The sequence below is a fragment of the Pseudanabaena sp. FACHB-1998 genome, from assembly GCF_014696355.1.
GTDB lineage: Bacteria > Cyanobacteriota > Cyanobacteriia > Pseudanabaenales > Pseudanabaenaceae > Pseudanabaena.
Genome location: NZ_JACJQA010000028.1, coordinates 1 through 115343, shown reverse-complemented (window position 1 = coordinate 115343; position 115343 = coordinate 1). Strand labels below are relative to the sequence as shown.

Annotated in this window: 94 protein-coding genes and 2 tRNA genes (1 of these 96 running past the window's edge); 51 read left to right on the top strand and 45 right to left on the bottom strand. The window is 43.1% G+C overall.

Going from position 1 to position 115343, the window contains the following annotated elements:
* On the top strand, positions 1-1237 hold the 3' portion of the coding sequence (gene sufD / locus H6F42_RS11985) for a Fe-S cluster assembly protein SufD (RefSeq protein WP_190399598.1). Its footprint begins 164 nt before the window's first position; only the last 1237 of its 1401 coding nucleotides appear in the window; its start codon lies beyond the left edge, outside the window; its stop codon occupies positions 1235-1237.
* Positions 1238-1274: 37 nt separating this feature from the next.
* Here sufD and H6F42_RS11980 read toward each other — a convergent pair whose 3' ends face one another.
* Positions 1275-2090: an FAD-dependent thymidylate synthase gene (locus tag H6F42_RS11980; RefSeq protein WP_190399597.1), complete on the bottom strand. Its 816-nt coding sequence runs from the start codon at positions 2088-2090 to the stop codon at positions 1275-1277.
* 479 nt (positions 2091-2569) lie between these two features.
* Here H6F42_RS11980 and H6F42_RS11975 point away from each other — a divergent pair, with 479 nt between their 5' ends.
* Entirely contained in the window at positions 2570-3532 is a 963-nt protein-coding gene (locus H6F42_RS11975) for an exopolyphosphatase (RefSeq protein WP_190399596.1), read from the top strand.
* On the opposite strand, the gene rdgB is transcribed toward H6F42_RS11975, so the two are convergent.
* From rdgB to H6F42_RS11935, 8 genes are all read right to left on the bottom strand, one after another.
* A complete protein-coding gene (rdgB, locus tag H6F42_RS11970) occupies positions 3492-4103 on the bottom strand; it encodes an RdgB/HAM1 family non-canonical purine NTP pyrophosphatase (protein ID WP_190399595.1) in 612 nt (203 codons plus the stop codon). The genes H6F42_RS11975 and rdgB overlap by 41 nt on opposite strands.
* A 223-nt stretch (positions 4104-4326) precedes the next feature.
* The gene (locus H6F42_RS11965; protein WP_190399594.1) at positions 4327-5487 is read right to left on the bottom strand and encodes a hybrid sensor histidine kinase/response regulator; all 1161 of its coding nucleotides are present in this window, start codon (positions 5485-5487) and stop codon (positions 4327-4329) included.
* Positions 5488-5788: 301 nt separating this feature from the next.
* On the bottom strand, positions 5789-6016 hold the full coding sequence (locus tag H6F42_RS11960) for a DUF167 domain-containing protein (RefSeq protein WP_190399593.1): 228 nt from the start codon (positions 6014-6016) through the stop codon (positions 5789-5791).
* A gap of 172 nt (positions 6017-6188) precedes the next feature.
* Positions 6189-8084 carry a ribonuclease J gene (locus H6F42_RS11955; RefSeq protein ID WP_190399592.1) on the bottom strand — a complete coding sequence of 632 codons (1896 nt, stop codon included), beginning with the start codon at positions 8082-8084 and terminating at the stop codon, positions 6189-6191.
* Between the two features lie 238 nt (positions 8085-8322).
* Complete coding sequence (dapA, locus tag H6F42_RS11950) at positions 8323-9216, bottom strand: 4-hydroxy-tetrahydrodipicolinate synthase (RefSeq protein WP_190399591.1); 894 nt, start codon at positions 9214-9216, stop codon at positions 8323-8325.
* A gap of 75 nt (positions 9217-9291) precedes the next feature.
* Positions 9292-10308 (bottom strand): aspartate-semialdehyde dehydrogenase, encoded by a 1017-nt coding sequence (locus H6F42_RS11945; RefSeq protein WP_190399590.1) that lies wholly within the window; start codon positions 10306-10308, stop codon positions 9292-9294.
* A 238-nt stretch (positions 10309-10546) separates the two neighbouring features.
* Complete coding sequence (locus tag H6F42_RS11940) at positions 10547-10819, bottom strand: DUF3143 domain-containing protein (protein WP_190399589.1); 273 nt, start codon at positions 10817-10819, stop codon at positions 10547-10549.
* Positions 10820-10853: 34 nt separating this feature from the next.
* Positions 10854-11354, bottom strand: coding sequence for a J domain-containing protein (locus tag H6F42_RS11935; protein WP_190399588.1), 501 nt, complete (start codon positions 11352-11354; stop codon positions 10854-10856).
* Between the two features lie 437 nt (positions 11355-11791).
* On the opposite strand from H6F42_RS11935, the gene H6F42_RS11930 reads away from it, so the two are divergent.
* Together H6F42_RS11930 and H6F42_RS11925 are read left to right on the top strand one after the other, a co-directional pair.
* Positions 11792-12700, top strand: coding sequence for a phosphatidate cytidylyltransferase (locus H6F42_RS11930; protein WP_190399587.1), 909 nt, complete (start codon positions 11792-11794; stop codon positions 12698-12700).
* A gap of 71 nt (positions 12701-12771) precedes the next feature.
* Positions 12772-13413, top strand: coding sequence for a DUF2834 domain-containing protein (locus H6F42_RS11925; RefSeq protein ID WP_190399586.1), 642 nt, complete (start codon positions 12772-12774; stop codon positions 13411-13413).
* Between the two features lie 113 nt (positions 13414-13526).
* Here the strand turns inward: H6F42_RS11925 and H6F42_RS11920 are convergent, their stop codons facing one another.
* A complete protein-coding gene (locus tag H6F42_RS11920; RefSeq protein WP_190399585.1) occupies positions 13527-14381 on the bottom strand; it encodes a fructosamine kinase family protein in 855 nt (284 codons plus the stop codon).
* Between the two features lie 270 nt (positions 14382-14651).
* On the opposite strand from H6F42_RS11920, the gene H6F42_RS11915 reads away from it, so the two are divergent.
* From H6F42_RS11915 to H6F42_RS11855, 13 genes are all read left to right on the top strand, one after another.
* Entirely contained in the window at positions 14652-14954 is a 303-nt protein-coding gene (locus tag H6F42_RS11915) for a hypothetical protein (RefSeq protein WP_190399778.1), read from the top strand.
* Between the two features lie 182 nt (positions 14955-15136).
* A complete protein-coding gene (locus H6F42_RS21905) occupies positions 15137-15484 on the top strand; it encodes a lipopolysaccharide assembly protein LapA domain-containing protein (protein WP_190399584.1) in 348 nt (115 codons plus the stop codon).
* A 62-nt stretch (positions 15485-15546) separates the two neighbouring features.
* Positions 15547-16443: a segregation/condensation protein A gene (locus tag H6F42_RS11905; RefSeq protein WP_242018417.1), complete on the top strand. Its 897-nt coding sequence runs from the start codon at positions 15547-15549 to the stop codon at positions 16441-16443.
* Complete coding sequence (locus tag H6F42_RS11900) at positions 16440-16997, top strand: PPC domain-containing protein (protein ID WP_190399583.1); 558 nt, start codon at positions 16440-16442, stop codon at positions 16995-16997. The genes H6F42_RS11905 and H6F42_RS11900 overlap by 4 nt, the downstream gene beginning before the upstream one ends.
* A gap of 166 nt (positions 16998-17163) precedes the next feature.
* Positions 17164-17868, top strand: a complete 705-nt coding sequence (locus H6F42_RS11895; RefSeq protein ID WP_190399582.1) for a bifunctional sterol desaturase/short chain dehydrogenase — start codon at positions 17164-17166, stop codon at positions 17866-17868.
* A gap of 93 nt (positions 17869-17961) precedes the next feature.
* A complete protein-coding gene (locus H6F42_RS11890) occupies positions 17962-18849 on the top strand; it encodes an inositol monophosphatase family protein (RefSeq protein ID WP_190399581.1) in 888 nt (295 codons plus the stop codon).
* 95 nt (positions 18850-18944) lie between these two features.
* Positions 18945-19664, top strand: coding sequence for a phosphoribosylaminoimidazolesuccinocarboxamide synthase (gene purC, locus H6F42_RS11885; RefSeq protein WP_190399580.1), 720 nt, complete (start codon positions 18945-18947; stop codon positions 19662-19664).
* A gap of 206 nt (positions 19665-19870) precedes the next feature.
* Positions 19871-21865, top strand: a complete 1995-nt coding sequence (locus H6F42_RS11880; protein ID WP_190399579.1) for a BamA/TamA family outer membrane protein — start codon at positions 19871-19873, stop codon at positions 21863-21865.
* 2 nt (positions 21866-21867) lie between these two features.
* Positions 21868-22707, top strand: coding sequence for a UDP-3-O-acyl-N-acetylglucosamine deacetylase (gene lpxC / locus H6F42_RS11875; protein ID WP_190399578.1), 840 nt, complete (start codon positions 21868-21870; stop codon positions 22705-22707).
* A 54-nt stretch (positions 22708-22761) separates the two neighbouring features.
* Positions 22762-23280 (top strand): 3-hydroxyacyl-ACP dehydratase FabZ, encoded by a 519-nt coding sequence (fabZ, locus tag H6F42_RS11870; RefSeq protein ID WP_190399577.1) that lies wholly within the window; start codon positions 22762-22764, stop codon positions 23278-23280.
* A 159-nt stretch (positions 23281-23439) separates the two neighbouring features.
* On the top strand, positions 23440-24258 hold the full coding sequence (lpxA, locus tag H6F42_RS11865; RefSeq protein WP_190399576.1) for an acyl-ACP--UDP-N-acetylglucosamine O-acyltransferase: 819 nt from the start codon (positions 23440-23442) through the stop codon (positions 24256-24258).
* A 325-nt stretch (positions 24259-24583) separates the two neighbouring features.
* Positions 24584-24913 carry a Mo-dependent nitrogenase C-terminal domain-containing protein gene (locus tag H6F42_RS11860; protein ID WP_190399575.1) on the top strand — a complete coding sequence of 110 codons (330 nt, stop codon included), beginning with the start codon at positions 24584-24586 and terminating at the stop codon, positions 24911-24913.
* Between the two features lie 217 nt (positions 24914-25130).
* A complete protein-coding gene (locus tag H6F42_RS11855) occupies positions 25131-26390 on the top strand; it encodes a hypothetical protein (protein WP_190399574.1) in 1260 nt (419 codons plus the stop codon).
* Positions 26391-26451: 61 nt separating this feature from the next.
* Here the strand turns inward: H6F42_RS11855 and H6F42_RS11850 are convergent, their stop codons facing one another.
* Entirely contained in the window at positions 26452-27210 is a 759-nt protein-coding gene (locus tag H6F42_RS11850; RefSeq protein WP_190399573.1) for a DUF305 domain-containing protein, read from the bottom strand.
* 121 nt (positions 27211-27331) lie between these two features.
* Here H6F42_RS11850 and H6F42_RS11845 point away from each other — a divergent pair, with 121 nt between their 5' ends.
* From H6F42_RS11845 to H6F42_RS11835, 3 genes are all read left to right on the top strand, one after another.
* Positions 27332-27994, top strand: coding sequence for a YqiA/YcfP family alpha/beta fold hydrolase (locus H6F42_RS11845; RefSeq protein WP_190399572.1), 663 nt, complete (start codon positions 27332-27334; stop codon positions 27992-27994).
* 200 nt (positions 27995-28194) lie between these two features.
* Complete coding sequence (gene cysE / locus H6F42_RS11840) at positions 28195-28953, top strand: serine O-acetyltransferase (protein WP_190399776.1); 759 nt, start codon at positions 28195-28197, stop codon at positions 28951-28953.
* 174 nt (positions 28954-29127) lie between these two features.
* On the top strand, positions 29128-30255 hold the full coding sequence (locus tag H6F42_RS11835; RefSeq protein ID WP_190399571.1) for an amino acid ABC transporter substrate-binding protein: 1128 nt from the start codon (positions 29128-29130) through the stop codon (positions 30253-30255).
* Between the two features lie 44 nt (positions 30256-30299).
* Here H6F42_RS11835 and H6F42_RS11830 read toward each other — a convergent pair whose 3' ends face one another.
* A complete protein-coding gene (locus tag H6F42_RS11830) occupies positions 30300-30905 on the bottom strand; it encodes a phycobiliprotein lyase (protein WP_190399570.1) in 606 nt (201 codons plus the stop codon).
* A 976-nt stretch (positions 30906-31881) separates the two neighbouring features.
* Here H6F42_RS11830 and H6F42_RS11825 point away from each other — a divergent pair.
* Both H6F42_RS11825 and accC read left to right on the top strand, forming a co-directional pair.
* The gene (locus tag H6F42_RS11825; RefSeq protein ID WP_190399569.1) at positions 31882-32142 is read left to right on the top strand and encodes a replication restart DNA helicase PriA; all 261 of its coding nucleotides are present in this window, start codon (positions 31882-31884) and stop codon (positions 32140-32142) included.
* A gap of 329 nt (positions 32143-32471) precedes the next feature.
* The gene (gene accC, locus H6F42_RS11820) at positions 32472-33836 is read left to right on the top strand and encodes an acetyl-CoA carboxylase biotin carboxylase subunit (protein ID WP_190399568.1); all 1365 of its coding nucleotides are present in this window, start codon (positions 32472-32474) and stop codon (positions 33834-33836) included.
* 125 nt (positions 33837-33961) lie between these two features.
* Here the strand turns inward: accC and H6F42_RS11815 are convergent, their stop codons facing one another.
* On the bottom strand, positions 33962-35818 hold the full coding sequence (locus H6F42_RS11815; protein ID WP_190399567.1) for a penicillin-binding protein 2: 1857 nt from the start codon (positions 35816-35818) through the stop codon (positions 33962-33964).
* Positions 35815-37206, bottom strand: coding sequence for a UDP-N-acetylmuramoyl-L-alanine--D-glutamate ligase (gene murD / locus H6F42_RS11810; RefSeq protein ID WP_190399775.1), 1392 nt, complete (start codon positions 37204-37206; stop codon positions 35815-35817). The genes H6F42_RS11815 and murD overlap by 4 nt, the downstream gene beginning before the upstream one ends.
* A gap of 262 nt (positions 37207-37468) precedes the next feature.
* Between murD and H6F42_RS11805 the strand changes: the two genes are divergently transcribed.
* The 3 genes from H6F42_RS11805 (at position 37469) to H6F42_RS11795 (ending at position 42001) form a co-directional block, all read left to right on the top strand.
* The gene (locus H6F42_RS11805) at positions 37469-38545 is read left to right on the top strand and encodes a hypothetical protein (RefSeq protein ID WP_190399566.1); all 1077 of its coding nucleotides are present in this window, start codon (positions 37469-37471) and stop codon (positions 38543-38545) included.
* A 119-nt stretch (positions 38546-38664) separates the two neighbouring features.
* On the top strand, positions 38665-39486 hold the full coding sequence (locus tag H6F42_RS11800; protein ID WP_190399565.1) for a FecR family protein: 822 nt from the start codon (positions 38665-38667) through the stop codon (positions 39484-39486).
* Positions 39467-42001, top strand: a complete 2535-nt coding sequence (locus H6F42_RS11795) for an EAL domain-containing protein (RefSeq protein ID WP_190399564.1) — start codon at positions 39467-39469, stop codon at positions 41999-42001. Before H6F42_RS11800 ends, H6F42_RS11795 begins: the two co-directional genes overlap by 20 nt.
* Here the strand turns inward: H6F42_RS11795 and H6F42_RS11790 are convergent.
* Complete coding sequence (locus H6F42_RS11790) at positions 41990-43402, bottom strand: cobyrinate a,c-diamide synthase (protein WP_190399563.1); 1413 nt, start codon at positions 43400-43402, stop codon at positions 41990-41992. The genes H6F42_RS11795 and H6F42_RS11790 overlap by 12 nt on opposite strands.
* 137 nt (positions 43403-43539) lie before the next feature.
* Between H6F42_RS11790 and H6F42_RS11785 the strand changes: the two genes are divergently transcribed.
* Positions 43540-44112 carry a Uma2 family endonuclease gene (locus H6F42_RS11785; protein ID WP_190399562.1) on the top strand — a complete coding sequence of 191 codons (573 nt, stop codon included), beginning with the start codon at positions 43540-43542 and terminating at the stop codon, positions 44110-44112.
* A gap of 43 nt (positions 44113-44155) precedes the next feature.
* Here the strand turns inward: H6F42_RS11785 and H6F42_RS11780 are convergent, their stop codons facing one another.
* From H6F42_RS11780 to H6F42_RS11770, 3 genes are all read right to left on the bottom strand, one after another.
* On the bottom strand, positions 44156-44815 hold the full coding sequence (locus H6F42_RS11780) for a class I SAM-dependent methyltransferase (RefSeq protein ID WP_190399561.1): 660 nt from the start codon (positions 44813-44815) through the stop codon (positions 44156-44158).
* A gap of 110 nt (positions 44816-44925) precedes the next feature.
* Positions 44926-45660, bottom strand: coding sequence for a DUF4386 domain-containing protein (locus H6F42_RS11775; protein WP_190399560.1), 735 nt, complete (start codon positions 45658-45660; stop codon positions 44926-44928).
* Between the two features lie 37 nt (positions 45661-45697).
* Positions 45698-46291, bottom strand: coding sequence for a hypothetical protein (locus tag H6F42_RS11770; RefSeq protein WP_190399559.1), 594 nt, complete (start codon positions 46289-46291; stop codon positions 45698-45700).
* Positions 46292-46433: 142 nt separating this feature from the next.
* On the opposite strand from H6F42_RS11770, the gene H6F42_RS11765 reads away from it, so the two are divergent.
* Positions 46434-47483, top strand: coding sequence for an AraC family transcriptional regulator (locus H6F42_RS11765; protein WP_190399558.1), 1050 nt, complete (start codon positions 46434-46436; stop codon positions 47481-47483).
* A gap of 44 nt (positions 47484-47527) precedes the next feature.
* Positions 47528-51328: a cobaltochelatase subunit CobN gene (gene cobN / locus H6F42_RS11760; protein WP_190399557.1), complete on the top strand. Its 3801-nt coding sequence runs from the start codon at positions 47528-47530 to the stop codon at positions 51326-51328.
* A gap of 71 nt (positions 51329-51399) precedes the next feature.
* Here the strand turns inward: cobN and H6F42_RS11755 are convergent, their stop codons facing one another.
* Both H6F42_RS11755 and H6F42_RS11750 read right to left on the bottom strand, forming a co-directional pair.
* Positions 51400-51882: a DUF4079 domain-containing protein gene (locus tag H6F42_RS11755; RefSeq protein ID WP_190399556.1), complete on the bottom strand. Its 483-nt coding sequence runs from the start codon at positions 51880-51882 to the stop codon at positions 51400-51402.
* 92 nt (positions 51883-51974) lie between these two features.
* Positions 51975-52457, bottom strand: a complete 483-nt coding sequence (locus tag H6F42_RS11750; RefSeq protein ID WP_190399555.1) for an MEKHLA domain-containing protein — start codon at positions 52455-52457, stop codon at positions 51975-51977.
* A gap of 306 nt (positions 52458-52763) precedes the next feature.
* Here H6F42_RS11750 and H6F42_RS11745 point away from each other — a divergent pair, with 306 nt between their 5' ends.
* Positions 52764-57845, top strand: coding sequence for a PAS domain S-box protein (locus H6F42_RS11745; protein WP_190399554.1), 5082 nt, complete (start codon positions 52764-52766; stop codon positions 57843-57845).
* Positions 57846-58015: 170 nt separating this feature from the next.
* Here the strand turns inward: H6F42_RS11745 and H6F42_RS11740 are convergent.
* The 3 genes from H6F42_RS11740 to H6F42_RS11730 all read right to left on the bottom strand — a co-directional run bounded on the left by H6F42_RS11740 (position 58016) and on the right by H6F42_RS11730 (position 60849).
* Positions 58016-58088 (bottom strand) — tRNA-Val (locus H6F42_RS11740).
* Between the two features lie 107 nt (positions 58089-58195).
* Positions 58196-59554, bottom strand: coding sequence for an 8-oxoguanine deaminase (locus tag H6F42_RS11735; RefSeq protein ID WP_190399553.1), 1359 nt, complete (start codon positions 59552-59554; stop codon positions 58196-58198).
* Between the two features lie 11 nt (positions 59555-59565).
* Positions 59566-60849 (bottom strand): Zn-dependent hydrolase, encoded by a 1284-nt coding sequence (locus H6F42_RS11730; protein WP_190399552.1) that lies wholly within the window; start codon positions 60847-60849, stop codon positions 59566-59568.
* 374 nt (positions 60850-61223) lie between these two features.
* Here H6F42_RS11730 and H6F42_RS11725 point away from each other — a divergent pair, with 374 nt between their 5' ends.
* Positions 61224-61922, top strand: coding sequence for a GntR family transcriptional regulator (locus H6F42_RS11725; protein WP_190399551.1), 699 nt, complete (start codon positions 61224-61226; stop codon positions 61920-61922).
* Between the two features lie 217 nt (positions 61923-62139).
* Here the strand turns inward: H6F42_RS11725 and H6F42_RS11720 are convergent, their stop codons facing one another.
* From H6F42_RS11720 to H6F42_RS11710, 3 genes are all read right to left on the bottom strand, one after another.
* Entirely contained in the window at positions 62140-62991 is an 852-nt protein-coding gene (locus H6F42_RS11720; RefSeq protein ID WP_190399550.1) for a DUF6671 family protein, read from the bottom strand.
* A 370-nt stretch (positions 62992-63361) separates the two neighbouring features.
* The gene (locus H6F42_RS11715; protein WP_190399549.1) at positions 63362-64978 is read right to left on the bottom strand and encodes an ATP-binding protein; all 1617 of its coding nucleotides are present in this window, start codon (positions 64976-64978) and stop codon (positions 63362-63364) included.
* Positions 64979-65442: 464 nt separating this feature from the next.
* Entirely contained in the window at positions 65443-65766 is a 324-nt protein-coding gene (locus H6F42_RS11710; RefSeq protein ID WP_190399548.1) for a thioredoxin domain-containing protein, read from the bottom strand.
* Positions 65767-65936: 170 nt separating this feature from the next.
* Here H6F42_RS11710 and H6F42_RS11705 point away from each other — a divergent pair, with 170 nt between their 5' ends.
* From H6F42_RS11705 to H6F42_RS11665, 9 genes are all read left to right on the top strand, one after another.
* Positions 65937-66290 (top strand): recombinase family protein, encoded by a 354-nt coding sequence (locus tag H6F42_RS11705; protein ID WP_190399547.1) that lies wholly within the window; start codon positions 65937-65939, stop codon positions 66288-66290.
* A 286-nt stretch (positions 66291-66576) separates the two neighbouring features.
* Positions 66577-67797, top strand: coding sequence for a CBS domain-containing protein (locus H6F42_RS11700; RefSeq protein ID WP_190399546.1), 1221 nt, complete (start codon positions 66577-66579; stop codon positions 67795-67797).
* Between the two features lie 18 nt (positions 67798-67815).
* Positions 67816-68223 (top strand): EVE domain-containing protein, encoded by a 408-nt coding sequence (locus H6F42_RS11695; protein WP_190399545.1) that lies wholly within the window; start codon positions 67816-67818, stop codon positions 68221-68223.
* 116 nt (positions 68224-68339) lie between these two features.
* Positions 68340-68843 (top strand): hypothetical protein, encoded by a 504-nt coding sequence (locus H6F42_RS11690; RefSeq protein ID WP_190399544.1) that lies wholly within the window; start codon positions 68340-68342, stop codon positions 68841-68843.
* 90 nt (positions 68844-68933) lie between these two features.
* Positions 68934-69659, top strand: coding sequence for a hypothetical protein (locus tag H6F42_RS11685; protein ID WP_190399543.1), 726 nt, complete (start codon positions 68934-68936; stop codon positions 69657-69659).
* 83 nt (positions 69660-69742) lie between these two features.
* On the top strand, positions 69743-70318 hold the full coding sequence (locus H6F42_RS11680) for a Uma2 family endonuclease (RefSeq protein ID WP_190399542.1): 576 nt from the start codon (positions 69743-69745) through the stop codon (positions 70316-70318).
* Between the two features lie 19 nt (positions 70319-70337).
* Positions 70338-71549, top strand: coding sequence for a bifunctional phosphopantothenoylcysteine decarboxylase/phosphopantothenate--cysteine ligase CoaBC (gene coaBC / locus H6F42_RS11675; RefSeq protein WP_190399541.1), 1212 nt, complete (start codon positions 70338-70340; stop codon positions 71547-71549).
* Between the two features lie 335 nt (positions 71550-71884).
* Positions 71885-73054, top strand: coding sequence for an undecaprenyldiphospho-muramoylpentapeptide beta-N-acetylglucosaminyltransferase (locus H6F42_RS11670; RefSeq protein WP_190399540.1), 1170 nt, complete (start codon positions 71885-71887; stop codon positions 73052-73054).
* Between the two features lie 162 nt (positions 73055-73216).
* Positions 73217-74911 (top strand): CTP synthase, encoded by a 1695-nt coding sequence (locus H6F42_RS11665; protein WP_190399539.1) that lies wholly within the window; start codon positions 73217-73219, stop codon positions 74909-74911.
* Between the two features lie 281 nt (positions 74912-75192).
* On the opposite strand, the gene H6F42_RS11660 is transcribed toward H6F42_RS11665, so the two are convergent.
* The 8 genes from H6F42_RS11660 to H6F42_RS11625 form a co-directional block, all read right to left on the bottom strand.
* Entirely contained in the window at positions 75193-75651 is a 459-nt protein-coding gene (locus H6F42_RS11660) for a chemotaxis protein CheW (RefSeq protein ID WP_190399538.1), read from the bottom strand.
* A 61-nt stretch (positions 75652-75712) separates the two neighbouring features.
* A complete protein-coding gene (locus H6F42_RS11655) occupies positions 75713-78928 on the bottom strand; it encodes a hybrid sensor histidine kinase/response regulator (protein WP_190399537.1) in 3216 nt (1071 codons plus the stop codon).
* 10 nt (positions 78929-78938) lie between these two features.
* Entirely contained in the window at positions 78939-81533 is a 2595-nt protein-coding gene (locus tag H6F42_RS11650; protein ID WP_190399536.1) for a methyl-accepting chemotaxis protein, read from the bottom strand.
* Positions 81534-81750: 217 nt separating this feature from the next.
* Positions 81751-84093 (bottom strand): methyl-accepting chemotaxis protein, encoded by a 2343-nt coding sequence (locus H6F42_RS11645; RefSeq protein WP_190399535.1) that lies wholly within the window; start codon positions 84091-84093, stop codon positions 81751-81753.
* 83 nt (positions 84094-84176) lie between these two features.
* Complete coding sequence (locus tag H6F42_RS11640) at positions 84177-84767, bottom strand: chemotaxis protein CheW (protein ID WP_190399534.1); 591 nt, start codon at positions 84765-84767, stop codon at positions 84177-84179.
* A gap of 13 nt (positions 84768-84780) precedes the next feature.
* Positions 84781-85146 (bottom strand): response regulator, encoded by a 366-nt coding sequence (locus H6F42_RS11635; protein ID WP_190399533.1) that lies wholly within the window; start codon positions 85144-85146, stop codon positions 84781-84783.
* 105 nt (positions 85147-85251) lie between these two features.
* The gene (locus H6F42_RS11630) at positions 85252-86466 is read right to left on the bottom strand and encodes a response regulator (protein ID WP_190399532.1); all 1215 of its coding nucleotides are present in this window, start codon (positions 86464-86466) and stop codon (positions 85252-85254) included.
* Positions 86467-87443: 977 nt separating this feature from the next.
* On the bottom strand, positions 87444-87779 hold the full coding sequence (locus H6F42_RS11625) for a hypothetical protein (protein WP_190399531.1): 336 nt from the start codon (positions 87777-87779) through the stop codon (positions 87444-87446).
* A 103-nt stretch (positions 87780-87882) separates the two neighbouring features.
* Here H6F42_RS11625 and H6F42_RS11620 point away from each other — a divergent pair, with 103 nt between their 5' ends.
* The 4 genes from H6F42_RS11620 to H6F42_RS11605 all read left to right on the top strand — a co-directional run bounded on the left by H6F42_RS11620 (position 87883) and on the right by H6F42_RS11605 (position 89388).
* Entirely contained in the window at positions 87883-88137 is a 255-nt protein-coding gene (locus H6F42_RS11620; RefSeq protein ID WP_190399530.1) for a hypothetical protein, read from the top strand.
* A gap of 80 nt (positions 88138-88217) precedes the next feature.
* Positions 88218-88751: an HNH endonuclease gene (locus tag H6F42_RS11615; RefSeq protein WP_190399529.1), complete on the top strand. Its 534-nt coding sequence runs from the start codon at positions 88218-88220 to the stop codon at positions 88749-88751.
* Positions 88752-88875: 124 nt separating this feature from the next.
* On the top strand, positions 88876-89265 hold the full coding sequence (locus tag H6F42_RS11610; RefSeq protein ID WP_190399528.1) for an alr0857 family protein: 390 nt from the start codon (positions 88876-88878) through the stop codon (positions 89263-89265).
* Positions 89266-89314: 49 nt separating this feature from the next.
* Positions 89315-89388, top strand: a tRNA-Phe gene (locus tag H6F42_RS11605).
* 38 nt (positions 89389-89426) lie between these two features.
* Here the strand turns inward: H6F42_RS11605 and H6F42_RS11600 are convergent.
* Positions 89427-90365 (bottom strand): NAD(P)-dependent oxidoreductase, encoded by a 939-nt coding sequence (locus H6F42_RS11600; protein WP_190399527.1) that lies wholly within the window; start codon positions 90363-90365, stop codon positions 89427-89429.
* Between the two features lie 300 nt (positions 90366-90665).
* Between H6F42_RS11600 and H6F42_RS11595 the strand changes: the two genes are divergently transcribed.
* Together H6F42_RS11595 and H6F42_RS11590 are read left to right on the top strand one after the other, a co-directional pair.
* Positions 90666-91874, top strand: coding sequence for an aminotransferase class V-fold PLP-dependent enzyme (locus tag H6F42_RS11595; RefSeq protein WP_347272304.1), 1209 nt, complete (start codon positions 90666-90668; stop codon positions 91872-91874).
* A gap of 118 nt (positions 91875-91992) precedes the next feature.
* Complete coding sequence (locus H6F42_RS11590) at positions 91993-92598, top strand: CPBP family intramembrane glutamic endopeptidase (RefSeq protein ID WP_190399526.1); 606 nt, start codon at positions 91993-91995, stop codon at positions 92596-92598.
* Between the two features lie 142 nt (positions 92599-92740).
* Here the strand turns inward: H6F42_RS11590 and H6F42_RS11585 are convergent, their stop codons facing one another.
* Positions 92741-93517 (bottom strand): NAD-binding protein, encoded by a 777-nt coding sequence (locus H6F42_RS11585; RefSeq protein ID WP_190399525.1) that lies wholly within the window; start codon positions 93515-93517, stop codon positions 92741-92743.
* Between the two features lie 82 nt (positions 93518-93599).
* Positions 93600-94934: a TrkH family potassium uptake protein gene (locus tag H6F42_RS11580; protein WP_190399524.1), complete on the bottom strand. Its 1335-nt coding sequence runs from the start codon at positions 94932-94934 to the stop codon at positions 93600-93602.
* 126 nt (positions 94935-95060) lie between these two features.
* Between H6F42_RS11580 and H6F42_RS22125 the strand changes: the two genes are divergently transcribed.
* The 3 genes from H6F42_RS22125 (at position 95061) to H6F42_RS11570 (ending at position 96315) form a co-directional block, all read left to right on the top strand.
* Positions 95061-95186, top strand: a complete 126-nt coding sequence (locus H6F42_RS22125) for a hypothetical protein (RefSeq protein WP_277873856.1) — start codon at positions 95061-95063, stop codon at positions 95184-95186.
* A 19-nt stretch (positions 95187-95205) separates the two neighbouring features.
* A complete protein-coding gene (locus H6F42_RS11575) occupies positions 95206-95589 on the top strand; it encodes a hypothetical protein (protein WP_190399523.1) in 384 nt (127 codons plus the stop codon).
* A gap of 276 nt (positions 95590-95865) precedes the next feature.
* Positions 95866-96315 (top strand): NAD(P)H-quinone oxidoreductase subunit N, encoded by a 450-nt coding sequence (locus tag H6F42_RS11570; RefSeq protein ID WP_190399522.1) that lies wholly within the window; start codon positions 95866-95868, stop codon positions 96313-96315.
* Between the two features lie 82 nt (positions 96316-96397).
* On the opposite strand, the gene H6F42_RS11565 is transcribed toward H6F42_RS11570, so the two are convergent.
* Positions 96398-97747 carry an efflux RND transporter periplasmic adaptor subunit gene (locus H6F42_RS11565; protein ID WP_190399521.1) on the bottom strand — a complete coding sequence of 450 codons (1350 nt, stop codon included), beginning with the start codon at positions 97745-97747 and terminating at the stop codon, positions 96398-96400.
* Between the two features lie 320 nt (positions 97748-98067).
* On the opposite strand from H6F42_RS11565, the gene H6F42_RS11560 reads away from it, so the two are divergent.
* Positions 98068-99090: an FHA domain-containing protein gene (locus H6F42_RS11560; RefSeq protein WP_190399520.1), complete on the top strand. Its 1023-nt coding sequence runs from the start codon at positions 98068-98070 to the stop codon at positions 99088-99090.
* Between the two features lie 16 nt (positions 99091-99106).
* On the opposite strand, the gene H6F42_RS11555 is transcribed toward H6F42_RS11560, so the two are convergent.
* Positions 99107-104056 carry an AAA family ATPase gene (locus tag H6F42_RS11555; protein WP_190399519.1) on the bottom strand — a complete coding sequence of 1650 codons (4950 nt, stop codon included), beginning with the start codon at positions 104054-104056 and terminating at the stop codon, positions 99107-99109.
* Between the two features lie 73 nt (positions 104057-104129).
* Entirely contained in the window at positions 104130-105485 is a 1356-nt protein-coding gene (locus H6F42_RS11550) for an ATP-binding protein (protein WP_190399518.1), read from the bottom strand.
* A gap of 232 nt (positions 105486-105717) precedes the next feature.
* Between H6F42_RS11550 and H6F42_RS11545 the strand changes: the two genes are divergently transcribed.
* Positions 105718-106071 carry a DUF565 domain-containing protein gene (locus H6F42_RS11545; protein WP_190399517.1) on the top strand — a complete coding sequence of 118 codons (354 nt, stop codon included), beginning with the start codon at positions 105718-105720 and terminating at the stop codon, positions 106069-106071.
* A 48-nt stretch (positions 106072-106119) separates the two neighbouring features.
* On the opposite strand, the gene H6F42_RS11540 is transcribed toward H6F42_RS11545, so the two are convergent.
* On the bottom strand, positions 106120-106767 hold the full coding sequence (locus tag H6F42_RS11540) for a cob(I)yrinic acid a,c-diamide adenosyltransferase (RefSeq protein ID WP_190399516.1): 648 nt from the start codon (positions 106765-106767) through the stop codon (positions 106120-106122).
* Between the two features lie 168 nt (positions 106768-106935).
* Positions 106936-108132 carry a class I SAM-dependent methyltransferase gene (locus H6F42_RS11535; protein ID WP_190399515.1) on the bottom strand — a complete coding sequence of 399 codons (1197 nt, stop codon included), beginning with the start codon at positions 108130-108132 and terminating at the stop codon, positions 106936-106938.
* A gap of 145 nt (positions 108133-108277) precedes the next feature.
* Here H6F42_RS11535 and H6F42_RS11530 point away from each other — a divergent pair, with 145 nt between their 5' ends.
* Positions 108278-109423, top strand: coding sequence for an ATP-binding cassette domain-containing protein (locus tag H6F42_RS11530; protein ID WP_190399514.1), 1146 nt, complete (start codon positions 108278-108280; stop codon positions 109421-109423).
* Between the two features lie 35 nt (positions 109424-109458).
* Here H6F42_RS11530 and H6F42_RS11525 read toward each other — a convergent pair whose 3' ends face one another.
* The 3 genes from H6F42_RS11525 to H6F42_RS11515 form a co-directional block, all read right to left on the bottom strand.
* Positions 109459-111213, bottom strand: coding sequence for an ABC transporter ATP-binding protein (locus H6F42_RS11525; RefSeq protein WP_190399513.1), 1755 nt, complete (start codon positions 111211-111213; stop codon positions 109459-109461).
* Between the two features lie 260 nt (positions 111214-111473).
* Positions 111474-112418, bottom strand: coding sequence for a glycosyltransferase family 9 protein (locus tag H6F42_RS11520; RefSeq protein WP_199288991.1), 945 nt, complete (start codon positions 112416-112418; stop codon positions 111474-111476).
* Positions 112419-112725: 307 nt separating this feature from the next.
* A partial coding sequence (locus H6F42_RS11515; RefSeq protein ID WP_190399512.1) for a COR domain-containing protein occupies positions 112726-115343 on the bottom strand: 2618 nt, incomplete at its 5' end.

The window sequence follows — 115343 nt, the reverse complement described above, 5'->3', positions numbered from 1 at the left end:
CAAACTGCGTCAATTGGCTAGCGATCGCCTAGAAACCCTTGCTTTTCCCACCACAAAAGATGAAGAATGGAAATATACTGATGTTTCAGCTTTGGGGAGTTTGACTTTTGCTAATCAACAAGCGATCGCTTCCCGTAGTGCTAATCTTGAAGCCTTAATTGCCAATAATATCGCCCCAGAATCTTTAGGGAATTGTCTGGTATTTGTCAATGGAAAGTATCGCAAAGATTTATCAGATGCTAGCGATGTAACTGAAGGCTTGGTTATTGGTACACTAACCACCCTTGGTGATCGCATTTTGCCGAAGTTGCGCTCGCACCTCGCACAGCATCCCGATGCTAATGATTATTTTGCGAGTCTCAACACGGCTTGTATGGAAGATGTCGCCATTATTCTCGCCCCTAAAAATCTGGTGGTTGATAATCCTGTGCAATTGATCTTTATTTCTGCTCCCCAATTAGGAGAATCAACTTTAATTACCCAGCCTCGTTGTTTGGTAATCGCTGAATCCCACAGTGATTTGACCTTTGTGCAAACCTTTGTTGGTGAGAATCAACAAGTCTATTTCACTAATTCGGTGACAGAAGTTTGGCTAGCGGAAGGCGCTCAGGTCAATCATACGAAGGTGCAAAGACAAGGCAATGAATCAATTCATATCAATACCACCGCGATCGCTCAAGCCAAGAATAGCGTCTATAAAAATCAATCAATTAGCTTTGGCGCAAAAATTTCGCGTCAGAACTTGATTGTGCAACAGATGGCAGCACAAACGGAGACTTCGCTCACAGGGCTAGCCTTTCTTGATGGAGAACAGCTTGCCGATACTCATTCTGTAATCTCTCACAACTATCCGCACGGATCGAGCAAGCAACTGCATAAATGCATTGCCGATGGACGTTCCCATGCGGTTTTTAATGGCAAAATTCAAGTTGCGAAGCTGGCTCAACAAACAGATTCCGCACAGCTAAGCCGCAATCTGTTGCTATCGGGTAAGGCGCGAGTGGATACTAAACCGCAGTTAGAGATTTTTGCGGATAATGTCAAATGTGCTCACGGTGCAACGGTTAGCCAATTGGATGCTGAAGAAATCTTCTATCTCCAAAGTCGGGCGATTGACGCTGAAAGTGCGGCGAATCTGCTTACCTATGCCTTTGCAACGGAAGCAATTTCCCAAATTCCGATTGTATCAATCCAGCGATCGCTTAGTAACTTTGTACTTGAGAAAACCAAATCTTAAATGACTGACAAAAAAGCGGTGCATTGCACCGCTTTTTTTATTGAATATTTCGTTCTATATCAAAACGATAGGACTGAAAACCTGTGAAATTGGCGCGTTTTTCAGAATCTGCAAGAGCGATCGCTACATGCTCAAAGGGAGAGAGATGAGCAGGCTTAGAAGTTAAGAGGCGATCGTGCAATTTTACATCATCCGCCAAACTCCTGACCCCATCATGATTGAGATAACTAACTCGCGCACAGCGACCCACCGCAACTTTAATTAATTCATTAATATCACTGATTTCATCCATGTCATCTTGCTTAATTAGGGGCAAATGCCATTTTCCATTGGCTAACTGCTGGGGCTTACTCCTATCATAGGCAGACTTCATTTTATTGGCGAGGGCTTGAATTTCTGGCTGCGCGTCTGGATGACAGCGCTGATTGAAAAAGTTTTGAAACTCTGTTCCTGAACAAATTACGGTAATTGTGGAAAATGGTTCAAGCAAACGATTGACCACCTGCTTATGAATTCCAATTTCTACTAGTCGCCTTGCATGACGGATGGCATCGTTTTTGGCTTGTTGCCAGACTTCAGATGCAGCTTGCATATCCGCTTCACTAACTTCCGCTTGGGCGGACATGCCCTTTTGATTTTTGCCCCAATGTAATGGATAAACTTCCTGACTTTCGACAAGTTTGATCATTTTTTCGACAGGAATAGCGCGACTGCTGCTGCTGTTTTTGCTAAGCATTCGATGCGTCATAAATTCTGAGTGAATCATGCGGTGATAGGTCAAGACAAAAGTTGTCAAGCGATCGCCCGCTAAATTGACGCTATCAGCGATGATTTCTGCTTGGGGCTGGAACATAATCTAAATTTTTATTGCTGGTGATTGAGGATATCTCTATCGCCAAGTTTATCAGGACATAAAACACTTTCTCTGGAAACCCAAATCAAGAAAACCGATGAAAGCATAGATTTGCCAGACTTTCATCAGTTTTCTTGACTTACAGTGCTTTGCGCTCAAATCCAAACCAAGATATTTTTTGAAAGTGTTGCTTTGCAACACTTTCAAAAAATATCTTGTGATTCGATTGCTCGGTAATTGCTGTAGGCTTCAGGAAAGGGCGTTATTGATTTTAATAAAAAATTAGCTTTTAAGTAACGTCAACTTTGATGAACCTATAAAGCCCAAAAGCCAAGTGACAGCGCGAAGTGTTGGCACTTAGCTTTTGAGTTTTGAGCTACGATAAATTGCCCCAAAGGCGTATATCTCTGTTGGAAATTTACTGAAAACCGCTATAGTTATTGGCAGAATGTAATATCTGCAATAAAGGGCATCATTTTATGTCAGCCGCAACAAAAAAATATCGATTGATCACCCGTAGCGATTTTGATGGTGTTGTCAGCGCAGTATTGCTTAAAGAATTAGACATGATCGACGAAATCCTATTTGTCCATCCCAAAGATGTGCAGGATGGCAAGGTAGAGGTCTGCGATCGCGATATTTTGACCAACTTGCCTTATACCGAAGGAGCCTACCTCGTTTTCGATCACCATATGAGTGAAACGATGCGGGTTTATGACACTCCCGAAAATCATATTATTGAAGGGGAAGCCCCTTCCGCTGCCAGAGTTGTCTATAACTACTATGGTGGCAAATTAAAGTTTCCGCATATTTCGCAAGCAATGATGCAAGCGGTGGACAAATGCGACTCAGCCCAATTTGATATTGATGATGTTCTGCATCCCAAAGATTGGGTATTGTTGAGTTTCTTAATGGATTCTCGCACAGGATTAGGCAGATTTCGAGAATTTACTATCTCTAATTACGCTTTAATGATGGAGTTAGTAGAGGCTTGCCGTACTAATTCCATTGAGGAAATTATGGAACTTCCCAATGTTAAAGAACGGGTAGAACTTTATTTGATGCAACAGGAAATCTTTAAGCGACAAATCCAAAACTGCGCGGAAGTGCATGACAAACTGGTTATCGTGAATTTGCAAAATGAGTCAACCATTTACGCAGGAAATCGGTTTATGGTCTATGCCTTATATCCTGAATGTAATATCTCCATGCATATTATGTGGGGAAGGCAGAAACAAAACACGGTATTTGCGGTGGGCAAATCCGTTCTCAATCGTACCTGTCCTGTCAATGTGGGGGAATTGATGTTGAGGTACGAAGGAGGGGGACATGTTAATGCGGGTACTTGTCAAATTGCCAATGATGAAATGGAAGAAGTCAAGCAGGAATTGATTGATATCATTACGCGGAATAATGTGATTCAACCAATGTTTCTAGCTTAGAGCGGAGAATTGCTAGAGCCTTGGCTCGATGGCTAATTTTAGCTTTCACTTCTGGCAAAATTTCGCCAAAGGTTTGCTGAAGTTCGGTTACTAAAAAAATGGGATCGTAGCCAAAGCCACCCTCACCCCTTGGAGATTCGCAAATTTCGCCTTTGCAAATTCCGATCGCATCGGCAGCGATCGCCCCATCGGGGGAAGCGATCGCGATCGCACAGACAAATTGAGCTTCGCGATTATCCGCATCCGTCAATTCTTGCAAAACTCGATTGATACGAGTTTGATCTGTCTCAGCATATCGGGCGGACATTACTCCCGGTGCGCCATTGAGCGCCATTATCTCTAAGCCCGAGTCGTCGGCGATCGACCATTCTTGAGTAGCGATCGCTACTTGAGAAGCTTTCAAATGAGCATTTTCTATAAAGGTTGAGCCAGTTTCTTCTACATCAATATCATCTGGTTTGGCGATCAGATCTACGCCTAAATCTGCTAGATAGGATCGGAATTCTTTTATTTTCCCAGCATTACCGCTAGCAATTACCAGTCTTTTCAATTGGGTCGAGCTATCAGACATTGTTTATACCATTATTTTTTATTTATAAAACTCATCTGGCATCTTACAACGCTTTGCGCTCAAACCAAAATCAAGAAATTTTTTAAAAGGCTTGCAAAGTAAGTCTTTCAAAAAATTTCTTGCTCTCTTCCCAGTCTAAAAATAGACATTAAAACCCAAGAATTAGCTATGCGGCGCGAAGCGCCGCATAGCTAATTCTTGGGTGGGAAGGGAGGATGATTCGTTAGCACGGTAAATGAGAGTCTTTGCAGGGTAACTTCCAACTAACCGTAGTTTCTTGTTTATAAATACTTGCAATTGAGAACTCACCACCATATTTCTCCACAAGCTTAGTCACAATTTTTAGTCCTAGTTCTGCCCCCTGCTGCTCATGTTGCTTACGCTCAAATTGCACGAATGCACCAACTTTAGAAATCTGTTCCTCTGTCATTCCCCACCCTTGATCAGCGATCGCAAAATGTATTTTCCCATCCACCCTATGACTAGTTAATTTAACAGGAGTACCTAATTTTGAGACCTTAAAAGCATTTTCTAAGAGTTCGCAAAGAATCAGCTTCATATCATGCTCACTTACGGCGACCTTTTCCTGCGTTAGTTCACAAATCAAATCTTCGATACGACCATCTTTTTTAGCCTGTTCCTGAGCAATGCTCAGAATAAATAGGCGATCGCATATTGGCTCTAGTGGATATTGCGGTTTATTATAAGAAACTTGATGAGGAGATATTTCTAAATAGGCATAATTTAAAAATTTACGAGTTAATTTTTCTAACCTTTTAGCAGATTCTTTAGCAAGCCAAAGAAATTCCTTAAGTTCCTCTCTTGTCATTGTTTCACATTCCTCAAGGAGAATATCAATAGAACCGATAATTCCATTTAGAGGTGTATTAAGTTCATGGGGAAGGGTCGAAACTAGGTTTCCGCTTAATTCACCAAGGCTATTTTGCAATATCTCAATGGTGTGATTTTGCATCTTAGAGAGATTTTTAATACTGTCGTACTGTTGCTTAAGGCGTATCATCGATCGCACTCTTGCTCTCAGTTCCGTACTATTGACAGGCTTGGTCACAAAGTCATCTGCCCCAGAATTAAGACATCTCGCTAAGTCTTCCTTACTATTAAGAGCAGTCACCATGATTATGGGTACACTTAGCCATTGAGGCATCGCTTTAATTTTCCGACATAGTTCTATTCCATCCATGCCGGGCATCATTACGTCTAACAAAATAATACTCGGATTGATTGCTTCAATAGAAGCGAGGGCTGATTCTCCATTGGAAGCATAATAAAGCTCATAGTCTTGATCGGACAAAAAAGTTTCAATAACATCAAAGTTATTAGGTTCATCATCAACGACCAAGATGTTATGGACTGGCGAATTCATGGTTTTTATCTTAATTATTCGGAGATCTAAACTTCTTCATCTTTATGTTAATTCAGATTAGCTCGATATTAATTTAAGATATAAAAAGAAATTTGTTGAAACTATCTTACTCTCTCCCCCGTGAATAAGACCAAATCACGAAAGTGTGCCAACACTTTTGTGATTTAAAAAACAAATCTAGTAAGATTTTTTAAATGAAGGAATGGCTATGCCATTTTTTCTTTGAAATAATAAGCGATGGGTGGCAAAGCCATCCATCGCTTATTATTCGTCACTTTTTTGAATTATATAAGGTCGTTAATTAATCATAATCGTCAACATTAACTAACTTATTTCGTCCTGTGAAACCGACCAGAATCGTAATATGAGATTTTGGTACGTCAAACTTTTTTGCTAATAATTCAATTAATTCTTTATTGGCTTTGCCATCAACAGGTGGGGATTTTAAATGCACTGTTAGGCTACCATCAGATTCTTCAATAATTGCTTGCTTTTTAGAATTAGGTTTAACCTTAACTGACTTTTTCATATTATTCCGACTGGTGGCACGAAGCCCCACCAATCGTTTTGTACGTTGCTATATTATCCAGTAAAGTTTTATTCCCTTTGCAATCAAAGATTAGTGGTGCGAAGCAAAGCGCCGCACCACTAATCTTTGATTGCAAAGGAGTAAGATCTAGATTTCTAAATCTTAAAACTATTTAAACTGTGGCAGCAGTGCGCTTGCGTCTACCTGTGCTGGCTGTCGCTGCACCCGTAGTTACCGAGGTAGTGGTAGCACTCGCTCCATTACTACTTGCCGCAGTATCGGTATTATTAATTACCTTGACAGCACCTGATTTGAGGGTAACACCGAGAGCATTAGGCTTAGCCACAGGTGCAGGAGCCGATTGGGTGGAATCTGGAGGAGTCTGCAATAGAAACACGATCATGGGTTTGCTTTGCATTTGTTGGCGCAGTACACGGGTGAGGTCTCGCTCTAGTTGACCACGCAGACCAATCCAATCAACTTCCAGAGAACCAACATTCCGTGCAAAATTGCCCCAGCAATTAGCTAGGGAATTATCAATCGCTCTAGCTACCGAAGCAATAATTTGAGAACGTTCCATTGGTAAGACCACACCACTGAGTTGGATATCAGGATTTGTAGATAGCTTACCGTCTAGCCCAACCGATACAGCGATCGTGAAGATACCATCGCCCGCAATTTGTTGGCGATCGCGCAATACATCACCCTTGACCATGCCATCACGAGAAGAATCAACCAACTCTACACCTGAAGGAACCTTATCTACAATCTTCATGTAGTCTTGGCAAACTTCAACTACATCACCGTTTTCCGCAATGACAATGTTTTCGCTAGGAATACCCATATTCTCAGCCATCTTCGCGTGCTGCTTCAGCATTCTCAACTCACCGTGAGCAGGGAAGAAGAACTTCGGACGAACCAGAGCCAACATCATCTTATGTTCCTCTTGAGAACCATGACCTGAAACGTGAATCCCCTTATCTTTGCCATAAATGACACTCGCGCCGAGAGCCATGAGTTTATCAATAGTCCGCACTACAGGAATTGTATTTCCGGGGATTGGATTAGCCGAGAAAATTACCGTATCACCTTGACGAATTTCTAATTGCTTATGACTACAATTGGACATACGGGTTAGCGCTGACATTGGTTCCCCTTGAGAGCCAGTGGTCAAAATGAGAATTTGGTCATCGCGGTAATGACGCAAGTTTTGGAGAGGTTGGAAGAGGTCATCACGGCACTTGATGTAACCCAAGTTACGCGCATGGGCGATTACGTTTAGCATCGATCGCCCGACTACGCCGACTACACGACCTTGCTTATCCGCAATATCCAAAATCATATTCACCCGATGGACTGAAGAAGCAAAGGTAGTGATAATGACCCGACCAGTAGCTGAACGGATGTAGCGTTCTAAATTTGGATAGACTGCTCTTTCCGAAGGTGTGATCCCGGGAAGTTCCGCATTCGTCGAGTCGCTAATTAAAGCCAATACTCCTTTTTCGCCATGCTCAGCCAAACGATGTAAATCAAAGAATTCTCCATCTACAGGAGTATGGTCAATTTTGAAATCGCCAGAATGGATGACTACGCCCGCAGGAGTGTTAATCGCGATCGAGAAACTATCGGCGATGGAGTGAGTATTGCGAATGAATTCTACAAAGAAATTAGTGCCGACACGCACTACATCACGGGGCATAACTCGACGAAGTTCGGTACGATTTAATACACCTGCCTCGCGAAGTTTATCTTCGAGCAATGCCATGGCTAGGCGAGGACCATAAATCACAGGAATTTCAAACTGTTTTAAATGGAAAGAAATCGCACCAATATGATCTTCGTGACCGTGGGTAACGATCATGCCTTTGATCTTATGCTTGTTTTCACGCAAATAGGTCATGTCAGGCAAGACCACGTTTACTCCGGGCATCATATTGTCAGGAAACGACAAACCGCCATCGAGCAGCATAATCTCGTCATTATATTCAAATACCCATGTGTTTTTCCCAATTTCATGGAGTCCGCCAAGGGCAATAATTTTAAGGGTAGGAGCGTTAGATGTAGTCATAATTATTTTTCAAGAAATAAGGTAAAAGGAAAAAAGAATAATCAAGAAAGAATCAATTAATCATTGGGACGATTAAGTTTGACTTGAATAATGGAAAACTTTAGGCTTGTAGATGTTTCTATAGGACGGATTAGAAAGGTGAAATCCCCCCTTAGGGCTACGTTTACCCTAAATAATGTCTCTATAGAAGTGTTTACAACTTAATTTGCAACTTAAGCGGCAAATTACATATTTGTTGTTACTCAATAATTCCCACTTCTTTTAGCACTGAGATTAGTTTGGCTTCAAGTTCTGCATCACCCGCAACCAAAGGCAATCGTACTAAACCTGTATCTAATCCCATAAGTTTCAAAGCTAACTTTAGAGGAATGGGATTGGTAGTTAAGAATAAAGCCTTGAACAATGGAAATAATTTGAGATGAATGGCGATCGCCTCTTGTACTTTGCCTGTAGCAAAGGCTTCCATCATGGCTTGTAATTGTTTGCCCACGAGGTGAGAAGCGACACTCACAACTCCCTTTGCACCCACTGCCATTAAAGGCAATGTTAGAGAGTCATCTCCTGAATAAATGGCAAATTCAGCAGGAGTGAGAGCGCGAATTTGACTCGCCTGATCGAGATCGCCTGTAGCCTCTTTAACACCAATAATACTGGGTATTTCCGCTAGTTTGGCTATAGTGGTTGGCTCTAGCTTACAGCCTGTACGGCTAGGTACATTATACAAAAGCATCGGAATGTCTGGAGACGCTTCAGCGATCGCTCGGAAATGAGCATACAAACCATCTTGAGGTGGCTTGTTATAGTAGGGAACTACTTGCAGTGTACCATCTAAGCCCAGATGTTCTGCTTTTTGAGTGGCAGCGATCGCTTCCGAAGTGGAATTCGATCCAGTACCTGCCATGATTTTTGCTTTACCAGCAACCACACTCTTCAGTGCTATAAACAACTGATATTCCTCATCCCAACTGAGGGTTGGAGATTCACCTGTCGTACCGCATACGACAATTGTATTTGTCCCCGTCTCAATTAGATGATTGGCAACCTGTTCGGCTTTTGCATAATCTACTTTCCCTTCTATATCAAAGGGAGTAATCATTGCTGTTAGTAAACGCCCGAAATCAATTTCACTCATAGATACTCTTAAGTAGAAGCTTGCTGACCAATAAGTAATGCAGCGTGCTGCTTATTGGATTAGGTAAAAAACTTATTAGATAAGGGACTTAGCAATAAGTAATTCGGCGATCTGGACAGCATTAAGAGCAGCGCCTTTACGAATTTGATCACCACATAGCCATAACTCCAGACAATTAGGATGGGAAATATCCTGACGAATTCTTCCGACTAACACATCATCTTTGCCGCTAGCATCAATGGGCATCGGAAAATAATTTTTGCTGAAGTCTTCGACTAGCTTTACCCCAGGGGCGGTTGCCAAAATCTCTCTCGCTTTATCGGGATTAAAGGGATGCTGAAACTCTAGGTTAATTGCTTCAGAATGCGCTCGCAATACGGGAACCCGTACACAGGTTGCAGTGACCCGAATATCAGGATCGCCAAAAATCTTGCGAGTTTCATTCACCATTTTCATCTCTTCTTCGCAATAGGCGTTATCCGTCATCGGCGAGTTATGAGGGAAAAGATTAAATGCAAGAGGATAGGGCAAAATCTCTGGTACAGCAGGTTCCCCATTGAGAATAGCTTGAGCTTGGATTTTAACCTCTTCCATTGCCATTGCGCCTGCGCCGCTAGCAGATTGGTAAGTAGAGGCAACAATACGCTTAATTGGTTGCACTAAATGCAGAGGATATACTGCAACATTTAATAAAATCGTCGTGCAGTTGGGATTAGCGATGATGCCCTTGTGGTGAGCCGCAGCTTCAGGATTGACTTCTGGCACAATTAGGGGAACATCGGGATGCATCCGAAAAGCACTGGAGTTATCGATAGATACTGCTCCCGCTTTGGCGGCGATCGGTAGCCATTTTTTGGAAATACTACCACCCGCAGAGGCAAGAACGATATCCACACTATCAAAGGATGATTCTGTAACAGCTTCAATAATTAGGGATTTACCTGCAAAGCTAATCGTCTTCCCAGCCGATCGCTCTGAGGCTAAAACCTTTAAACTCCCAACAGGAAAATTTCTTTCTTCCAGCAATGCTAGAAGTTCCGTACCAACCGCACCTGTTGCTCCGAGAATGGCAACGTTATATTTCCTACTCAATGAACCTCCATATTAAAAACATCAAATTAGGGTGGGAAACTTTTGTAAAACCATAGAATGACTTATGTGTAGCTTCGTCATCAATGGTGATAATTAAAAACAACTATTGATAAATTACCAAAGCTGATTAATCAAATTAATTTAGTAACTGGCTCTATTAACAACCAGTTGAAATCTTTACTTTTTCTAGTTCTAGCTACATACTAGCAAACTTTCGGAGTGTTGATAATTTTTTTGATTAGGGCCCAGTAAAAATTGCGTCCTCTACATCCTGACGACTCAAAGAATAAGGGAAAGCTCTTTGAATTTCTTTACTACCAAATCCGTCTCGGATGTAACGTACACGGATATCTTCAACATCCATGATGATTTCTGCTTGCCAAGAGGGACGCGTAACGCGCCAGACATTGGGGTTTGACTTGTCTTGAGAACATCCTTGATCATCTAACCATGCTTCTAGGGCTGGTAGGGGATGGTTGTAAAGGGGGGTGGTGGGTGAGGGAAGCGCCATAGGTGACGATTGTACGGAAATTTTATTACAATTATTACAAGTTAATGGCATTAATTACAATGCTGGATAAGGGCGCGATCGCTTCGGGAAAAAGGCGATCGCCACGCAACCATGCAACAATGATCGCGAGAGCTAAACAGGCTACTAGAGTAGCACCAATTAACAGGAGCGCAAATAGCTCTGCCCCAGATAATGGTCGTTCGGTGGGTAGCCCATCATCATCAACGGTTTGCAAATTTTTGGGTGCTCGGTTTTGTAATTCTACACTATTGTTATTGACATCACGGCTAGAACTTGAGTTGCTATATTGAAAGCGCGAAAATTGAATTCGGCGATCGTAGGCGCTACGACGCTCAGGATTGCTAAGGGTGGCGTAAGCCTCGTTGATTTGGCGAAAATTATCAACAGCTTCATCCTTCGGGAGTTGGGTTGTGTCAGGGTGGTAAAGCTTACTTAGATCGCGGTAGGCTCGACGAATATCAATTTCAGTAGCCCAAGGGGGCACGCCAAGAATTGCGTAATAGGTTTTAGTCATAAAGTTTTGACTTATAGCTATAGTCGATCAAGTCGATCAATGTTAATTCCTTGCCAGTGAATAATTATCAAGGTAGGACAAAGCCTTACTTCATTAATTATTCACTTTATAACGCATATTTGGTTAAATCAAGATCAAGCTGAGGCACGCATTGTCTCAACTTGATTGAATTCGCAAATTTGCATAACGATTTAGTTGCTTCAACTATTGATCGGAGTATTATGCATGGGAATGTTTATAAGTCTTTATAGACATTCCCATTAATTGATACCAAAACCCAAAATGGCTACGCTACCAAGAATGGCGGCAGCTATAAAACCCTAATTGGGTTTGATTTTTAATTCACAAAAGTATAACGACACTTGAGTGAATGCGTATGACATCAGATTAGTGATTATTATATTGAACCTGTCCACTTTTTGAGTTGTGCTATTTTCATGCCTTGGACTCGCATTATTAGTGCCTTGTTAGTCATTCCGCTGGCGTTGGCGGCGATCGCGCTAGGTGGTTGGGCGTTTACCGCAGCCTTTGCGCTGTTGGTGGTTTTTGGTGAGAGGGAATATTTTGCCCTTGTGCGTGCCAAGGAAATTGTCCCAGCCAGCAAAATCACAATTTTTGTGAGTCTAGCACTGCTAATTGTTTCGCAATTAAAGGTAGAGCTTGCGGATGCGGTAATTCCGATCGCGGGTACTTTTATTTGTTTTTATCTACTTTTTCAACGAAGGATTGCCACTATTTCCGATATTTCTGCATCTATTCTGGGCTTGTTTTATGGCGGTTATTTGCCGAGCTTCTGGGTAAGGATTCGCGGTATTGGCGATGGGGCATTGTTTGAAGTTAGCGATCGCCTACAACAGTTTGATTTTTTTAATCAGTTACGCAGTCTAGAACAGCTTAGTTGGTTGCGGATTACTTTTCCTGTTTCTAATGGCTGTATTTATGTGCTGATGGGCTTTTGCTGTATTTGGGCTTCAGATGTGGGAGCTTATATATTTGGCAAGGTGTTTGGACGTACTCGTTTATCAGATATCAGTCCTAAAAAAACCGTAGAAGGGGCGATCGCAGGATTAATTTGTTGCTGCGCGACTGCGGTAATTTGGGCTTTTAGCTTAGGTTGGCATGAGTGGTGGCTCTTGGGCGCAATTTTGGGCTTATTAATCGGGATTGCGGGGCTGTTAGGAGATCTGACAGAATCAATGATGAAAAGAGATGCTGGGGTTAAGGATTCAGGGCAGATCATGCCCGGACATGGCGGTATTTTAGATCGTGCCGATAGCTATGTATTTACGGCTCCCTTGGTTTATTACTTTGTGACCCTGATTTTGCCATTGGTGAATCGGGTGTAGATTTAAACTTATTGTAGAAAAGCGTCCCATCGGGACGCTTTTCTACAATAAGTTTAAACTAAGAAAAATTTATGTCTGAAAAATTGGGATTTTGGTTAGTTTGGATTTTATTCTCGGTCTATGCTTTTATTTTTGCGCCACCTGATCGACCTGAGACATTTACATTAATCCAAAAACTTATCGCTGGGGATTGGCAAAGTACTAATGCTTACATTGTGGCTTTGTTTAATTTGATGGGAGTTTTTCCTTTAGTTTTCGCTTGTATGCTGGCAACGGATGGACGTGGGCAAAAAGTACCCGCTTGGCTATTTGCGACCCTATCTTTTGCAGTCGGAGCCTTTGCCCTCTTGCCTTACTTTGGCTTACGCGAACCAAACCCCACTTTTACGGGTAAGAAGGGGTGGGGAACGAAGATTTTAGATTCAAGGTTAACGGCGATCGCGATTTCGGCGATCGCTTTGTACTTTTTGGTCTATGGATTTTATTCAGGAAATTGGGCAGATTTTATTCAGCAATGGCAAACTAGCCGATTTATCCATGTGATGAGCTTGGATTTTTGTATGCTTTCGTTACTATTTCCTTGGTTACTAAGCGATGACATGGAAAGACGGGGCATGACTGATGATCGCTTTTTTACATTTATTGCCCTCGTGCCTTTAGTGGGTGCTTTGATTTATTTATGTTTGCGATCGCCTGTAGTTGAGACTGAATAAAAAAGGGCGCATAGCGCCATTTTTTATTGGCAAATTGCTTAAATCATGCGACTTGCTTGGGAGCCATAGCCACCACCAATATTCAAATAAAAAAGGGCGCGAAGCGCCCTTTTTTATTTGAATATTGACTCAATCATGCGACTTGCTTGGGAGCCGTAGCCGCCACCAAAAAGATTGTAATGATTGAGGATGTGATAGAGGTTATACAAAGTTTTACGTTGTGCATAGCCAGCATCTAGAGGATAAGCCGCTTGGTAGGCGCGATAAAATTGGGCAGGAAAACCGCCGAATAATTCGGTCATCGCCAAATCCACTTCGCGATCGCCAAAATATAAGGCGGGATCAAAAATTACGGGTTCGCCATCCACAAAGGCAGCATTTCCGCCCCACAAGTCTCCATGCACCATCGAAGGTTGCGGTTGATAATTGTCAAAGAATCTTGGCAAAGTAGCATAGATTTTTTCCTCAGCGATCGGACAAGTCCAACCCTTACGCTTGGCTAAATGGATCTGAAAACCAAGGCGATATTCTCGCCAAAAGTCGATCCAATTATTTGTCCAATGGTTGATTTGAGGTGTTGCACCGATAGTATTGGCGCGATCCCAACCAAAGCGATCGCTTTTCACTTGATGCATTGCTGCCAAATGATGTCCCATTGCTTCCCAATCTTGTCGACCGCCCAACTCCAGACACTCCATCACTAAGTATGCACTATCGCCAGCGCTTCCCCAGCAGATGGGCTGTGGTACACGAATTTTTTGGGTGGCATAGATTTGTTTAAGGGCGATCGCTTCAGCTTCAAACATTTCCAAGCAATTAATATTATTGGTTTTGACAAAAAATTGACGCTGATCATCACAAACTTTGGTGGTCTGATTAATACAACCACCCGATTGTCCTTGGCGGCGATCAATGGTGAATTTTTCTCCTGTTGCTTGCGAAATGGCGATCGCGATTTCTTTCCACATATCTATCCTCTCAATAAAACGTAACCCTAAAATTTAAATACTCTTCGTATACTGTTGAGTTAAGACCATAAACCCAAATAGTTTTTTAAAAAGATAGCAAAGCAAGCCTTTTAAAAATCTATTTGTATATCTTTTAATTGTGATTTGATTGGACTTTTGATTTTAAAGAAACCTCATTTGTTTAATACGCAGATGTGGGTAAATCAAGAATAAAGTCCAAATTTAGATTTATTAATAAAGCTTTAAAAGTACTCTAACAGGTGAAATATGATGAATAACATTGGCAAATATCGCTTTGTTTGTACCCTCACCCTAAGCGACATCTTAGGACAGGTAATTGTCTGGTTAGGCGTAATTTTTGCTGCGCTTGCTTCGGCTTTGTCTTTAATGAGTAAACCCATCTATTCCTTTGGAGCCGTTGGCTTAATAGTGGTCACATCTTTGCCTTTCTTATTGTTTACCTTTGTCACCACTTTATTCAATCACATTGATATTGTGCCTTTAACCGAAGAAGAAATTAAGATTAATAATTCTAAAATATCTGGAGTTCGGAAAACTGCCGTAAAAGCTTAGTCAATCAAAAAATCCAAAAAAGATAAGTGGCGGCGCTTTGCGCCGCCACTTATCTTTTTTGGATTGTATTACAGATAAATTTTAAAAAAGCGTCAAGCTGGAGCTATTGATTTAGAGGTAGACATTAGGAGCATTGTTTGATAAACCATTAGCTAAGATTTTAGAAGAGAGGTTTACTCGCAGTGCGCCAGCTTAATTTCGTCTTTATTTTTATCATAGTTCTTGCCCTAGTCCTCTTTGCCTTAGAGAATACTTCCCCCGCATCTATCCAAATTATTCCTCAACTTAAAGTTGCTGCACCGATCTCTGTAGAACTGATTTTAGCAATGGGTTTAGGGGCGGTATTAGCTTGGTTTTTTAGCGTCTGGTCTGGTCTGCAAAAGACTATTGAATTACGCAATCAAAATATGAAGATTCAAAATCTGCAAGAAACAGTCCAGAATCTGAGTTCTGAAATTGAGGAGCGCAAACGTTTAGTTTCGGCATCGGCGATCGATGTTGAAATTGATGAAGATAAGTCTAAAAATTAAAAACCAGAGCCAATACCAGTGGCGTAGTCGTAGCGTGCGTCACTGGGTTCGGTGTTTTATATTTGAAAATTGAGATTACTGGCTATTTCACCGCAATCGGTGATATTTTTAAACATCCGCTTCCCGTAAGCTCCATGACCATATCGATCGCCGAATCAGTTACTAAAGATGCCATTGCCCTATTGATCGACCTTGCGGAAAGAGGTGAGATCGATCCTTGGGATGTTCAGGTGATTGATGTGGTAGATCGTTTTTTATCAAGATTAATCGTTAGCGATCGCCGTGATTTATATGATTCGGGGCAGGCGATGCTCTATGCCGCCATGTTGGTATTGCTTAAGGCTAACTCCTTATCTGATATCCAAGCTGCCTACGAGCAAGCTGAGGAAGTAACCGCAGAAGAGGATGAACTAGATGCGGAAATGCTTACCCATACCTTGAGACTACCGACAGACTTTGATAAAAGGTTACGCCGCCTTCCTGTGGCGCTACCGCCAAAAGCAAGGCGCATCACTCTCGAAGAATTAATTGCTCAGATAGAGGCAATCTCCGAAATAGTAGATCGCAAAATAAGTAAGCCCGCTAAGCGCCCGACTCAAACGAAGATGGCGCGTAAAGCTGCGATGAAAGCGATCGCCCAGCTTGCTCACAAAGAGAATCTATCGGAGATGGTGGAGGAAATTGAACGATATTTTTTGCTACATCCCGATGAGGAGATTGAAATAACTGCCTTGGCTGAAGTATTTAATGATCGGGTGGGCGTATTTTGGGGGTTACTGCTGATGTCTTCGCAATCCAAAGTAGAGCTATATCAGTCAGAATTTTATGGCAAGATCCAGATAGTGCCAACGGTTAAAGCTGCACCTAGCCCAGATATAGCCTTTGTTGTTGGTTCAAATGCTACGTTAGACTCAACTCAACTACAATTAAAATTCCCTGAATTAAAAGAAGTTTCGTGAATTATTTACCTTTGTTTCTCTCGTTAGGGTTCCGCAATTTAATCAAGACAGAGATTTTAAATGATGCGACTTTGCCACACCATTTAAAATCTCTGTCTTGGTTTACTTCGATGATTGCTAAATTGGGGGCGATCGCTATCTGCATAACTATGGGCTTAAATTCGGAAGGGGCGGAAGTCTTCGCCCAAAGTCGAGCCTCGGTTTATAAGCCCACGGCGATCGGGAGTGGGGTAGAGGTTAATGATATTCTCACGGACAAAGATATTCCCACGGGGCAAAAGGGTTTTGCTAGAGATTATTTGATTTCAGCCCAGAAAGACGAACGCCTAGAAATTACAGTTAATGCGGGAAGCTTTGATACAGTTTTAAGTTTGATTGATAGCAAGGGTGAAGTAATTTCTGAAAATGATGATGCAATTGGCGATACTACCAATTCATTGATCTTTTTTAAGGTGCGACAATCAGGCAGCTATATTGTGCGAGTTTCCTCTTTTGGTGGTAGTAGTGGCGGCAAATTTACCCTGAAAGTCACTAAACTTCGTCCCATTAACTAAAAAAAGGTGAGGGGCGCTTCACACCCCTCACCTTTTTTATTGGGTTTGATGCGTCCCATTAACAAAATAAAAGTGGGAGTGCCAAGCACTCCCACTTTTATTTTGAGTTTTATATTGGCGCAAAGCGCCGTAATTTTTGTAGTACCTTTAGATTATTGATAATCAGTTGGATACGGCATTGGCACTTAAGGATAAAACCATCGCAATTACAGGGGCTTCAGGCTCGATGGGTAGGGCTTTAGTTACAGAACTAAGTAAGCGTGGAGCCAAGCTAATCGCCTTAACTACTTCCCCCGATGCTAGTTTTGCGCTTAGTGATCAAAATATAGAAGTTCTCCCATGGCAACTGGGTAAAGAGGCTGATCTGCGCGATCGCTTACAAAATATTGATATTCTCATTCTCAATCATGGCGTGAATGTACTGGGATCTAGAGATTCCGCATCCATCTACAAATCCTACGAAGTCAATACCTTTTCTGTGTTTCGTTGGATAGATTTATTTCTAGAAACATTAACTGAGGCTAAAGATGTCGCTAGTAAAGAGATTTGGGTAAACACTTCCGAAGCAGAAGTTAATCCCGCCTTGAGTCCTTTATACGAACTTTCTAAAAGAGCGATCGGTGACTTAGTGACTTTACGTCGTCTTGATCATCTTTGTATAATTCGCAAACTTATTTTGGGCCCTTTTAAAAGCGAACTCAATCCATACGGGGTTATGTCGGCGAGTTTTGTGGCTTGGGCGATCGCCATATTAGCGGAAATCGGTTTTCGCGATATCATCGTGACGATCAATCCCATTACCTTCATTGCCTATCCCATCAAAGAATTAAGCCGATCGCTGTACTTCCGTATTTTTTCCCGTCCTACTTAAAACGTAGAAAAATTTGAAAAGTGTTGCGAAGCAACACTTTTCAAATTTTTTTCGTACCACTCTAAACCTTCACAGACTGTAATATCCATTCCCATGAATCCCTCACTCAGAAACGAAATTAGTCAATTCATTCGTGATATCGGTCAAAAAGCAATCCATTTAAGAACTTTAGGTTTTCAAATAGATGAAAAGGGCTTTGATGATTATGTAACTAACGTAGATCGTGAACTTGATCATCTCTTAAGCCAACGCTTTCAGGCTTGGTTTCCCAAAGATATTGTGATTAGTGAAGAGAATGCGCGATCGCCAGAACTGTGGCAGCAATCCGCCATAATCTCAAATAATCAGCCCCAAAAATTTTGGTTTATCGATCCCATTGATGGAACCGATGATTTTATTCATGGTCGCGAATTCTATTCGGTCATGGTAGGCGCGTTAGAGGATTCCCAACCTGTTCTGGGTTGGATTTATGCCCCTAAAATTGATCGTCTCTACTTTGGTGGTTCCGCAGTAAATGGATTGTTCTTTTCCACGAACGGTAATGTTCCTGAAATACTACATTCCTATGCACCCATATTCCCCCATAGCGATCGCGTAATCGTCAGCAAAAAAGATGATTTAGCCTATGGTAATGCTATTCGCGCCGCCGTTCCCAATGTGGAATTTTATAGCCTCGGTAGCTTCGGCTTAAAGGTAATGGAAGTTGTCCAAGGAAGGGCTAGCGCCTATATTTATCTCAATCGACGGGTCAAGCTCTGGGATACCGTAGGACCTCTAGCGATCGCTAAGGCGGCGGGCTTAGTATGTTGCGATCTTGAAGGTCGGGAAATTAGCTTTGGCTACGATGATATTAATTCCGAAACCCTCACCCATAACCAATTAATTGTCATCGGCTGGTCGAAATTTATCGAAACTTATCTCGATGCGATCGCTAAGGAGTTGCATAAAAGCTTTGCTGTAAAGGCAAGAACTGATTTTTGATGGCATGGCTTTGCCCCCCATCAAAATCAGTTCTTTATTAAATTGCGGAACTCTAAGCGATAAAATACGATTGCAACTAATATTTCAACATATCCATGAGTGGAACCAAGCTCTACGAAGGCAAAGCCAAAATTCTGTTTACTACAGATGATCCCAATATTTTGCTGTCTCGCTACAAGGATGACGCAACTGCCTTCAACGCTCTTAAAAAAGGGACGATCGCCAATAAAGGGGAAATGAACTGCGCGATCGCCTCCCATATCTTTCAATATTTAGAAAAACAAGGACTCGCTACCCACTTCATCCAGCAAGTTTCACCGAACGAGATGCAAGTTTCCGCAGTTCAAATTCTGCCCATTGAAGTGGTGGTACGCAATATAGCCGCAGGAAGTATTTGCAAAAGACTGGGCTTGCCCCAAGGTCAAGAGCTAAAACAGCCCCTTGTAGAATTTTTCTACAAAAATGATGACCTTGGCGATCCCTTAATTACCGATGCCCATGTGGCGATGCTGGAGCTTGCCACACCTGAGCAAGTAGTTCAACTAAAAAAACTTGCCTTAGATATTAATCACCACCTACAAGCATTTTTTGATCGCTGTAGCTTGATTTTGGTGGACTTTAAAGTGGAAATCGGCACGGATGCAAGTGGTCGCCTGTTACTCGCCGATGAAATTAGCCCTGATACTTGTCGTCTCTGGGATAAAGCGATCGCCGATCCCAGCGATCGGATTATGGACAAGGATCGTTTTCGCCAAGATCTTGGAAATATTGCTGAAGCCTATCAAGAAGTAATGAAGCGAGTTTTGGCTGTTTAACCACCAGAAATTTTTTGAGAGTATTGATTTGCAACACTCTCAAAAAATTTCTGAGTAATGAAAATTGTCATAGGATTGCCCATAGGATTGCTATATGGGGATCTTGAAAGTTATAGTAACTTATTACTAGTTCCAGAAACTTTTCGTTTACATTTGCTCGTCAATAGTTACCTGTTAAAAAAATCTGTAGGTGTTTGGAAGACTTTATGCGTATAAACTTGCTCGTATTCACAGCCCTTGCCGCATCCAGCACATTACTGTCTAATCCCCTGATGGCAAAGGCTGCTCCCGCACGGCAAGAGATTGCTCAAGCGCCCACCACTCAGCCCATTACCCCTTCTGCTCCCCCCACAGAGCCAACTCCCCCACCTCCGTCCAACACATTGCCAAATTTGGGGCTTCCTTCCTCCACACCCACGCCCCCACCTGCAAACGAGCTACAAGTACTAGTCGGTGAGGTTTCCATTAAAACCCCAGAGGGGCAACCTCCTTTACCGCCAGAACTTGAGCAAAAAATTTATGACGCAATCTCGACCAAACCCGGACGCACTGTAACGAGAACCCAACTCCAATCTGATATTAACGCTGTATTTGCGACTGGGTTCTTTTCTAATGTGCAAGCAGAGCCAGAAGATACGGATATTGGTGTACGGGTCACATTTTTTGTACTGCCCAACCCCGTTTTAAAAGCCGTCAACACTGAAGGCACACAGGTATTAGAAAAAGGTGTAGTCGATCGCATCTTCGGCTCACAAATTGGCAAAATCACCAACCTCAAGGATATCCAAGCAGGGGTCAAAGAACTCGAAAAGTACTACCAAGATAAAGGTTATGTATTAGCTCAGATCGTTGATATCAAAGCTACCCCCGAAGGCAATATCAACCTATTGGTATCTGAAGGAGTCATCGAAGGCATCAAAGTTGCCTTTATTAACGAAGATGGCAAAACCGTAGACAAAGAAGGTAAGCCAGTTACAGGCACTACCCGCGACTTCATCATTACTCGCGAACTCACCATTAAAGAAGGTGAAATCTTTAATAAAAATTCCGTGCAAAGTGATTTGCAAAAAGTCTTTGCTTTGGGCTTGTTTGAGGATTTAAACATTGGGCTTGCCCCGGGCAGTGATCCCCGCAAAGTAGTTGTGACCGTCAACGTGAAAGAGCGTAACACTGGCTCGATCGCCGCAGGTGCGGGACTTAGCTCCTCAACGGGACTCTTTGGAACAGTGAGCTTCCAACAACAAAACCTTGGTGGCAATAACCAAAAGCTAGGGCTAGATGTCCAAGTCGGTGAACGGGAACTACTATTTGACCTAAACTTCACCGATCCTTGGTTAGCGGGTGACCCCAATCGCACCTCCTTTACGGCAAACCTTTTCAACCGTCGCTTGTTTAGCTACGTTTTCGATAGTCCTGTGGGAATTGGCATAAACAATGACACCCCTCGGATTAATCGCTTGGGGACAGGCTTTAGCTTCTCCCGTCCTTTAGGAGTCGGGACAACCGCCTCACTGGGTCTACGCTATGAACGGGTAAGTATTACCGATAGTAATAATGCGATCGCTACCATTGACTCCAAGGGCAATCCTTTAACTTCTAGTGGCACTGGTCAGGACGATTTATTACTCCTCCAATTTGCCTACGCTAACGATCAACGCGATAACCCCATTAAGCCATCGACAGGTTCAGTATTTCGGATTGCCACTGAGCAATCGATCCCTGTGGGCTTAGGCTCTATTTTCCTTAACCGCGTTAGGGCTAGCTACAGCTATTTTATGCCTGTGAGCTTCTTGAACTTCTCAGAAGGTACACAGGCTCTAGCCTTTAATATTCAAGCAGGAACCGTGTTAGGAACTTTACCACCCTACGAAGCTTTCCAATTAGGTGGTAGCAACTCTGTCCGTGGTTGGGATGAAGGCAAGATTGGTAGTGGACGAAGTTTTGGGATCTTTTCCGCCGAATATCGCTTCCCCGTCTTTAATATCGTTGGCGGAGTCCTGTTCTTTGACTATGGTACTGATCTAGGCTCGGCTTCAGGTGTCCCCGGCAATCCCGCAGGCGCAAGAAATAAACCAGGCAGTGGTGCAGGTTACGGGCTAGGTGTGCGGGTGCAGTCGCCTTTGGGTTCAATCCGCGTGGACTATGGCTTAGCGTCTAATGGCGGCACACAGTTCAGCTTTGGTCTAGGAGAAAAATTCTAGTCATGCTCTATCAACAGACGATCGCGGCTCCCTTTGAGCTATCGGGTATAGGTCTGCATAGCGGTGAACAGGTAGATGTCAAAGTCAGCCCTGCACCAGTTAACTCTGGGCGTTATTTTGTCTATGGTGACGAAAAAATCCCTGCCAATACTCAGGTGGCGGCAGGTTCTCCCCTATCGACGGAGTTAAGACAAAACGGTAAGGCGGTGCGGACGGTGGAGCATTTACTCTCGGCTTTGTTTGGCATGGGTGTGCATAATGCCTGTATCGAGCTTAGTAGTGCGGAATTGCCAATTCTTGATGGTTCGGCTTTGCCTTGGGTAGAGGCGATCGCTAAGGTTGGCATCGAAACCCAGTTAGATGGCGATCGCTTGTTGCCTTTAGCAGAAGTGGTGACTGTCCGCAAAGGCGATAGTTTTGTAACCGCAATTCCTGCGGATACCCTGCGCTTTACCTATGGCATTGACTTTCCGACTAAGGCGATCGGTGAGCAGTGGTTTAGCTGGTCGCCCGCAGTCATGGACTTTAGTACAAGATTTGCCTCAGAAATTGCCCCTGCGCGGACTTTTACCCTAGCTGCCTATATTGAGCAAGCCCGTGCGGCGGGGCTAATCAAAGGTGGTAGCTTAGAAAATGCGATCGTTTGTGATGGCGATCGCTGGATGAATCCACCCCTACGTTTTGATAATGAACCCTGTCGTCATAAACTTTTAGATCTCATTGGTGACCTAAGCTTGCTAGGATTTTTACCTAAGGCACATATTCTTGCCTACAAAGCCAGCCATAACCTTCATGCTGAATTTGCTCTAGCTATTGCTAAACAGCAATTACTCGCAATTTAGAGACATCTCTGCGGTGCTTCTAGATCTTACATACCGCCAACTTAACACTTAAATATGTCCACCTTGACCGAAGAAACTACGATAAACACTAGTAATCTCAACTCTGAGCCTGCTGTCGCCACTGCTGAGAGTGAGGCTAGCAAAATTTTGATGATCGAAGATATTCAGAAATTGTTACCTCACCGTTATCCTTTTCTGTTAGTTGATCGCATTATTGACTTTGTGCCGAACAAATCGGCAACAGGCATTAAAAATGTCACTTTTAACGAACCTTTCTTTCAAGGACATTTCCCCAATCGTCCGATCATGCCGGGGGTACTAATTGTAGAAGCGATGGCTCAAGTTGGCGGCATTGTCCTCCGACATTTACCTGGCATGGAAGATCAACTATCGTTATTTGCAGGAATTGATAAAGTCCGTTTTCGTCGTCCTGTAGTTCCTGGCGATCGCTTAACCATTACCACCGAGTTGTTAGTTTCACGCAAACGCTTTGGTAAGATGCATGGACGGGCTGAGGTGGATGGTCAATTAGCCTGTGAAGGTGAATTGATGTTTTCTTTGGTTACTCTTTAGTATTTTCTATTTTTTTTAGGGTGAGTTCTCCTCTAAAAAACAGCCATCAAAAAATAGCCCCTATTTTTACGATATTTTCACTGTTCTACTTTTCTACTGGCGATCCAAGCGATCGCAAACCGAGCGATCTATCTTAGTATCAAGCGAGCCAAACTTTTTATGCCTGTGTCTCATGCGCCTGTGTCTGAATTTATTCACCCGACAGCCATAGTGCATCCTGATGCCCAACTACATCCGACCGTCAAAGTTGGAGCTTATGCTGTCATCGGTGAACAGGTGAAAATTGGCGCTCATACTGTCATTGGACATCATGCCATTGTCGAAGGGCGTACCGAAATCGGCGAACGCAACCAAATTTATGCGGGAGCAGCGATCGGTTTAGATTCTCAAGATTTGAAATATGTGGGAGCAGAGAGCCTTGTTCGCATTGGTAATGACAATCGCATTCGCGAGTATGTAACGATTAATCGCGCCAATGAAGCCGATGAAGTTACAGCGATTGGTCACGGCAATCTCCTGATGGCGTATGTCCATGTCGGGCATAACTGCGAAATCGAAGACCGCGTAATTATTGCCAATGGGGTCGCCCTAGCAGGACATGTTTACATTGAGTCCCTTGCGCGTATTAGTGGGGTTTTGGGTGTACATCAATTTGTGCGGATTGGTCGCCTTGCGATGGTGGGGGGGATGAGCCGCATCGAGCGCGATGTGCCTCCTTACACGTTAGTTGAGGGCAATCCCTCCCGTGTGCGTACCCTCAATCGAGTGGGTATGGATCGCGCAGGAATAGACGCGGAAACCCAACAGCTACTCAAGGGCGCTTTTCGATTGCTTTATCACCAAGATCTTACTTTAGTCGAAGCTCTTGAGAAGCTAGAAACTTTTTCTGATGATAATCATGTGCAGCATTTGCGCCAATTCCTCCAAGATTCGATTACCAGCGCTCATCGAAGGGGACCAATTCCTAGCCGACTTTAAACTTACGGCTATGCCGTGAAATAAAGAACCATATTTTTGATGACGCGGCTCCGCCGCGTCATCAAAAATATGGTTCTTTATTTTGTTAAATCTTCATAACGTTGTATCTCTTTTTTCAGGTTTTGGCGATCGCTTATACATACAAATGGGTACGATCTATTCTATGAAGGTTATAGAAAAAGCACTATTGTTCTGTGTCTGTGTAATTTCATACATAAGGATGAATAATAGGTGCAGCGATTTCTATTTAAGGCATTTATGTTAAGATTAATAAAGTAAATGCTTTAAACGTACATTCTCTGAATCAAAAGAGCGTTTGGTGAACATGTCAAGTACTAACAGCACTGGATTCGGTGGGGAAAAACCTTATTTCGGCAGTCCTCAATCTAAACCAAGTCTCGATCTATTAAAGCCACTGCGTAACAAACTCGACAACTTTGTAATTCGGAAATCTCAGACCGCCCATCTCATTGCAAAACTGATTCCTGCTCAATGTCCCTTCGAGCGCACCATTAAATTATTTGGTCATGCGATCATCCATATTCCACCCCTTTGTAAACTTAATCCTCTATACGATGAATTTGTCGGTCTACGGTTCCGCGCTTTGTGCTTTCTAGTAGACACTTGCGGCGAAGATATTACTTCCTATTGCTAATATCTCCCCCAAATAAAGGTTGCACACTTTTGTAGTTTAGAAACCATATATCAAATGAAGAAGTGGCTATGCCACTTCTTCATTTGATATAAATTATTGAAAAGCAAAGCCGCATTCAGTAATTTTTTGGGTTTAAAATAAGAAAAATAAGAGATGCAAGCTCAGCTTGCATCTCTTATTTTTTAACCCTGTCATGTGATGAAATGTGAAAGTGGATATGCAAAAAAAATTGCAGTGGGTATGGCGATCGCTGATCGCTTTTTTTATTGCTGGTTTGATTATGGTAACGACGATCTCTTTACAGCCGAGTAATGCGGCGATCGCGCCCTTACCAGATCCCTATCTCACCTCTGGGCGGCTAGCGGAAGGAGAAAAAGTCCTCAGTGAATATTTACAAACTACACCCAAGGATGACAAAACGCGCTTTGGGTTAGGGGTAATTCAGTTTATGAGAGGCACAGAAAGATTAATTCAATCTCTCTATCGCTATGGAATGGTTCAGAATTCTTTTGCGGACAACTTACCATTTTTGCGCTTACCAGTTCCCCTAAATCCCAAACCCCAAGTTTTAACCTATGACGGACTGCAACAGGTTTTCCAGACTTGGCTTGATGATTTGACGACAGTACGCAATACACTCGCTCCGATTCAGGATGAAAAGGTCAAGCTTTCCCTAAGACTAGGCTTAATCCGCTTGGACTTTGATGGTGATGGAAAAACAGACGACGATGAAATGCTCTGGCAAGTCTTTAATGCCACCACCCGCTCAACGGTTACCGCAGCCCAAGCCCAAGAATTTCTGATTGCCTTCGATCGCGGAGATGCTCTTTGGTTACAGGGCTATACCCATGTACTAGGAGGCATCACCGAATTTCTGCGGGCCTATGATAGTCGCGAACTTTTTGCTGCCTGCGCCCATCTATTTTTCCAAAATGTCGATACTCCACACAAAGCATGGCTAACATCTCGTACAAATAATTCTGGCTTTCCAGATTTCTTTGATTTTGTGGCAGCCGTTCATCTTGCTAAATTTCCTCTTGCGGAGCCACAACGGATGACGACAATTCTCAATCACATGAAGTCCGTAATCCAACTTAGCCGTGAATCGTGGAAGTCAATTTTGGCAGAAACTGATAACGATCGCGAATGGCTTCCCAATCCTAAACAGGTATTTGTCGTGAATAACTTTCGGATTAGGCAAGAAATTGTGGATACTTGGCTAAGTACTCTGGATGAAATGGATATGATTCTAAGTGGGAAGAAGAATGTTCCTTTCTGGCGAGATCCCAGATTTGGCATGGATTTTCCGCGCATTTTTATGGAGCCACGCAATTTTGATTTCATATCTTGGGTTCAAGGTACGGCGGCTACCCCTTATTTAGAGAAAGGAGTGGCTATGACTGATATGCGAATCTGGAATAGACTACTGGACACTTTGGGCAGTAATCTATTTGGCTTTGTCATTTGGTTTAATTGAACTTCAGTTTTGCTCGCTAATCAAAAAGCATAAAATGGCGCAGCCATTTTATGCTTTTTGATTACTTAGAATACCAAGCCTTACGCCATTGTTTCATTTGTTCAATTTCAGCTTGCTGGGAAGAAATAATCTCTTTTGATAATTTAGTGATTTCCGATCGCTTAGATTTTTCTAGAGCATCCTTTGCCATAACCACGGCTCCCTCATGGTGGGGAATCATCGCCTCAATAAAGCGAAGCTCAAAATCGGCATCTGCTGCACCCAAATCCACTTCCATTCGCATTGCCGACATTTGTTCAGGAAGCATTTCCATCATGTGATTCATTTCCTTATGCCAAGCCATCGGTTTATCGCTAGCTTTGGGATACCAATCCTTGCGCCATTGTTTCATTTGGGCGATTTCTTGCTTTTGAGCCTGAATAATTTCCTGAGCCATTTTTTTTAGCTCAGGACGTTGGGACTTCTCTAATACCGCCTTTGCCATGATGACCGCGCCTTCATGGTGGGGAATCATGGCATCGACAAACCGTAAATCGTAATTCTCATCCGCAATCCCTAAACTCATTTCACTGTGATTCATTCCATGATTCATGCCATGTTGAGCAGGCTTTGCCTTGTCAGTCATAGCTGGAGTCATTGACTGATTTGGTTGAGTTTTTGTTTGGATTTGGGCTTTTGCTTCTTCGTTTGTGGGACTAGTGGCTGTATTGACACCACTACAAGCAGTGCTAAGTACACCGATCGCGATCGCCACCATTAGCGATCGGCGCAAAGCTTTACGAGAATATAAGTAAGGATGGAAAGAATTAAGGATTTTCATAAATAGCCTGAGGTGTTTTGGTATCATTCGGATTTTGGATGTGTTGCGGACTATAGCCATGCATAACTTAAAGCAAGAAAATGAAGTCAAGATGAATTTAGCTAAAAAGTAAAAATATTCGATGAAATATCTCTATTTGCATGGCTTTGCCTCTAGCCCTAATTCCTATAAAGCTAATTACATGAAGGAAAAGTTTCAGGAAGTGGGGCTAACATTGCATGTACCCGATCTTAATCTTACTGATTTCTCACAGGTGACTCTTTCCGAGCAACTTGATTATCTGGAGCGCAATTATCTAACTAACTCTTTAGATAATTTTTTAGGTAATGACGAACCAATTGCGGTAATTGGTTCTAGTCTGGGAGGTTTTTTGGCTGTGCAGTTAGCGATGCGTAGCCAATCAGTCCAGAAATTAGTTCTTTTTGCCCCAGCCTTTGGGTTTGGCGATCGCATATCTCAAACATTAGGGGTGGAAAATATCGCCAAATGGCAACAGGATGGTACTCGCGAGTTTTTTCACTATGGCTTAAAGCGTAACGTAAATTTACATTATCGTTTTCTGGCTGATGCTCAAACCTACGCAGGCTCAGAACTTAAGCGATCGCTACCAATCTTGATCTTTCACGGGCTTCACGATGAAGTTGTGCCTTGTCGCCTCAGTGAAGAATTTGTGGAAGGGCGATCGCAAGTTACTTTAAAATTATTAGATGACGATCATGCCCTAGGCAAAGACTTAGAGAGCATGTGGCATGAAATCAAGCAATTTTTGCCTATTAAAGGATAATCTTTAAATATTCTTGCTAGTGAATAATTAATACTGCGAAATCTAGTCAGGCAACATTAATTATTCCTTCACCAAGGAATATATTTTTGATATTTACAAATAGTCATTCCAAAGGGTAGTTTCTTCTGATACAAAATATCAGATAGGATCTCAGATAAGCAGTTGAATTTAATATAAAGGTTTAAAAACCGTTGAAAAATATCATCAAAACACTGCGAGCCGATTTCGCAATCATTTTTGATCGCGACCCTGCTGCGCGTAATTGGCTGGAAGTGCTGTTATGCTATCCAGGACTTCATGCCATTTGGCTGTATCGCTTCGCCCATTGGCTACATTCCCTCAAGTTACCTGTAATTCCTCGCATGATTTCTCAGTTTGCGAGATTTTTAACGGGCATTGAAATCCATCCAGGCGCAAAAATTGGTAAAGGCTCATTCATCGATCACGGCATGGGCGTTGTGATTGGCGAGACGGCAATTATTGGTGAATATGTCTTGATCTACCAAGGTGTCACCATTGGCGGTACTGGCAAAGAGTCTGGCAAGCGTCACCCCACTCTTGGCGATAACGTGGTTATTGGGGCAGGCGCAAAGGTTTTAGGAAACATTGAAATCGGCAGCAATTCAAGGATTGGCGCTGGTTCGGTTGTTTTGAAGTGCGTTCCTCCTGACTGTACTGTTGTGGGTATTCCCGGACGAATTGTGCATCGACATGGGACAAAGGTTTCAGCCCTCGATCATTGTCAAGTCCCTGATCCTGAAGGCGATGTCATTCGATCGCTAATAGGTCGAGTCGAGCAGTTGGAAAGAAGTGCAGAAACGCATACTTTGCATCCGATTCACAGCTATCTCATTGATTCAGAATTGTTGAAAAATGTGCGCCCTCGCCATCTCACACCGACTGACTATTTTGAACGTCCCGAAGAATACGAAGGCTTTTCGGAAGGCGGCGGCATCTAAATAAAAAGGCTCGCAAAGCGAGCCTTTTTATTTAGATGCCCAGAATTAGTGGTGCGACGCTTCGCGCCGCACCACTAATTCTGGGATTGGAAAGGAGTAACACTTTTGGGTTTTGGTATAACAAGACTGGCGGCAGCTATATAATGCACTCAAAATGGCATTCAAAAAATATTCATGCATCATCAGCTTCGATCGCGTCGCAAAGGATTTGCGAATTTTCGGCACAGACTGTTTGGGCAATTGCGTAGCGGTTGGCTAAAGGCGATCGCCTTGCTATTAGTCGGTTTATGTTTGTTTGCCCTAGCCGCCTGTGAACCAATTCCAGAGCCAAATCAAGTTGCCGTCGGTACTGCCAATCGCCTCAAAACAGTAATTAGTCGAGGCAAATTGATCTGTGGTGTCAGTGGCGAATTACCGGGGTTTAGCTTTGTCAATAAAGACGGTAAATATTCGGGGCTAGATGTGGATATTTGTCGGGCGATCGCAGCCGCCCTCTTTGACGATCCCAATGCTGTCCAATTTCGCAATCTCAACGCTAAGGAACGCTTCACCGCTTTGCAGTCAGGGGAAATCGACATTCTTAGCCGCAATACCACATGGACGATTAGCCGTGATACGTCTTCCCGCCTTGCTTTTATGCCTGTGGTGTTTTATGACGGACAGGGCGTAATGGTTCGTAAAGATAGCAATATTAAGGTGATCAATGATCTCAAGGATGCGGATATTTGCGCCCAAACAGGTACAACCACCGAGCAGAACCTCGCCGATCAAATGCGTAAGCGAAATCTTGCCTACAAACCCGTCGTTTACGAAGATGTCAATGCCACTTTCGCTGCCTATCAGTCAGGGCGCTGCGCTGCAATTACTGCCGATCGCTCAGCGCTAGTGGTTCGTCGTACTCGTCTCGCTGATCCCGAAAATCACGTCGTCATTGATGGGGTCTTATCGAAGGAGCCATTAGCCCCTGCGGTAAGTGATGGCGACTCCAAGTGGGCGGATATTGTGAAATGGATCATTTTTACTGCGATCGAGGCTGAAGATCTGGATATTTCATCGACTAACCTTGCCACTCAGCTTCAAAGTAAAAATGCGGATATTCGTCGCTTTTTAGGCGTTGATGGTAGCCTCGGCAAGGATATGGGAGTTAGTAATGATTTTACGGCGAGAGTAATTAAGCATGTGGGTAACTATGCCGAAATTTACGATCGCAATCTGGGTAAAGATAGTTCCTTTAAGCTTGCCAGAGGACAAAATGAACTTTGGAAAAATGGCGGCTTAATGTATGCCCCACCTTTCCGATAAACCCCAAAAAAGAGCGCTTAGCGCTCTTTTTTGTCGAAGAGAATTTACCAGCCCAAAATTGAGGCGATCGCCTGTGGGGCTGTATTGCTATCAGCAACATTTTCCACATTTGCCGCTTCATCAACCTCCTTAATAAGTTCTTCAGTACAAAAAGTTGCCTGACTAAAGCCACCAAAACGCTTCACAGTGCTAGCACGTACACGCACATTGGGCGCTGGAAACCAGAAACGCTCATAGGAACTCATTGAGGGATACTCTGTAATTAATACCAGCGCATCTTCTTCATCGATCTCATAGCGACCAATTACGGGCATTACTTCCGCATAGCCCCGCTCCCTTAATAGCTGGCCTGTGCGCCCTGTGGCATCATCGGGAACTAGCGCAAAAACTGTTTCCCCAGAATGCGTCTCCCCATCATCTTTATCCCAAGCCATTGTGCCATCCCATTTCACATAGGCTCCACCGATCGCCCCCGTAGGCGCAATCTCATGCATTTCACAAATTTCAATTACTTTAGGATCATCAGCATTCAGGGGATTTACATAAATTTCTGATCCCCCTCTTTCCGCACGACGAAAGGCTAGGTGATGCGTAGTCCGTTGCGATCGCCAACGACCCGCACTTTTTTGAAAAAATTCCAAAGCGTTCATAATTTCTACAAAAAAATTTTGATTTATATATAGCTTTTGCCAAGTTTATCAGGACATAAAGCTCAAAAGATAGTTGCAGTGCTATGCACGGCTATTATCTTTTGGGTTTGGAGCGAGTCGCCAGATTATTCTTAATCAAAAAGTTGTCTTAACTACTTGTCTATAGTCAAGTACAATGTGTAACCCTATTAATAGCGACACCTTAGACCAACTAAAAGATAAACACCTTCAACGCTTTGCGTTGTTAAAGATAATAAGCAGTGCAAGGTACTGTTTATTATCTTTTTTTCACGAAAAACAACTTCTGTCGTCAGTCTTGGGAGGACACATTAAGGCTTTGACTCACATCGCTAACTGTTCTCTCTATTTATAAAAAATTCAAATTAACGATATTTAGATACAAAGTATGAGGTTGAGAAATCCACTTAGAGTTCTTCTAAATGTAAAGAAATATTCTAGGGATTTGCGCCGTTAAGAAAATTTATTATGACTTAACAATCAAAAATCTGTAAAGATTTATAAGCGACTCAATGATGTTTTTGACCTTTAAGCGATCTTTAAGTATTTTTTAACTATCTAGTATTGCCTTATCTAGAAACAGGATTGAGGATTTAATTAGTGTTTTTTATGAGGCGGGGATCGCTTTTATAGCAATGATCCCCAATTTTTATGATTATAATCGTTGCATAGTTTATCTGGATTTTAAAAGTTTGGTTTATTTGAGCTTATTTATAAAAAAATATCTGGCAAATTATATTTTTTGCAAATATCTTCTTCAAGAATATTCTCAATAATCCTCATAAAGTTTTTATAGACCAATAAATTAAGTTGATTATTGTAGTGATTTCACAACAATCACAACAATAATTAGACAAAATAATGTAATGCATCAAAGCTATTAGAATCCGTTTAAAAGTCTAATTTTCAATTTTATATTTAACCACTTAAATTTCTGTTTAATAAAGAGGATCTCAAAATGATTGAATCAATACGCTGCCCTAACTGTGGCTCGATCGCAGAACGTCACCACCTCTCCTATCTCGCCCAAATCAAGACTCAGTGTGAAATCTGTGATTATCTATTAGTTATGTGTACCCGTAGTGGTCATGTGCTTGAGTCCTACGCTCCCGGACTGCCCACTCCCAAAGCCAAACCCATGTCTGTCCGCATCTCTCCCCTCTCTTCCTCCCATAACTCTAATTCTCGAATTAGAGATATTGCTACCTTGAGCATTTAAATAACGATTAAATAACGTCTTAGAGAAATCGAAACTTAGATGCTAATAAGTACCACAGCCAAAGGCTCTTCTAGATTGATTCCCCTGAGAATCAGATCTAGGAGAGCCAAAATTTTGCTGAGGGTTGCGATTCTTCTGCAATAAGCAACCCAAAAAAAGTTAAAATTCAAAAGCCTTAGGTCATCGTCTATTAACAAAGACTTCCAGTGGTGACCCATAGCTAAAAATTATCATCGGCATCTATAGCGCCAGCCCCCCAATAGCAGCGCCCCAAATATTAAGCAGTTACCGATATCCAAGCCCCAATTACCAAACTACCCTTCTGAAACATGGCTCCAATCGCCAAACTACTGATTGCCAATCGAGGTGAAATTGCTCTCCGAATTATTCGGACTTGCGAGGAACTAGGAATTCCGACAGTTGCGGTTTATTCTGACGTTGATCGCAACTCATTGCATGTGCAGCTAGCCCATGAAGCTGTCTGCATTGGTGATTCTCCCAGCAGCAAAAGTTATTTAAATATTCCTAATATCATTTCCGCCGCTATTACTCACAACGCTACAGCCATTCACCCAGGCTATGGCTTTTTGTCAGAGAATGCGAGATTTGCCGAAATTTGTGCCGACCATAATTTGATGTTTGTGGGCCCCAGCCCTAACTCGATTCGCTCCATGGGTGATAAGTCTACCGCTAAAAAGACCATGCAAAAGGCTGGTGTACCCACTATTCCCGGAAGCGAAGGCTTAATTGAGTCGGAGGAACAAGCGATAAAAATTGCCCACGAGATCGGCTTTCCTGTGATGATTAAGGCAACCGCAGGTGGGGGTGGGCGTGGTATGCGTTTGGTTAATAATCCTGATGATTTATTACGTCTACTACGGGCGGCTCAAGGTGAAGCGGAAGCTGCTTTTGGCAATGGGGGAGTTTATATTGAAAAAGTAATCGAAGACCCGCGCCATATCGAAATTCAAATTCTGGCGGATATGCATGGGAATGTCGTCCACTTAGGGGAAAGGGATTGTTCGATTCAACGTCGTCACCAGAAGTTATTAGAAGAAGCACCTAGTAGTGCGGTAAATCCCAAATTGCGCGAAAAAATGGGCGAAGCGGCTGTGAAGGCGGCTAAAGCGATTAATTACGTGGGTGTGGGTACGGTTGAGTTTTTGCTGGACAAGTACGGCAAGTTTTATTTCATGGAAATGAATACTCGTATCCAAGTTGAGCATCCTGTAACGGAGATGATTACAGGTATTGATTTGATTGCCGAGCAGTTGCGAGTTGCCCAAGGCGATAAGCTGCGATTTCATCAAAAGGAAATTGAGATTCGCGGTCATGCGATCGAATGTCGGATCAATGCCGAAGACCCCGATCACAATTTCCGTCCGAATCCTGGTCGGATTAGTGGCTATTTGCCTCCGGGAGGACCTGGTGTGCGCATGGATTCCCATGTTTACACTGATTATGTGATTCCGCCCTATTACGATTCCCTAATTGCGAAGTTAATTGTCTGGGCAAGCGATCGCCCATCAGCGATTTTACGGATGAAACGAGCTTTACGTGAATGTGCGATTACGGGTGTACCGACAACGATTCCTTTCCATCAGAAGGTTTTAGATGATGAGGAATTTAGGCAGGGTCATGTGTATACCAATTATGTGCCACTGCTGCAAGCGCGATTAGCGGAACAAGAATAAATAAAAGCACCTCCCTGAGGTGCTTTTATTTGTTAACGCAAAGTTTTATACCGAAGCAAAACCAAAACCAAGAAGCGAGTGGCGGCGCTTCGCGCCGCCACTCGCTTCTTGGTTTTTTTTGATCCTTACGGTTGGGTATTATTGGGTGAACTTGTGGGAGTTGGCTGAGGTGTGGAATTACCAGCAGCAGGAGAAGGAGTGGGTTGGGGTTCGGGAAGAGTGGGGATTTTGGAAGTAACTTCTTCGGGATGGCTAGGCGGAATCCCTTCGGTGACGATGATATCTTCGATTACGGCTTTGACGATGGGAGCCGCTACAGTGGAGCCGAAAGCATCAGAGCCAATGGGTTCGTCAATTACCGCGATCACTACATAACGGGGAGTTTTAGCAGGGAAAATACCAACAAAGCTAGTGATTTTGGCATTAGCGTAACCGCCGCCTGTAGTGGAGGCTTTTTGAGCAGTTCCTGTTTTACCAGCGATGCGATAACCCGGAATCCTTGCAGGTAAACCTGTTCCCTTTTCGACTACGCCTGTCATCATTTCTACTACCCGTTGAGCGGTGGCTGGAGAAATAATTTGTCTAGGGGTAGGCAATTTGGGTTGATAGTACTCTTCCCCTTCTTCATTGATTAAACCTTTGACTACATGGGGAGTTAACAACTTACCGCCACTAGCCAGAATGCCGTGCAGTTGCACCATTTGAATCGGCGTAAGGGAAAAGCCCTGACCAAAGGCCGCCGTTGCAGGTTCGATAACGTATTCGATGAACTGATCTTGCGGTTTAAGGGTGCTGGGTGTTTCTGAAGGTAGATCGATTCCTGATATATCGCCTAGTCCGATGCGCTCGAGCCAGCCGTAATATACTGAGGGCTTCATGCGTTGGATGATATGTACCATCCCCACATTGCTCGATCGCTCTAGAATCTGGGAAATGCTAAGAGGTCCAATTGCCCCTGCTTGCTCATAGTCAAAGTTGGCAACTGGCCAGCCGCCAATGGTCAAAGCGCCTTCATCGTTAAAGACGGTATCGGGTTGGATTGCACCTGCTTCGAGGGCGATCGCTACGTTAATCGGTTTAAAGGTAGAACCCGGCTCATAGAGATCGGATACAGCCCAATTTTTAAAGAGTTTGACATCGGCTTCGTAGTAGCGATTGGGATCATAGGTTGGCTCGGTGACGAGGGTAAGCAAGCCGCCATCCTTGGCATCCATTACGATTACCGAGCCACGCTTGGCATTAAACTTGACCATTTGCTGCTTAAGGACTTGCCGAGCCGTGCGCTGAATCCGCGAGTCAATGGTCATTTGCAAGCTGGTCTGATCGGTGCGAATCATGCCCGCAGGAATCCGAGTAGGAATTAACTTGCCGCTACCATCTTGAGCCACCGCAGGGGTTTGATCGGTGCGTTCTAATAATTTTTCTTGGCTAAGTTCAATCCCCGCCTGACCGCGATGATCCACATTGACATAGCCCAGCAATTCCGCCGCTAAATCCTGCTGGGGATAAAGGCGATGGCGTTGCTGAATCAGATCTAAACCATCAAAGCGCAAATTGTAAATGCGATCAGCATTTTCTTCCGATAGCCAATATTCTACTTGGATCGATGTGGTGTCACGAGTAAGCACACTTAAAAGTTTGTCGGCAGGTCTTCCGAGGATGGGCGCAAGTTTGGCGGCGATATCTTCGGGCTTCTCTTTGTAGAGATGGGGATGGGCAAATAATGTATAAACAGGGCGATCAAGGGCTAGTACAGCTCCTTTGCGATCGGTAATGGTGCGTCTGGGAATAAAGGGACGCAGGGTAAACATTTGTTGTCGGCGAGCCTTTTCGAGCAAGTCTGGTGATGTGACAACTTGCAAGTAAACTAGGCGCACGATTAGACCAACCATAGATAGCGCCAGAATCGCCCAAATCAGGACAGTACGGCGCTTGAAGAGGTTAATGGTGGTAAGGTCTCTGGGAGGAAAGGATGAAGTCATGAAAGTTCTTGACAAAGTTGGCGGAAGCGATCGCCCCGTTGCTCGAAGTTGGCAAATTGGTCAAAGCTGGCACATGCAGGCGAGAATAGCACAGTTGGTAAAGGCTGACTAGGGTGATTGTGGGCGCGATTATGGGCAATGTGAGCCGCTTGTTTGACCGCTCTTTCGAGGGTGTCCACAATTTCATAGTTTTTGAAGCCTTCATCGTTGAGCATTTCCGCAAATAGAGGAGCTGCTTCTCCAATCAATAGTACGGCGATCGCCCTTTGGCGAATTTGCTCTAACCAAGCCTTAGCATCCCCTTGCTTAGGCTGACCACCCGCAATTAAAACTACAGGTGGTCGGACTGCCAGTAAGCCGACTTCCGCAGCGTCATAATTTGTTGCCTTACTGTCATTAATAAAGGCAATGCCTTCATAAAAGCGAATATGCTCAAGGCGATGGGGTACGCCTTGAAATTCGGAAATGGCGTGATCGATATGGGCGGATTCTAGTCCTGCTAGTTTGGCGGCGGCAACTGCCATTAACAGATTTTGGCGATTATGTTTGCCTAAGAGATGCCAATGGGAAATGGGAAAAACTGGCTCACCGCGAAACTTAACCCAGCCATCATGGACACAAGCACCGTCCGTAACAGCTTCCACAACTTGATCTTCAATAGCTGTCCACACAGCTTTTGGCCACATGGCGGCTCCAAAACCCAGCAAGTAGGGATCGTTGCCATTGAGAATGATGTGGGCTGAGCGATCAATCAAACTCGCTTTGATATCGCGATATGCATCAAGGGTGTAATGACGATTAAGGTGATCGGGGGTAAGGGTTGTCCAGATGCCAATTTTGGGCTTGACAGTATGGGCGGACTCAATTTGATAGCTACTGAGTTCGGCAATAATCCAGTCAGGTTGCAGTTGCTTTTGCAAAACTTGAATGGCAATTTCGCAGGCTGGTAAGCCAATATTGCCACAGGCGATCGCCTTTAAGCCTGCTGCTTGAAAAATAGCCGTTGTCAGGGCCGTGGTCGTAGTTTTGCCATTAGTTCCCGTGATGCCCACCCAAGGAATATGCTTGAGATAGCGCCAAGCCAGTTCAATCTCGCCAAGGGTGGTAATGTGAAGCGATCGTGCCTCTTGGACTTCTGGACGATCCCAAGGGACTCCGGGGCTAACGGTTACAAGATCAACGGGTTGACCAATTTTCAGTAAGTTTGCGAAATCAGGAAATCCCCCTAATTCAACCTTGATGTCCTCAGATGCTAAAGCTTGTTTACGCTTTTCTAGACTAGGACTAGCACTGGTATCACAAACTGTTACCTGCCAACCGTCGGCTTTAAGCAATTTTGCGGCAGAAATTCCTGACTGACCCAGTCCTAGTACATACGCTTGAGGCATCGCGATCGCTTGATATATAGGTTTATTCACAAGTTGCATGATGATGCTTAGGCAACCTGTTTGGCGTATTAGGTTATCACATCATCACACATTAGATAATATGTGAAAGCGCACCCCATTGGGGTGCGCTTTCTAAAAACCGAATTTGTGGTTGCCATCACCAAAGGCGATGGCAACCACAAATTCGGTTTTGCGAGAATTGCTGTTTGTAATATTTCTGTGATATTAATTACGCAAACGTAGAGCCGTAGGTATGCTCGCTATGATCGCTAACTTTGTTAAACCTTTAGCGGAAAACTTTTGGAGTGAATATAACATCCGCTTAGAACCTTGGAGCATTGGTTATGATGCCCCTGTGAGCATCAATCCCGAAGAGATCCCCACGAGCGACAAGGTGAATACGGAGGTGGAATTTGGGCATGGGGAATGGCAACCCATCCGTACCGCGATCGCCCCTGAATTACCTAACCAGATTTTATTTATTGATGGCAGATTGCGCCTCGATGCAAGGTTCTTGGGGCGCAGTGACGATGAGATTTTGTATGGAGCCTTTGCGACGATCGCGGTAGGTGCTGTGTTAGTTGATCGCCGCATTAGTCGAGCTAAATGTATTGCCACAGATATCAAAAGAATTATTGCCCTCGGCGGTAACTTAACCGCACCCCCCACCGTCATTCCTTGCCCGATCAGTGGTCGAGGGGATTTGAAATATGATTATTGCCTGACCAGTAGCAATAATGAACCCGATACACCCTCTCAAATTGTCCAAAGCGCAATGCTTGACGAAGAACTTCGCATTGCTAACGAACTTTCCTTAAATAAGGAAATCATCCAAGAAAATACCTTGATTGTCCGTGATGGACCCCTACTATATCGAGTTTATCAAACGCCCTACGACACAATTGGCTATGTGAAAACTATGGGTAAGGCATATCTCAAAGGTGACAATGCCCAAGTCATGCGATCGCTAAAGGTGGGCGAACGCACCCCTATTTTCCGCATTTCGAATACGCATGGGTCAAATCTGAGTTGGTATTTGCGATCGGGCAGTGGTGATTTAAACTATAAGAAATTGGGCTATCACGATTTACATGGCATTATTCGGATTGATTTAGATGGCGGAGTATCCTTAGAAAGGGCAAAAGCGATCGCCGATCAAAGTACCTATCTAATCCCTAACTATGCTTCTCATCCCACCCGCGATCCGCGAGCGCCTCAAAATTTGACCCCCGTTGGAGCCTTAGAAAAAGAATTGGGGCGGAGAATGGGAAGTCGTGAATTGATTTCTCGTCGCTTACGGGAATTTTTAGCCAACTCAGCCTATGAAAGCTTAGAGTAAGAAAAAACAACAAACTCGGTTCGCAATTCTGTCAAAGTAACCTCCAAATGTTTCATACCCGCAAAAAGCTAAAAATTTTTCCGCTTGTTTCCGCGACTCTCTTCGGGATTTTATGGGCTATGTCCTGCAATCCTCCGCTAACTCAAGATTTCTCAAGGGCGGAAGCTCAGGGTAGTTTGCAGGTGCGGACAAACCAATGGCTAAGGGTTGATCAAGTATCAGGGAATGTCACCTATCGGAATTTATATAACTACACCAATCGGGCGGCAAGAGTGGGGGATTTGGTGCAAACCGTCAGTGATGAAATTTCTACAGGTAGCAATAGTTCAGCCGTTTTGAGTGTAGATACCGCCATCGGCTCCATCTACATTGCCGAAAATACGACGATTAAAATTCGTTCTTTTCAAATAGCTCCTGACAATGGGAGGATTACCAATTTATTTGTGCCGCGAGGTAAAGCGAGATTACAGATTCGTAAGTTTACTAATCGAGGTTCCCAACTTAATATTCAAACACCTTCGGGAATTAGTGGGGTAAGAGGTACAGAGTATATTGTAATTACTAAGCCCAATGGGAATATGACCGTAACCACCCTTAAAGGTAGTGTGGCTACGACCGCTCAAAATCTGACTGAGTTAGTTAATGGAGGATTTCAAAACCTCACAGTTCTAGGAAAACCGCCCTCTCGTCCAGTGCCGATTGTTGAAGATGCTAGCCTCAGCTATGTAATTGACCGCCAAGCGACGGGAACGGGAAGATCAATTGTCTTAGTGGGATATACCAATCCTTTTAATCTGATTAAGATAGATGGTATAGAGAGAGATTTAGATAGTAATGGAAAGTTTTCCTTGCAATTACCAGCCCCCTCCAGTCTATCTGTGAAAGTAAAGGTGGAAACCCCTCAGGGAAAAGTACAAGTCTATGAGATTCCGATTCTCTGAGTTTGCACAGGTCTTGTCTAGATTTGTGGGAAATAATCGCCCTAAAAATAAGCGATCGCGTTTAATAGTTTTACTTTGGCATTTTTTACCGACATTATTTGCCACATTATTTGTTGCTTTCCTCATCTATGTGGGTGCTTTACAGCCCCTCGATTTTGCTGCTTATAATGGGTTTACGAACTGGCGAGGCGAGCTACCTTGGGATGAAAGGATCGCCATTATTGCCATCGACGATGCCAGTTTAAAAAAGTTAGGCAGATTTCCTTGGTCGCGCGATCGCTATGTCCAGCTTTTACAAAAAATCAGTGAAACCGAAGCCAGTGTGATTGGTTTTGATATTTTATGGTCGGAAGCTAGCCCCGAAGATACTCAATTAGTACAGGCGATCGAAAGATACCAAAGAGTAGTATTGGCGATGGCTTGGGATGCAACGGGACAGCCCTTAAGCCCCGTTTCTGCACTCAATGATGCGAGTGTGTCTGTAGGGCATATCCTCAAAAGAGAAGATCCCGATGGGATTGTGCGGCAGGTTGATTTACAGATAGTCGATATCCCCACTCTGAGCGTGGCTCTATTACAAACCTACGATCTCACTACTCAATCTTTAACTCCATTACCAGATTTAACTAAACCGTTATCGCTTAATTGGACAAGAAGAGTTAAAAATATTCCCCATTGGTCTTTTAGCGATGTGATTGAGGGCAAGATTACCCCATCAGCTTTTAAGAACAAAATTTTATTAGTGGGAGTAACGGCTTTAGGAATTGATAATTTATCGACTCCTCTAGACCGCAATCCCCCAGCCAGTGGTGTACACCTTCATGCCATGATTTTGCAAAACCTGCTCCAAAAGAGTTCCCTAACTATCGCCAAGGAACAGGATATTTGGAGTTTTGCCTTACTAGGGAGTTTATTAATTAGTCTTATCTTACCGAGACAGAGCTTTTGGTTAGGTTGTATTAGCGCGGGAATTTTGTCGAGTATCTGCATGGCGATCGCTTTTATTGCCTTTACTTTTAACTATTGGATCGCGATCGGGATGCCTGTATTGATGTATTTGTTCACAGGCTTTGGCGTTACTATACAAGAGCGTTGGCAAGTAATGCGATCGCTACGGCAAGCAGAATTTCAGCTTCAATATGAGGCAGTTCATGATAGTTTGACGGGCTTATTTAATCGAGTGTGGGTGGAAAATCGCTTAAATAAACTGCTGAATGAGGATCGTGCTTCTTTGAATTTAGCCAATCTAGAAATTGAATCTCAAGGAAAAATAATTGCGATCTTATGTATTAGCTTAGATCGGTTTAAAAATATCAATGATACCGTGGGGTATCAGACTGGTAACCAGCTATTAGTTGAATTTGGTCAATTATTGAAGAAGATTGTGCCGCCTTGTTCCACCATTGCTCGTTTTGATGGAGCAGAATTTGTGGTGATTTTAGAGAATATGATCAACGAGCAATCCGTTATGGAGATTGCTGATGTTATTCAACAAAAACTGAAAACTCCTTTTCATATAGCCAATCACGAAGTTATGATCGTCGCTAATATTGGCATCAAATTTCATCAGCTAGGCGATCGGGACTTTCCCTATATGGTTTCTCCAGAAATTCTGTTGAGGGATGCCGATACAGCTATGTTTTACGCCAAAAAACTGGGCAATTCCTACAACAAAGTGTTTGAAGACTCCATGCGTAAACATGTCATCGAAAGACTGCAAATGGAGGAAGATCTTCGCAAAGCCACGGCGATCGCTCAAGCCTCGATATCTCAAGATTATCAAGAATTCTTAGTCTACTATCAGCCCATTGTTTCGCTTCACAATATGCAAATAGTAGGACTAGAAGCTCTGATTCGGTGGCGACATCCTAAGAGAGGATTAATCTCTCCCATTCACTTCATTCCCCTAGCGGAAGAAACGGGGCTGATTATTCCCATCGGTGATTGGATCATGCGAAATGCCTGCGCTCAACTTTATGACTGGCAACAACGCTTTGAAAAAGCTAAAGATATCACCATTAGTGTTAATTTATCACCGAAGCAATTAGCACAGGATGACGTACTCCAAAAATGTCTAAGTATTTTAAAGGAAACCTGTCTCGATCCTAAATATCTCAAAATTGAACTAACCGAAAGTTCCATTATGGAGAATCCGAGTCTCGCGATGCATGTCCTCAAAAAAATACAGCAAGCAGGAATCAAAATCTATATTGACGACTTTGGGACAGGCTATTCATCGCTGGCTTATTTGCACAAATTCTCTTTTGATGGTTTAAAAATAGACCGTTCCTTTATTAATAATATTCATTCCAGTGCTAATGGTATGGAAATTTTGCAAGCAATCATAACTTTAGCTCAAAGTGTGAATGCCCATATCGTCGCTGAGGGCATTGAAAGTCTCGATCAACTCAATTATTTGCAAGATATCCTCAACAATGAAGGCGACGGTCAAGGCTTTTACCTGTTTCGACCTATCGATGCCAAAGCGATCGAGTCAATTTTTTTAACTACATAAGGCGAAAGTATTTTGCTTGGCGTTACCTAAAAACTTCTCTAATAGATGTCTTTGTGCGCCAAAGTGCAGGTGCATATAGGAAGCATGAACTTGATATCTTTGCCAGCCTTCAGTCGGATATTGCAAATGGGATTCATAACCTTGCAGCGAATATAAGGGGCGATCGCCTATTTGTTCTAAAGATGAGCGATGAAACTCATGTCCCCAAACCCGATCGCCTTTATTAACTAAAGGGCTGTCTTGTAAAGAGATCGCCTGTCGATAGCCTAAAGTTAGCCGCTTACCCATTTTCGCCGCAGTCGGAAAAATATTTACCATTGGGAAAGATTGATCTTCAAAGTTAACTATGCGATCGCATAAATACATTAAGCCGCCACATTCGGCATAGGTGGGCATTCCTGAAGTGATCGCCTTATAAACTGATTCTCTTGCGGTTTTATTCTCGGCTAATTCTGCTGCAAATACTTCAGGAAAGCCACCACCAAAGTATAAACCTTGAATATTTTCTGGTAATTGGTGATCGCTAATCGGACTCCAAGGAACTAATTCGGCTCCCAATTCGGCAAATAAATCCAGATTATCGGCGTAGTAAAAACTAAAGGCACGATCTTGGGCGATCGCAATGCGAATTTTGCCCTCACCCCCCAGCCCCCTCTCCCGCAGGAGAGGGGGAGTAAGAGTCGTGTCCTTTTCCTCATGGGAGAGGGGGTGAGGGCTTCTCATTAATGGCAACAACTTCTCCCAATCAAAGCAAGTTTCCCCTAAATGCGCCAATCGCTGAATAATGCCATCGAGATCAGACATTTCGGCGGTGGGGATAAGTCCTAAATGGCGATCGGGAATAGCGATATTGTCTTGACGACGGAGAACGCCGAGAATTGGTAGATTTAATGGCTCTAGAGCTTGAGTTAAGAGTTCTAAATGGCGATCGCTACCTACTCGATTGAGAATTACCCCTGCCATCTGAATACGCGGATCGAAGGTGCGATATCCATGGGCGATCGCGGCAATCGAGCGAGAAGTGCTGGCACAATTTAGGATTAAAACTACTGGCACATCAAGCAATCTGGCGACATGGGCAGTGCTGGCGGTGTCATCTTTACCTGTTGCGCCGTCAAATAGTCCCATTACTCCTTCAACTAGAGAGTAATCTACATTTTGAGAATGTTTAGCAAAGCACGATCGCACATAGTCTTCAGAAGTCAACACAGGATCGAGATTGCGGCAGGGTAGCCCCGTGATGTAGGAATGGAACATCGGATCGATGTAATCGGGACCAACCTTAAAGGATTGCACCAAAGAATTAGGAGATGGCGATCGCGCTTTTAAGGCGGCAAGTAGTGCCAAAGTTACCGTGGTTTTGCCGACACCACTACGTTCGCCAGCGATCACAATTGCCATGTATTAAAGTCCTATACTAAAAACAGTATAAATGTGGAGCGCAGCGCAACTTAAGATAATTTTGCGATCGCATGGCATAAATCTCTAAATCTCGCCCCCAACAACCACAAATTTTGTAAATCCCAAACTTGAACAAAATGATTGCTAATCCTCAAGTTGACTTTGTATATCTAACCCCAGACGAATATCTGGAGATGGAAGAACAAAGTGATATCAAGCATGAATATCTTGATGGATATGTATATGCGATGGCTGGCGCAAACGATCCCCATGTGACGATATCTTTAAACATGGCTTTTTTGATTCGTAACCACTTGCGCGGCTCCAAGTGTCGTATTTATATGTCTGATATGAAGGCAAAAATTGACTCCCTGCGGCGATTTTACTATCCCGATGTGATGGTGACTTGCGATCCTAGAGATACTCAAACACCAAATCACAAAAGTTTTCCAAAGCTGATTATTGAAGTTCTGTCAAAATCAACGGAAGCCTTTGACCGTGGTGATAAATTTGCGGATTATCAACAAATAGAAACCCTCGAAGAATATGTTTTGATCAATACCAGTCGCTATCGTCTTGACTGCTTTCGCCGTAATGCGGAGGGGCTTTGGGTCTTAAAGTCCTATGCGGGAGAAGAGGACAACTTCCAATTAACGAGTATTAACTTTGAGGGTAAATTTGCTGATCTGTATGAGGATGTAGCTTTTTAGGCATAACGGTAATTTCTAAACCTTGCTATTTGGATCGCTAATGTTATGAAATTTTTAACCAATGCCTCAGGGGGACAGTTGCAGAGGTGCAGAAAAACTCTTGATGTCGATCGCTATGCCTTGTAATAGTAGTGACATTTACAAATCCAGCCATTTTTAGGATTGATTCTATCTCTGATACTTCATAACCAATAAAGCCATGCTTAGCAAACTTTTGTTTGCTTAAAAAATCTTTGGAATTATAGCTGATTAGTAGTTTCCCATCGTCAGCTAAAACCCTAAAGCACTCTGCAAAGACCTTACTCAAATCTGCCCAAAAATAAATGGTGTTGACTGTGCAGATTTTGTCAAATGATCGATCTGGTAATGGTAATTCAATCGCATCAGCTAAATGGAGTTCTATTTCACTTTTATTGATTTGAGTACGAAATTTCTGCTTACAGAGATCTATAGCATCCTGCGATTGTTCAACTCCCACAATTATCTGTGGCAGAGCGGTATTGGCAATTTGCTCGATTAAGTAGCCGCCGCCAAAGCCAATTTCTAGAATGCGATCGCCTGCTTGTAAATCCAGATTTTGTAACACTATATTGTTCATCATGGCATTATTGCGATTGAGAAATCTGATCAATAATTTGCCAAACCAGCCCTTGGGAAAGCCAAGTTGATTAGCCAAAAAAGCACGAAATTTATTTGTGATCATTAATTTGGGGTTGTTTGAAATTTGCGAGATTACAGCCTAGTGAAACTTTGAGTAGTACAGAGAATTTTCAAAAGGGGTGCGGAGCAACCCTTTTGAAAATTCTCTGGGTTTTACGTCTGCTTAACATGATGTTCAAGCTTTTTGGGAGATACAGACAATAAGGAGAAACCTACGATCAACAGCCAGATTTCCCAAAGGATAAAGCCGATGGGAGTTGATTCAATTACAGGAATAGATAGCATCGCTGTTGATAGAAGTTCGCTTTGTCCAATCAACAACATTGGTGTTGTCATTAGTCCGTACCAAGCAACCCAACGTTTAAAGATTGGCGATCGCAACATGGCAATACCCACTCCGATTGTCCAGCCAATTAGAAGAGTTTGCCCTAAATGTTCGCCAATCACAACCCCGCCATACTGATGTACTGCTTGATAGACCACTTTTACCGCTTCGCGAGTAGCTACACTTGAGGCTGGATCGACATACAAATTTGCCAGCAGTGGAACTACAAACACCCAACGCATTAAGCCCACTGCCTGAAGTACACCAGAAAGAACTCCCATCGCTGTGGCGATCGCTAAATAAGATGAGCCTTGGCGATCAACAATCCGATGGAGCAAAATACTAGCGGGGATAAATAATAGAGCTGACAGCCCAAAGGCAAACCAAGTCAAAATCAGTTGCGTTCCACCTGCGTGAAACTTAGTCAGCACATCACTGATGGGTTCACGCAGAATGTCGTCATATTCAAAAATCTGTGTTAAGCGAATGTAAGGAATATTTAAAAATATAACCAATAGAACCAAGAAGATTCCTGTGGTACGCACAAATTGTAAACGATTCATTGTAAATCCCTATTAATTCTATTTGTATTCAAAAAAGTTAAAAGCTATAACCAACGCCCAACAAAAGTCCCATGTCCGCTTTGCGATCGCTTGGCAAACCGACATTCAACTGCACAGTTCCCATGATGTTTCTCGATATCGGTACATCTACTCCGCCTGTGACGTGGGGAGCAATTTTCAGCCCATTCTCATTTCTAAACATCACCCCACCACCGATAAAAGGTGAAACAATAATCTGCTGAGAACTTGCATCGCGAATGGGAAAGTCAACGGTAAGATTCGAGGAGGAAGATGAAATTCCAGTTCCAAAAATTACTGTGTTATTGTGCATAGACAAGTTGTCAGTAAAAACTGTTTTAGAGAATAGTGAAAAGCCACCAGTGCCTAATGCTGAGGTATTGCCACTTAGCCCAATTGAACCACCAACACCGATATAACCGCGCTGGCGAATAGCTTCCGTTATAGGCTTTTGCGATTCCGATTCTTTTGACTCAGATTGTGAAATTTTATTTGCTGGTGATTGGGAAAGTGTTTGAGATTGGGATTCTTGAACAATAAGAATGCTACCTGTCAAAATCGTAGAAACGATCAATACCGAAATTCTTCTTGGTTGGATAGATTTGTAAATCATGGGTTTATGTAAGGTGAGGCGCGATTGCTATTGCTGATGAATTAAAGTTAAGGCTTTTTGCTAAAATCCAACATGACAAAACGCGCCAGAAAGTTGACTTTTGATGCCAAATTTTTGATGCCAATTTGAAATTCTGCTAATCATGGAAAATGCAATCTCAGATCCGATTCATGACGACTATCAAGAGGCGAAATTTTCAGTAGCGATCGCTCGGGACATCTTGCAGTATGTCGCCGCACAAGGAATTGATTTGCAAGATATTTACCGTTCAACCAAAATTGAATCTGCTTGGCTTGAAGATCCCGATCGCCAAATCTCAGGAGAATTACTCAAACATTTGTGGCGAGAAGCGGTTATCAAAACAGGCGATCGCGATCTTGGCTTGCATATTGGAGAAACTTTTGACTTGCCAGCGATCGGGCTTCTTGGCTATGTTTTGCTGAATTGTAAAAACTACGGACAGTCACTCGAAAAACTATCTCAATATACTCGCCTTTTTAGTCAAGGCGTAGCCATTCATCATCATATTTTGGATAGTTTCGTATGTTGCGACTGCAAAATTGTGGGCGGGGTCAAAAATTATCTCCTAGATGAGCCGAGACATCCCATTGAAAGCACATTTTCCGCCTTACTTAAGGCAACTCAAAAACTCACAGGAAAAAGCTTACTAATCCATGAAGTTTGGTTTCAGCATATTGCCCCCTCAGATTGTTCTGAACATGAGCGCATCTTTCAAACTCAAGTGAAATTTTCGCAATCAGTTAATCGCATGATCTTTGCAGCAGATGTCCTTAATTGGGAAGTGCGATCGGCAAATGCAAACTTGTTATCAATGTTTGAAAGTCATGCGAGTGATATGCTCACAAATCTAACGCAGACACCCAAATGCAGCCATCAAGTGATCAAAATAATTGCTCAAAATTTGCATGGAGAAGCTCCGCCAATTGAGGCGATCGCGCGTACTTTGATGCTTAGTGTGCGTCAGCTTCAGAGAGAACTGCAAATCGAGAATACATCCTATCAACAAATTCTTGATGATACTCGCAAGGAAATAGCGTTAAAACACATTCAAAACAAGCAAACTTCAATCCACGATTTGGCTTTTTTATTAGGATTTTCCGAGCCAAGTGCCTTTTACCGTGCCTTCAAAAGATGGACAGGGCAAACTCCCCGCAATTATCGCTCTGCTTAAATCGACTATAATGATTGAGCCGACAACTGCTATTTGGATCATTAATGCACCGTATCGCCACAATCTCAGGAAACTGGAACCAGTCCACCGACAGCGTTGTTTTTGTTGATCAGCAACCTGCTCCGATCATTATCATTACCTCTGCCGATACGGATATCCAAACCCTTGCGGCAGCCACAGCGAGATTGCCTGAAGATTTTCCACAGATTCGGGTGGTGAATGTATTGCAATTGCAGCAACAAATCGCGATCGATACCTATGCAGAAGAGGTGCTATCGCAAGCAAAGGTAATTATTGTCAGATTGATTGGGGGACAGTCTTACTGGAGCTATGGATTAGAAGTTGTTAAGGAAACGGTGCTAAATACGGGCGCAGTGTTAATTGTATTGCCGGGGGATGAGCGTCCTGATCCGAGTTTAACTAGCCATTCCACTACAACGCTAACTTTGGTTAATCAGGCTTGGCAATATTTCATTGAAGCAGGGGTTAGTAATTATCAGAATTTATTGAAGTTTGTTGCCAAAGAATTTTTAGATATTGCAGCAAAATATGAACTACCGCAATCAGTGCCTCGGATTGGAATTTATGAAACCCTCACCCCCCAGCATCCTCTCCCACAGGGAGAGGGGGGGCGAGTAGCGATTCTTTTTTATCGCGCTCATTATTTGTCGGGAAATACTGGGGCGATCGCCTCTTTATGTGAAGCATTGCGAGAACGAAATTTACAACCTCTACCAATCTACGTCTCCTCTCTCAAAGAACCCGATGTGCAAGCAGAATTAATTCGCTATTGCTTGCCCCAATCTGGTCAGAAAGTAGATGTAATCTTGAATACGACTAGCTTTTCTTTAGCGAGTCTCAAAACCGATACGCCACAGGTTGATCTTTGGGAAGCTTTAAATGTGCCAGTATTTCAGGTGATTTTTAGTGGTGGGCTGAAGAAAACTTGGGCAAATGGTACACAGGGACTAAATCCTCGCGATATGGCGATGAATGTGGTGTTGCCTGAAGTCGATGGCAGGATTATCACTAGGGCGGTTTCTTTTAAAGCGATGCAGGGACAGAATATGGCTCTGCAAACAGAAGTATTGACCTATGAACCTGTGCGATCGCGCATTAATTTTGTGGCGGATCTGGCGGCGAAATGGATACAGCTAAAGCACACGGAGGTGTGCGATCGCAAAATTGCGTTGATTCTCGCTAACTATCCTAATCGTGATGGCAGATTAGCGAATGGAGTCGGTTTAGATACCCCTGCCAGTTGTTTAGAGATTCTCAAATCTTTGCGAAGTGCAGGATATAGTGTTGGTGAAATCCCTGAAACCAGCGATGCATTGATGATGCTGTTAACGACTGGTGTAACTAATGATCGAGAATCATTTGGAGTACGTCAGGTCTATCAATCTTTAGCATTAGCTGATTATCAAAACTATTTCCAGAATTTGCCTGAACCTGTGCAAACTGGAATTACTAGCCGATGGAATGAGCCAAAACAAGAACAAGAATTTGCGATCGCTGGTATGCAATTTGGCAATATCTTTGTCGGTATCCAACCCTCTCGCGGCTATGACCTCGATCCTACGCTCAATTATCACGCGCCAGATTTAGAACCGACCCATGACTACATGGCTTTCTATCATTGGGTGCGCGACAAATTTAACGCTAATGCGATTGCCCATATCGGTAAACATGGCAACCTCGAATGGCTCCCGGGGAAAAGTGTGGCGCTTTCCGAAAATTGCTATCCTGAAGCCGCTTTTGGTGCGATGCCTCATTTCTATCCCTTTATCGTCAACGACCCTGGGGAAGGCTCTCAAGCAAAAAGGCGATCGCAAGCAGTAATTCTCGATCACCTCACACCACCAATGACTCGCGCTGAGCTATACGGCGGCTTGCAGCAATTAGAAGGCTTAATCGATGAATATTACGAAGCGGAAACTCTTGATCCTTCGAGATTACCAATGGTGCGATCTCGACTAACTGAGCTGATCAAACAGGAGAATCTGCATCAAGATTTAGGAATTTCTTTAGATCGTTTAGAAGATTCTCTCAATACCATTCTCACGACAGCCGATGGCTATCTCTGTGAAATCAAAGAAGCGCAAATTCGTGATGGTCTGCATATTTTTGGGCAATGTCCAGAAGGACGACAGTTAAGGGATTTAGTAGTAGCGATCGCCCGTAATCCTACGGCTAATCGGATGGGGCTGACGCGGGCGATCGCAGAAGATTGGCAGCTAGATTTTGATCCTTTGACTGCGGATTTAGGTGAGTTAATTGAGTCAAGTTCACACCCACGTTTAGCTGATTGTCGAATTATTGGCGATGCGGTGGAAGTGATCGAGGAATATGCGGCGGAGTTAGTGGATGCCCTCACCCCTAGCCCCTCTCCCAAGGGGGGAGAGGGGGACAAGAAAATTAATCTTGCTCCCCTTCTCCCCTCATGGGAGAAGGGGCTGGGGGATGAGGGTCTTGCTATCCCCAAAGAACTAACATGGATTCGCGATCGCCTCCTACCATCTCTCTACAAAACTAATCAAGAAATTACCAATCTCCTGCGCGGACTCAATGGTGAATATATTGCCAGTGGCGCATCAGGTGCGCCAACAAGGGGTAGACCTGAAGTATTACCCACAGGACGGAACTTCTATTCTGTAGATATTCGCGCAGTGCCGACGGAAACCGCTTGGGATATTGGTCGCAAGGCTGCCGATGTATTGATCGAAACTTACACTCAAGAACATGGTGAATATCCGCAAACTTTGGGGCTATCGATTTGGGGAACTTCGACAATGCGAACGGGGGGCGATGACCTTGCAGAAGCACTAGCTTTATTGGGAGTGCAACCAGTTTGGGATGGTGTATCGCGGCGGGTGGTAGATTTTGAGATTTTGCCCTTATCAATCCTCGGTCGTCCCCGTATCGATGTGACCTTGAGGATTTCAGGATTCTTTCGAGATGCGTTCCCAAATCTAATCGACTTATTTGATAGCGCGGTAAATGCTGTGGCGAATCTTGATGAACCTGCTGATCAAAATCCCTTAGCGGCGAAAGTCCAAGCAGAATCTGCACAATGGCAAAGAGAAGGATTAACTTTAGAACAAGCGGAAGAGCGATCGCGTTATCGGGTATTTGGCTCTAAGCCAAGCACCTATGGTGCGGGTTTACAAGGCTTAATCGAGTCGCAAAACTGGGAAAGCGAGCAGGATCTAGCCCGTGCCTATATCAATTGGAGCGCTTACGCCTATACCAGCAAATCCGAAGGAAAATCTGCTCCTGAAGCATTTAATCAACGCCTTGGCAATATGCAAATTGTGTTGCAAAACCAAGACAATCGCGAACATGACATTCTCGATTCCGATGATTATTATCAGTTTCAGGGTGGCATGACAACGGCTGTCAAATCCATATCTGGTAATGCTCCAGAGGTATACTTTGGCGATAATTCACGAATGGCGCAGCCAAAGGTTCGCAAATTGAGTGAAGAGATTGCACGAGTTTATCGATCGCGTGTGGTCAATCCCAAATGGATCGCAGGAGCGATGCGTCACGGTTATAAAGGTGCTTTTGAGATGTCGGCGACGCTTGATTATCTGTTTGCCTATGATGCTACGACTAACTGCGTTTCGGATTTTATGTATGAGGGAGTTGCGGAAGCTTATATCTTTAATCCTGAAGTCCAGAATTTTATTAAATCTAGCAATCCTTGGGCGTTGCGTGATATGTCAGAACGCTTGCTAGAAGCGAATCAGCGTGGGATGTGGCAAGATGTGACTGCGGATATGTTGGATCGCTTAAAGGCGATCGCTAATGATGCTGAAGGTGCGATCGAATCCCAAACATAACTGTCCTCGTCAATAAGAGTGGAAATTTTGAGACTTCATTTGGAGGGATGCAAAATGAAGTCTCAAAATTCCTATGAAGCTTTAGATAATTGCTCTAGAAGTCTTTGCACAATTTGGAAACCTGTTAAGGTCTGCCAAACGAAAACACCTATCAAAACCGTATTCACCGCAATGTGAGTCGATCGCGCCCATTCTTTTCCCTTTTGTAGCAATGGCGCTAGAGCCGCAGATATTGCTGCTAAAAATATTAGACCCAAACCTGCAAGCAAGTGCGCCCCTACAAACAGCTTGCCACTGGCGTTATAGGTAACTGCCATGCCGCCGATCGCGCCGCCAATCATTAACACCAAAAATATCGAGCCAAGGTTGTGATGCAAAAGGTTATAGCGCTTAGCAATTAAGGCTTTTTTCTCTTCGCCGTCGGTACTCCGAATTCTACGATATTGCCAACCTACATAACCTGCGTAAAATGCCAAAATCAAGGTTAGGAGCATGAGAACGGGATGAATAAAGTCTACTGTGGTTTTTAATGGTTCAGAAAGCTGGATAATCATAGATTTAATGTCGTTTTTGAGTGATGATTTGCGTCAAGATTTTTGTAGTAAATCTTATCTAATCTTTAATAATTTTAATATGCCACTGTCTTTTAGATCGTTTCCCAATCGCGAAAAGTTGCGGCTTGCCCACAAAGTTTGCCTTCTGGATCTACAACATTCCAGATAATTGCTTGGTTGATATAAAAGCGATCGCCATTGCTAGCAATCCGAATCCCTCGATAATCGCTGATATAGCCCTGAGTTTTTGCTTGTGCTAATAGTTTTTCGCGATCGCTTCGCTCGATAGGTTCGGCAGTATAGCGTGAGGGAGTAGAGATAAAGGTTTGCCAATCCATTTTCCAGAGATTCAAAGCGCGTTGATTGCCATAGTTGAGAACGGGATCGGCTTGGGTTCCGTGAGAGACTAATACAAAGTCTGCATTAAATAACAACTTCGCGATTTCTAGAGGCGTTTGGCGATCGCTGGTGGAGATTAGCTCGGTTCCTGTCCAGTGATGAAAACTATAAAGCAGTAGTTGAATATGTTGTAATAGTTCTGTTTGCAGCCAAGGCTGAAGTTTATCTGCATTCATAGGTTTTCATAAATTATTTAAGCGAGATTTATTTACTAGCTTATGTTACGTGGAACCCTCACCCCCCAGCCCCCTCTCCCATTAAGGGAGAAGGGGAGTAAGACAATTTCTTGTTCCCCTCTCCCCTTTTGGGAGAGGGGCTAGGGGTGAGGGTCTTGGAAACTTCCACGTAACATCAGTTACTAAGAAGATCGTAGGAAAAGCCATACATAAAAAATCTGATAAAAAGATAATAAATTAAAGTAGAATTTATACCCAAGGGGTAAAAGCTGACAGCACTTTTATACAAACTTAAAATTAGGATTTATGTCTGTAACCAGTCCAGAAGTAACTATCGAACAGGCAATTGTTCGTAATCCTTTAACTATTGCGCCAACCGCGACAGTTGCCGATGCGATCGCGTTGATGAGTACTGGCAATCAGTGCGATTTTAGTTGTGATATTAACTCAGAAATCGCTTTACAACTCGCTCATGCTCAAACTAGCTGCGTGCTGGTCACTGAGGATAAAAAACTAATTGGAATTTTAACAGAAAGAGATCTAGTGAGTTTTTGTGGTCAAAGTGAATCTGGCAGTTTAGATAATCCCAATTACCCAAATCAAAATTTAGCCCAAACCGCGATCGCGGAAGTAATGGTTTATCCTGTGCATTCGTTATTAGAATGGGAATTTACCGATCTATTAGTTCCCCTTAATCGCTTTCAGCGACACAAAATTCGTCATTTACCCCTAGTCAACGATCGCGGAGAGGTATCTGGACTGGTCACCCATGAAAGCTTAAGGCAATTGCTCCATCCCATTGATATGTTGCAAGTGCGAAAAGCAAAAGAGATCATGATTGCCAATGTGATCTGTGCAGAAGCAACAGAATCTGTCTCGGAAATAGCCAACTTAATGACAATTCATAAAGTTAGTTCAATTATAATTAATGAATATCGTGAAGAGATTTCATACCCTCTCGGCATCATTACAGAAAGTGATATTGTCCAATGCTTAGCCCTTGAGTTAGATCTCTCCAATACTCCCGCTCATACAGTCATGAGCTTTCCCTTGATTTCTGTAAGTCCGAATGACAGTCTCTGGAGAGTCAGAGAAATCATGCAAGAGAGAATAGTTAATCATCTGGTGATCACGGATAACGACGGACTGATGCAAGGGATTATTACCCAATCCGATATATTGAAAACTCTTCAACCCAAGGAAGTCTATAAATTAGTTTCCTTGTTAGAATCGAAAATGTCACGACTGGAGCAAGAGAAGTTAGAACTATTAGAAAGTCGCAATAAGCTCTTAGAAAGTCAAGTTCAGGAAAGTAAGGCAGCCTTAATTGACAGCAACGATATGTTTCAGCAGTTCGCGGACAATAATCGGAGCGTAGTGTTAATCCGTGACATTAAAACAGGGCATCTGCTGTATGTGAACTCAGCCTATAGCCAAATATGGGGATTATCTACCGAAAGCCTCTACGAAGATCCTCACTCTTGGATGAATGCGATTCATCCTGAAGATCGCCATCATTTTAATAAAGCCTACGAATTAACCGTTAATACGGGATTTTTTAATCACGAATATCGGATTATTCGACCTGATGGCACGGTGCGCTGGATCTACGGTAAATGCTTTCCTCTGCATAATAGTAAAGGTGAATGCGATCGCATGGCGGCGATCGCCGAAGACATTAGCGATCGCAAAAATGCTCAATTAGCCTTACAAGAATCTGAAGCAGAACTTCGCAATCTCTTTGCGAATATGCAGGACTATATCTTCGTGATTAATCATCAAGGCATATATATTAAGTCCTTCCCTAATCATCCCGAAACTGTCTCAATGATTGGCAAGAGATTGGATGAACTCTTTTTAAAAACAACGGCTGACAGTTTTTTAGCCACTATCCATGAAGTCTTAGCTTCTCAGCAAAGTAGACAGATTGATTATTGTATTCCTGTGCAAGGTCGAGAAAAGTGTTTCTCAACTATTGTTTCACCCTTAAGTAGGGAAACAGTTTTATGGGTAGCTCGGGATATAACTGAGCGGAAGCAATCGGAAAAGGAATTGTTGCTGCAACAGGAATTTCTTAGCACCGTAATTAATGCCTCACCTAACTTGATATTTGTCAAAAATAATCAAGGTGAGTACATGATGGCAAATCAAGCGATCGCAGATTTTTATGAAACAAGTATTGAAAATCTGATCGGCAAGACTGATCTAGACTTCCAAGATGATCCTGCCACGGCTAACAAGTTCCAAATAGAAGATCGTCAAGTCCTATCTACAAATCAGCCACTATTGATTAGTGAAGAAGAAAGTTCTTTCCCTCATCAAGAAAAATGCTGGCTTCAATGGTCAAAAACACCTATTACTTTACCCCGTGCTTCTAGCAGGGCTGTCTTAGGGATTGGTGTTAATATCACTCCGCGCAAATTAACTGAAATTGCTTTGAGAGAAAGTGAAAGCAAACAGAAAGCCTTAATTAATGCTCTACCAGATTTAATTATGCGAATGTCTGGTGATGGCATATATTTAGATTTCTTTGCTCCTGATTTCTTTGGAGCTTTAGGCAGTAAAGATTTAATTGGGAAGAATATTGCTGATTTTCCGTTATTAAGTAATCTCGCTAATACGAGAATGGAGTATATCCGCAAAGCTCTTGCCACAGGAGAGATTCAAATCTACGATCAAGAAATCTATATCAATGGAAAATTGCATATACAAGAAGTGCGAATTGCTGTTTGTGGAGAGAATGAAGTATTAGTCATAGTCCGCGATATTAGCGATCGCAAGCTTGCTGAAAACAATTTAAAACAAAGTGAACAACGCCTCAAAGCTAGTGAATCCCTCCTAAATGCGATGTTTATGAAATCGGCGATCGGCATTGCCATCACCGACCTAAACGGACATTTTGTGAGAACTAATCCTTACTATCAAGAACTAGTGGGATATTCCGAGCAAGAATTACAATCATTCCGCTTTACTGATATCACCAGCCCTGAGGACCTTGCCGAAAATCTCCGAATGCGAGATCTAGTTTTATACGATCATCACGAAAGTTATCAAATGGAAAAAAGACTCATCCATCGCGATGGTTATCCCGTATGGGTAAGGATTACCAGTTCTAAGATCATGGATGAAACTACTAAAGAACCTCTTTTTGTGGGAGTAGTGGAAAATATTGGCGATCGCAAACAGGCTGAAGAATCTCTGCAAAGCTTAGTGGAAGGAGCCGCCGCCCAAACAGGCGATAACTTCCTACCTGCTCTAGCCGAATATATTGGCAATGCCTTAAATGTTAAAAATGTATTTGTCACTAAGCGTCAAAATGATTCTCTGAAGGTGGAAATAGCATGGATAGATCGTAAATTTTTGCCAAGTTCTCAAATTCCTTTGTCTGATTCTCCCTGTGGTAAGACTATTGAAGAAGGCTGCTTCGTTTGTTCAGAAAAACTCAAAGAAATATTTCCCTATAACCAAGTCGTCAATGATTTGGGCGTAGATTCTTACGTGGGGATTGCGATCATCGATAGCAAAGGTGAAGCCGTAGGTAGCCTATGTGTAATGGATGATAAACCCATTGTCAAAGTTCAACGTGCAAAAGCGATGTTACAAGTTTTTGCAGCCAGAGTAAGTGCGGAGATAGAAAGGGAGAAAGCCATTGATGAACTCCATCAACTCAATTATCAGCTCGAGTCCAGAGTAGAACAACGCACCCGTGAATTGCAATTTGCTAACCAGCAGCTAATTGTGGAAATGGCGGAACGCCAAAAGCTAGTGGCTATAGTAGAAAATAGTACCGACTTTATTGCCTTAGCCGATCGCCATGGACGTATCAACTACATCAATCCCGCAGGGCTAAAACTATTAGGCATCCAATCGAGTGTGCGTAAATTATCCATTTTAGATTTCTATTTTCCAGAAGATCGTCAAGAATTAAAGCAAAATATCATTGATTTAATCACCCATGATCAAACTTGGGAAGGAGAACTGCGTCTCAGGCATTGTCAGACCCATGAGGAAATACCTGTGCTATTTAGCGCTTTCCCTATCCAAGATTCTTGGATAGATGAAACCCTCTCCCTCGCTTGCATTGTGCGGGATATTCGCGATCGCAAAAAAGCGGAAGCAATTGTCCTTAAAACTAACGAAGAACTGTTGCGTACCAATAGCGAATTAGCTCGCGCCACCAAGCTAAAAGATGAATTTCTCGCCAACATGAGCCACGAATTACGAACTCCCCTTAATGCCATTTTGGGGATGTCTGAAGGCTTGAGTACAGGCGTATTTGGGGAGGTGAATGACCGACAAAGGCGATCGCTTACGCTCATCGAGAATAGTGGAAGACATCTTTTAGAACTAATTAACGACATTTTAGATGTGGCTAAAATTGGTGCTGGCAAGCTCAATCTCGAAATTACACCTGTGGGAATTGATAACTTGTGTAAAACCAGCCTGAACTTTGTCAAGCAAATGGCAAATCAGAAGAATATTCAAGTTCGGCTGTCAATTCCATCCGATTTAGTATTAATGAATCTTGATGAGAGGAGAATGCGTCAGGCTTTGATTAATTTGCTAAGTAATGCCGTGAAATTTACCCCGCAGGGAGGTCAAATCGATCTAGAAGCAAAAGTTATTGACCCAGAACCAGATAGTAGCCCCTCACCAAATCATCCTCATTATCTAGTTTTATCTGTAACCGATACAGGCATTGGCATTGCTCCCGAAAATATAAGTAAGCTATTTCAAACTTTTGTACAAATTGATAGCAGTCTGAGTCGTCAATATACTGGCACTGGCTTAGGACTCACCCTAGTTAAACAAATTGCCGAATTGCATGGCGGCAGCGTCCGCGTAACTAGTCAAGTAAATCAAGGTAGTTGTTTTTCGATACATTTACCCTATAACAGCAACATAAAATCTATTAATAGCGACCTTCAAGCGCCAACCCTAGACCGAACTAACGACAAAGATCAGGATTTACCCAATAAATTAGATTTAGATGCAGAAAATCAGATTAATCCTTTAATTTTATTAGCCGAGGATAATCCGATTAATGTGGAAACCTTTGCTGATTATTTAACAAATCGTGGCTACCGTCTTATTTTTGCCACTAACGGACAGGAAACAATTGACTTGGCGATCGCCCATAAACCGCATCTAATTCTGATGGATATTCAGATGCCTTTGCTTGATGGCTTAAGCGCAATTCAGCAAATTAGGTCAAATGCTAGCATCCAAAATATACCCATCGTCGCTCTAACTGCTTTGGTAATGTCAGGCGATCGGGAAAGATGTCTCCAAGCGGGAGCTAATGAATATCTAACTAAACCAGTAAAGCTTTCCCACCTAGCTACAGTAGTCAAAGAACTAATCAGAAAAACAGTAAATCCCAAATAAAAGGTGTTCATATACCTGCAACATCCCTTCTCCCGCAGGAGAAGAGAATAAACATTAGATTTTTTGCTTCCCTTTCCCGAGGGAGAGTGGCTAGGGGTGATGGCTTAAAAAAATAATTGAATAGAGGCGCGAAGCGCCTCTATTCAATTATTTTGTGTATCTGTGACTTATGGGCGCTGAGGGACTCGAACCCCCGACATTCTCGGTGTAAACGAGACGCTCTACCAACTGAGCTAAGCGCCCTTGCTTTTCAGCTTTAATAATATAGCAGATAGTAAGGGTGTTTCGTCAACCCCTCTGCATAAATAAGTTTTGAAGAATATTCCAAGGGAATATTCTTCAAAACTTATTTATGCAACTAACTTTCGGGCAATTTTGTTGGTCTTCTCGATTAGCATGGGCAATTCAAGGGTTGTTAACTGACCACGATCAACGACTTTCTTGCCGTTGATAAAGCTGTAATCTACTGAAGGCACGGGACAGAAGATCAGCGCTGACACGAGATCATGTTGTGCGCCTGCAAACTGCGATCGCTCAATATCGATCGCAATAAAGTCCGCCGCCATATTTGGAGCGATCGAGCCAATGTCATCGCGCCCTAAGACCTTTGCACCGCCAAGAGTTGCTACTTCTAAAATCTCCCTAGCGCTCATGGATGTGGGATCGCACTCATTTACCCTTGCCAATAAAAAGGCAGTTCGCGCCTCTTGCAATAGATTGCCTGTGTCATTGGATGCTGAACCATCTACGCCCAGCCCCACAGGAACTTGATGATTGAGCATTTTGCGGATGGGGGCAATGCCACTGGCAAGACGCATATTGCTACAGGGACAATGCGCCACGCCTGTACCTGTGCGTCCAAATTTGGCGATCGAGTCATCACTTAATTTCACACAATGGGCGTGCCAGACATCGTTACCGAGCCATCCCACCGACTCCGCAAAGTCGCCTGGAATCATCCCAAATTTGGCTAAGCTGTAATCGACATCGGATTTATTTTCGGCAAGGTGAGTATGCAAGCGCACACTGGTATAGGAACGCGCCATTTTTGCCGATTCGCGCATCAGGTCGGGGGAGACAGAGAAGGGTGAGCAGGGCGCGAGGGTCATACGGAGCATCGAGTAGCGTGAGGGATCGTGATACTGCTCGATCAATCTTTGCGAATCCTTGAGGATATCGGCTTCTTTTTCGACTAAGCGATCGGGAGGTAGTCCGCCTTGACTTTCGCCCACACTCATACTGCCGCGACTGGCATGGAAGCGCATTCCAATTTCCTGCATGGCGGCGATTTCATCATCGAGTTTGCAGTCATTGGGATAAATGTATAAATGATCGCTAGCGGTGGTGCAACCTGAGAGCATCAATTCGGCAGCAGCCATTTGCGAACTGATATAAATGCTTTCGGAAGTGAGATTTGCCCAAATCGGATAGAGAGTTTGTAACCAATTAAAAAGATCGCAATTTTGAGCCGCAGGAATTACTTTGGTGAGAACTTGATAAAAATGATGATGGGTGTTAACTAACCCCGGTAAGACAATATGTTTGTTTTGCAGATCCAGTATTTCATCGGCAGTTTCGGGTAATTCGCTGGTTAAACCCACTTGCTCGATCGCATTGTCTCTCACAAAGATGGCGGCGTTATGAAGCTCGCGGCGATCGCGATCCATCGTGACTAGAGTATGAATATTTTTGACTAAGAGTGTGGGCATAGGTTCGTTTTTTAATAACTGTGATCGATCGCCAAAAGCGTATGCAATAGAATATTTGCGCCCTGAGCGCATTGTTCAGGAGAAGTGTACTCGTCTTGAGAATGGCTGATCCCATCACGACTCGGTACAAAAATCATTGCCATATCGGTGAAGCGTCCCATCTCTTGAGCGTCATGTCCCGCACGGCTGGGTAAATAATCGTAGGTAAGATTGAGGTTTTGGCAAACTTCTGCGATGGTTGCCATTAGTTCAGGTTTCGCGAGCGTTGGCATTACATGGAGTTTCTGCTCAATCGTGATTTCTGTACCTGTATTTTGGGCGATCGCCTCAATTTCTTTGACAATTTGGGCGATTAAATATTGCAAATTTTCGTCGGAGAGATCCCGCAAATCGATGCTCATATCGACTCTCGCTGGCACTACATTCGTAGCATTGGGCGCAACCGTTAAATGCCCCACTGTAGCGACCTGTTCGCCTTGCGTTTCTAAGCCTAGACGATTGATGGCAAGGACTAGCTGTGAGGCGGCGACGAGGGCATCTTTCCGCATATGCATTGGGGTTGTGCCTGCGTGGTTAGGACGACCAATGATCGTGACCATGAAGCGATATTGTCCGACGATGCCTGTGACTACGCCGACTTGTTTGTCTAGGGCTTCGAGTACGCCGCCTTGCTCTACATGGAGTTCGATAAAAGCGGCAATTTCTGTGCGATCGCGTTTGGCTGTGGCTAATTTGTCCCAATCTCCACCAACATTGCTCAAACAGGTTTGAATATCTGTCCCATCTTTGCGGCGATATTTTTCAGGATCGGTGGGAGCCGTACCCGCGATCGCCTTACAGCCAATCACACTATTTTCTTCATCGGCAAAAACGATTACTTCAAAGGGATGACGCAACCTTTTTTGGTTCTCTTGTAACACTCGCGCCACTTCGATTCCCGCCAAAACGCCCAAACAGCCATCGTATTTGCCTGCAACGGGGACGGTGTCAATGTGGGAGCCTGTCGCCAATGCGGCTTGGTTTGGTTCTGTTCCTGCATAGGTTCCAATAATATTGCCAACTGCGTCACTTCGTAACGTCATTCCTGCTTCGAGCATCCAAGTTTTGACTAATTGGCGAGCTTGAATATCTTCCTGAGAAAAGGCAAGGCGACAAACCCCACCATTAGGCAGTTTGCCAATTGTCGCGAGATCTTCCAGACTTTGATTTAGGCGATCGCTATTAATAGTTAAGTTGTAAATTAAGTTTTGTGGCTGGGTAGGGTTTTGGCTCAAGCTAGGGATTAAAGCTACCATGAATCGAATTATTCCTTAAGATATGTTAAGCATTGCTTTGTGAATACAATATACTGTATACAAAAGTAAAAATCATTTCATAAAAGTCATTTGCGATACAAGTACTCTCTCCCCGTGAAGAGTTAGTGATGTTGGGCAACTCTTGACATCACCAACTCTTCAACTTTCAGAGTTTAGGCGGATCTGTTAATAGGCAAAATCATAGAAAATATTGATGTCGATTAATGTCAAACCCAGCCTATAGCCATCCTAAATGAGTCCTGAGAAACAAAAACTTATAACAAGGGGCTTAAGCCCCTTGTTTTTCTCACAAAAGAAATTAGGATTGCTATATTAAGGTGTGATAGAAACCAAGTATTTTAGGAGATTACTGATTGGTGCTTTCTTCGCCTCGCCCTATTCAACGTCCGCAATCCTTACGCGAACAAACCTATCAGGTTTTGCGTTCCGCTATTTTGTCAGGTGAATTTCTGGCTGGTTCCCGTTTGGTCGAAACTCAGATTGCGGAAAAACTCCAAGTTAGTCGTACCCCTATTCGGGAAGCTTTACAGCAATTGCAACAGGAGCAGCTTGTTGTCGCCGATGAAAATGGCAGCTTGCGCGTAGTGAGTTTTTCGACAGCAGATGCCGAAAATCTCTATCGTTGTCGCTTGGTGCTAGAAAAGGAATCAGTAATTGAGGCTTGCACCAAAGCCAGCGCCGAACAGCTAGACAAGATTGAGTTAGCTATTCAAATGGCGGAAAAGGCGATTATCCAAGAAACTAATCAACTTACGAGCTATCAACTTCTGCATATTGACTATCAATTCCATCGGGCGATCGCTGAATGTTCGGGAAACCCTTGGCTAACGCTCTTACTCGATCAGCTATTCGACAAAATGGCGTTGTTAAGAATGCAAACAGTACAGCAAAATCTCAAGGTAATGGAAATCCGTACTGAACATCGGGAAATTTATGAAGCGATCATGGAGAGAAATCCTGAGAAAGCTCTAGAAGCTCTCAGTACTCATTTGCTCTCTAGTCAAGCCAGAGTAATCCGCGAGATCGAGCAATTAAAAAGTCAGCAAAAATAGAAAAAAACAATTCACAAAAGTGTTGTCACAGTTTTGTGAATTAAAAACCAAACCCAGTAAGGATTTTATAGCTGTGGTCACTTGCATTAGGACAAATCAAAACCCAAGAAGCGAGTGGCGGCGTTTCGCGCCGCCACTCGTCTTCTAATTTTGTTGACCACAGATATAAAAGAACAAAATGGCTTAGCCATTTTGTTCTTTGGTATAAGAGGATTTTTCAAGGATTACAATAGGAGCAATACATGGGATCGGCGAATTGAATTCCATCGGGGAACAGTATTTCTTGCTGAAACTCACAGCGATCGCATTGGTATAAATGGGCGCGAGTAGCTGGAGTTGGTAAGCCGCAAAGTTCACAGGATAAGCCTGTTAAACGTTTGACGATATCAAAATTTACAAAATTACAATTTGGACAGAGTTGTTGCAACTTGCGAACAAGATCTTCGGTCGCTTTGGCAATATTTTTCATGCGGGTGGGATTGTAGAGCGCTCGCATATCCGTTTCTATATGAATTGTGGGATATATTCTCAGTAATTCCCTTACATGATCCTGAAGAAGTTCCATCGAATTAATTCCCTTATATATGGATTCCTTAGCAGATGTCTGAGCGTCAGGACTTAAGACAACTGCATGGTCAGGAAAGCCAATTTTGAGCGCAAATTCGTAGGCTTGATCGTAGCTAGAAATCTCTTGATGTCGAAAATTTGTACCCGCAGAGAGGGATTCCCCATATACAGTGAAATTATGCTTTTGATCTAGCAATAAAACCAGTTCCCGATTGTAGGCTATACCTAAAATTGGATGTGGAAAGAAACTTCCTTCGCTAGCGATCGCGAGATCTACGTTACTTGTTTCTAAAGCTTTCTTCGCCTTAATCTTGGCAGTTTCGATTTGGTTAGCAGGACGATCAATATCGCGAGTAAATGTACCAAACAAGTCGCTATCAAAATCTTGGGGGACGGTAATTTTAACTCCTAAAGATGTTTGTAAGATCGGCGCGATCGCAAGTTCCTTACGGTGCATGGTGGCAATTATGGCTAGGCGATCGGCAAATTCTATGGCGGTCATCACTTTAATTATCTTGGGACAGAAATCTATTCTATTAATTTTGACATGATGGGTTTGTGATTGAGCGCAAAGCGCTGCAATTAACCAAAGTGTCGGCACTTTGGTTAATTGGAATTACCTATAGCAAATCAAGAGTTAGTCAGTACAAACCAAAACCAAAAAAGCGAGTGGCGGCGCGAAGCGCCGCCACTCGCTTTTTTGGTTTTATGTCCTAAGCAAAACTTACATTGCTATAGATGAGCTTAACTTGTTGGTGATTTGAGCGCACTTTTCAAAGACTTGGAGAGTGGTTGGATTACGGGTTTATGTTGGGATTTTTCTTCTGGGCTTTGGCTTGCTCCAATCAATCTCCTCAAACCTAAAAGGTCTCTTACCCAACAGCATTTTTCGTCTTGGTATTATTTATAGGTAGTAATACTTTAAAACAACTACCCAAAGCAATCTTGCTCTGTACCTCTACCCTGCCGCCGTGAGCATCGACGATCTGTTTAACTATGGCTAAACCCAAGCCAGTGCCATCGTAGCGACGATTTAGATTGCTATCGAGCTGAATGAAAGGCTGAAATAATTTGTTGAGATTTTCGGGGGCTATACCGATACCTGTGTCGGTAATAGAAATTTTTATCCAAGAGTTGTCACAACTAGCCGCCAAAATTACTTTCCCTAGTTTGGGCGTAAATTTTAGGGCATTGTCCAGTAAGTGGATGATAACTTGGCGAATTCGCCTTTCATCTATGAAAAGATCAGGCAGATTTTCCATGATTTCTATACTTAGTTGAATAGATTTATTCGCCGCCTGAAACTTCAAAAACTCTGCACTATCTTTACATAAATCACTAATTGAAGTCTTAGTTTGATTTAGCTCTAAATAGCCAACTTCCATTTGAGAGAAGTCCAGAATATTATTAATTAGCCCTAATAAATGATTACTACTGTTTTCGATAGTACGAATAACTTTTCTTTGCTTATCACTAAGGCTGCCATAGATACCTTCTTGGAGACTTTCGATTAATCCTAAAACAATGTTTAAGGGTGTGCGTAGCTCATGGCTGATGTTGGCAAGAAATTCATTTTTAAGTTGAGTCGCTTTCATTAGCTCATGATTAACGACTGAGAGAATTTCATTGGATTCACGGAGTTTTGATTCTACTTGCTTCCGATCGCGGATGGCATAGGCTAGGGCAATGCGATCGCTAATATCCTTGAGGATTCCCTGCACGGCGATCGCTTCTCCTTGAGAATTTCTGATCAAGGTTATGTTAGAAGATACCCACACATAACTACCATCACGTTGCTGATGTCTAAACTCAATCGGTAAACTTTCCCTGTGGATATCATTGTTTACAATTAGCTGATTGAAATTTTCTTTAAACCGTAGGCGATCGCCTGCATGAATGATATCGGTCATCGACTTACTGATCCACTCGCTAGGCTCCCATCCAAACAGATCAGTAAATTGTGGTGATAGATAGATAAATTTGCCGTTAAGATCGCTAGACCAGATCAAATCATCGGAACATTCAATTAAACGCCGCGATCTTTCTACACTTTCGATAATTACTTCTTCTGAGCGTTTGCGGAGTTTTAAGGCATCGGCAAATATATTAACCAAACGCATCTTTTCTAAAAGATTATCCATTGATCGCAACAGGCGATCGGCATTTAGATATTCCTTAACTAGATAATCTTGAATTCCCCCATTATTAGCTTTTGCGGCTGACTTTTCATCCGCTTGATCGACTATCAGCAGTATTGGCAATAAGTGTTGTTGATGATGGAGGCATTCTAAAAACTCCCATCTTTTATCGATAGAAGGCAGTCCTGATAAGATGACATCAGGCTTTTTTAGTTTACAGATATCCCTTGCTTTAGATAAAGAATCAGCTTCTAAAATTAAATAATCATGGGGGCGCTCTTGGATTAAGTAATGATGATATTGCTGACGCATAATTTCGGACTTATCAACAATTAAAACTGTCGTGATCATGTACTTATCTGATGCGCTTACTTAGTCGATATTTTTTTCTTGGAGGATTATAAATTCTACGCTTTATCACCACATCGTAAGTTACCAGAGATCCCCCTAAATCTCCCTTAAAAAGGGGGATTTGATTAATTCTTTCCCCTTTTTAAGGCGTTAATATACTTGACACACTTTACAAATTCTTACCCCCCTCAGTCCCCCCTTGGAAGGGGGGAAGTCTGAGTTCTCCCCCTTTCAAGGGGGAGCTAGAGGGGGTTCTAGATATTTGGTGCGTCAAGTATATTAACGCCTTTTTTAAGAGGGACTGAGGGGGATCTAAACCTTAAAACGTAGACATAGAGACTTGTGTAGTACTGATAAATTTTTGCAAACGCTTGTGAAGTAAGAATTTGCAAAATTTATTTAGGGGTTTAAAAAAGCGCAAAGCCTTGCCTATTCTTTTGAAAGTCCCGATAGAGACATAATTTCTATAGATATTTCTCTAAAGTCTGGCTAAACTCTTCATAGGTTTTCACCCCAACCACCGTTTCTTGCAATTCACTCCCTTTAAAAAAGAGTACCGCAGGAATACTTCGGAGTCCATATTGCTTGGCGATCGCTTTATTACTATCAATATCAAGCTTCATGACCTTAGCGCGATCACTATAATTTTCAGCCAATTGATCGATGAAAGGCGCAATCACTTTGCAAGGTCCGCACCAAGTTGCCGTGCAGTCCACCACTAAAAGGGCGCTACTAAGGCGTAGCTGATCGAATTCGGTTTGATCTGGAATAAAGGAAGCAGTACTCATGGATGTTTAACTTGTTTAAAAAATTAATTTAAAAATCAACAAAAGCATCACTATTTAGAAATTTGAATGAGAGTGCTTACCACCCATAAAAAATTCTAAAAAAATGGTGACAGTGTCAGGTTTGCAGTAAGATATAAGATAATTGTACTGATTACTTGATTGCGATCGCGATGATAGAAGACAGTTCAGAAGAGCTTTCGGTATGGGAAAGATTAGAACGGGGTAGACAAGCAAAAGCTGCATTAGGAGGTTACGTGGGTTACGGTTCACCTGCCTTCGGTCAGCGATCGCTTGATGGAGAGCTAGTGGAAGATCCTGAGGAATCCCAAGTAGTTGACCTCATTCGTCGTCATCACAAATCAGGTAAGTCATTACAAAAAATCGCAGACTGGCTGAATGAACAAGGATACACCACTAAGAGAGGACAAATGTGGAAACGCATTTCCGTAAAGCGCGTATTAGATCGACTTTATGGAAAAACGCCGCGAATCTCTGAAGTTAGTTACCAAAAAGATATAGATTAAACTTTTTTCACCATATTTAATATTAAAACTATATATAGAGCAAAATAGAGGCGATAAATTGTAACATTTCTCTCATAATACACCTTCATATCCTCAAAATCAATATTATTTGGGGTTTGGTGCTTTATGTTACATTTGTCTTCTTACTCGCTTTTTTGTGAATTATTATTCACTTTCAGTAATTATTTAGAAACACAAAATGGCTAAGCTATTTTGTGTTTCTAAATAATTAGAAATGTTCGGCTTTGCCGCGCATTTCTAATTATTCCTTGAGATTAATTTGACTATGCAACTTGATACTCCCCTTGATTGGATTCCTGATTTAACCAGCATAATTGAGTATTCTCCGTTGATTGTCACTCCTGCTACGCCCTTGCTAAAGGCGATCGCTTTGATTAGTCAATCCCACTCTCCCAGTTGTTCGTTAAAAAATCGCGAGGTATCCCTAAACACAATAGTTTTATCGGCTTCTTCAATTGCTTCTTCAACTGCTTCTTTAGATGCTCCCCTTACTAAAACTAATCAATCTCAAACTAGTCCATCTCAAACTAATCCATCTCCTTCAATTGAGCTACGCACAAGCTGTGTCTTAGTCAAGCAAAATCAATCCTTAGTAGGCATCCTGACCGCCAGAGATGTAGTTCGACTAACGGCTCAAGAAATTGATTTTCAAAATGCGCTAGTAGGCGATTTTATGACTTCGCCTGTGATTACCATGCCACAGCGATCGCTAGAAGATATCTTTGCGGCTCTCTTTCTATTTCGTCGTTATCAAATTCGGCATCTACCCTTAGTGGATGAGCAAGGTGAATTAATTGGCGTAATTTCCCATGAAAATATTCGCCATATTTTGCGCCCTGCTAATTTGTTAAAGTTTCGACGGGTGGCTGATGTTATGACCAGCAACGTAATTCATGCCCATCTAGAAGCGACAATTCTGGAACTGGTGCAGTTAATGAACGAAAATCGAGTTAGCTGTGTAGTGATTATCCAAACCGATCAAGAGGGCAATCAAAGACCCGTGGGAATTGTTACGGAGCGAGATATTGTGCAGTTTCACGCTTTCAATATTGATTTGGCAAATACCACCGCCGCAACGGTTATGAGTACGCCTCTTTTTTTGCTGAGTCCCGAAGATTCTCTATGGACAGCCCATCAGGAAATGACTAAGCGGCGCATTAGTCGGATGGTCGTATCGTGGAATTGGGGTAATGGTTTGGGAATTATTACTCAAACGAGTTTGCTAAAAATATTCGATCCTCTGGAAATGTATGGGGTGATCGAAAATATGCAACAAACAATTCAACAACTAGAAACGGAAACCGCAGTTCTAAATTTCGAGAAATTATCTACGCCAGTTTTAGCGGATGATTCTAATGGGCAAGGATTGCAATTAGTGGATATTTATACTGATATTAAATATCTTCAGGATAATCTCAATCTTGACCAAGAAGAAAGGCGATCGCGGTTACAATCAATCCTTAATAATCTGCAAACATTTCTCTAAATACTTTCATCCAAAATCATGGCTTACTGGCTGCTTAAAAGTGAACCCCATGTCTATTCCTATGCTGACCTAGAACGCGATCTCCAGACGATTTGGGATGGCGTAAATAATAATCTGGCGCTCAAGCATATCCGCACGATGCAGCCTCAAGACTTAGCTCTGATCTACCACACAGGCGATGAACGTCGAGCGATGGGTATTGCGGAGGTAGTGAGCTTGCCCTATGTTGACCCCAAACTTGATGATCCTAAACGGGCGGTAGTTGATGTAAAAGCTGTGCGATCGCTGTCTCAGCCTGTGACCCTTGCTCAAATTAAACAAGATCCTGATTTTGAAGGGTTTGACCTGATTCGGATTAGCCGCCTGTCAGTCGTTCCCGTGTCTGAGGCGCATTGGCAAAAAATTTTAGAACTCGCCAATATTTAAATGAAGTGCCGCGCGGAGCGCGGCACTTCATTTAAATATTGGATGAGCCTAATTTATTTAGATCGCTTTGCGCTATAGGATATTGGCTAGAAGTTATTAGCAATTTTTTAGAATATATGAACTATTTGGTTAGTGTTTGGAGCGATCGCGTTAAGGCGGAGCAAGTTTACACACAGTTAGAATCGGCGAACTTTCCGATGGAAGCTATTTCGATCTTGGGTAAGGGTTATAAGAGTGCTGAAGAATTCGGCTTTATCGATCCCCTTGTCCAAGGTCGCAAACAAGCCTTTTTTATGTCCTATTGGCTAGTTCCCTTTGGCTTTTTCGCAGGAGTGGGATTTAGCCTCGTCACTGATTTACATACTTTTGCTTGGGCTGGGAGCTTTGGCAACCATGCGATCGGTGGATTGCTAGGAGCCTTTGGCGGTGCGATGGGTAGTCTTTTTGTCGGTGGCGGTGTGGGTGTAGCTACTAGCAGTGATTCCGTTCCGATGAGAAATCGTCTGGATGAAGGGAAATATCTAATCGTTGTCCAAGGTACAGATCAACAGGTAGTACGTGCGAATCAAATTATGCGCCCTTTACGTCCTGAAAATATTCAAGGTTATGTCGCGCCCTAATTATTTCTACAAAGGCTTGCATGGCAAGTCTTTGTAGAAATAACTAAGTTTAGCTCTACTGCCGACACCTCAGTCAATCCAGAAGCAAATATGAAATCACGGCGAATCTTTCACTATATTTGGCGCATCAATGCTGTAATTATTTTGATAGCTGGACTTCCTGCCACTGTCTTGTTAGCAGCCTCCGCCGTTTTTGTCATTTTACAAGCTACGAAAACCAGAGAACTTGACAGTGTCATTAACATTGCGAAAAATGATCAAGTTAAAGCCAAGACTGAAATTGGCACATTTACACCGATTACAGGATCAGAAATCCTCCAAGCGCCCCTACATCTAATTCAAGACTACGACTATAGGGTAGGCTCTAAAGAATCCAGTTCTATCCAAAACTATATGTTTTTTGACCCTACTCAAAAGCGTTCCTATTGGTTGAGAGCTAAAAGTGAAGGACTATTCCTATCCGCGATCGCTTTAGCTCCCAAAGTTACTCCCATAGTCAATAATTCCATTTTGAATACTAATACTGAAGAGAAGTCAGTTCCCGTGGTTGCCTTTCTATATGTGTTAGTGGATAAGGATACCAACAACGATAAACGCATTAATGATAGTGATCAGAAACAAATTGCTATCTCTAACGCCGCAGGTACAAGTTTTAAAGTGTTGGTCGATCAGGTGGATCGATTTAACGGTTATTCGACAATTAAAAACAATCGATTGTCGGTGTTATATACTTCTTCTAATAAGCTCAAAGTCGCTGAAATTGATTGGCGATCGCAAGAAATCATCAGTAATTCTGAATTTAGCAGTCAGCCATAGAGTTTATTGTAAAATTGAAAATACATTGCAAATAATAAAGAGTAACTAGGCTCTGTTAACTTATCGTTCAGGAGAATGTGGCTATGATTGTTGCAAATCCTTTGCTCACACTGGCGGAATATCTTGCTTACGATGATGGAACCGATACAAGGTATGAATTAGTAAATGGGGAATTAGTGGCGATGGCGCAGCCTACAGGAATTCATGGTGGCATGAGTGAATTTGTCAATGATAACTTTCGTGTAGAGATTCAACGTTTACAGTTACCTTTAGTTTCTAAACAAGATTTAATTGCGGTGCAAACGGGGCGAGTCGGCGGCAAAATTACTTGTCGGGTTCCTGATGTGGTGGTAATTACATCGGATCAGTGGCAAGATATGCGATTCCGCGAGGCAGTATTAACTGATTCAGTTCCACTTCTAGTGGTAGAAATCGTTAGCGATAGTACTCGCAATATTGACTATCGGAAGAAAAGAGCAGAATACAATGCGATCGAGATTCCTGAATATTGGATTATCGATTTTAGCGATCGCCAAGTGACGGTTTTATTGCTCGAAGATGGGCTATACGAAGAAACAATTTATCGAGGTGAGGAAATAATTAAATCTTTACTATTTACTGAGTTAAAGCTAACTCCTGAGCAAATTTTTAAGGCTTAAAAATATAAGCAACATAGTCATGAATCATGTATTAATTGGAATCTCTGGAGGTATTGCCGCCTATAAAGTTTGTGAAGTAGTTTCTAGCCTTGCCAAACGCGGTATCGAAGTACGGGTGATCATGACGCGATCGGCGGCGGAATTTGTTACACCCCTTACCTTTGCGACATTATCGCGCCAACCTGCCTATACTGATTCTGATTTTTGGCAACCGACAAATGGAAGACCACTACATATTGAATTAGCAGAATGGGCAGATGTATTTTTGCTCGCGCCTGTGACCGCAAATACCTTAGCTAAACTCGCCTATGGCATGGCGGATAATCTTCTCACAAATACTGTCCTCGCCTCCACTTGTCCGATTCTCTTTGCGCCAGCGATGAATACGACCATGTGGCTACAACCCACAGTGCAGGAGAATTGGGGAAAGTTATTAAAAGATGCACGTTATACAGCGATCGCACCGACGGATGGGATTCTCGCCTGTGATGCGGTGGGTACTGGGCGAATGGCAGAACCCGAAATAATTTTAGAATATCTAGAATCTTTCTTATTTACAAAAGGGAAACAGGATTTGAAAGGAAAAAAAATTTTAGTTAATGCAGGGGGAACTCGCGAATTTATTGATCCTGTGCGCTTTATCGGTAATCCATCGACAGGTAAGCAAGGGATTGCGATCGCTCAAGCTGCCATCCATCGTGGCGCACAAGTTACCCTCATAAATACAGCTAACTCCCCTCTTCCTATGGGAGAGAGACTAGGGGTGAGGATAGTCCGCACTTCCGCAGAAATGCACCAAGCCATGCTTGAAGAATTCCCTAACGCTGATATCACGATCGCTGCTGCTGCTGTTGGTGATGTGCGATCTAAATCTACTAGCGATCGCAAGTTACCCAAATCAGAATTGCCTTTAAATCTAGAACTCGAATATATTCCTGATATCGTTGCCGATCTCGCCCCTCATAAGCGTCCTGACCAGATATTAGTCGGCTTTGCTGCCCAAACTGGGACAGAGGAGGAAGTGGTAACTGCGGCAAAAGATAAACTAAAACGTAAAGGACTCGATGCGATCGCGGCTAATGCTGTGAATAGTTCCCAAACTGGTTTTGGTACAGATACCAATCAAGCTACATTCATTGATAAAAATGGCAATAATCTATCTACGCCCCTCAGTTCTAAGTTAGAAATAGCCCATCGGTTATTTGATTTTCTAATGCAGAATTTCCCCTGAAAGCACAAAATAGCATAGCTATTTTGTGCTTTCAGATTAATCGTTAGATAGTGGTCATTTGCATTAGGACAAATCAAAACCCAAGAAGCGAGTTGCGGCGCTTCGCGCCGCAACTCGCTTCTTCTGGTTTTGTCTCCTAACAAGAATGACAACAGCTATAACAATTAATTAAGCCCACTTACTTTGATTGTTTCAAAATAGCCATAGGATCATTACAATAATTACGGTATTGCAGCGCTTTGCGCTCAAAACGAACTAACTTTTTAAAAGTGTGTCTTCGCCACACTTTTAAAAAAATCTCCGCTTAACAATATATCTAGAGACTATTAATCATCGTGAGCGCAAGTAATCAGCCCCGTCAGCCAAATCAACAATTATCCCCAAAAAAAATTGTCCTAACAGGTGGAGGTACTGGTGGTCACGTTAATCCTAATTTAGCCCTTATTCCCAGTCTGGAGGAAAATGGATGGGAAGTGGAGTATATTGGCTCAAAAAATGGCATCGAAAAGCAATTAGTTGCTCAAGTGGGAATTCCCTATCATGGCATTTCTTCAGGCAAGCTCCGCCGCTACTTTGATTGGCAAAACTTTATCGATCCTTTGAAAGTAATCAAGGGGATTTTTGATGCTTACTGGGCGATCGCCAAAATTAAGCCTCAAGTTGTTTTCTCTAAAGGTGGATTTGTCACCGTTCCTGTGATCTTTGCCAGTTGGCTGCAACGTATTCCTGTCGTGATTCACGAATCCGACTTCTCATCAGGTTTAGCCAATCGTCTATCTATTCCCTTTGCCACAAAAGTTTGTGTTACCTTCCCCGAAACTGTAAAACATTTAGCCAAATATGCAGATAAGGTCAAGCATACAGGCTTACCGATTCGCACGGATATCTTTAATGGTAATGCTGAAAAAGCTAGAGAATTATGTGGTTTTGATCATCAATCACCCGTTCTCTTGATCATTGGTGGTAGTTCGGGTTCCGCAAAAATTAATCAAGCGATACGTTCTGTTTTAGATGATCTTACCCAAACCTATCAAATCGTTCATGCTTGCGGCAAAGGTAACTTCGATCATACTTTGCAAGCCCATCCTCGCTATCGTCAATTTGAATATTTAGGAGCTGAACTTGCCGATGTTCTTGCCCTTGCTGATCTGGTAGTTTCTAGATCGGGCGCTAATGCGGTATTTGAGTTTCTTACTTTACGCAAGCCCCATTTGCTTATTCCTTTATCCAAGCTATCGAGTCGTGGTGATCAGATTCTCAATGCTAAGTCTTTTCAGTCAAGGGGTTATAGCGCTGTTCTGTTTGAAGAAAATTTAACGAGTGAGAGTTTGCTGAAGGCGATCGCCGATCTGGCTAAGCGTCAAGACGAATATATTCAAAACATGCAGCAAAGTGAAGATAAAAATGCGATCGCGCAAATAGTTGAGTTACTAACTGAGGTTACGTGTAACGAATATCACCCTCACCCCCCAGATTCCTCTCCCATTAAGGGAGAGGGGGAGTAAGACTAATTTCTTGTTCTACTGAAAATAATGGCGGCGCGAAGCGCCGCCATTATTTTGGGGGAATAATAACTCAAGCGATGAGATGAGATTCCTGCTATATAATCACTTTGTTGAGCATGGTTGATGAAGCAAAAAACCATTGCATCCTAATAACGAAATTTTATGGCTAAGTATATCTTTGTGACTGGCGGTGTTGTCTCTAGTATCGGAAAGGGAATCGTTGCCGCAAGTTTGGGACGATTGCTTAAATCAAGAGACTATTCCATTGCAATTCTAAAGCTTGATCCCTATATCAACGTTGACCCCGGTACGATGAGTCCTTTTCAGCACGGGGAAGTTTTTGTCACCGAAGATGGCGCAGAGACCGATCTCGATTTGGGGCATTATGAGCGATTTACGGACACATCTATGTCCAAGCTGAGCAATGTCACCACTGGGGCGATTTATCAGGGTGTGATCAATAAAGAACGTCGTGGAGATTATCAAGGTGGGACGGTGCAGGTAATTCCTCACATCACCAATGAAATCAAAGAGCGTATTCATCGCGTGGCAAACAATGGCAATCCCGATCTCGTGATTGTAGAAATTGGTGGCACGGTCGGTGATATTGAATCTTTACCATTTATCGAAGCGATTCGACAGTTTCGTAAGGATGTGGGGCGACAAAATGTGGTGTACATGCATGTCACCCTGATGCCTTGGATTGCCTCCGCAGGGGAAATGAAAACCAAGCCCACCCAGCATTCCGTGAAGGAATTGCAATCCGTGGGGATTCAGCCCGATATTCTCGTATGTCGGAGCGATCGCCCCTTGCCTCAAAACATCAAAGACAAGATTTCTGAATTTTGTAATGTGTTGCCTGAGTGCGTGATGACAGGGCAAGATGTCAAGAGCATTTATGAAGTCCCCTTGGCGATGGAGCGTGAAGGCTTGGCGGAACAAGTGCTGCGCCTACTGGGGATGCAACAACGTCAGCCCGATCTTCGCAGTTGGCAAACCCTTGTAGAGCGCCTATACCGTTCTGAGCATCAGCTAGAAGTGGCGATCGTCGGTAAATATGTACGTTTGACCGATGCCTATCTCTCGGTAATTGAAGCCCTTAAACATGGCGCGATCGCCTTAAATAGCAATGTCAATTTGCGGTGGATTAATTCCGAAGACATTGAAGCCTATGGAGCCGAGAAATTCCTGAAGGATGTCCATGCGATCATCGTTCCTGGAGGATTTGGACATCGGGGGGTTGATGGTAAAGTGGCGGCGGTCAAGTATGCGCGGGATCATCAGATTCCCTTTTTAGGACTCTGTTTAGGAATGCAATGTGCGGTAATTGACTGGGCTAGAAACGTAGGGCAGCTTGCCGATGCCAATAGTGCTGAATTTGCGCCCGAGTCAAAAAATCCAGTGATTCACTTACTTCCAGAACAGCAGGATGTGGTTAATCTTGGTGGCACAATGCGTTTAGGTCTCTATGCCTGTCGTCTTGCCCCCAATACACTAGTGCATCAAATGTATAAGGAGTCAGTCATTTACGAACGCCATCGTCATCGCTATGAGTTCAATAATTCTTACCGATCGCTCTTTTTAGAGTCAGGCTATGTGATTAGTGGCACTTCTCCCGATGGGCGCTTAGTTGAAGCGATCGAGTTACCGAGTCATCCTTATTTTATTGCTACTCAATTCCATCCTGAGTTCCAATCTCGTCCTAGCAGTCCCCATCCACTATTTCAAGGTTTAGTGCAAGCGGCACTAAATTTGCAAAAGCAAAGGCTAGCTAATAGTCATGAATCTGATACCTCTTCCATTACCGAAGAAATTGTCGAAGCAAAACAAGAGTTTGCTTCAGCGACATCCACGTAATACCAAATGAAGAAATGGCGTAGCCATTTCTTCATTTTAAAAACCTTACTGGGTTTGGTTTTTATAGCTGTGGTCAGTCTTGTTAGGACACAAAACCAGAAGACGAGTTGCGGCGCGAAGCGCCGCAACTCGTTTCTTGGGTTTTGATTTGTCCTAATGCAAGTGACCACAGCTATAAATCACAAAAGTGTTGCCACACTTTCGTGATTTGGTATAACATCAGCGAATTAGGGTGATTTTTGAAGTGGCGGCTTGATGCGCTGCCACTTCAAAAATTTGGATTATGAAGCCATTTTTAAAAGTAATTCGCCATCTAATAGAAAGACCGTTTGCAGTTGTTCAGATTTGCGGATGGAGACTTGCATCATGTGGCTAGCGATACCAAGCGTATCGCGATCGCGATATTCTGGTGGCACAGGCTGCAAAAGGCTTAACGGGACATCTTGGACGTTCGGTAAGGAGGCGATCGTAATTCCATACCAACTTTGCCGACCTGCAAAAATGACCAAAAATCCCTTTGAGATTTGTGATTCTTTCCCATAAATCCGTTTATAGAGATCGATTACTAGAACTTCTCGACCCTCATAGGTAGCAATTCCCAATAACTTGTCACCACTACGGTGAATTTGCGGCAAAGGAATAATCCGAATCACACTATCGATCCCCATCGCGAGATGGAGATTTCCCATTGAGAAGATCAGGAACTTGAGTGTTTCTTCTTTTTTTTGATTGATAAGCATGGTTAATAACTAAGGCGAAGGAACCGATTTTTTGGTCGTGGCAAAGCTACGCCAAAAAAATTTACAAGTCTTGAATGGTTTTGATCAGATCTTGCTCAAGGTAAGGCTTGGTTAAATAGCCTGTAGCACCAAGCATTTTTGCGACTGCACGATGCTTATCGCCGCTACGGGAGGTGAGCATCACAATGGGAACTTCGGCAAAGCGGCTCTCCTTGCGACAGGCGGTTAAAAATTCAAAACCATTCATATTGGGCATTTCCACATCACATATTACGCTTTGGATCTCTGGGGATCGAGATAGCTGATTGAGAGCCTCACGTCCATCGCTGGCTTGGATAACCTGATAGCCAAACTTAGACAGGGTAAGATAAAGCGCCTGTCTTGCCGTCAGAGAATCATCAACAATGAGTATGGTTTTGTATTTAATTGGTTTAACTTTAAGTGCTCTACTTCCCGTAGTATCTTCATCAAGCTTACTAAAATCGCTAACAGGTACTGTGGTTGGAGAATTGAGCGAAAGTAATACCGTACTATCTATTACTGGTACAAGGGTTCCATCTCCTAAGACCGTACAACCATAGAGATAGGGCGGTGGGGCGATCGCTTTGCCAAAGGGTTTAATCGCTAGTTCCTGTTCGCTAAGTACGCGATCAATTGGAATTGCAAACGGGTTATTCCCATCCGCAAATAATAGGAGCGTCGTCTGATTCTCTTCGCCAAAGTCATCGACATTTACTAAGTCCAATTTTTTTTGCGGCAGAGGATAGCCATCCGCAAATATAGAAGTTGGGTAGAGCGGAACTAGCTGATTTTCTAAACGGAAAAATTCTTTGCCTTGAATAATTTGAATAGTTTCGGAGTCAACAGTAACAATCCCTAATAGAGAGTCCACGGCGATCGCCATGAGTCGGTCTTGAACGCTAAAAATTAGAAGCTTAGCAATACTGAGAGTCAGAGGTAATTTAATTACAAAGGTCGTGCCTTGACCTAACTCTGACTTGATTTCGATCGCTCCCTTAAGGTTGCGGACTTGCTCTTGGACTGTGGACAGCCCCATGCCCCGCCCCGAAAGCTCGGAGACTGTCTCCGCCGTGGAGAAGTTGGGCGCAAATAAAAATTGGTAAACTTCTTCTTGACTTGCCTCTTCTGCTTGTTCTGGCGTGATCAGCTTTAAGGCGATCGCTTTCGCTTTGACTTTTTCGACATCAATACCATGTCCATCGTCTTTGATCTCGATATAAGTGAGATTGCCTCGATAGTAAGCACGGATTTCAATGGAAGCAATCACTGGCTTACCTCGATCCAATCTCTCTTGCGTCGTCTCAGTACCATGATCAAAGGCATTTCGCACTAAATGGACAAAGGGATCATAGAGTCTTTCGAGTACAGATTTATCAACTAACGTTCCTGTCCCAAATAGTTTTAAATTGACCTGTTTATTATATTTATTCGACATTTCCCGCACCATGCGGGGCAGGCTGGTGAGGATATCGCCGAGGGGTAACATTCTTGACCACAGCAGGTCATAGCGCAATTGTTTAAGGATTTGTTGTTTGCGGCGTTGGGTTTGTTGTTTTTGCTGCATTAAAACCGTCATATCCCGCATTCCTTCATCCATTTGCGCGATTTCTTCAAGGGCTTCTTGAATGAAACTATGCAAGCGGTTGTAAGAATCCATTTGTAATGGATCGAAATCTGCTAATAGATTCGATGAATTAGGCAAAGTCTGGGATTGGAAATTAGTATTAAAGGCTGTAAGTTGTGAAGTAACTGCACTAAAGTCTTGGGTTTTGACCTGCGATCGCTGCGCTTTATCGAGCCAAGTTTGGAGATTTTTGGAGAGATGATCGAAACCTTTAAATTGTTTTTGTAGGCGTTCAATTTTGGCTTGTAGTTGTTGATTTTGTAGAATCGAAGCATTTTCTTGAGTTACCAATTCGCTAGATGAATTATTTAAGCGATCGAGCCTACTCAAATCAACTTTTATGGTTTCCGAAATATAGGGGGCTACATTTTCGGGAGCCTTAACTGTTGTTTTGGGATCTACAGTTTTGATACTTGCCTTTTTGTCAATCTCTTTGTCAATCTCTTTGTCAATCTCAATAGCACTAAATATGGAATCTAGCTCCTCCAATTTGGATGCTTCAATACCACCCGTTTCCTGCTCTGGAAGAGTTTGGAAGTCTTCCGTTAAAATATCAAAGTTCTGATCTAATAGGTTGTAGTCTAAATTATTAAAATCATTCTGATTATCATAACTCTGAGGTTCTCCAATTAATTCATCAAGTTCATCAAGTTCATCAAGTTCATCAAGTTCTTCAGTTGATTCTAGTAACTCCAGACTGTAATTATCTTCAAACTGATTAGATTCTAGAATCGAATTAATTTCATCAAAATCGGCAAAAGTATCCAAATCCACTGATTCAATTAGGCTATTATTTTCTGAATCAGGAAGTTGAGATAGGGTGGAGACGGCTTCGCTATCTACAGGCGTAGGGGGGGCAAGGGCAATTAATTCAGCACTAGGCTGACCGCCATCAGTGCGATCGCCTGCTAAAACCTGAGCGCGTGCTGCTTCAAAATTAGCCACAGCCACTTTGCCCACCAATACAGGATCATCAAGATGATTTTCTAGAGCCTTAATCGTGGCGTTGGCGATCGCCTTAAATCCCGCTAAATTTAGTAATTCACCAATGCCGCTAAATACTTCCACTTGCGCTCTAATTTCTCCCGTGACAGGAACCCCTTCGGGATTAGCGAGGACATTTTGGAGACGTAAGATCCCCTGCTGCACATCACCCTCAAAGACAATCTGCACGATGTCCACCCCTAATTCGGCGGCGGTAGGTAACTCCGCATCTTCATCCACACTGCCAAAATAGAGACTGAGCACTTCAAAGATTGGCTCTGCGGCTTCTAGGGCAACCTGTTCGCTATATCGACCTGTTTGAATTTGCTCTAATAGAGGTATGCGTAAACAGTCATAGGCTTGGAGGAGTAAGCCTTCGACATCGGCATCAATTTCGCCTTCGTAACGATAGAGCGATCGAAAAATGTCCTCTAAGCGATGGGCGATCGATTTAATTCCTTCAAAATTAAGACTTGCGGAACCTCCCTTAATCGAGTGCGCCGCCCGCATAATTGAGTGAATATTATTAGTGCTGAGGTCATTACGCAGGGAGAGGAGCCCAGTTTCAATTATTTGCAAAAATTCAGGCGCTTCTTGCTTAAAAAATTGATATGCCTGATCTTGGATTTCTGTTTCTGTGCTGTACATAGAGACTATCCTAGTTAACTTTAAATTGAGAGACGCTAACCTGTAGCTCTTGAGCAACCTGTACTAACTCCTTAAATGCTTCACTCATATCCTTGGAATACTCCGAGTTAGAATTAGCGATCGCCGCTACGTTTTGAATGGTTTGGCTGACATCTTCCGAGGTTTGGGACTGAGCCGAAGCAGCTTGAGCAATTTCTCGGACAAGTTGGTTAACTTGCTGACTGGAAGTCGCGATGTCAGACAGCTTTTGCCGAGTTTCTTCCACTAAGTGAGAGCCATCATTAACCTGTTGCGTACCCACACCCATGGCTTTTACAAGTTCATTGGTCTGGGCTTGGATTTCTTCGATCAACTGGCGAATTTCCGTGGTTGCTTTTGCCGATCGCTGGGCAAGGGCGCGGACTTCGTTCGCAACTACGCCAAAGCCTTGTCCTTCTTCTCCCGCACGGGCTGCCTCGATGGACGCATTCAGCGCTAACATATTCGTCTGACTGGCAAAGCCGCTAATTAGCTTGACCACTTTCGAGATCTTTTGCGAAGCTTCTCCCAATTGCTGTACCTTTTCGGCGGTTTCCGATACGGTTTCACGAATTGCGTTAAAACCTGCGACCGTACTATTCATCGCGGCATCCCCTTCGATTAAGGCTTGGTTAGTAGATAAAACCTGAGATTCTGCTTGAATGGCTCGATTTTCTACACCAGCGATGGATTCCGTGAGTTCGTGAATACTCTCTAAGACTTGGACGATTGCCGCGACTTGTTCCGATGCGCTTCCCGATACGATTTGCATAGTCTTTTCGTTTTGAGAAACGTTATGCAGGAATGATTGGGAAGCTTTTTGTACTTCTAATACCAGTTTTCGCAGGTTTCTGATGGTGGAGTTATAGGAATCCGCGATCGTGCCAATTTCATCTTCTGTGACCTTAGCGCGAAGGGTTAAGTCACCGCGACTAATGGGATCTACTTCGATCAGCAATTCGAGCGCTCGCTGTTGCAAAGATTCCTTAGCTTGGCGCTGCTCTTGGATGCGTAACTCTGCCTCAGTTTGGACAACCTCCTGTCGGGCGATCGCAATCCGCTCGGCTTCCATCTGCTTCTCAGCGATCAGTACTTCTAGCTGCTCTGCCATTTTGTTTAGCTCTTGAGACAATACGCCAATTTCATCGCGGCGATCGTCTTCCATGAGGCGTTCTCCTGTTTCACCCTGTCCAATTTTTTGGGTGAAGACCGATAAACGACTTAAGGGTCTCGCAAAAGAAGCAGCCACCAAAATCCCGATCGCACTAGCGACCACAATGGAAATAATGGCGATCGCATAGCCTGCATTGGACAAACTCGATAAAAGCTCCTGAATTTCTAAGATCGGACGACCGACATAGGCAATTCCCACTGGCTTAGCAGAGGGATTGAGGAGTTTACGATGGTCGTATAAAGGGGCGTAAAAAGTTAAGTAATTAGTGCCTGTAATATTCGTTTCGCCCACATAGGATTGTCCTTCCTTCAGCACCGCATCAGAAACTTCACGGGCAGATCGAGTCCCGATCGCCCGAGTTTTATCGCTCTTTTTAGAACTGGGGTTAACGTAGGGAATGTTAGTGGCTACCCGCCAATCTTGAGCAAATATCGTTGCTGTTGGCATGTTATAGCGTTTGGTGAATTTATCCACGATGCCATAGTTACGGTTAAGCAAAGCCCCGACTACAGCTGTACCCACGACCTTCCCTTTGATTTTAATCGGGTAAACCGCCATACTCACCAGCCCTGATTTGCCCTGTTCGATTTCATAGGTTCCTGTGGGTGCTGGCTGCTTGGATTCAGGCAATCCCTCGGTAATTTGGGGGCGGATACCGATATTTGCCTGTTTGTCTAAACCTAAAGCTTGCAGATCCGCAGATTTGACTAATTCGATGCCATACATCGGCTTACCAGATTCGATCGCACTTTTGATAATCGGTAAATTCGCCAAATTGCTACCACTTGGCACAACATCCTGTTTGTAGGACTGGGGTACGAGTTTGTCTGATTCTTCAAGTAAGGGGAATTTTGTGAAATCTTCCTTGAGAATGAGGGTGTTCCCTTCGATGCTGCGCCCACGATTATCGGTAATTAACTTGATGTTCTTAATGGATTCAGGATCAATATCTTCGCTACTTACCTGCAATAAAGGCGGTAAAATCGTTCGCTTAGCTGTTAGCTCGTTAGGATCACTCAAGTCCAGATTGGCTCCTTCAATGGACTTAGCGATCGCTTCAGCATCACGCCGACTTTCCGAATTTGTCCACATTACATATTCCGATACAAAGAAAGAACCCTTTTCTTTAACGGAGGTTTTTAATTCTTTAAGAGCAGATTCCTCTGAGGATTTCACGAGGGTTTGGGTTACTAATAATACGGGAATTCCCGAAGTAAATAGCAATACAATTGATAATTTCCAACCTACGCCCAAATTATTCCACAAGCTCAAAGGAAGCTTCCAAAAAGGCGCTTTGGGTTTAATCCTGCTATTGTGCGTGACTTTAATAGTTGCGGCGATGCTTGCGTCAAGGGATGCTGTTGACGATTTATCTTCAGATGGCGGAATCTCTGGTTTATCTTTAAGTAACATAATCTTCTGTATTTAAACTTTGTTTTAGTCCTAGCAAACAGGACTTTCTCTAGTTAGGACTGTTTGCTAGGTTTTTAGAGCGTGTTTGAGAAGTTTTTTACCCCCTCTAACTCCCCCTTGAAAGGGGGAGAATTCAGGTTTCCCCCCTTTCAAAGGGGGGATTAAGGGGGGTAAAAGCAGAAATTTATGATAGATAGGAGACTTCTCAAACATGCTCTTAAGCAACCTTGAACTGAGCTACGCTAACTTGGAGATTTTGAGCCACTTGTAGCAGTTCCGAGAAAGATTGCGCCACATCTTCCGATTGTTTTGATGTATCCTCAGCGATCGCCGCAATACTTTGCATGGAATCACCAATGCGATTAGAAGCCTTAGTTTGGGTATCAGCAGCCGTAGCGATCGCCTGCACAAGGGAGTTAACCTGCTTACTTACTGTCGAAATCTTGGTCAATTTTTCCCGTGCATTTTGGACGAGTTTCGTTCCTGATACCACCTGCTCCGTACCAGTTTCCATCGCCGCTACCACCTCATTAGTTTGAGCCTGAATCTCTTCTACGAGTTGTTCAATTTCTGCTGTGGAGTTTGCTGACTGTTCCGCAAGGTCACGCACTTCTTCGGCAACTACACTAAAGCCACGTCCCTCTTCACCAGCGCGGGCGGCTTCAATGGCGGCATTCAGTGCTAAAAGATTTGTCTGAGCCGCAAAGTTACTAATCAGGTTCACAATGCGGGAAATTTTTTGAGATGTTTCGCCCAATCGCTTCACTTTTTTCGCTGTTTCCGAAACCGTCTCCCGAATTTCTGAAATTCCCAATACGGTACGGTTCATCGCCTCATCACCTTCTAGCAAAACCGTTGCGGCAACTTGCATTCCCTGCTCAGCTTGCTTCGCCTTATCTTCAACACCTCGGCTAGACTCCGCCATCTGCTTGATTTCTTGGAGGGCGAGGTTAATCGAAACGGATTGCTTAATCGCTTCATTGGACACCGATCGCACTGACACCTCATTATCACTAGCGGTTTGAGTTACCGACTGAGTAGCCGACTGTACTTCCAATACCAATTTTCTCAAGTTACGGATAATTGCGTTGTAAGAGTCAGCGATCGTTCCCACTTCATCGGCAGTTACGTTCGCGCGAATGGTCAAGTCACCTCGACTTACAGGATCTACTTCGATCAGTAGTTCCAAAGCCCGTCGCTGTAACATTTCCTTTTCTTGCTTTTGTTCCTCCGCCCTCGCATCGGCTTCCGCTCTCGCTTCTTTTCGAGCATTTTCCAGTCTTTCGGCTTCTTGCTGTTGGGCTTCACTTAAGTATTTAAGTTGCTCCACCATCCCGTTGATGTTGCTCGAAAGAGTACCTAGTTCATCATCTCCTAATACCTCTAAGCGCGTATCGAGATCCCCTTGCCCAATTTTGGAAACGACTTTAGCCGCCTCTTGAATTGGTTTGACCGCCCGATTAGCGATAATTGCCGCAATAAAGCCCACCAACAAAGCCGTAAATCCAGTTCCTGTCGCAATAGTGATTAACAAATCTCTTTGGGGCTTAAACGCAAAACTGGTGTCGATCGCAATAATTACTCCCATATTGAGGTTAGGCATATTGCGATAATTAGGCAATGGCACATATGTTACTAACTGTTCCTTGCCATTAAAGCGATCGGTATCTACGGTAGTAAGTGCGGTTTTATTGTTAATTGCTTCAGCCAATTTCGGAAAGTCTTCTTGAGATTTACTATCTTCCTGTGTTTTTTCCGTTGCCAAAAAGATTTTGCCAGTAGCATCAATTAAATGGTATTCATCCTCATCGTTGACACTGGTTTTAATGATTTCGGTCAAATTTTCGATGGGCATTCGCGTGCGTACCACCCCAATAAATTTATCAGAGTTAACTTCCTTGACAGGCGCGGAGATAAATAGACTAACTCGCTTAGTCACCGTAGAGCGTCCCGGTTGACTTACAAAAGGCTTGCCTGTGGCAAGAGCATTTTTAAAGAAATCACGTTCTTTAATATTTGAGGCAGGATCGGCGGTAATCGTAGAACGAATTGGGGTACTGCCATCTAAATCCGCAAAGGCGATTAGGTTATACACCCCATAGGTTTTCGCATAATCATTTAAGATTGACTCTCGCTCAGCTTGAGGCATTACCGCCTGTACCTTGCGATTGGTCAATATAGGGTGATTAGCTAAAACTTGGATATCGCCATAGCGGTCATAAATAAATTGATTGAGCTTACCAGCGATCGCATTAGTTTTCTGTTGTTGGGTATCTTGCACCCGTTCATCTAGTGACCGACTAGAGAATAAATAGGCTGTGCCACCGATTAAAAGTACGGGCAAAGTACCAATTAATACCGCCAATATAGTTGTTTTTGTCCGTAAGCCAAGCGATCTCCACCCCCCTTTCTGTCGCTTAGGTTCTACTAAGTTATCCGATGATTTGAGCAAATCTTCTAAAGAAATAGGAGAGTCGGGACTTCCTTCCAGAAAATCATTCTTATTGTTGCTCTGGGATGGTTCAGACTGATTTTGCGATTGATTATCTTTGGTCAACATGGTTATTACTTTAAACAGATTTAATAGGTTTAGTTATTTAAATAAAAAACAAGTCCCCGTCTTCACAGAGATGTACTAATGTACTAACGAGAACACACAATCTGGGCGATCGCGTTCCCATCTAGCACCAAAAAAGTTTCATTTTTATCACTTAGCCAATATCCTCGACAAGCCTGCATTGCAGCTTGATTAGCAAAGCCCAGATTTGCGGGTTGAATGCTCGATGGCTCACAGCGCACCATTTGCCAGACCTTCGCAACCGCAAAGCCCAGTACAGTATCCTGACTACGCAAAAAGATGATATGGCACTTGTCTTGGAAATTTCCCAAATTATATTCCTGTGCATACAGTGGCTTGTCACCCAGCATACTAGCGAGATCCACCACCCAAATTACATCGCCTCGCCAGTTGTAGATCCCCATGACACTAGGGGAAGCTAAACCTGCGATCGCCGTAATTTGGGTGAGATTGACATTTACAATTTCCAGCAACTGCTTGGTGGGTAACAGAGCTTTTTGAGTATTTGTGGGGCTATTGGTAAGGGAAAATGCCAAAAACTGCTCAGTCGATTGATTAATCGCTGATTTTGCCAATTTCTTAGAACTGGCTTGAGAAGTAGCTTGAGAAGTAGTTTTAGAACTAGCTTGAGAACTGCTAAGTATTTGTGAGGTCACGGCGATCGCGCTCCTAATCCTTAACTAACAACTTAATGGTGCGGACAAGCTCCGCAGTATCAATTGGCTTGGTTAAATAAGCCGCAGCCCCTTGCTTCATTCCCCAAAATTTGTCCATCTCTCCCGCCTTAGTCGAGCAAAGCACAATCGGAATATCCTTAGTTTCTGCCTTATCTTTAAGATCGCGACATAGCTCAAAGCCACTCTCATTAGGCAATACAACATCTAACACAATAGCGCTAGGTTTTTGTTGATTAATTTTGGTTCTAGCTTCTTCCCCATTTGTTGCCAAAATGGTTGTAAAACCAGCATTTCGGAGACTCCCTGTAATAATCTCAGCTTGAGTCATGGTGTCTTCAACTACTAAAATTATACTCATACTAAAAAACGTTCCTAATCTTGATATTTATCGCGGTATTTATTGGATTTGACCTTAACAGAAATTGAATAATAAACTCCCAATTAAAGCTTTAAAAGAATTCAATTATTCAGCCTCGGCATTCTTCAAAAACTTACGCAGTATTTGTAATACTTTGCTGGGATCGGGAGGCTTACTTAGGAAATCTGAAGATCCAGACATCTTTGCTCGTACCCGATCAATCATTCCATCCCGTCCAGTCAAAATGACTATGGGAATCTCCTGAAATGTGGTGGTTTTGCGTAAAAATGTGCATAGCTCATAGCCATTAGTATTCGGCATGATTAAATCCAGAAAAATCAAATCTGGCTTCCGCTCTAGCAAAGTACTAACGCTTTGCAATGGCTCAGTAATTGCCAATACCTCATAACCTAAAGGCTCCAAAATTCGTCGCATCTCTACGCCAACTTGAGGACTATCATCAATACAAGCAATTAATCCTCGATTGGGAAGTTTGACAGGCTGGCTGGGAAGCTTCCAATTGGGAGAAGCCCAATCTTGAATTTCGCGAAAAGCTACTATCCCATCCACGACAAAGGGTAGAAGCGATCGCATCACCGCAATCAGTGAGCAATGCATAATGATTGCCAAATCCCAGAGAGTATTTGTCCCGTTCAAGATTTTTTTGAGGCTCTGGTAAGTCTTGCTAGAAATAGCATCAGCATCAAGCATGATCTGTAACTGATCAGGTTTAGCCACATAGGGAGCCAAGTCAAAGGAGAAGCCTTGAATCATGTTCTGCACATGGGAAAGCCCCGACTGTTGCCATTTTTGTTGAACTACCACAATATTATCTAGGGTTTGCATCGCCGAAAGCGCCACAATCGGCTTAAATGGTAAAGCCTCTAAAGGTTTCCATGAAGATTTTGGTTGCTTCTGCTCACTCAAGCTATAAAAAACCTCATGGATACTAGCCTGAATAACTGCTCGCGCTTGCTCGGTTGTAAGCTGGTGTTCTTGAATAGCTTTTTCGATTACTTTTAATTCCCAAGCTTCAACCGTAGGATCGGCATTGTCTAGTAGATTTTGAATATTGACATTTTGTGAATGTTGACGGATTGCCCGAGCAAGCCTGCGGACACGATGTTTTCCACCCGTTGCATATACTAACCTTCCAAGATAAAAATATATGTTCCAATTCGGCTCTACTCCAAGTTCGTCAGTAACTACAAGTTCACCAGTAGCCTGTTGAAACAGTACATGTAGATGCTTTAAGTCTTGGATAAACTTTGGGGTTTGGTAAGTTGATGTATCCACTGGAGAAAGTTTAGTTAGTAGCATTTTATAGAAATTGAAAACAAAAAAATCATCGAATCATAAGTACTAATTATCAATATGATTTTTTCTTGAAAAAATTATAGGTAAATCTTAAGTCAAGCTATATAGCAATCCTAAATGAGTGATGAGAAACAGGAGCCTGTAACAAGTTACTTAAGCCCCTTGCATTTCCCACAAATAATTTAAGAGAGTGCGCTCCAAAAGGATATACTTTCTCAAATTATTTATGATTGCTATATGCAGTAATCTCTAAAACTAGTTGACTGCTTTAGTCTTTAATTTAAGCCTATAACTATACTATATTGAATACCCTTATTGTCTGATGATGAAATAATTGTTTAAGATTATCTTATAAGATTACCCAAAAAATAGTTGTTTAAGTCATCCACCTAACTATCAATTTGTCTATTGATATTGTCTTTCTTAAGGGAATTTTATTTTTAGGTAATCAATTCACCGAAAAGCATTATCAGCTAGCTGCAATTTAACCAGAATTTAAATATAGCAATCCTATTTCATTTGTGAGAGAGGGAAGAACATCTCACTTTGGAACACAAGCATAAACCAAGGAGCTTAGAGCGTGTTTGAGAAGTCTCCTATCTAGCATAGATTTCTGCTTTTACCCCCCTTAATCCCCCCTTTCAAAGGGGAGAAACTTGAATCCTCCCCCTTTCAAGGGGGAGTTAGAGGGGGTAATAAACTTCTCAAACACGCTCTTAAGCTCCTTGGTTTAAGCTTGTGTTTCTGCTCACTCATTTACTCCTTCCCAAGTAAATAAATTATGGAGAAATTGGACAAATCAAGGAAGTATTTTTTAAGCTGTATTTAATGGGGATTAATAATATTATTTGTGGCAATTTGTTGAAATATAAAATAGCTTTGGCAGAGAATTCATTGCTATTAAAAAATTTATGTCTAAAAAACATCCACTTATCTTTTGCCTTGCGACAAGAAGGGACGCTATGCGTCCCTTCTTAGTTTTAGAAACTGCCTATACTCAAGGAAACCCAATCGCCACTAGTGGTTAAACCTAAAAACATAGAATCTTGCGATCGGATTTCTTTGCCTGTAATCGCGCAAGCTTCATTCCTTTGGGCGATCGCGGTAACACTGGCTCGAATTTGGTCGGCAACAATGCGCTTTGGACTGGGGCTTGATTGGCTATTAGCCACGTAATCCCACAACACTCCCCTAATTAATGACTGATAGCCTTGCCCTCCCGCAAGCTCCTTGAGCTTTTCTTTTAATTCACGCTCTAGGCGAATGCTGGTGACCTCCATTTCCGTGGTAGCAGGCATTTGATGTGTCGATTGCATAATTTCCTCCTAGCGAATTGACAAAATGAGTTTACAAATTTAGATATTCGTGTTTATACTACAAGTGTAGTACGAGTTTCTCCATAATTCCAAGTACATTCCCATGAAATCCTATTTGCCCATCGGTCTCGCTCAAATCAAATATGCCCAAGATTGCTTACAAGCTGCATCTTTGGGCATAGCCAGATTTGTGATGACTTTTGCAGATAGAAGTTCTATTTGGGGCGATCGCGGGAATTCAGATTTTAATTTGAGCTTTAATTTAGGCTTTAATTTGGCAATTAAAGCACGCAATTTTATTCATCCAGAGACCTATCGAATAAGCGGGAGGTACAGGCAGATCGCTGTACCGACATAACGACTAGAGATTTTCCAGTCCTTTGCCCCCGCTTTCGTCAATTCGAAAGTAGGGGCTTTTTTTATTGTGAGGAGAAGTCAATGCAATCCATTAATCAGTATGAACCAGATGTCTTGAGGCGAACGGTAGTAGTATTTTCGCAAAACTATTTGCCAGTGAGTCGTATCAATATCAAACGGGCGATCGCTTTGCTGGTCACAGGTCGGGCTGAACCCTTAGAACTAATGAGCCAACAAACTTGGCAAGTAGTTTCTCCCAGACTCGTTTTGCAAGTGCCAGAACATATCCGTCTGACGCTCACGAAATCAGAACGATTTTGGCGAGTTCCCCCCGTCGCCCGTAGAGAAATTTTGCGCCGTGACAATCACACTTGCCAATATTGCGGCAGCACTAAAAAGCTGACGATCGATCACGTCATTCCCCGTGCTAAGGGTGGTCTGAATACTTGGGAAAACGTAGTCATTGCTTGTGAATCTTGCAATCAACGCAAGGGCAATCGCACTCCCCATGAAGCAAATATGACTTTGCGAACTAAGCCCAAAGCTCCCATGCATCCTACTGTTGCCTTTGCGGAGCAATTCTGGCGATCACAACAAAAAAATAATAGTGAATAGGATTGCAGTTCTCCCATGAGCCACCCTCATGGGAAAACCGCAATCCCCATTCTAATCAGGTTTTTGAGCTTTAATTTTGCCGTAGGCAAAACTAAAGCCGCAATACTTAGGAGCAGTAAGCACCATGTTGAAACTCACTTACACGGAATCAGGATTGCATTTAGAGAGATTGGATGTCTCGCTGGAGGAGTTTGTCACCAATCGGACGCTACTCTGCTTACGTTCTGGCATATCGCTGCACATCGAAGCTAGTCGAGCGGCGTTTCTCCTGACTGCCGATATGGTGGAATTAGCCTTTCTCCAATCTGCTATTTCTCACTATCCATCCAGTGCGATCGCTATTGATCGAGTAGATAACCAATATGTTGAAGTTTGCTTTAGCGGTACTTGGCTTGCCAGTAATATTAGTGCCGAGGAAGGAACTTTGGTTAGTGCTTTAGGCGATCGCGTGGAGTTCTATTTATACAAGCTGTGGGAACTCAGTGAATCCTCGCTAACTTTCGCTAGTTTTTAATTTCGCTAGTTTTTAATAAAGAAGCGCTTAGCGCTTCTTTATTAATCTTCCCTTGGTAGCTCAGTTGGTAGTAGCGCCTGTCTGAACAACAGGAGGTCGTCAGTTCAATTCTGACCCAAGGGGTTTTCTTAGAGAAATAGCGGCGCGAAGCGCCGCTATTTCTATTTTTGAACTTCGGCTAGTAAATTTGCTAGGCGAGGATATTTGGAAACTAAACCAAAGGTTTCGGGTGAGACAACATCATAGGTGAAATGTCTTTGGGCTATGCAAAAACGATCCCATTCCGCAACTTCGATCCGAAATAACTTGATTACTGCATCGACTAAAAATGGAGTCAGTTCAAATTGCCACCTAACTTTTAAATTGAGAAATTCACAGAATTGGGTGATTAAATCCTGTACGGTTAAGCGCTGCATCCCCAAAACTAGGCGAGCGGGCGAATCGGGAACTGAGGTTGTGATTAGCAAATGGGTAATAATTTGGGCAATATCACTGGCATGGACAAAATGGAAACTGCCATCAGCCTTTAAAAATCGCGCATAGGGAACGTATTTGAGAATATCCTTAAGTCCTCTGGAAAGATGGGAATAGGGTTTATCCTTTGCGCCGCCAAAAACTAGGGTCGGAAATACGGTGATGAGGCGATCGCGAATAATCGAATTTTCCAGAGTTTCTAAACAAGCGTGTTTGGAAGCGATGTAGGCTGTGCCGAACTTTCCTGCTTCGGGAATAATTTGATTATGGGAATCGAGAATACTTGCAGTAGAGAAATAAATGGCGCGTTCACAGACCTGTGGATCGAGGGTAGAAAATAGCTCAATGGTTTTATCACGATTGACCATAAAGGCTTCCTCCCCTCCCCAACCTGCGGCGGTACTCACGACAAATTCCATCGTGCGGAGCAGGTCGCGATGTTTGCCAATATTTTGCATAGAGTCTTCGATGATATGCACATTGGGGCGATCGCTTAGATCAATCTGCAATTTGCGGCGATCGCGCACCAGTAGATATAGCTCATAATCAGTTTTCGCTAAAAGCTCCTCGATTAGATAGTGACCTACACAACCACTCGCACCAGTAATAAAAACTTTTTTGGGCATTCTCTTATTAACTCTTCAGTAAAATTTTTGCATAAATAAAGCGCTTAGGGATCTACGACTTAATTAAGAACCAATTTTTAGGCGGCGCGGCGAAGACGCGCCGCCTAAAAATTGGTTCTTGATTTTACGGCTAAGCCCTTTACCGCGCTTTATTAAAGATGTGGTCTGTCTCATTGATTCGTTATAGCGATAGAATTAAGAAGTAGCTGAATATTTTTGTGGGAGTTAGTTTTGATTTCTTCAGCAGCAATTGTCAATCATCTAGAGACTGATACTTTAGGGAGCGATCGCGAACGGGAACTGTCCGCGCATCGATCGCACTTTCCTGCTTTAGGGATCGAAAACCGTACCTATTTTAACTACGGTGGTCAGGGGGTTTTATGTGGGGCAGCCTTAGACTCGATTACAAAGAATTTTCAGCATATCGAGACTTTAGGCTGTTTTTCCAATGCCGCAGGGGATTGGATGATGTCCGAGTATGATGCAACCAAGGCGGCGATCGCCCAAGAATTTCAAGTTAGTTCCAATACGATTACGCTCACCGAAAATACGACGGTGGGTTGCAATATTGCGCTATGGGCGATCGATTGGCAACAAGGCGATCGCCTCTTACTAAGTGACTGTGAACACCCCGGAATTATTGCGGGTGCTGTCCAAATCCAAAAAAGGTTTGGCATCGAAATTGACTATTTCCCACTCACTAATACTCTTAATGCTAGTGCTGAAGGCGAAGATAGCTCTCAGGTTGTAGATTTGCTAAGACAGCATCTCCAACCCCAAACAAGGATGGTGATGCTGAGCCATATTTGTTGGAATACAGGGCAAGTAATCCCCCTAAAGGCCATGGTCAAAGCTTGCCACGATCGCCCCTACGATCAGCATATATTTGTGGCGGTAGATGCAGCGCAGTCTGTGGGAGTTTTGCCCCTTAATCTCGATGACATTGCCGCCGATTTCTATGCTTTTACTACCCATAAATGGTGGTGTGCGCCTCTAGGCTTGGGCGCTTTGTATATTCATCCTGAAATTTTTGACGAGATTGAGCCTGTGTTTGTGGGATGGCGGGGACTGACGGGTAAAGCGCCCATCCCACAATGGAAGCGGGATGGTGCTAAGTTTGAGGTGGCAAGCTCGACCTATACTCTTTATGAGGCTCTCCGCCTTGCGATCTCCCATGCAAATAGTTGGGGCAATCAACAACAACGCTATGAACGTATTTGCCAATTGAGCCAAGTTTTATGGCAGAGTTTAGAGGCTTTACCGCATATTACTTGTATTCGGCAAGTTGCCCCAGAGTCAGGATTGGTATCTTTTAAAATTGATCAAACTGTTGCTAAAAATGCGATCGCTCAAAAGCCCAATGCGGCGATCGCTCGACAATTAGAATCTGAACAACAAATATTTATCCGTGCCTTACCACATCCCGATTGTCTAAGGGCTTCTGTCCATTATTTAACAACGATCGCTGATATTAATCGCCTTGTCTCTTCGCTCGCCTCTTTGGCATAAGCAGGGATTTAGTTTTTAATTCACAAAAGTGTGCCCACACTTTTGTGAATTGGTATAAGTTAAGTCAAATCCCTATCCATTAAACTAAATTAAATTAGATATTTCAAAAGCTGTCGCCATGTCTCTATTTTCACAAGCTCCCACCCCAAAACCAGAAAAAAAGAATGAAGTTTTATCGCGATCGCAAGTCCTAATTGCGATCGCAGTAACCGCAATTATTTTTTTAGGAATCTCTAAAGGATGGGTGTATCTTGCCGATATTCGGATGGTTCCCCTCTATTGGCAGCCTGAACATGGGGCGATCGGCGTAGGTATTGGTTTTGGAGTTGCTTTACTCAGTAGCCTTATTTATGAACTATGGGAAAGCTATCGGATTGCGGCTCAGGAATATTTAGAAATGGTACTCAAGCCCTTAGAGCCGATTGATCTAATTTGGTTAGGCTTATTACCAGGATTAAGCGAAGAAATGTTATTTCGGGGTGTGGCTTTGGCGGCTCTTGGCATGAATGGACTGGCTCTCATTATCACCAGCGTGGTGTTTGGGGCGTTGCATATGGCGAGTACTAAGCATTTGTCCTATACGGTTTGGGCGATCGCGGTGGGGATGATGCTGGGCGCAGTGACGATCTATACGGGTAATCTCCTATCCGCGATCGTGGCTCATGTTTTGACCAATTCCCTCTCAGGCGTAATCTGGAAATGGAAACAGTCCCACGCAGTATAGCTGTCGGCACTGGTATTAAAACGGACACAAAAACCCAGAAGCGAGTGGCGGCGCTTCGCGCCGCCACTCGCTTCTGGGTTTTTGTCTTACCAAGACTGGCGACATCGATAGAAAAATAGCGGCGCATTGCGCCGCTATTTTTCTATTTGAGCTTTACTTCGGAGGAACGGTGTAAGGGGAGGTGGGTAGTTACGGAGCTACCGTCAGGATTAAATAAATCACAGGAAATCGGCAGACGGCTAATATTTTTATTGCTGCCAATCACCACGATCGCCGAACCTTGTAGGAGCTTTTGATTAGGATCGGGATTAATTTCAAACTTTTGATCTTGGCTGACGGCTATCACACTTACCCCATAATAAGCACGCAGCTTTAATTCCAAAATCGTTTTATTATGAAATTCTTCGGGAACCAAAACTTCCACAATACTATTGTCGGGATCTAGCTCAAAGCGCTCTAAAATCCCCCTCTGAGTCAGCGATCGCGCTAAAGCACAACCCATTTCGGCTTCAGGATAAACGACCAGATCAGCACCCACCTTTTTGAGCAAAGTCCCATGCACCTCCGAAGAAGCCTTCGCGACTACATGCTTGACTCCCGCTTCCTTCACATTCAAAGTCGTGATGATACTTTCTTCTAAGAAATTTCCGATCGCCACAATTACTGTGTCAATTTCTAAAATGCCTGATTCTTTTAAAGCGAGTGGATTTGTGGAATCTAGCTGGATACAATGCGCCGCCAAATTTTCTGCTCGTAATTGGCTGACCCGATCCTCATCTTTGTCCGCCGCTAATACTTCATGCCCTAAGCGATCGAGTGTAAAACATACAGCTCTACCAAAGCGACCTAACCCAATTACTGCAAACTGCTTATTTTCAGGACGCAGGCTACGAAAAAAGCTTAAAGAAGATATATCCACGAAAATTTCCTTGTTTTTACAATAATTAAAGAATAGTGTGAGGCGGCGCTTGTCGTCGTCTCACACTATTCTGGTCTTTTTTTTAGCCCACTAGCATTGACTCTTGAGGGTATTTAATCAAACTAGGTCGGGGTTCAGTAAATATTGCTGCCATTAATAGTAATACGCCAACTCTACCGATATACATTGTGGCAATTAGCACCAATCTACCTGCTGGCGATATGGATGCGGTAATGCCCGTAGATAAGCCCACCGTCGCGAAGGCGGAAGTTGCTTCAAAGAGAATATTAATAAAGCCCAAGTTGCGATCGGTCATGGAAAGCAATCCCGTAGAGCAGATCACCGTAAACAAAGAACCGACAGCCACACCCACAGCTTTTAAGATCAATCCATTGGGAACTTGTAATCTATACAAATTAACTTGATCACGACCCTGTAGCGCCGCACCCGTACAGCTTGCCAAAATCCTCGCTGTGGTAGTTTTGATGCCTCCGCCTGTACTTCCGGGACTTGCCCCAATAAACATTAAGGCGATTGTAATAAATATTCCTGTGACTGTCATTTTGCCATTGTCAATGGTATTAAAACCTGCGGTGCGCGTAGTCACCGACTGGAACCAAGCACCCACAATCTGATCGAATAGGGGCAGATTTCCTAAAGTTTCGTTATTATTAAATTCGGTTAACCAGAAAAAGATCGTTCCGAAAAGGAGCAGGGCGATCGTCGTGCTAGTAGCTACGCAAAAGGTCAAGCTAAAGGAGATGTAATCACGATTGCGCGAAAATTTAGTTCTTAACCACAGATAGCCCTCTAAAATCACCTGATAGCCAATTCCACCAAAGATAATAAGCAAGCCAATAATAATGCTCACCATTGGCGTATTAACATAACTCATCAAGTTATCGGTAAATAGGCTAAATCCCGCATTATTAAAAGCATTGACGCTATGAAAAATGGCTTGCCAAACGCTGTCGGTAAAGCTCATTTTTTGAAGGAAAATTGGCAATAGGGCAAATACGCCTGTCAGCTCAAATAACATAGTCACAGCGATGATGGACTGGACTAATTGCAGACCTCCGCGAATTCCGGGGGTATCTAAGGATTGTTGCAAAGTGACTTTCTCGCGTAGGCTAAATCTCCGCCCGATTAGCAGGAGGAGGATTGAGGTTGCGGTCATATAGCCCAGTCCACCTATTTGGACTAGTAAGGTTAAAAACAACTGTCCCCAAAAGGAGTAGAATTTGCCGACATCAACTACGGATAAGCCTGTGACACAGACGGCTGAAGTTGATGTGAATAAAGCGGTAATTGGATCTGACCATGTGCCATTGCTAGAAGATAGGGGCAGCATTAACAAGAAAGTGCCAAGGGATATGACAGCAAAAAAACCAAGACAGATTGTTCTAGCAGGGTTCACATTTATCTCCGCGATCTACTGAAAATAATTTTATAGCGATCGCCGATCGAGTTTTGTAAAACTTACATCTCTGATACCCAATCACAAAATGACATAGCCATTTGGTGATTCTAAAAACCTTCTCTTATGGCAAAAGTAGAGTTGGGGCGCTTTGCGCCCCAACTCTACTTTTGCAAATTGGTATTAACCACACCCCAAGGCGGAATTGCAACCTTAGTTAAGAGTGTTACGATCGCTACCAGCCAACAATAAGATATAGGGACAAAACAACATGAAATACTACACATTTGGCAACTTACCCAATGGCTCAGGCGGCGATGGCGATCGCTGGTCGGGTTTGCGCTTTTGGCTCACAACTCTATTGGTTTTCTGGATCTTTAGTGCGATCGGGCTAGGTTGGTTAGTTAAGTCATTGTTTGTTTTGGTTGGGTTAATTACAGTTGTCCCTATAATTGCTTTTTTCGGTTTGCAATGGTGGGTTAAGCGCAGCATTGTAACTGCCGATTGTCCTATATGTGATACTAACTTTACGGCTTCAAGAGCCAGTCAATTTCAATGTCCTAACTGCGGTGAACCATTGCAAGAGCAACAGCAGAAATTTGTGCGGATTACACCCCCCGGCACTATTGATATAGATGTACAAGTTGTCGATTAGCAAATTTTTGATAAAGGCGGTGCGAAGCGCCGCCTTTATATTTTTAAAGATTTTTTGGATAACCAGGTTTTATAGCTGTAGTCCCTGACATTAGAAGCGAGTTGCGGCGCTTTGCGCCTTAACTCGCTTCTTGGGTTTTAAGACAGAGTGAGAATTATTGCGGAAATTGGTAAACCTTTCAATCAATATGATAAGGATGCTTTAAGTATCATTTTGCTTTCTAGGTATAAAATACTCATAGCTCTATATATTTAGCGTTCAGCATAGGATGTCACCATGCCATTGATTGCAACCGACAAGATTGTCAAAGACCTCGAAAAAGCAGGGGCTTTAGCAATGTTAGTGCCGCCTGAAGGTGGTTATGAAGGTCGTTACCAACTCCGACTCAAAAATGCAGGGTACGAGATTCTTTTCATTACGGCGCGTGGCTTGGGTGATGTGAATAGCTACCTCACAGGTGTCCATGGTGTGCGTCCCTCTCACCTTGGCAAGACCGAAATTCGCACCTATTTCATTCCTCCTTCAATCCAATTTCGCCTCAATGCTTTACCAGCTAAATCTAAGGGTTTAGTGGTGTGGCTGATTGAAGGTAAATATCTGTCTAAAGAGGAATTAGAAACCCTGAGTCAAATCCCCGATCGCGATCCTCGCGTAAAAATTGTGATCGAAACAGGCAGTGGTCGTGAAGTCACTTGGCAACCACTTAAACAGGCCGTTGCTGCCTAATTAATCGAAAGGCGTTGCATCACGCCGCCTTTCGAGTGCAAAAAAAAGGAGTCGCTAGCGACTCCTTTTTTTATGGTTTGGTTTATGGTTTGGTTTTGGTGTCGGGTAGTTTGACGAATATGCGATCGCCAGACTTTACACCGCTCAAAATTTGGGTTTGATTTTCTACGGTTGTGCCAATGGTGACGGCTTGGAATTTAGGCTTACCATTTTCATCAGCAATCAATAATCCCGTTTTGCCTTCCTGAGTGACGATCGCCACCGTTGGCACAACCAGAGCATTATCAAGACGCTGACCGATAAACCGTAAATCTGTATTCATGCCTGATTGCAATTTATCTTTGCCAGTTTCCAAGGTAACGCGCACTTGGAACGAGGTAACATTTTGCTCAAGAACCGCTTCGGGGGCGATTAAGCGTACCTTCCCCTTAAAGACCTCCGAAGGAAAGGCATCGGCAATAATTTCTACTTCTTGACCAATTTTGATCTGCGAAATGTCAACTTCAGGAACTTTCGCGATAACTTCTAAACCATTGGCGATCGCCACAATTGAAGTAGAGGTGGAGGAATTAGTCGAAGAAGCTGTAGTTGTAGGAGTTACGAACGCGCCAACATTAGCGTATTTCTGGGTAATAATTCCTGAAAAAGGAGCGCGAATAATCGTATCTTCAATTTGGACTTCGATAATCCTAATCCCCGCGATCGCTTGGGCTAATTGCGCTTCAGCTTGGGCAACATCTTCAAAACGGCTCCCATTGCGTACTTGCTCAAATTGACGTACCGCTTCTACGAGATTAGCCTCGGCAGTAAAAACTTCCGCTTGCGTGCTGCGATCATCAGTAATCACCTCGTCAAGGCGATCGCGAGAAATGGCTCCTTCGGTCTGTAAACCTCGGTAGCGGGAAGTTCGTAAATTATTTAGAGCAAGACGCGATTTTGCGGCTTCTAAACGCCCTCGCGCCGACTCAATTCTCGCTTGCGCTGCCGCAATATCTTCAGGGCGGTTACCATTGCGTAATCTCACTAAATTCGATTCGATCGCCGCCGCATTGGCTTGGGCTTGATAAAGCTGAGGGATTAGGTTGGAATTATCCATTCTGGCAATTACCTGCCCCTTCGTCACTCGCGCACCCTGTTCCACTAAAAGATCAACGAGTTTGCCCGCTTGTTTAGGACTGATATTCACCGTTTCCACAGGAACAACGGAACCACTCGCTTTGATCTTAATTGGTAAAGACTTCGACTCAACCATCTCAGTTTTGTCATTAACTTTATTAGCATTAGAGCTTGCTCCTGTAACGGCTCTAAATATTAAAAAACCGCCCCCTAATACAACAACTAACAAAACCCCCAATAACCAAGGTCTTTTGAATTTATTTTTGGGGCTAAGAGTTTCTTTTTTCTCTTGGATGGAAGTAACTGTAGTTGACATTGAGATTTGGTTTGACAAAACCTTAGCAATATGAAAATTAAAATCTAAATTAATAATCTATAGTAATTCTCTTTAATTAACATCATCCCTTAGGATCAAGTAGGATTTATGAGAAGCTTACTTTGTAAGCTTTTCATAAATCCTACTTGTTTTTTAATCCATAGCTGGAGCAGGCGATCGCAGAATAGCGAGACTCAAATTGTGATTACCTACTTACAACTATAATTACCAACCGTAAAAAAAACGGTATATTAACAGAAGTGGAGACCTCAAGAGACGCAGAATAACTTAAAAACTCATATTTGGGGGTTAATAACCTTGTGATTCAGTCTGTCACAAATTGGGATGAAAAGACACATATCGTACTGCATACATCTCAAGGTGCGGTAGAGATTCCTCTTATAAATGCTTATTCTTGGACATTGGGGCGGGGGTCTGAAAATGACATTCCTTTAGGAGATAAATGTACATCCCGTAACCATGCGATGTTTCAACTCGTCGGGGAAAGCAATTATTTTTTGATCGATCTGGGTAGCCGTAATGGCTCCTTTGTAAATGGTCGGCGCGTCACGATTCCTGTGAGCTTAAAAAATGGCGATCGCATTACGCTGGGAGAAACAGAGTTAGTGTTTCACTGCCCTGAATATACGACTTCGCCTGATACGGGGACATCGCAATCGGAAGAAACTGATGCGACAGATTCGGGGGCTACAGCTATGCTCCATAAACGCCAGTTAATAACCGTATTAGTGGTTGATATTCGCGATTTCACTAAATTAACCCAACAGATGGATGAGCATATTTTGTCGGAAGCGATCGGGACATGGTTTCGTCGTGCAGGGCAAATCATCGATCGCTACGGTAGCTGGGTTGATAAGTACATCGGTGATGCGGTGATGACGGTTTGGATTCATGATACCGAAAAGACTCTGGATACAGTATCTACTCAAGAAATGCTCAAAGTTTACCGTGCGCTCTATGAACTCTATGAAATGAGCAATGAACTCAATCAGCAATTTGACTTGCCCTTTCAACTAAGGGTGGGCGCAGGCATCAATACGGGCTATGCGATGGTAGGACAAATGGGAACTAGTCAGCATCCTGATTACACCGCCCTTGGGGACACGGTAAATGCGGCGTTTCGGTTAGAGTCTTCAACTAAACAATTGGGCTTAGATGTGGCGATCGGTTCTACCACCTATGCCCATACACCCTATGCCGCAGTTTTACTGCCCCTAAAGCAGCATTCTGTCTCTCTAAAAGGCTATAGCTCTCCCACCATTACCTATGCAGGAACTTTTAAAGAACTAGGCACATATATTCAAAAGCTGGATGCCGAGTAAAGAGAAGGTTTGTTTTTTAGCGGGAAGCTTTGTAATTTAGCAAATTAGTATTTTCTTTATGCATTTTGGCATTGTATTGCAAATAGTCATGCAACCATTCGCAGCCTTGGGACACTAACTCCGAGAGGTTGAGATTCCATAGACCTACTCTATTGTCGCCATGCCCTGAGGCAAAGAACCTCCCATCAGGATGGAAACAAAGACTAATGGGTGTGCTTTCTGGGCATTTAATAGTTTGCAGTTCCTTGCCATCTAAACTCCAAAATTTAATGGTATTGTCACCACTGCCCGAAATAATGCTGCGTCCGTCAGGGCTAAAACAAACCGCCCAAACTCCCGACTCATGAGATTTAAAGGTTTTTAATATTTCCCCTTGAAGGCTCCAGAGATTGAGCGTACCGTCACCACTACCCGACAGAATAGATTGACCGTCAGGGCTAAAACACACACTCCATACTGAGCCCCGATGTCCGATTAAAGTTAGTAATTCTTTGCCTTCTATACTCCATAGCTTAATCGTGTTGTCACCACTACCAGAGGCAAATTTTTGACCATCAGGGCTAAAACACACACTCCATACAGTGGACTTGTGACCTTTAAGAGTGGCTAATTCTGTCCCATCGATTTGCCATAACTTGACCGATTTGTCGCTACTTCCTGAAACTATGAGTTTGCCATTGGCGCTAAAATCCACAGACCAAACTGCGGTGCTGTGTCCCGTAAAGGTTTGCAAGAGCTTATGTTTTTTGCCCATAATTGACCATAGGGAAATGACACTATCGCCACTTCCGACCAGCAAACTCTTACTATCAGGGCTAAATTTGACGCTGAGAATATCATGCTCACCGCTAATGGTTTGAATTTCATTGCCTTGCAAATCCCAGCATTTAATTTGATCGTCTAGCCCACCCGAGATAAGATATTTGCCGTCAGGACTAAAGGTTAGGGTTCTAACGGCGGCATTATGCCCTCGTAGGGTTTGCTGAGTGCGGCTGTGAATATGCCATTGACGGATCGTGCAGTCTAAACTGGCGGAAACTAGGCTGTTATTGTCGGGACTGAAATTAACGGAACGAACAGCATCATTATGCCCTTTAAAAACCTGTAGTTCCTTACCAGCGAGATCCCAGATTTTAATCTTTTTATCAACGCTGCCTGTGGCAAGGATCGAGCCATCTCGGCTAAAGGTGACGCTCCGAATCGCGCTAGCATGACCTTCAATGGAAAATACTTCTTCTAAGGCGATCGCCATATTCGTTGTATTTTCCGCTTCAGAACGGTTCATGCGCCAAAGCTTGAGGATACCATCGCCACTACTCGAAGCGATAAATGCACCCGTAGGATGAATGCTAATGCTACGAATATCGGCAGTATGCCCCTTAGCGCTCTGAAGCAGAGTCCCATCAAGACTCCAAATCATAATCATTTTATCAGCGCCGCCCGAAATAATCCAATTACCATCGGCACTGAATAGGACTGTCCGCACATCGCCACGATGACCACTGATGGTGAGTAATTCTTCGCCATCCAGATTCCACAGCTTAATGGTTTCATCGGCACTGCCCGAAACAATCATCTTGCCATCAGGACTGAAGCGGGCGCTCCAAACTGTACCACCATGTCCCGTAAAAGTCTTCAGGCGATCGCCTTGGAGGTTCCATAGACCAATGGTTTTATCACTACATCCCGATAGGATCGTTTGTCCGTCGGGGCTGAAGGTCGTACTGCGAACTACGCCTGTATGTCCGACCAGTTGTAGTATTTCGCGTCCATCGAGATGCCATAGCTTAATCAAATTATCAAGCCCGCCCGAAACCAGCATAGAGCCATCAGGACTATATTCCGTCGTCCATACGCCTTCTAAATGGGCTTGAATTCGATTTTTTTCCTTGATGTTATAGATCGCTCGGTAGATAGTGCTAGTTAGTTGAAGACGATTTTCACTATCGATCTCATCAATTTCCGTTAGCCAATGTTGGGCTTTGTGCATAGTTTTAACTAGTTCATCAAGCTCCACGAGATTTCCATCTAATAGGCTATTTAAGCCAAGGCTATCGGCGATCGCTTGGGAATTTTTGAGGGAGCCTTCTAATTGACGCACTGTTTGACGCAGTTCGGCTTGAGTTTTTTCTAGTTCCTTTTGTAGCTTTTGGATCTCGGGTGCTTGGGATTTACGAATTACCACTGCTAAATAGTCATGAACCAGTTGACAGCGATCGGTAGGATTTTCAGGGATTAATACGACTAGCCCCGAACCAACTAAAATCTGAAGGATTAGCTCGATTTTCGATCTGTCAATTGCGTGAACATCTGCCAACTCTTCTTCATTTGGTTCTAGATTACTATCAGAATCTCCTGTATTATCTCCTGCATTACGCTTCTGTACCTCAGTATTGAGATGAATTATACTTCTTTCCAGTTCAGCATAGGTTTTAAGAGGTCGAGTTCCCTTTTCGTCGGTGAGTAGATAGAGAATGAGGTTAGTGAGTCGATAATTTTCTTTGCCACAATCAGAAACCACATTATCTAAATACCTTTGGACAAGGGTTTCTTTGGGGTTATCTCCTAATTTGTGATATTGATGAATGGTGCTGATGCGATCGTGCTGTAGTTGAGCGCCGACAATCTGTAATTCAATGGGGCGAACTTCATCTCGCTCATTTTTTAAATCCTGTACCAATATGTCAATCAGTTGCGGCTCTAAATAAAATTGCGCTCTTTCTGTCAAAGTTTTAATGGTGGAATGGGCTGCCGTCGTTGAGAAATTCCCTAACTGATAAAGAATATTTTTGCTGAGAATATCATTGTCGATCGCACTCATACTCTTGATGCGATTACATTCTAGAAGATAGTGAATATAGTCTTCACGCAGAGACAGGACAACTTTAATGGACGATAAATACTGAAAATCGCTAAGCAAGCCACCAATAAACTCAAAAAAGCGAAGACGTTCATCGATATTTTGTTGATGAATAAAGAAAAATTCTTCAAACTGGTCAAAGATTAAGACTGTACGCAGATTATTGGCTTCATTCCAACGTAGTTGCTCCAGCAATCTCTCCAGAATATTTTCTTTGCTCACATCTGCGCCATTTACCAATTCCATCAATGGCGCAGAATTTTGTGGTAGCGATCGCAAAGCTTCTACTAATTGGTGGGCTAATTCCTGTTCCCAACTTGTATAAACTCTCATAGAGACAGGAATTACATCTCTTCCACCAAAGGAAGCTTGTTGTAAGGCAGGCATTAGCCCTGCATTCACAAAAGAACTTTTGCCAACACCCGAATTACCATGCAGTACAATCATTTTGTAGCGAGGTTCGCCAAGGCGTTGGGTTAGCTCGTCTAAATCCTGCTTACGCCCCGATGCATAGATTTCAGGTGAAATAATAATTCGATTAGAGCGTTCGGAAAAACTAGAATATTCCTCTAGGCATGATTGCAATTGCCCCGCACCGATAAAAGCGCGATAGCCATAGCGTTGCTCGATCGCTAAGCGTTCCTGTTTAGTTTGAAAAGCTTCTAAATAATCACCTTGGGAGAAGCAGAGATCTCGTAATGTATTCAGGATGCGGATATACATTCGAGGATGTCCGCAATGCTCTCTTCGCTTGGCTTCGAGTAGGTTATCTAGAGCTTGATCGATTTGTTCTAGTTGAATTTGGGCTTGGGCTAAGTAGCAAAGATATAATCCATTTAGCCATTGAATAGATTGCGGTGCATCAATAAGAAGCTTTAGTGCTTTCTGGGCAAATTCTTGAGCTAGTTCCCATTCCCCGATTTCTAAGTTTACTTCTGCCAAAAAACCATAATCAGCGATAATATCGCTAGTTCCACCATAGGTTTCATGGATTTGGAGAGCCTTTTGAGATATTTCCTGCAATTCTTCCCATGCTTGGAGATGATGCAAAGTACGTTGTAGCTGCAAATAGCACTGAGACATTAAGTCCTGTCGATTTGCTTTTCTAAATAATTCTAAGCTTTGGTCAAACAATTCCTCAACTACCCGCCAATTTGCTTCGTAGGAATGTTTTTCTAATTTGGTAAGGTGATAGCGTCTTCGCCCTATTTGATAGAGGAGAAGTCCTTGTCTTTCGGTATTTTGAATAGATTCCCAATATTTGTAGCTAGATTGTAAATAGTTAAGAGCTTTATCAAAATCATGGGTATTCATCCCCCGAATAAAATCTAATCCAGCCTGTAAGGATACTTCAATCTTTTGACCTTGATTGGACAAATCGCGCAGGGCTACATCAAGCTCGGAAAGATAAATTCCGCCTAAATGAGAAATTCTTCCCAAACTATGGCTAGGATCGATGAGATTAGCGGCGAGAGACAAACTAAATAGAGCTTCTGTACCCGCAGACAAAGATTCTAGTAAGTCACTACTGGCAATAGGAAACTCAATGGTGGTCGTCCAACTTTCAAAGTCGGGAGCCATTTTAATTAAGCGTTTCAGTAGATCATCGTTAATCCATAGCACAATCGGAAAGAGACAGTTTTTGCGGAACTCTTCACGGATCTGATTTAGTCCTTTAATTAATGCATCTATATTTTCTGCTGATTCTAGTCCAGTGACGATCACTGGGGCTAAGTTGCCTTCACGAAAAGCGGGAGTTGAAGCTTGAATTGCATAATAAATCGATGTTGTAGCCGCATCTAACTTTACTTGTCGTGCTTTGGTAGGCAAGATTTCTTGAAGACGGGCGATCGCGCGATCGCGAAGATTTACATAATTACAACGAGCGAGTAAGAGGGTGAAAGTTCCGTCATAAATATCTAGAAGTAGGGATAACTCTTGGAGAGCATCTTCGATTTCCAAAGAAATATTAAACGAGTTAACCAACTCATTTTGATAAATATCTAATTGTGTTGTCAATTGCTGAAGCGCTTGTTCGGCTTCGGGCGACATATTAAATATGGTTGTTTCTTCAGAGGCTTTGTTGGGGTAAGGAATCTCAGACATAATAGATATTTACTCTCCGCGATCGCAATCAATTGGCAGCAGCAAAAGGAACGTGCCAAGCACGTTCCTTTTGCTAAATAGCGAATTCTTGGGCTGTAGCAAGTACTGGATTAACCTCAAACCAAGAACCATTTTCATCTTGATATTCATAGACATACATACTTCTAATCAAGGTTTGATAGCCAGTATCGCCTACTACTTTCTTGGTGTTGTTAACTTGTTTGAGAAGCTTCCATTCATCATCATCAATGGAAAGAACTAATTCATTTCGACGTTTACGAATAGTCTCTTCCAGCACCTCAAGGGTCACGGGTAACCCACGTTGTTTGCGGAGTGCGTCATTAAGCAATCGCATAATATTTCGTACATGACCTCCACTAGCAAAACAAAGGCGATCCAAGGTATCTAGACTATCGAAAACTTCCCCTACGGCTTTTAGTCTCTCAAGGGGGGCGCTATCTGGCATTACTCTAGAGAGAATCATCTGACGTAAAAGCGCCATGCCTTCTTCATGGGCTGTGCCATCTCGCCTGACCACGGGAACCATGGGCAGGACAATGGGATCGGTCATGAATCTCGCCACTAGGGTTCCATAATCCCTTGAAAATCTCAAGGCGAGGGGCATGGTGTAGACCACATGGCATTGTAATTTGCGGAGTTGTTCTGCTCGATCAACAAATAGATATTCGGTTTGGGGTCTGCCCCAAGGTTTAGGAGAGTCATCTACGCGATCGAGGTTATCGACGATAACAACAATGCCTTCTTTGCCAATTTTTTTAAGATCGGCGATCGCTGGCAAGAGAATTTCTTGATTAATTAAATCGAGTAGTCCATTGGTTTTTGGTTCCATGTAGCCGCGCAATTTACTGCGAACATCGGGGCTATCTTTGGTTTTTGCTGATAGCTTGCCAATGCCCAGAGACAAGGAAAATTCGCCACTGGTATTGGCTTCCACTTTTCCCACCCCCGGCACTTCGGCTTCGGCGGATAGTTCGATCTCAGTTTGTAAGATTTTGACCGCACCATTGAGCATGGCGCGAAATCCTTTAGCCTCAGTCTTTACCTTGATCGCTTCTAGGCTCTCCACCACCCGTCGTGCGATCGCTAAGAGGATATCGCTAAGATCGACATCTCCCATTTCCATGTCTTGACTGGATTCAAAGTACACGACATGAAAGCCTTCGCTCTCTAGTTGCTGCTTAAGCTGGAGTATTTCTGTAGATTTGCCACAACCGATATGCCCTGTAAATAACTGACAAGTTGGCTGTCCATCGGAAAATAGCGAAATATTATCCTTTAAGTCTTCAACTACTTTACCGCCACGTACCGTCGAGAAATCAATGTAATATTTCTTGTCTTCGGCGCTATCAGCAAGCAGTGTTTTACTTGGATCGGTCGCTTTAAAGAATTTTTTATAATCTACAGCCATATCTCTTAAGTAATTCCTCTGTATGAAATGATAAATCTAAATAAGTGCTGATGCACCCCAAAAGCCCTACTTCTTTAACATTACCAGTGAGGCTATTATAGGGAATTTATCAAGGCTTGGAAATGAAATCATTAATGTAAAGCCCTGTATTTTAAAATATTGTAATGTTAGGCTAGTTTTCAGCCCCGCGTAAGCTCCTCACTACGAATTAAAACTACGACTTAGCGATCCTATGCAGAATACTCGTCTTAGTAGACTGGTTGATGTCAATATTCAGCGATTAGCTCAATGGTCGCAAAATCCTTGGCGACGTACATCTCTAATTATTATTAGTCTCTTGTCAGGATTTTTCTTGGCTTCGGTAATTTCTACTTCCACGGGGGCTAAATCTGAGTTAGATATCCTTGCGGCGGCGGTGACTGCAATTGTTGTAGAACTTATTAATCGGTTGGTGTATAGACATAAACGTAAAGTTAATTCTGAAGGGGTTTTGGAGCCAAATCTATTAACTATAGAAATGCTGAATTGTCTCAAGTTAGGCGTAACCTATGGTCTATTTCTAGAAGCTTTCAAGTTAGGGTCTTAAAACTTTAATAGAGTGTTGCTTTGCAACACTCTATTAAAGTCTCCTGTACTAGTTACGGCGATGGGTTACTTGGTCGGCATAGTCATAAATACTCGTAGGCATTGAGCTACCTGTGAGGACAATGTTGACCTTAGGCGATCGCATTTCTAATACGCTTAGCAATTCTGCTTCGGTGACCAGCGATCGCGTGACTAGCAAATTTGCTTCATCTAGCACGACTAAACCAACCCGAGCGGATTTAATGGCAATTTTGGCATAGTCCCATAGCTCTAAAACTGCCGCCTTTTCTTCATCGGTCAGATCGATTTCTGGGTTGGCGAGATCCCTTTGGGCATCACATCTTAGCCATTCAAAGTTTTCGACGAGGCGACGAGGATTATTCAAGCCTTGATTAATTCCTGACTGAAAAAGCTGAACAAGGAGTACCTGTGTACCTTGCCCCGCCGAACGTAACGCTTGAGCAATGATGTCAACGTAAAGATTACGATGGGGCGCGATAAAAACCTGAATATTTCCTTTGATTGGGGTCACGAGAGGAGTATTTTTAGTTGCGAGTTTAGCCGAATTAGAAGCCGCCTTAGAATCTATAGAGTTAGGTTTAGGCTGGCTAGTCTGCGCGTTGTTTGTATGATTCGTCTTAATTTGAGCCGTCTTAATTTGAGCCACCATAAACAAATCTAGTGTTTTATTTTCCACTTAGCATCATAACAGACGCTAGATATAGAAAAAGATCAATAAGATACTTTGCAGCAATTTTGACTATGAAACCGATTTTACCGCTAAAAAACACAAAGACGTTTTTTTGAAAGCACTCTTTGAGCGGGCTTTCAAAAAAACGAATCAACAGAAACCCCATAGAATTATCTAGAGATGCTGGAGCAAGATAATTTGTTGCTTTTGCAGCGATCGCACATCTTCTAAAGTAGCATCGACGGACTGCAATAGTTGAGCAACGCTCTTTTGGTGAGTTTGATTACCATCGCAAGCACGCAGAAAATTCCATTCCGCATCACTAATTTTGGCAAGTTGATAGTTATAGTCAAAAAAGCTGGGACTCTCTTGCCAACCATAATTACAAGGGCTTGGTTCAGGGATGGCGGCGAGTAACTGCGCGTCATCTTGCCAAGTTTGCTTAGGAAGAGGAGGACGGGCTAAGAAGAACTCATAATGGGTAATTGCATGGGGATCGAGAACTTCCAACAATCTATAGCGTTCTCTTTCGGTAAGATTTTTTGTTCTTTCCATTAGTTCAGGGGAATTACCAATTAATCGATCTAAGTCCCATACTTTAGGATTAGAAAAGCCAAGAAATTCTAAACCTGATGCATCTATTAGTTCAAAGAGAGTATTAACGTTGTAATCAATTTCTTGAGGATGCACATACATATCCGCAAAACAAGCATCCTGCGTATTTTCCAATGACCAGCGCTCCTCTTCGCGACGACGTAGACAATTCTCTTTCGGTAGATTCTTAAATATTTCTCTACCAATTTTTACGCCTTCGACATAATCACCTCGCTTGTCACCTTGCAAGAGGGCGATCGCTTTCTGCATAAGACTAATTTCCCAACGTCCTAATTCGCTATACACAAAAATATGTAGCAATCCACTGGGGGCAAGCTTATGGGCTAGAGCCTGTATGCCACGGATCGGATCGGCGGTATGGTGAAGAACACCTACGGAATTAATTAGGTCAAATTCTCCTTCCAATTGGTCAGCGTCAAATAGACTGAGGTGATGGAATTCTACTCGGGTTGCGCCTGACCTCTTGCAGCGTTCTTTTGCAACCGCAAGGGTTCCTTCACTCAGGTCAATTCCAACGACTGAGGCTTCAGGATTGAGATGGACTAGATACTCGGTACTGACTCCCGATCCACAGCCAGCATCAAGGATGCGAATATCATTTTTAGGTGGTTTCTGTCCTGTGCAGAAGCTATAGGCAGCTTGCCAATTCCAACGCCAGTTATAGCCGGGAGGTGGCTCATCTAGGATAGGTTCTGGGGGGAAAGGATAGGTGTTATAGAGTTTGGCTACGGCTTCACTGACTTTTGGATCGGACATGGGTAGTTTTCTAGAATTGTTTTATTATTGGTTTAATATTTTACGGTTAATGTAGACCACAACGTATCGCCATCTAAAACTTAGAGCCTCCGTGCCTTAGTGGTTCCCATCCCCTAACAAAAATAAAACTTCAGGATATTCAACAATGGCTCCCGTTCGTCTATGTAGCGTCACCAAAAAATTTGCAGAAAATACTGTTCTTAAAGAAATCGATCTGGAAGTAGCCGATCGCGAATTTTTGGTGTTAGTGGGCCCATCAGGCTGTGGCAAAAGTACATTATTGCGCCTCATCGCAGGCTTAGAGGAAGTAACCGACGGCTCCATATATTTAGGCGATCGCCAAATTAATCACCTACCGCCCAAAGTTCGCGATATTGCGATGGTGTTCCAAAGTTACGCGCTTTATCCCCACATGACCGTCTATAACAATATTGCCTTTGGCTTAAGACGGCAGCGATCGCGCAATTTATCACCCATCGCTTGGCTATCGCCTACAAGTAAAAAACAAAAATCCGAAATCGATCAACGAGTCCAACAGGTTGCCGAATCCCTGCAAATTTCCCATTTACTAAGCCGCAAACCTAAGGAACTATCGGGTGGACAAAAACAACGGGTTGCCCTCGGTCGAGCGATCGCCCGTAATCCTCAAGTTTTTCTGATGGATGAACCGTTATCAAATCTCGATGCTCAGTTACGCAGTGACACGCGATCGCAAATTGTTCAGCTACAGAAGCAATTACAGGTAACGACAATTTATGTGACCCATGACCAAGTGGAAGCAATGACGATGGGCGATCGCATTGTGGTCTTAAACAAAGGTGACATTCAGCAAGTGGATACGCCTTTAAATATCTATCGTAAACCTGCCAATGTTTTTGTGGCTGGCTTTATGGGTTCTCCACCGATGAATTTTCTGTCAGTACAGGTTGATCAAAATGGCGATCTGCATGGAGAAAGTTTGCATAAGCCAATTTCTATTAACGAGTTAGCAATTAATCAGATCGGACGCGATCGCGCCTTTACACTGGGCTTCCGTCCCCAAGATTTACAACCGACGGATGCCGAGAATGCTCATTTAGAAGGCACTGTCGAACTCGTCGAATCTCTCGGCTCGGAAACCATTGTGTTATTAAAACTTGCTAATAGTGAAATCAGAGCCAGAGTTTCTGCGGATATTAGTTTGGAATACCATTGGCAAATTGGCGATCGCAGTTTTTGGCGCTTTGAACTTCATAAGCTCTATGCCTTTGATGCTGACTCAGGACTAACTTTGCATCATCCCTATAAATAAGAAAAAGGCAATTGGCTCAGCCAATTGCCTTTTTCTTATTTGAGTGCAGCTTCGAGTTTGTGTTGATTCCAGAGTTTTTGATAGAGAGACGAATCGGCAAGCAATTCCGTATGGGTTCCTACCTTCACAATCTTTCCTGCATCCATCAAAATAATGCGATCGCAGGTTGAAGCCGCCGAGAGATTGTGGGTAATGAATAGCACCGTTTTGTGACGGGGAAGATTGCTTAAAATGCTGGTAGCAGTTTGATTGTCCACACTAGAGAGTGCATCATCTAATACCAAAATTGGCGTATCGACTAGCAAAGCTCTCGCGAGAGCCGTGCGTTGCCTCTGTCCACCCGATAGCGTAATTCCCCGCTCTCCCACTAAAGTATCGTATTTTTTGGGGAAATTGAGAATTTCCTGCTCAATTCTGGCTTGATTGGCAAAATTTTCTACCTCATGATCGTATGCATCAGGCTTGCCGTAGCGAATGTTATCGCGCATCGTGGCACTGAAAAGGAAGCTATCCTGCGGCACAAAGGAAATAACCGATCGCAAAGATTCGATCTTCATTTTGGTAATATCCACACCATCGATAAAAATTTGATGGGATGGAACTTCCACTAAGCGCATTAAGGCACTCGCTAGGGTCGATTTTCCTGAGCCAATTGTCCCCAATACAGCCACGGTTTCACCCGAATAGATCGTGAAATTGACATGATCGAGGGCTGGTTGCGTTGCCTCGGCATAGGTGAAAGTGAGTTCTCGCGCTTCGATTTTGCCCGTAACTTCGGTCTTATCCATGGCGATCGCCTCAGCACTATCGACAATCGCTGGTGGTATAACCAGAATGCCTTGAATGCGGTTAATACTCACCACACCCCGTTGATAGGTAACCATCACAAAGCCCAAAATTGCCGTCGGAAAAATTAAGCGCTCCACATAAATAATTAAAGTGAGGAGATCGCCAATTTTAAAGGTGGTATTAGCAGGATTGGCTAATTTCTCGCCGCCAAACCAGATCAGCACCAAAAAGCTAATACTGGCGATGCCGCCTAAAAGTGGAAATAAAATATTACGGCTACGCGCCATTTTTAAATTTGCATCTAGTAGGCGATCGTTCAAGCGATCAAAGGCTGCTCGCTCATTGTTTTCCTGTGCGTAGGTTTTGATCAGCGACATCCCATTGAGATCCTCTTGCAGCAGCGTACTCACCTGCGAGAGTTCTTCTTGCACTTGTAACTGCTCATCGCGCAATTGACCGCTAAACCTTTGCACGATCGCCAACATGATTGGATAAACGGCGATCGAAATCAATGTCAGCACAGGATCAATCGCCAACATCGCTGGCAAGGTCAAGCTATACACAAATACGGAATTAATGATGCTCAGTAAGGCAAAGCCCATTAAGCGGCGAATATTCTCCACATCGCTGGTTACGATGCTGATGGTTTCTCCTGCGGAATTGTTGGCAAAGTAGCTGGGTGGAAGCTTAAGTAAATGCTCGAAAATTTGTTGCTTGAGGCTAAATTCGATTTTGCGACCGATCCCAAAAATCCAGACACGGGATGCCATCCGAATGACCCACATCAGCGATGATAAGCCAACAATCAGCCAGACATATTGCATCAGATGGTGAAAATCAATGACTTTAATCTTGCCCAGATCGTCAACTGCTCCACGAATGAGCCAAGGAATATATGTGCCTAAGACATTAGCCAATAACAAGGCAATTGTGCCAATGAATAAATCAAACCAGTAAGGTCGGATATAAGTTTTAAGATTTTGAAATTGCGATCGCGCCATAATTTATCCATACTACGTCATACCAATTCCCAAAATGGCAATACTATTTTGGGAACTTACAGCCCCTTGCCTTTCTGACAAATGAAATAGGTTGCCATACACCAAGAAAAGAGATTGCCCTGTGATGAGTAACTAAGCGCAATTAAATATAAAACCCCAAAGCCTGTGGCGCACGTTGCGCGTGCGTCACAGGCTTTGATTCTGGTTTTTAATTATGCCTAGTTACTGATAGGGCAATCTCTTTTCTTGGTAATAAAAACTTAGCCTTCCCAGATTTTAGCAAGAACTGTTTGAGGCGACACTTCCTTAAGGGACTGACCAGCACTTGCTTGGACATATTTAATGCGCTTTTCTTGGATTGGTAGCCACTTACTCGCAGACGTATTAGCTCCCAAAATAGCGACTAAAGCTGTACCCACAGCCACACCTAATTGCATCGCATCGCCTTCAGCACAGATAAATAAATTTGCTGCTGCAATCAATGCGGTAAGTTTGCCAATATCCGTGGGGCTAGCGATTAAAATTTCAGGCAATTTGATAGTTAATTGCTTTAAAAGCTCGGCATTATTGACGCTATCGATCGCCACAATCGGCAAGTTCGGCAATTTTGACTTAATATCGGTGGCGATCTCCGCCCAACTGTCAGCAGGGTAGTTGGCATAAGCACCACAATTAAGCAAAATAAAACCGCTTTCTTTAATGCCAAGTCGTTTCTGCTCGGCGGTTGCCCAATCGAGGTCACTTTTAGGCAAATTTACTTTAATGGGTGGGCAAGGCTTCTGGATGCCTAAGGAGAGTAGCAAATTATGGCTCTGTACGGCTGTATATTCGTCGGGAGCCGCAGAAATTATATCTGTCAATAAAAAGTCGCCTTGCCCTTTTAGGGAAATTCGCTTCGGGATGCCACTTAACCACAGCAAGATATTAATCGAAAATCTTGATTGAGTAATAATTGCCGCGTCATACTCGCGATCGCGGATTGTGCCGAGTAAGTTGCCAAAGTCCGCGAGAGAGTTGCGATCGTTATAATCAAACTTGAGTACTCGATTGACAGATTGGCAAATACGATAGGTTGCCAAAGATCGTGGCTCAACTACCACATCAATTTCGGCATTGGGATACTGTTGTTTGAGTGTATCCAGTGTCGGGAAAAACAGTAACTGATCGCCAGTCCCACCTGGAACCAATGCCAGTATTCGCATCATATTTATATATCTCTAGACGAAGACCGTATGTAATATTACTTTGTTTTTGGAAGTTGATACAGATAGCATTAATACAAGATTCATGATATTGCTGTCACTCAATAAAAAAGCAATAATTAATTGGCGGCGCATTGCGCCGCCAATTAATTATTGCTTTTTTATTGGGTTAAGTCCTAATCGCCATCATTTTTTCGTGCAAATGACTGAAAAATATTGCCGAAATTCTATAAATGTCCAGATCCCCGACTTTTTCTTGGCGATCGCAAGGGAATTATAAATTCACAAAAAAAGTCGGGGATCTTAATCTCTAACCTTCTAGAAAGCCTTTGGTTGTGGCAATTACAATTTTTGCAACTGGATGATTTATTGCTTCTTCTAGTGCGGTAACACCACCTTCTTTGATAGCTTTTACTATTTTTTGTTGAAGTGTGGAATCCTTTTTGATCGCATTGACAGCTTCATCTTTAATTAGATTTTGTCCCTTTTCCGTATTGGCATTGTATTCTTCAGAAAGTTGATCGAGTAGCTCTTTGATTTCTTTGGCGGCTTGGGCAAGGTTGGGAGAATAGTTGTTATTTTGTATGCCGATGTTGTCACCTGCAACATTTTGATCGCCTGTAACAACTTGTCCGACTGAATTGTGGAAATTTAAAGTGGTCTGAGAATCGCTCATGGTTTGCTCTTGGTTTTGATTAACGTAAATGCTAACAGATGCTGAATTTGATAGTTGGTTATCCTTATCCAATCGTTTATTTTCATCTTCAAAAGATTTGGATAGCATTGACCGTGCGCCACTGTCATCAATTAAGCCTAATACATTGACAGATTCATAACTAATGTCACACTCAACGTTATATTTACGGTTTTCGTAGCGGCGTTTGAGGTTGGTGAATTCGTAGAAATGGGGATTTTGACTACCTCCGCAGGTGTTGCAGTTGCAGGGGATGAGCTTTTGATATTTGTCGGCGAGGCGTTTGTAGGAGTTGTGGATTTTGTCGAGTTCGTGGGTGACTACTGTTAATAGGTCACGCTTGTTTTTACCAGAGACGCGGATCTTGATTTCGCGTTTGCCGTAGTTTTCGATGACTTCGGCGCGGGTGTTGGCATATTCGCGCTTATGGATGATTACGCCGCTACGCCAGACATTTTGGGCTTCGATGTTTTCGTGTATGGCGACGATGAACTGACGCACGATGCCCTTGGGCATGAAGTCGTAGGTATATCGGAGGATCAGGTTTTCGGATTCATCCCAAGTATATTCAGGTTGGTTTTCGGTGAGGAGTTGGGGGGCGATGTAACTGCCTTTTTCTTGTGGGATTTCGTAGCAGAGTTGAAACTTTTTCATTAGTTCCAGTAAGCCGCCGTGCATTCCTGAATATTTGTCTACGCTCCAGATTTGGGCAAGTTCTTTATTGCTGAAGCGCCCAAAGTTACGGATTACTTTAGGATTGTCGAGAACGGCATAGGCAGCATCGGTTCCCCATTTGGGTTTGAGGATGACGGTTTGATAGAGGGGGGACATTTCATCGTCTTGGAAATGGAGACAGATGCCGAGGTCATGGAGATAGCCGCTAAGTTGCAATGCGTTTTTGCGCTCTTTAAAACCGTTGTCCTTGCAGATTTGAAGATATTCATTGAGGCTGATGTGGTTGCGTGGGTCGTTCTCTAGGGCATGGCGGACTTTGACCCATGTTTTGGGGAGGGTTTGACCGATGTGGGGGAGTTGGCTGAGTTGATGTTGGGCGGCGGTGAGGATTTTTGCTAAATTACGGTTATTTGCGAGATTGGTGGCAAAAACATCTTTAAGGTTCTCAAATTCGCCGCGCAGTTGGTTGACGTTAATTTCCCTCTGACGGTCTTGTTTTTCGTTTTTGATAATCAGGATCGGGCTGTTGTCGCTGAGGAGTTCGATGACGTTGAGCCAATAGTAAAAGTCGGTGTCTTCTTTGCGGGTATCGGCAACGAGGAGATAGAGAGAGCGTTTGGTGAGGAAATATTGATGGGTGGAGTGATAGATTTCCTGTCCACCAAAGTCCCAAATATTAACGTTAAATTGATTGCCATCGCTGCGGGGAAATGACCAATGTAATACTTCGATGCCTTTGGTGCTGTCTTCTTCGCAGAGTTGATAATCGGGATTAATGATTTTATTAGCAAGGGTAGTTTTGCCTGCGCCACCTTCACCGACAATCAGGAGTTTTGCTTCGTAGAGATAGTCTATGCCTTCGGTTTCTATTTGTTTGAAGTATTGACGAATGGCTTCGATGCCCTCTTTTACCACTTCTAAGGGTGGTTTTGTGATTGGATTTTCATCTAGAGCTAAACGAGTCAGTTTTGGTAACCTTGTAATCGAGTCTGGAATCTCGCTGAGACTGTTGTAGCTAAGGTAAAGGGATTGGAGATTGGTTAACCTTGTAATCGAGTCTGGAATCTCGCTGAGACGGGTGTTGCTAAGGTAAAGGGATTGGAGATTGGTTAACCTTGTAATCGAGTCTGGAATCTCGCTGAGACTGTTGTTGCTAAGGTCAAGGGATTGGAGATTGGTTAACCTTGTAATCGAGTCTGGAATCTCGCTGAGACTGTTGTTTCTAAGGTCAAGGGATTGGAGATTGGTTAACCTTGTAATCGAGTCTGGAATCTCGCTGAGACTGTTGTAGCTAAGGTAAAGGGATTGGAGATTGGTTAACCTTGTAATCGAGTCTGGAATCTCGCTGAGACTGTTGTAGCTAAGGTCAAGGGATTGGAGATTGGTTAACCTTGTAATCGAGTCTGGAATCTCGCTGAGACTGTTGTTGCTAAGGTAAAGGGATTGGAGATTGGTTAACCTTGTAATCGAGTCTGGAATCTCGCTGAGACTGTTGTAGCTAAGGTCAAGGGATTGGAGATTGGTTAACCTTGTAATCGAGTCTGGAATCTCGCTGAGAC

Excerpts from the sequence above, each read along its gene's own strand:
- H6F42_RS11785 (WP_190399562.1), top strand. The coding sequence starts at position 43,540 with ATGATTGCTAATCCTCAAGTTGACTTTGTATATCTAACCCCAGACGAA.
- H6F42_RS11835 (WP_190399571.1), top strand. The coding sequence starts at position 29,128 with ATGCATCATCAGCTTCGATCGCGTCGCAAAGGATTTGCGAATTTTCGG.
- dapA (WP_190399591.1), bottom strand. The coding sequence starts at position 9,216 with ATGAGTGAAATTGATTTCGGGCGTTTACTAACAGCAATGATTACTCCC.
- H6F42_RS11630 (WP_190399532.1), bottom strand. The coding sequence starts at position 86,466 with ATGCTACTAACTAAACTTTCTCCAGTGGATACATCAACTTACCAAACC.
- H6F42_RS11660 (WP_190399538.1), bottom strand. The coding sequence starts at position 75,651 with ATGCTTATCAATCAAAAAAAAGAAGAAACACTCAAGTTCCTGATCTTC.
- H6F42_RS11720 (WP_190399550.1), bottom strand. The coding sequence starts at position 62,991 with ATGACCGCCATAGAATTTGCCGATCGCCTAGCCATAATTGCCACCATG.
- H6F42_RS11825 (WP_190399569.1), top strand. The coding sequence starts at position 31,882 with ATGATTGAATCAATACGCTGCCCTAACTGTGGCTCGATCGCAGAACGT.
- H6F42_RS11750 (WP_190399555.1), bottom strand. The coding sequence starts at position 52,457 with ATGAATGCAGATAAACTTCAGCCTTGGCTGCAAACAGAACTATTACAA.
- H6F42_RS11850 (WP_190399573.1), bottom strand. The coding sequence starts at position 27,210 with ATGAAAATCCTTAATTCTTTCCATCCTTACTTATATTCTCGTAAAGCT.
- H6F42_RS11695 (WP_190399545.1), top strand. The coding sequence starts at position 67,816 with ATGGCTTACTGGCTGCTTAAAAGTGAACCCCATGTCTATTCCTATGCT.
- H6F42_RS11635 (WP_190399533.1), bottom strand. The coding sequence starts at position 85,146 with ATGAGTATAATTTTAGTAGTTGAAGACACCATGACTCAAGCTGAGATT.
- H6F42_RS11575 (WP_190399523.1), top strand. The coding sequence starts at position 95,206 with ATGAAATACTACACATTTGGCAACTTACCCAATGGCTCAGGCGGCGAT.
- H6F42_RS11800 (WP_190399565.1), top strand. The coding sequence starts at position 38,665 with ATGTCCTGCAATCCTCCGCTAACTCAAGATTTCTCAAGGGCGGAAGCT.
- cobN (WP_190399557.1), top strand. The coding sequence starts at position 47,528 with ATGCACCGTATCGCCACAATCTCAGGAAACTGGAACCAGTCCACCGAC.
- H6F42_RS11745 (WP_190399554.1), top strand. The coding sequence starts at position 52,764 with ATGTCTGTAACCAGTCCAGAAGTAACTATCGAACAGGCAATTGTTCGT.
- H6F42_RS11930 (WP_190399587.1), top strand. The coding sequence starts at position 11,792 with ATGCCTTGGACTCGCATTATTAGTGCCTTGTTAGTCATTCCGCTGGCG.
- fabZ (WP_190399577.1), top strand. The coding sequence starts at position 22,762 with ATGTCCACCTTGACCGAAGAAACTACGATAAACACTAGTAATCTCAAC.
- H6F42_RS11530 (WP_190399514.1), top strand. The coding sequence starts at position 108,278 with ATGGCTCCCGTTCGTCTATGTAGCGTCACCAAAAAATTTGCAGAAAAT.
- H6F42_RS11680 (WP_190399542.1), top strand. The coding sequence starts at position 69,743 with ATGATTGTTGCAAATCCTTTGCTCACACTGGCGGAATATCTTGCTTAC.
- H6F42_RS11600 (WP_190399527.1), bottom strand. The coding sequence starts at position 90,365 with ATGCCCAAAAAAGTTTTTATTACTGGTGCGAGTGGTTGTGTAGGTCAC.
- H6F42_RS11690 (WP_190399544.1), top strand. The coding sequence starts at position 68,340 with ATGAACTATTTGGTTAGTGTTTGGAGCGATCGCGTTAAGGCGGAGCAA.
- H6F42_RS11830 (WP_190399570.1), bottom strand. The coding sequence starts at position 30,905 with ATGAACGCTTTGGAATTTTTTCAAAAAAGTGCGGGTCGTTGGCGATCG.
- H6F42_RS11955 (WP_190399592.1), bottom strand. The coding sequence starts at position 8,084 with ATGACTACATCTAACGCTCCTACCCTTAAAATTATTGCCCTTGGCGGA.
- H6F42_RS11705 (WP_190399547.1), top strand. The coding sequence starts at position 65,937 with ATGATAGAAGACAGTTCAGAAGAGCTTTCGGTATGGGAAAGATTAGAA.
- H6F42_RS11655 (WP_190399537.1), bottom strand. The coding sequence starts at position 78,928 with ATGTACAGCACAGAAACAGAAATCCAAGATCAGGCATATCAATTTTTT.
- H6F42_RS11775 (WP_190399560.1), bottom strand. The coding sequence starts at position 45,660 with ATGAATCGTTTACAATTTGTGCGTACCACAGGAATCTTCTTGGTTCTA.
- lpxA (WP_190399576.1), top strand. The coding sequence starts at position 23,440 with ATGCCTGTGTCTCATGCGCCTGTGTCTGAATTTATTCACCCGACAGCC.
- H6F42_RS11925 (WP_190399586.1), top strand. The coding sequence starts at position 12,772 with ATGTCTGAAAAATTGGGATTTTGGTTAGTTTGGATTTTATTCTCGGTC.
- H6F42_RS11715 (WP_190399549.1), bottom strand. The coding sequence starts at position 64,978 with ATGATCACGACAGTTTTAATTGTTGATAAGTCCGAAATTATGCGTCAG.
- H6F42_RS11920 (WP_190399585.1), bottom strand. The coding sequence starts at position 14,381 with ATGTGGAAAGAAATCGCGATCGCCATTTCGCAAGCAACAGGAGAAAAA.
- lpxC (WP_190399578.1), top strand. The coding sequence starts at position 21,868 with ATGCTCTATCAACAGACGATCGCGGCTCCCTTTGAGCTATCGGGTATA.
- murD (WP_190399775.1), bottom strand. The coding sequence starts at position 37,206 with ATGCCTCAAGCGTATGTACTAGGACTGGGTCAGTCAGGAATTTCTGCC.
- H6F42_RS11535 (WP_190399515.1), bottom strand. The coding sequence starts at position 108,132 with ATGTCCGATCCAAAAGTCAGTGAAGCCGTAGCCAAACTCTATAACACC.
- H6F42_RS11590 (WP_190399526.1), top strand. The coding sequence starts at position 91,993 with ATGTCTCTATTTTCACAAGCTCCCACCCCAAAACCAGAAAAAAAGAAT.
- H6F42_RS11610 (WP_190399528.1), top strand. The coding sequence starts at position 88,876 with ATGTTGAAACTCACTTACACGGAATCAGGATTGCATTTAGAGAGATTG.
- H6F42_RS22125 (WP_277873856.1), top strand. The coding sequence starts at position 95,061 with ATGGCAAAAGTAGAGTTGGGGCGCTTTGCGCCCCAACTCTACTTTTGC.
- H6F42_RS11665 (WP_190399539.1), top strand. The coding sequence starts at position 73,217 with ATGGCTAAGTATATCTTTGTGACTGGCGGTGTTGTCTCTAGTATCGGA.
- H6F42_RS11965 (WP_190399594.1), bottom strand. The coding sequence starts at position 5,487 with ATGAATTCGCCAGTCCATAACATCTTGGTCGTTGATGATGAACCTAAT.
- H6F42_RS11940 (WP_190399589.1), bottom strand. The coding sequence starts at position 10,819 with ATGGCGCTTCCCTCACCCACCACCCCCCTTTACAACCATCCCCTACCA.
- purC (WP_190399580.1), top strand. The coding sequence starts at position 18,945 with ATGAGTGGAACCAAGCTCTACGAAGGCAAAGCCAAAATTCTGTTTACT.
- H6F42_RS11980 (WP_190399597.1), bottom strand. The coding sequence starts at position 2,090 with ATGTTCCAGCCCCAAGCAGAAATCATCGCTGATAGCGTCAATTTAGCG.
- H6F42_RS11755 (WP_190399556.1), bottom strand. The coding sequence starts at position 51,882 with ATGATTATCCAGCTTTCTGAACCATTAAAAACCACAGTAGACTTTATT.
- H6F42_RS11960 (WP_190399593.1), bottom strand. The coding sequence starts at position 6,016 with ATGAAAAAGTCAGTTAAGGTTAAACCTAATTCTAAAAAGCAAGCAATT.
- coaBC (WP_190399541.1), top strand. The coding sequence starts at position 70,338 with ATGAATCATGTATTAATTGGAATCTCTGGAGGTATTGCCGCCTATAAA.
- H6F42_RS11735 (WP_190399553.1), bottom strand. The coding sequence starts at position 59,554 with ATGCCCACACTCTTAGTCAAAAATATTCATACTCTAGTCACGATGGAT.
- H6F42_RS11520 (WP_199288991.1), bottom strand. The coding sequence starts at position 112,418 with ATGATGCGAATACTGGCATTGGTTCCAGGTGGGACTGGCGATCAGTTA.
- H6F42_RS11815 (WP_190399567.1), bottom strand. The coding sequence starts at position 35,818 with ATGACTTCATCCTTTCCTCCCAGAGACCTTACCACCATTAACCTCTTC.
- H6F42_RS11700 (WP_190399546.1), top strand. The coding sequence starts at position 66,577 with ATGCAACTTGATACTCCCCTTGATTGGATTCCTGATTTAACCAGCATA.
- H6F42_RS11935 (WP_190399588.1), bottom strand. The coding sequence starts at position 11,354 with ATGACTAAAACCTATTACGCAATTCTTGGCGTGCCCCCTTGGGCTACT.
- H6F42_RS11915 (WP_190399778.1), top strand. The coding sequence starts at position 14,652 with ATGAATAACATTGGCAAATATCGCTTTGTTTGTACCCTCACCCTAAGC.
- H6F42_RS11795 (WP_190399564.1), top strand. The coding sequence starts at position 39,467 with ATGAGATTCCGATTCTCTGAGTTTGCACAGGTCTTGTCTAGATTTGTG.
- H6F42_RS11765 (WP_190399558.1), top strand. The coding sequence starts at position 46,434 with ATGGAAAATGCAATCTCAGATCCGATTCATGACGACTATCAAGAGGCG.
- H6F42_RS11620 (WP_190399530.1), top strand. The coding sequence starts at position 87,883 with ATGAAATCCTATTTGCCCATCGGTCTCGCTCAAATCAAATATGCCCAA.
- H6F42_RS11975 (WP_190399596.1), top strand. The coding sequence starts at position 2,570 with ATGTCAGCCGCAACAAAAAAATATCGATTGATCACCCGTAGCGATTTT.
- H6F42_RS11625 (WP_190399531.1), bottom strand. The coding sequence starts at position 87,779 with ATGCAATCGACACATCAAATGCCTGCTACCACGGAAATGGAGGTCACC.
- accC (WP_190399568.1), top strand. The coding sequence starts at position 32,472 with ATGGCTCCAATCGCCAAACTACTGATTGCCAATCGAGGTGAAATTGCT.
- H6F42_RS11730 (WP_190399552.1), bottom strand. The coding sequence starts at position 60,849 with ATGGTAGCTTTAATCCCTAGCTTGAGCCAAAACCCTACCCAGCCACAA.
- H6F42_RS11880 (WP_190399579.1), top strand. The coding sequence starts at position 19,871 with ATGCGTATAAACTTGCTCGTATTCACAGCCCTTGCCGCATCCAGCACA.
- H6F42_RS11615 (WP_190399529.1), top strand. The coding sequence starts at position 88,218 with ATGCAATCCATTAATCAGTATGAACCAGATGTCTTGAGGCGAACGGTA.
- H6F42_RS11650 (WP_190399536.1), bottom strand. The coding sequence starts at position 81,533 with ATGTTACTTAAAGATAAACCAGAGATTCCGCCATCTGAAGATAAATCG.
- H6F42_RS11555 (WP_190399519.1), bottom strand. The coding sequence starts at position 104,056 with ATGTCTGAGATTCCTTACCCCAACAAAGCCTCTGAAGAAACAACCATA.
- H6F42_RS11685 (WP_190399543.1), top strand. The coding sequence starts at position 68,934 with ATGAAATCACGGCGAATCTTTCACTATATTTGGCGCATCAATGCTGTA.
- H6F42_RS11545 (WP_190399517.1), top strand. The coding sequence starts at position 105,718 with ATGCAGAATACTCGTCTTAGTAGACTGGTTGATGTCAATATTCAGCGA.
- H6F42_RS11790 (WP_190399563.1), bottom strand. The coding sequence starts at position 43,402 with ATGGCAATTGTGATCGCTGGCGAACGTAGTGGTGTCGGCAAAACCACG.
- H6F42_RS11780 (WP_190399561.1), bottom strand. The coding sequence starts at position 44,815 with ATGATCACAAATAAATTTCGTGCTTTTTTGGCTAATCAACTTGGCTTT.
- H6F42_RS11770 (WP_190399559.1), bottom strand. The coding sequence starts at position 46,291 with ATGATTTACAAATCTATCCAACCAAGAAGAATTTCGGTATTGATCGTT.
- H6F42_RS11570 (WP_190399522.1), top strand. The coding sequence starts at position 95,866 with ATGCCATTGATTGCAACCGACAAGATTGTCAAAGACCTCGAAAAAGCA.
- H6F42_RS11855 (WP_190399574.1), top strand. The coding sequence starts at position 25,131 with ATGCAAAAAAAATTGCAGTGGGTATGGCGATCGCTGATCGCTTTTTTT.
- H6F42_RS11845 (WP_190399572.1), top strand. The coding sequence starts at position 27,332 with ATGAAATATCTCTATTTGCATGGCTTTGCCTCTAGCCCTAATTCCTAT.
- rdgB (WP_190399595.1), bottom strand. The coding sequence starts at position 4,103 with ATGTCTGATAGCTCGACCCAATTGAAAAGACTGGTAATTGCTAGCGGT.
- H6F42_RS11710 (WP_190399548.1), bottom strand. The coding sequence starts at position 65,766 with ATGAGTACTGCTTCCTTTATTCCAGATCAAACCGAATTCGATCAGCTA.
- H6F42_RS11805 (WP_190399566.1), top strand. The coding sequence starts at position 37,469 with ATGATCGCTAACTTTGTTAAACCTTTAGCGGAAAACTTTTGGAGTGAA.
- H6F42_RS11860 (WP_190399575.1), top strand. The coding sequence starts at position 24,584 with ATGTCAAGTACTAACAGCACTGGATTCGGTGGGGAAAAACCTTATTTC.
- H6F42_RS11890 (WP_190399581.1), top strand. The coding sequence starts at position 17,962 with ATGAATCCCTCACTCAGAAACGAAATTAGTCAATTCATTCGTGATATC.
- H6F42_RS11565 (WP_190399521.1), bottom strand. The coding sequence starts at position 97,747 with ATGTCAACTACAGTTACTTCCATCCAAGAGAAAAAAGAAACTCTTAGC.
- H6F42_RS11550 (WP_190399518.1), bottom strand. The coding sequence starts at position 105,485 with ATGGCTGTAGATTATAAAAAATTCTTTAAAGCGACCGATCCAAGTAAA.
- H6F42_RS11525 (WP_190399513.1), bottom strand. The coding sequence starts at position 111,213 with ATGGCGCGATCGCAATTTCAAAATCTTAAAACTTATATCCGACCTTAC.
- H6F42_RS11645 (WP_190399535.1), bottom strand. The coding sequence starts at position 84,093 with ATGTTGACCAAAGATAATCAATCGCAAAATCAGTCTGAACCATCCCAG.